This window comes from Terrisporobacter petrolearius (assembly GCF_020748185.1).
Taxonomy (GTDB): Bacteria; Bacillota; Clostridia; order Peptostreptococcales; family Peptostreptococcaceae; genus Terrisporobacter; species Terrisporobacter petrolearius.
In genome coordinates this window covers 57,672-172,468 of record NZ_JAHZMO010000005.1, presented here as the reverse complement: position 1 = coordinate 172,468, position 114,797 = coordinate 57,672, and the positions used below count along the sequence as shown (strand labels likewise).

Genomic DNA, 114,797 nt, shown 5'->3' with positions numbered 1-114,797 from the left:
TGATGATATGTTTGCAAGTATAACAGCTGTTGTACCAATGCAGCTACTTTCATATCATGTAGCCCAAATGAGAGGGTGTGACATAGATAAGCCTAGAAACTTAGCTAAGTCAGTTACAGTTGAATAAAAATAGAGTTTAAAAGAATAAAAGGTATTGTATTGAGATGTTTTTAGCATTAAAATTCAATACCTTTTTTAATTGTAAGGAAACTTTATAGCTTGAGCAACGGGACAAGCCATTGGCGACATAAGCGAAGCGAATTTTTTATGTTTATAAAAGGCTAAAGAATAATTATATAGGTGATAATTATCAGCCAATATTTGGTAATAGTTTAAGTGATATGTACAAACCATTTATTATATTAGTATAATATCATCATAGAAACATTAAATTAAATTGAATAAATTATAACTGAGAAATTCTTCTACCGGGAAAAAGATGATATTAATTAAAATTAGCATATTTGGTAGACTTATCTTAACAAATAATAGATAAGGAGACAAGCGAATGGAAAAATCATGGTTAAGTTTAGAAAATAAAACAGTCCTTGTTACAGGTGGAGCTTCAGGAATTGGGAGAGCCGTTGCACAGGAATTTTTAAATGTAGGGGCAAATGTAGTTGTATGTGATTTAAATCCAAATGAGCCAGAATTTCAAATAGAAGAAAACAGTGGCAAAATGTTATATGCAAATATGAATGTAACAGATAAAGAAAGTATAAGTTCAGCAGTAAAAAAAGCTAAAGAAACTTTTGGAAGCGTAGATGTATTAGTAAATAATGCAGGTATAAATATACCTTCTTTACTAATTGATGATAAAGAAGAAAATAGTAAGTATGAACTAAATGATAATATATATGATAAAGTAATGGACATAAATGTAAAGGGAGTATATTTATGTGCACAAATTGCAGGAAGAGAAATGGTAAAACAGGGACATGGTGTAATAATAAATATGTCTTCTGAATGTGGTCTTGAAGGTTCTGAAGGGCAAGGAATATATGCAGCAAGTAAAAATGCAGTAAATTCATTTACAAGATCTTGGGCAAAAGAGCTTGGTAAAAAAGGAGTAAGAGTTGTAGGGGTGGCACCAGGAATAATGGAAGCTACAGGATTAAGAACTTTAGCATATGAAGAAGCGCTTTCATATACGAGAGGAATAACAGTAGATCAATTAAGAGCTGGTTATACAAAGTCATCGACTACTCCAATAGGAAGAGATGGAAAACTAAGTGAAGTAGCAAATACAGTATGCTTCTTAGCATCTGAAAGAGCTGGGTATATTCATGGGGTTACTGTAAATGTAGCTGGTGGAAAGACTAGAGGATAATCATAATATAAATCTGCAATAGGGAGGGCTATTGATGAATATTATAAATGAAGAAAATCGCTTATGTAAAATATTGAGAATTATAGAACAAAGTAATTTAACGTCTTCACAATCTATTGCAGATAAATTAGGTGTTAGCACAAAAACTGTAAAAAATGAGATAAAAGAATTAAATAGATTGCTAAAAGGGTATGCGGTGATTGATATTAAACAAGGTAAATATGTGCTATATATCATTGATCAACAAAACTTCGATGTGGTAAGGCAAAGCTTAGGTATACAAGATGACTTTTTTAATTCACAACAAAATAGAATGTCATATATTTTGTATAAGCTAATGAATAGTAATGTACCTTACTTAACAGATGATTTAGCTGAAGAAATGAATATAGGAAAAACTACTTTTATAGGTGATCTAAAAAAATTAAGGAATAATATACAAAAGCATAATTTAAAAATCGTTGGAAAAACAAATACAGGATTATTTCTTGAAGGAAATGAAGTAGATGTTAGAATGTGTTTATTACAAGATATGTATGGTTCAATTTACAAAGAATTCAAAATTGATGAAGATATAATTGAATCAATATCTAAAACTTGTAGAGAAAATGCTTTAGGAAGTGGAGATATAGAAAACTTTATAAAATTCTTTACAGTTATGATAGATAGATTGCTAAATGATTATACAATTAAATATTTAGATGATAAGTATATAGAATTAGAATCTACCAAAACATTTGAATTTGTAGACAAGCTTTTAGATGAGGTGGAAAAAATTATACCTGTAAAAGTTCCTTTAAATGAAAGAATATTTATGGTCTTACCTATAATTAGTATGAGAACTCCAATAAACTCTCAGGGAATAAAAGAAATTGAAGTGTCAGATGAGACAATTGATTTAGTTCAGGAAATAATAACCTTAATAAAAAGCCAGATGAATATAACCATTATGCCAGGTGATTTCTTTGATGAATTTGTATATCATATGTTTTTTATGATAAATAGAGTGAAATTTGGTATAGAAATTAAAAATCCTATTTTGGAAGATATTAAAGAAAAATATTCAGTGGCATTTAAAATGGCAGAATTATCTAAATGTATAGTTGAAGATAAATTAGGTAAAAAAGTATCTAAAGATGAAGTAGGATATATGGCTATGTATTTCGGAGTTTTTATATCAGAGAATTCATATAAAAATAAAATCTATAGAGTTGCTATTATATGTGGTAGTGGGGTATTAACTGCAAGAATTATATCAAGTCAGTTAAAGAAAATTTTATCTCCAGAATCAGAAATAGATATGTATTCTAGTACAGAAGTTAATGATGAGTTATTAAATAAATATGACTTAATATGTTCCACATATAAATTAACTTGTGATATAAATACACCAATAATATATATGAAAGAGATATTTGATGAACATCAATTTAGAAAGCAAATAGAACAAGTTAAATATACTCAAAAACTGGAGGTTCCTTTATTACAAGGAATAGATTCCATACTTTTAAATTTATTAGATGAAGAAAAGTTTTTCGTGTTAGATAATAATTTAAGCTACAAAGAAAATATAAACTTAATGGTTGATGCACTTGGAAATAATGGGTATGTGGATGATGGATTTAAAGAAAGACTTGAAAAGAGAGAAGACAATTCTACTATGGTTTTTGATAAACATATTGCTATACCACATGTTGTAAATTATGAAAGTGATAATATTGTTTTAGCTCTTGGAGTATTTGATGATAATTTAATTATTGATAAAGATAGAAATGTAAAATTAGTATTTCTACTTGGTATCCCAGAAGAGCTTGGTGAGAATGAAATGCTACTAATTAAAATTTATAACGAAATCATTTCCATTGCTAAAGATGAAAATAAAATAAAAGAAATATCTAGGTTAAAAAAATATAAAGATTTAGTTCTTTATAAGATAAAAGAAGAGAGTACTTTTTAAAGGATGAGGTGAAAAATATGATATTTTGGGCAGTAATTATAAGTTTAGGTGCAGCATATGCAGTGCAATTTTTATTAACTATGATGCAAATGAAAAATTTCAATCTAAACTTTAGAGATTTAAGACGAATGGGTCGAGTTGCCATAGGGAAGAAAAAAGGTGGATTTGTAGCAGGGTCAATAGCAATGTTTGCAATAGACGATAAAGGAATTATCTTAAAGGGAATGTGTTTATCTGGCGTTACAGTACTTGCTAGATTTAAGGAATTTAGTGATTTAAATGGAATTGATATTGCTACTATAACAAAAGACCATGTTAAATCTTATTCTAAACAAGTTCAAAAATCAATATTAGATGCCTCTTCAAACTATATCACTATAACAAGTGGTGGTAGTATAGAAGATCCTAAAAGTCCTTTTGAAAAGGTTGCAGGATCAATACAAAAAGTAGCAACTCAAAAATAAATTAATGGAGGTTTGAATAATCATGGATGTAATTATAAAATTCGCAGAAGGTTTTATGGGGCTATTTGCTTTAGGAGCAGAAACTTTTACAAGTTGGGTAACAGGAATAGTACCTCAAGTATTATTATTATTAATAGCAATGAACACTATAATAAGATTAATAGGAGAGGAAAAAATAAATAAATTTGCTAAGTTTTCCGCAAAAAATCCTATACTTCGTTATATGGTAGTTCCTTTCTTAGGTGCATTTATGTTAGGTAATCCAATGGCTCTATCTCTAGGTAGATTTATGCCAGAAAGATATAAGCCAAGTTACTATGCATCTGCAAGTTATTTCTGTCATACAAGTAGTGGTGTTTTCCCACATATAAATCCAGGTGAAGTATTTATATTTTTAGGAATAGCAAATGGAATATCAACATTAGGACTAAGCACAATGCCATTAGCAGTAAGATACTTATTAGTAGGTTTAGTATGTAACTTTATGAGTGGTTGGGCAACTGACTTAACAACTAAAATGGTTATGAAACAACAAGGTATTGAATTAAGTAAAGAAGTTAAGGCTGTAGCAGCTTAGGACTAAATCTAAGGGAGGATATAAATATGTCAAAATTCGGAACAATTGAGATAAAAAAAGGTAATGGAGGATTTGGTGGTCCTTTAACAGTAACACCAACAGAAGAAAAAAATAAACTTTTATATATAACAGGTGGTGGAGCTAAACCAGATATAGTAGATAAAATAGTAGAACTTACTGGTTGTGAAGCGGTAAACGGTTTCAAAACATCTGTACCTGAAGAGCAAATATTCTTAGCAATAATAGATTGCGGTGGAACACTTAGATGTGGTATATATCCACAAAAAAGAATACCAACTATAAATGTAATGCCAGTTGGGAAAAGTGGTCCTCTAGCTAAGTATATAACTGAAGATATATATGTATCTGCAGTTGGACTTGATCAAATAAGGTCAGCACAGGGAGCTGTAAATAAACAAACAACTTCTGACGAAGATCAAAAATCAAAAGAAACAGAACAAAAAAGAGAATTCAAATATAGTGCAGATAAAAAAATAACTCAAACTACTGAAAAAGATGGAAGTACTAGCTTATTGACTAAAATAGGTATGGGAGCTGGAAAAGTAGTAAACACTTTCTATCAATCAGCTCGTGATGCTGTGCAAACTGTAATAAACACAATATTACCATTTATGGCATTTGTTGCATTATTAATAGGTATAATTCAAGGTTCTGGTGTAGGTGATGTATTCGCAAAAGTAATGACACCTTTAGCAGGAACAGGAATAGGTCTTGTATTAATAGGATTTATATGTTCATTACCATTTTTATCACCACTTCTTGGACCAGGAGCAGTTATAGCTCAAGTTATAGGTACATTAATAGGTGTGGAAATTGGAAAAGGAAATATAGCACCAAGTTTAGCTTTACCAGCATTATTTGCAATAAATACTCAAGGTGCATGCGACTTTATACCAGTAGGACTTGGACTTGCAGAAGCAGACCCAGAAACAGTTGAAGTTGGTGTTCCAGCTGTATTATATTCAAGATTTTTAACTGGTGTGCCAAGAGTATTAATAGCTTGGGCAGCTAGTATAGGACTATATGCGTAATATAAAATAAAAATATAGATTAAAATATATGTAAACTTTACGTAAACTTAAGGAGATTTGAAATGTCAATAATATACAAAAATAAGATAAAAAATATAGGTTCAGAAGTATCAGCTTTTGAAGGGGAGCCAATGTTTATATTATTTGGGGACAATGCTCCAGATACATTAAAAGATTTCTGCTATACAGTAGATATACAACCAGTAAGCGAAACTATAGAGGTTGGTAATATAGTTGAAATCGATGAAAAAGAATATAAAATAACTGCAATTGGAAATATTGCAGAGAAAAACTTAGTAAGCTTAGGTCATGTTACTATAGTATTTGATGGGTCAACAGAAGCTTCTTTACCAGGAAGTATATATGTTGAAAGTTTAGATGTACCAAAACTATCAATTGGTAGTGAAATATTAATAAAAAAATAATTAATACTTTATATTGAAAAAAATCAGTTGCTTCTGTATAGAGGTAACTGATTTTTTCTAATAATATATACAAAATTTAGGAGGTAATTATGGAGTTAATATTAGATACAGCAAATTTAAATGATATAAAAGATTTATGCACTCATTTATGTATAGATGGAGTGACTACTAATCCAAGTATAGTTTCAAAAGAAGGAAAAGACTTTGAAATACTAATAAAAGAGATTGATGAAATTATAGGTCAAGATACGCCAATACATGCGCAAGTAGTAAGTACAAAATTTGAAGAGATGATAGAAGAGGCTTTGTTTATAAGTGGTCTAAGAAAGAATATGTATGTAAAAATACCAGTAACAAAAGATGGACTAAAAGCTATAAAAGAACTTAAAAAACAAGGAATAAAGATAACCGCAACAGCAATATCTACTGCTCATCAAGGTTTTTTAGCTGCAAAAGCTGGCGCTGATTATGTTGCACCTTATGTTAATAGACTAGACAATATTAGTGCAGATGGAGTATCGGTAGTAAGCGATTTAGTTAGTATATTAGATGCTTATAATATGAAAACAAAGGTACTTGCTGCTAGTTTTAAAAACTGTCAACAAGTTTTAGAATTAATGAAATCAGGAGTCCATAGTGTTACTGTGCCAGCAGATATATGCAGTGCAATGATGAACCATCCTTTAACTAATTGGAGTGTAGATAAATTTACTGAAGATTGGTATGGTGCTTTTGGAGAAGATACAACAACAAAGAAAAAATAATAAATAGGAGGAAAGACGATGTATTATGACTATCATATGCACTCAAGTTTTTCTGAAGATAGTAAAACACCCATGGATGATATGATAAAAAAATCTATAGAATTAGGGTTAAAAGAGATATGTTTTACTGAGCATATAGACTACAGTGTAATAATAGATGATGAAGAGAGAGATATTAGTGTAAACTATAAAGACTATTTTTCTAAACTGAATTATTATAATGAACTTTACAAAAATGATATCACTATAAAAAGAGGAATAGAAATTGGACTGCAAGACCATGTACTAGATAGATGTTTAGAAGATGTTATTAATAACGACTTTGATTTTGTCATAGCATCAATTCACACAATTGATAAGTATGAGCTGATAGGAAAAAAATTCTATCAAGATAAAACTCAATTAGAAGCCTATAGACAGTATTATGAAACTTTATATAATATGATGAAAAAATTCAAAAATTATTCTGTACTTGGCCATGTTGACATTGTTAAAAGATATGGTGATTTAAACAATATAATAGATGATAAGATATTTGGTGATGAAATTGATGAAATATTAAAAATGGTAATTTATGAAGGCAGGGGAATAGAGATTAATACATCTTGTTTTAGATACAAATTACCAGACTTAACTCCTTCATCATATATATTAAAAAGGTATAGAGACCTTGGAGGAGAAATTATTACTACAGGTTCAGATTCTCATAATCCAGCTCAAGTAGCTCATGAATTTAAAAGAATTTATGAAAATTTAAAAGATATGGGATATAAATATGTTTGTACTTTTGACAAAATGAAGCCTAACTTTATAAGTTTATAGACAACAAGAAGGTGGTATCTTTTTTGATACCACCTTCTTGCTAATACATTTGTTTGAAACCTTCCCCAAGTGCTTCGTGAACATCTGTAATAACTACAAATGCATTAGGGTCAACACTTTTCACTATTCTTCTAAGGGTAGATACCTCTCTTTTACCTACAACAACAAGCAAAGCATCTTTTTCTTCTTTTGTATAACCGCCTTTTGCACTTAAAATAGTAACTCCTCTATTCATTTTTTCTAATATAGCATTAGATATTTCATCTGGTGAATTTGATATAATAGTAAAGGATTTGGCACTATAAAAACCTTGTACAACCATGTCACTTACTACAACAGCAATGTATAATCCTAGTGCAGAATATAAGCCAATCTCTATTTTACCTGTAGCGAATATTGATGACATAACTACTATAAAATCTGCTACTCCCATTAACTTGGGAACACTAATAGATGGAAGCCATCTGTTCAATATTAGACCAATCAAATCTGTACCACCTGTTGTTCCATTGATATTAAATATTACACCAAGCCCTAATCCTAAAATTACTCCACCAGTAAGAGTTGATAATAAGACGTCGTTGGTAATTTGAAAATTCGCAAAATTTTCGAATAAATTTAACGATAAAGTAAAAAAAACTATTCCTAATAACGTTTTCAAACATTCTCTCTTTGTTAAAACTTTGTATGCTAAGATAAATAATGGCACATTAAAAATTAAGTTCACAAACCATAAGGGGATATTAAATAAATAATTGATTATTACTGCCAATCCTGTTAATCCTCCAGGAGCAATTGAATGAGGATCAAAGAATAATACAAAAGACAATGCCATCAAAAGACATCCCACAATAAGAAGGAATGTTTCATACAAAAACTCTTTAAAACTAATTTTTTCTTCTCTCATAATAAACCTCCATATTAATATAATCTATTCTAATATTTCATCGGTTATAAGTAACATTCTAATCTTTATTTTAAGGAAAAACAACAGTTTGAAGCATAATTAAAATTTTAATAATTTCTACTTTATTAATATAACAAATTAGAATGTATGTATATCTAAATAGTGTATTTTTAAATATTTAAATCCATTGGGCAAAACTTAAAATAGGTAGAAAATACCAGTAGTATAAAAATTTTTTTATAATGAAAATAATATTGTTCTCAATTACAATATAATTACAAACATATAAAGGGGTGTCATAAAATGAGTTTTTTTAGTGGGGAATTAAGAACTTTTGATTTATGCAAAATGAATGAGGAAGTATGTAAAAAAGCTACTGTGAAAACATGTTATAAGGGTATAAGCACATGTTTAAAGGAAGATGAAAAAAGCAAGCAAATTGAAGAATTATTAAAGTATAAAGGGCAGATTTACTATTTCTTTGGTAGACGAAATGAACAGTATTTATCATGTATAAATGGTGAAAACTACCTTATTAATGATGAGCCAAAAGAGAATTCACAAGGTATTTATATGTCAGATGCATACATCAATGCTTATGAAGATATAAATTTAGGATTTTTAATTTCATGTAATGGTGAAAATATAGAAATACATCCGGCTATAGAAGGGGAATCTATAGAATGTCGTAGATGCGAAATTGTAGATGATTGTGGGGATTTGAATAAAGAAATGAAAGCTTTTATAAGTAAATACATATTATAAAAACAGAGGAATATGGGTTTTGCCATATTCCTTTATTTTATGGAAAGATAAATAAAGCTATGGGCATAATATATATAAAGTAACTTTATTTAATGATAATCATATATAGATAGGTAAAGTATAATTTTTCAAGAAGGGATGCTAAATTTATGGATATATATAATAATTATAATAAATATAGAGATTTATTTATTGGAGTAGATAACCCAGTTCAATTGGCTGATGGAAATATGGCTATGCCCATAGGATTTGATAATGGTGCAACTACACCATCATTAAAATCATCATATAAAGAACTATGTAAAGGATTAATAACATATGGCGCAGTAGCTAGGGGAACTGGGCAGAAAAGTGAAATAACTACTCAAAAGTATGAGGATGCAAGACAAATTATATTAGATTTTTTTAATGTAGGTAGTGATTCAAAATACACGGCGGTTTTTGGAAAAACTACAACTGAGTGTATGAATTTACTTGCAAATGTGTTAATAAAGAGTAAAGATGATAAAATAATTACTACAAGAATGGAACATCATGCAAATGATTTACCATGGAGATATAGTGCTACAGTAGAATATATTGATGTTGATAAAATGGGTAGAATAAGTCTAGATGACATAGAATATCAGTTAAAAAGAAATAATGGCAGAATTAAATATGTAACTGTAACAGGTGCATCAAATGTAACTGGATATATAAATCCTATACATGAAATAGCAAAGATATGTCATAAATATAATGCTAAAATAATAGTAGATGGTGCTCAATTAGTTGCTCATAAAGAAGTAAATATGAAGGGGCAAAAGCCAGGAGAAGAAATAGACTTTTTAGTTTTTTCTAGTCATAAAACATATTCACCTTATGGAACAGGTGTAATAGTTGGGCTTAAAGAAGATTTATCTAATATAACTCCATTTTTAAAGGGAGGAGCATGTGTAAAGGCTGTTACAGATTACGAGGTTATATGGGATGAACCACCAGCTTTACATGAAGCAGGTAGTCCTAACTCATTGGGAGCTATGGCCACAGGTAGAGCATTACAAGAATTAAAGCAAATTGGGTTTGATAACATATATGAACATGAAATGATGTTAAAAAAATTTATAATTTCAGAAATGAAAAAAATAGATAGAGTTATATTATATGGAGATAATGAAAATATAGATGATCGATTAGGTATTATTGTATTTAATATAGATGGTGAAAATTATAAGACAATAGGCAAAAGATATGCAGATGAAATGGCAATTGCTTTAAGAACTGGAAAGTTTTGTGCTCACCCATATGTTAATAGATTAATGGGAGTTAAAGATGAAATTGCATGTGATAATGCTTATAACAATAAACCTACAAATGGAATGTTAAGAGCTAGCTTAGGTCTTTATAATACTGAGGAAGAAGCAAGGGCATTTATAGCATACACTAAATATTTAGTATCAACTTTATAATTGTTTAGTTTTTAAAAGGATAAGTATTTAAAATACTTATCCTTTTTTTATTTGTATATAGTTATTAAAGAAAATAAAATTTTTATGAAAAATAGTTGCAATCACAACTAAATATGTTATACTAGTATAGTTGCATACACAACTAAATGAAGAAAGGGGAGAGGTATATGAAAAAAAATAATTGTGACAATATTGGAAAATATATTTCTCAAATATATAGAAAAGGCCGTATTTTTATAAGCAAAGGCCTTGAGGAACATAATATAGGTCAAGGTCAGTTCATGTACTTATTAGAACTTTATATGGAAGATGGTAGAAATCAAGAGGAATTAGCTGAAGTCCTTAAAATAGATAAAGGAACTACAGCAAGAGCTATAAAAAAGTTAGAGGAAAATGGATTTGTAAGAAGACAAAAAGATGAAAATGACAAAAGATCTAATAGGGTTTATTTGACTGAAGAAGGAAAAGGAGTAAAGAATGATATATTCTTTATTTTGAATCAATGGGATGAAAAAATGAGCGAGCAATTAAATAAAGAAGAAAGAGAATTAATGATAAAACTACTTAAAAGAGTTTGCTCTAATATAAATATATAGGAGGAAAATACATGAATAAAAATCAGGTAGAATTAGGAACACAATCAGTTGGAAAATTATTATTAAAATATTCTGTACCAGCTATAATAGGAATGATGGTAAATGCATTTTATAATGTGGTGGATAGAATATTTATAGGAAATATACCTGAAGTAGGCTCAATGGCTATAGCTGGACTTGGTGTTACAATGCCTATACTCACAATAGCACTAGCATTTGGGATGCTTGTTGGTATAGGTTCGGCAACAAATGTTTCTATAAAATTAGGACAAGGCAAAAAAGAAGAAGCACAAAATATAATAGGTACAGGTATGTTATTATCAGTAGTATTAGGTGTTACACTTACTGTATTAGGACTTATATTTTCAAAACAGATACTAATATTATTTGGTGCTAGTGAGGCAACTTTATATTACGCAAAATCATATACAGATATAATTATTGTAGGAACAACATTCTCTATAATGGCCATGTTCTTTAACAATGTTATTAGAGGAGATGGAAAGCCTATATTATCAGCAATTATAATGACAGTTGGATGCGTTGCAAATATAGTATTAGATGCATTATTTATTTTTAAATTTAATATGGGAATCAAAGGTGCAGCAACTGCAACAATAATATCACAAGCTATAACAGCTATGTGGGGACTTTCATATTATTTAAGAAAAAAATCTAATTTAGAATTTAAGTTATCAACTGTTAGATTAAATAAAAATGCAGCAAAATCTATTTTAGCAATAGGTGTATCTCCATTTGCAATTCAGCTTGCAGCAAGTTTGGTTCAAGTTATAAGTAACCAAAGTCTAAAAATTTATGGTGGAGATTTAGCAATAGGTGCTATGGCTACGATAAGTTCAATTTCAATGATATTTTTAATGCCTTCATTTGGAATAAGTCAAGGTATGCAACCAATAGTTGGATTTAACTATGGTGCTAAAAAATTTGACAGAGCAAAAAAAGCATTACAAATATGTTTAATAGCATCTACATGTATATTTGTTATAGGTGCAATGATAATAAATATAGCACCAGAGTTTTTAGTAGGAATGTTTAATAGTGATCCAGAGCTTATGGGTATAACAATAAATGGACTTAAAAAATACACAATGACGCTACCAATACTAAGTGTGGGAATTATAGGTACAAACTACATTCAATCAATTGGTAAGGCAAAAATGTCAATACTACTTAGCTTACTAAGACAATGTATATTCTTAATACCTTTAATAATTGTATTACCAAAGTTCTTAGGATTAGATGGCATCTGGTTCTCACAACCAGTAGCTGATATTATTGCTATAGTTATAATAGCATCAGTATTAGTTAAGGAAGTAAAAAGTTACACTAAAGTAAATAAAGAAAAAGCAGTAGCTTAAATATAAAAGTCGGCATTAATTAGTAATGCTGACTTTTTTGTTTTGAATAATATTAATTAGACAATTATAATAATAAGAGATGTATGAAATTAAGGAGATAAAAATGAATAATAATTTTGAAAATTTTAATATAGATAAAAAGATAATAAAGTCATTAAATAACTTAAATTATAAAAAACCTTCAAAAGTTCAAATTGAAGTTATTCCTAGTTTATTGGAAAAAACAGATGTAATAGTAAAATCTAAAACAGGAAGCGGAAAAACAGCATCTTTTGCCATACCAATGGTAGAAAAAATTGATATATATAATAACAAAGTACAAGGATTAATAGTAGCTCCAACGAGAGAGTTAGCATTACAAATTAAAGAGGAAATACAAAATATAGGAAGAATGAAAAAAGTTAGATGTAGTGCAATATTTGGAAAGCAACCACTAAGGGAGCAAGTAACAGAGTTAAAGCAAAGGGTTCATATAGTAGTCGCTACACCTGGAAGAATAATTGATCATATTGGTAGAGGAACTATTGATTTAAGTAATATAAAATATTTTGTAATCGATGAAGCTGATAAAATGTTACATAAAAGCTTTGTTGACGATATGGAATTTATACTGAGTAAATTACCTAAAAGATCATGTAAGGGTATGTTTTCAGCAACTATAGATGACAATATAAATTTAATTTGTAATAAATATATGGAAAATCCACTTATGATAGATATTAAAGATGATGAAAAAATAAAAAAACAAATTAGTGAATATTTTATTAAAAGGGAAGAAAATGATAAGTATGAATTGTTAAAAAGAATTATTTATAAGGAATGTCCAAAATCTTTAATCATTTTTGCAAATACAAGAAATAAAGTAGATGAAATTTACAAAAATATGAAAAAAGACAAGTTCTCTGTTGGAGTAATACATGGTGATATGTCTCAGGATAAAAGATTATTTATCATCAAAGATTTTAAAAATAATAAATTTAATATATTAGTAAGTAGTGATATTACAGCTAGGGGTATTCATATTGAAGATATTTCTCTGGTAATAAATTATGATGTTCCAGGGGACAAAGAAAACTATGTTCATAGGATAGGAAGAACAGGAAGGGTAGATAAATGGGGAAAAGCTATTACAATAGTTTCACCTAGAGAGGAAAAATATCTTCAGGAAATAGAAGAATATACGCAAGATAAAATACAAGAAATAGAAAGTATTGATGACAACGAAGTGAATATGGGCAAAATTAAATTTACTAAACAACAAAATAGTTTATTAAACAATAAAAGAAATAAAAAAGAAGAAGTTAAAAATTTAAATGAGGAAATAACTAAAGTTTACTTGAATGTTGGAAAGAAGAAAAAAATAAGAGTTATAGATATAGTTGGAGCATTTAGTAATATTGAAGGAATAAATAATGAGGATATTGGTGTAATTGAAGTAAAAGATACATGCTCTTATGTAGACATTTTAAACTATAAAGGGAAATCATTTTTAAAAAATTATAAGGAAATTATGATTAAGAAAAAGCAGGTAAAGGTTAAGAGAGATAATTCATAGGATTAACTAGGCTAATTATTTTTTAAAATTAAGAAGAATTTATTAAAAGAGGCATATTTATATAAAACTTATTGACTTGAACCTTACGTATACCAATACAATTTATGTAAAATAAGTAGTAAGGAGTGAATAATATGCAAATAAATCAAGTTGTTCAAGTTGTTGATTTGACAAAGCGTGCAATTAAATATTACGAGGAGCAAGGACTTTTATCAGTAAGTAAAGATAAAAATGGATATAGAAACTATACTGAAGAAGATATAAAAATTTTAAAAGAAATTTCTGTTTATAGAAAGTTGGGGATTAGCATAAAGGACATTAAGATTCTACTTGAAAGTAAGGATAAGCAATTCTTAGAAAATATATATAAAGAGAAAATAAGCAAGCTTGAAGATTATAAGAAGGAAGCCGAATCTTTAAAAAAATTTATTGATAACAATGACGTGGAAGAAATATACGAAAACTTAGATTATGAAACTTTAGGAAAAGCAATACAAGATATGATTCCAGGATTCTATGGATATTATTTTATGAATCATTTTATGCCTTATTTACAAATAAAAGTTGAAACAAAAGAGCAAAAGGATGCATATAAGAGAATAATTGAATTTTGGGATAATGCAGAAATTAAAATACCTTTATTGATAAAAATTAACAGTTTTATTATGTATAAATTATTAGCTAAACAGGATATGAGAAAAATGGTAGAACAGATGGATGCTAAGACTAAAGAATATACAAATATAAATGTTGAAGGATATGAAAAGTTAAAAGAACAGACTGCAAAAGGTGTTAAAATAAAAAATAGTTTCTTTTTTAAATATCATCCTGCATTTATTTCACAGAGAAAGTTTATGCAGCGTTTACAAGATAGTGGTTATAACGATATATTTATTCCTAATATGATTTTATTATCACCTAAGTATAAAGAATATCATGAAGCTTTAACAAAAATTAATAAACGTATTTGCAATGATCTGGGATTGCATTACGATTCAAAATACAATTTAATTATGAAATGATAAAAATAGGAGTAGCTTTACTCCTATTTTTTAGGTACAAATTTTTAATAAAATAAAAAACATAAAATATATTGTAACAAAATGTGATTTATAGTCACTAATAATATGAAAGGAGGATTTATGTTAATTATTAGAAATATATATGAAGAATATAAACATGATGTTTTTATATATCTTGTAAATTTAACAAATGATGCCTCTCTTTCTGAAGATTTAGTGTCAGAAACTTTCTTAAGTGCAATTAAGTCAATACATAGATTTAAAGGAGAATCCAGTATTAAAACATGGCTTTTTTCCATAGCTAGAAACAAATGGTACGAATATCTTAGGAAAAAAAAATCTACGATTTCTCTAGATGATTTGGCTTATAAGTATATTGTAAGTGAATGTAACTTAGAAGAAGAAGCTATACATAAAGATATTTCAAAGAAAATATTATATTTACTTGATAAGGAACAAAAAAGAACGAAAGATATTGTACTTATGAGAGTAGAGGGATATTCTTATTTAGAAATATCACAAAAACATGAAATATCAGAAAGTTCAGCAAGAGTTATTGATTATCGTGCTAAAAAGAAGATAAAAGATATATTAATAAAGGAGGGAACTGTTCATGAATAAAATATCCTGTGATATTTGTGGAGATTTAGTACCGCTTGTAAAAGATGGTATTGCAAGTGAAGATAGTTGTAATGCTGTTATAAAACATACTAATGAGTGTGAAGCATGTAATTTGTTATTTAATGAGTTTGAAGAAATAAATAAAATAAATAAAGAAAATATTAAAATGAATGATAAAAAAATTATTTCAAAAATAAAAAATCAGCTTGTAATCGGAGCTATGGTAATGATTATATTAGGATCATTTATAGGCGTAGGAATTTCTGAAAGTGAATGGATGTTTTATAACATAATTATTATGCCCATTGTTGGTGGATTGGGATATTATGCTTTTAATAAAAAATCATATATGGTTCCTATAGGAATATTTATGCTTACGTATATATGGAATTTGATAAAATATATTATTGAAGGTGTGATCACGGTAGAAGATATGAGTTCAATAATAGTAGTACCAGCCACATGGGCAGTCATATACACTGGTCTTTGTGCTCTAGGTGTTTTAATTGGATTTTTACTTTATATTGCATTTAAAAAGGAGAATAAGTAGTATGAAAAAATTGGTGAAAATTTTGGCTGGAATAACGGCATTTGTTTTAATTGGAGGAATACTTTGGTTTGCCAATAGTCTTTTGGGAAATCCTATTTCTAAGGCACTGGCAAATAATACAGCAAAAAAATATGTGGCTGAAAACTATTCTGATATGAAATTAGACATATCAGAAGTATCTTATAGTTTTAAAGATGGAGGATATTATGCAGATATAAAATCGCCTACAAGTAAAGATACATATTTCACTATAAGTATTTCACCTTTAGGTAAAATAGGATATGACTCTTATGAAGATAACGTAGCAAAAAAAATTAATACGTATAGAAGATTGGATGAATCTTATAGTGCTAAAATTAAAGATGTTTTTGAAAATAAAGATTTTACATATAAAAGTGATATTGCTTTTGGAGAACTAAAAGAAATGCCCTCAGAGTATTTAGATAGGGAATATACTGATTTTGGACCTTCATATGGGGTGGATTTAAGTGAATTAGAACTTGATAAAAATTACGATATAAATGAAATAGGCAAAAAATCTGGTCATATTGTTTTTTATGCACAAGACAAAGAAATAAGTATAAAAAGAGCCTGCGAAATTTTACTTGATCTAAAAAGAATTTTAGATGATAGGAATGTATCATTCTATGCAATTGATTTTACTCTTGAAAAAGATCATAAACAGGATGAAAATGTAAATCCTAATGAGGAGTCTATTAATATACAAGAATTTTTATATAGTGATATTTATGAAAAAGGATTGGAAAAACGTATAAAAGATGCTTCTGATAAGTTACAAAAACATTATAAACAACAAGATAAAATAAAGCAGCAATAGGTGGAAGAGATTGAAGTACAGGAGGAATAAATTGAAAGAAGGGTATAAGGTAGGAATCATTTCAGACACTCATGGATTATTACGAGAAGAAGTAATCAATTATTTGAAAAAGTGTGACTATATAGTACATGGTGGAGATATTAACTCAAAGGATGTTTTAAAGGAATTGCAAAACATAGCACCTGTATATGTGGTGAGAGGTAATAATGATAAAGGTGAGTGGGCAGAAGAACTTCCAAAAGAATTATATTTTAATATAGGAAATATTAAATTTTATATGGTTCATAATAAAAAAGATATTTTGTCAAATTTGAAGTCTGTTCATGTAATTATTTTTGGACATTCTCATAAATATTTCTGCGAAAAAATAGAAGATATACTTTGGTTAAATCCAGGTAGTTGTGGTAAAAGACGATTTAATTTGCATATAAACTTTATAATTATGACTATTGAAAATGATAGTTACAATATAGAGAAAATTGATATTATATTTAACTAGTATAACGCTCTGATTTATAAAAATCAGAGTGTTTTTTAATGAATAAATTACAAATACTAATAAATTAATACAAAAATATTAATAAAATTACAAAATAGGTATTGAAAATCATTATCAATTGTTGTATGATATAAATATCAAAATGATAATAAATATCATATGAATATGAAACTTAATTTCAAAAACAAGTACAGCAGGAGATAAAAATGAAAAAAAGATATTTAATCATAATGTTAATTGGGTTATCTTTAGTTTCTATATTTTTAGGAGCTAAAAATATAAATATAATGAATGTTTTAAGTGGAAATCAAGATGCCATACATCTCATGGTGGTAAGTAGGCTTCCAAGATTAATAAGTATATTAATGGCAGGAAGTGCTATGAGTATATGTGGGTTAATAATGCAACAAATAAGTCAAAATAAATTTGTTTCTCCAACAACAGGAGCCACAATAGATTCAGCTCAGCTGGGAATAGTTACAGCGATGGTTCTTATACCAGGAGTAACAATAATGCAAAAAGCTATGATATCTTTTATATTTGCTTTGGCTGGAACATTAATGTTTATGACATTTTTAAGAAATTTAAAAGTTAAAAATGTAATATTTGTACCACTAGTTGGTATAATGTTTGGAAATATAATAGGATCTATAACAACCTACATAGGATATGAATTTGAGATAATGCAAAATGTTGGCTCTTGGATGCAAGGTAGCTTCTCCATGATTTTAAAGGGAAATTATGAATTGTTATACTTAGCTATACCACTTATGATAGTAGCGTTTTTATTTGCTCATAAATTTACAGTGGCAGGTATGGGAGAAGACTTTGCAACAAACTTAGGTCTTGATTATAAAAAAATAGTTAATCTTGGTCTTGTAATAGTTTCAATAGTTACAGTATGTGTAGTAATAACAGCAGGAGAAATTCCTTATATAGGATTAATTGTTCCCAATATAGTTTCTTTGTATAAAGGTGATAATGTTCATGAAAATATATGGGATACAGCCTTATTTGGAGCCATATTTGTTTTAGTTTGTGATATAGCAGCTAGAGCAATAATTTATCCATATGAACTTTCTGTTGGACTTACAGTTGGAGTTATAGGAAGTGGAATATTCCTTTATTTAATATTAAGGAGGAAGTCATATGCAAGTTAATGTACAAAATAAAAGCTATGCAAATAAAAAAATAAAAAATAAAAAGCAAAATTTAAATATACCTATAGCTATTTTATCTTTATTAATTTTAATTTCTTGTGCATTATTCTTAACTCTAGAAATTAATTCGGGAAGTATGGAATATGCTTTATCAAAAAGAATACCAAAATTAATAGCAATAGTAGTTACAGGTGGATGTATTGGCTTTTCTACAATAATATTTCAGACTATAACAGATAATAGAATACTAACACCTAGTGTAATGGGTATAGATTCATTATATGTAGCAATACAAACAGTAATAATATTTGTTTTTGGATCAAGTAGTGTATTTTCATCAAATCGAAAACTAAACTTCTTAATATGTGTAGTATTTATGGTTTTGGGTTCTATGGCTTTATACAAAATGGTATTTAAAAGAGAAAATTCTAATATAATGTTTGTACTATTAGTAGGAATGATTTGTGGAACATTCTTTAAAAGTTTGTCATCATTTATGCAAATGGTAATAGATCCAAATGAATATTTAGTACTTCAGTCAAAATTATTTGCAAGTTTTAACAATGTAAATGTGGACATATTACTTTTATCTATAATAGTAATACTTTTAATAATTCCCTTTGTAGTTGATGATATTAAGTACTTTGATGTAATGAGTTTAGGAAAAGATCAAGCCATAAATTTAGGTGTAGACTATGATAAGATAATGAGGAAATCATTAATAATTATATCAGTATTAATAGCAGTATCAACATCTTTAGTAGGACCAGTAACATTTTTGGGATTATTAGTAGCAAATGTTACTCGTGAAATGATGAAAACATACAAACATAGTTATTTAATAATTGTATCAGTACTTGTTAGTATATTTGCTTTAGTATTTGGTCAATTGATGATAGAAAGAGTATTACATTTAACTACACCAGTTAGTGTAATAATAGATATGATAGGTGGAATCTACTTTATGTATCTACTTTATAAGGAGAGCAGAATATGATTGAAGTAAGAAATTTAAGTAAACAGTATAATGATAAAAATGTGGTACATGATGTATCTCTTAAAATAGAAAAAGGAAAGATAACTTCATTTATAGGTCCTAATGGAGCTGGTAAAAGTACTGCTCTTTCTATGATAACAAGACTTATGAAAAGAGATAGTGGACAAATTTTTATAGAAGGAAAAGAACTTGAAAGTTGGGATAAAAAAGAATTGTCTCAAAAGATAGCCATATTAAAACAATCCAATAATATTAATATTAGACTTACAATAAAGGAGTTAGTAAGCTTTGGAAGATTTCCCTATTGTGATGGAAAACTAAGAAAAGAAGATATGAAATATGTTGAAGAAGCTATAGACTATATGAGGCTTACTGATATGCAAGACAAATATCTAGATGAATTAAGTGGTGGTCAAAAGCAAAGAGCTTATATAGCAATGGTTATAGCCCAAGGAACAGAGTATATTTTTCTTGATGAGCCACTTAACAATTTAGACATGAACAACTCTGTTCAAATGATGAAGGTTCTTAGAAAACTTTGTGATGATTTAGGTAAAACAATAATACTTGTTATGCATGATATAAACTTTACATCTTGTTACTCAGACTATATTATCTGCTTAAAAAATGGAGTTATGGCTAAAGAAGGAACTGTAGAAGAAATAATTAACAAAGAGACTTTAGAGAGCATTTATGAAATGGATTTTAAAGTTGAAGAAATAGATGGAAATAAAATAAGTATCTATTTTTAATAAGGTTTAAAATATACTGGCTGAAATGCCAGTAAAAAAATATAAAATAAATGATAATGATTATCTATATAAAAAAGGAGAGATGACAAAATGAACAAAAAAATAGCACTAATAATTAGTATAGTACTAATAGCAATAATAGGTATATTCTCAATAGGAATGAAAAAACAAAAAGATACTGACTCAAATAGCAAAGCAACAACTAAAATATCAGTGACAGATGCTAATGGTGAAAAAGTTGAATTAAGTAAAAATCCGAAAAGAGTAGTAGTATTTGATTATGGAGTGGCAGATATATTAAAAAATTTAGATGTTGAGATAGTTGGACTACCTAAGAGTGGAACTTTGCCAGAAATATTATCAGTTTATGCAGATGATAAATACGCAAATGTTGGTGCTTTAAAAGAGCCTGACTTTGAAGCAGTAGAAGCATTAAATCCAGACTTAATAATAATAGGAGGAAGACAGGCAGAGCAAATAGATTCATTTAAAGAAATAGCGCCAACAGTATACTTAGAAGTAGATGGTCAAAACTATATGGATTCATTTTCAGCTGTTGCAACAGATATAGGAAATCTATTTGATAAACAAGATGAAGTAAAAAAAGCATTAAATGAAATAGAAAAGAAAGTATCTGATTTAAAGAAAGAAGTAAGTGAAAAAGGAGTATCAGCTTCAGTAGTTATGGCAAATGAAGGTGGAGTAAGTTTATTCTCACAAGCTTCAAGATATGGAATAATATATAGTGACTTAGGATTTAAACAACTAGATAAAAATATAGAAGAATCTACTCATGGACAACAAATAACATTTGAATATTTCTTAGAAAATAATTCAGACTATGTGTTTGTTGTAGATAGGGGAGCAGTAACAGGTAAAGGTGAAAGTGCGAAAACTTTATTTGATAATGAAATAATGAACAAAACAGATGTTGCTAAAAATGATAAGATAGTATACTTAGATTCTGCAGTATGGTATACAATGACTGGTGGTATCGAATCAACAAACATCATGATAGATGAAATAGCAAAGGCAATAAAATAATACACTTATCTGATTAAAAATTAAGATTATAATGCAAATAAACTTTAAAGACTATGAAAATTACCTAAATTTCATAGTCTTTTTTACATTTAAGGAAATTATAGTTAAGTTTACGCTGTTGATAAACTCTGGAATCAAGTTATATCAAGTCATTTAGGAAATGTAAAAAATGTATTTTTGAGCAACGGAGTTGCCTAAAGCGATAGCGAAGGCATCTCGTTGGCGACATGAGCGAAGCGAATTTTTTACTTATAAATACTAAAAAATTTAAGTGATTTAGTTTTTATGATATATTATTTAATAATGAGTATATTTATATAAAGAGATAGATGGGAATGGAAAATAGACACTTGGGAGATAGGCGGTCATTCACTTGGTGGGGTGATAGTATCAAAGTATGGAAGTACTCATGATAAAATTAAATAATAAAATTTGAACCTTATTATAGAAAAAAAGAGGGTATCTTGGTACAATTCTAAAACATCTATAATAAGGATTTTTTTGTCTTGAAAAATATTACTTAAAAAAAGGCAAAATAATAAGATGATATATTCTAAATATAAAGCGAGGTGTATATTATGGAAAACATATTAAGATATTACTTAATGCCCCATCCACCATTGATAATCCCATCTGTAGGTAAGGGGCAAGAAAGAGAAATACAAAACACTATTGATGCTTGTAATCAAGTAGGAGAAGAAATAAGTAAATTAGAGCCAGAAACTGTGGTAATTATAACTCCTCATGGAACTATGTTTTCAGATGCTCTTGCAATTTCCAATGAAGAACACATAAAGGGAGATTTTAGTCAATTTAGAGAATTTGACACTTACATAGAAGGAAGAATTGACAAAGAATTTAATGAAGTGCTTATCGATACTTGCAATAGACAAAACATATCGGTAGCAGGGATAGATTCAAATATTTTAAAAAAATTCAATAGAAAATATGAACTAGATCATGGAGCCATGATACCTATGTATTTTATAAATAAGTATTATAAAAAATACAAAATAGTTCATGTTACATATGCAGCCCTTAGCCATATTGAGTTGTATAAGTTTGGTATGGCAATAAGAGAAAGTGCTAAGAATTTAAATAAAAAGATTGTGTTAATTGCAAGTGGAGATTTGTCTCATAGATTAAGTGAAGATGGGCCTTATGAGTATTCTTCAGAAGGTTCAAAATTTGATGAATTATTGTTAGATAACTTACAAAAAGGTGATGTGTTAAGCATATTTAATATGGATAAATATATGGTAGAATGTGCAGAAGAATGTGGGCTAAAATCTGTATTTATAATGCTTGGAGCTATGGAAGGAGAAAAAGTTAGAGGTAAATTATTATCTTACGAAGGACCCTTTGGAGTAGGATATGGAGTAATGGCTTTTCATAATGAGTTAAACAACCATAGTAATTTTGAACAATTAATTAATATGAAAAAAGAGCTTTATAGTAAAAAATTATCCAACAGTAACTTATATGTAAAAATAGCTAGGGAAAGTTTAAATCATTATTATACTTATGGTCATTTTATAGCAAAACCAAGTGAATTACCAAAAGAACTTAGCAAAGAAAAGGGTGGAGTATTTGTATCTTTAAAAAAATTTGGAAATTTAAGAGGTTGTATTGGAACTCTTTTGCCAACAACAGATTCCATAGCGGAAGAAATAATAAAAAATTCAGTGGAAGCTGCCGTTCATGATCCAAGATTTCCAAGTGTTACAGAAAATGAGTTATTAGATATAGATATATCAGTAGATGTACTTAGTAGACCTCATAAATCTACAAAAGAAGAATTAGACCCTAAAAAATATGGAGTTATAGTTATTCAAGGTCATAAAAAAGGATTATTGCTTCCTGACTTAGAGGGAGTAGACACTGTAGATTATCAACTTCAAATAGCTTGTGAAAAAGCTGGAATAAATCCAAAAGAAGAATATGAAATAGAAAGGTTTCAGGTAACAAGATACAAAGAAGGTGAATAGATGGAAGAAAAGCTAAGATTTTACAAATAGGAAGACAGTTGTATAGAATGCTATCTTTGCCCTCATAGTTGCTTTTTAAGTGAAGTAAAATACGGAGTATGCAAAATTAGAATTGTAAAAAACAATATACCTATTGTCCAAACTATGGATATTTACACAACAAATTCTCATGTAAAAGGTGATAAGTGCCCTAATTGTAAGGAATATATAAACATAGTATTTTAAAACAAGGTCCTCTTTTTAAGTAATTAGGAAATAAAAAAGAGGGCTTTTTTAGTGCAGAAATAGTAAAGATTTTTGTATGAGAATAAAACTTCCTAAGTAGAAGTATTTGATTATAACTTAAAATATAATATAATGAAGAAGAATATAGTTACAATAAATTAAAAATGTTATATAAATTGAGGAGATGAGGATGAAAGTTACAATTAAAGATGTAGCCAAAGAAGCTAATGTTGCTGTTTCTACAGTATCTAGAGTACTTTCAGATAGTAGCAAAATTAGTAAAAAGACAAAAACAAAGGTTTGGGACGCAGTAAAAAAACTAAACTATGTTCCAAATGAAATGGCAAGAGGTCTGGCAAACAAAAGAACGAAGATATTAGCAGTAATTATACCACAATGGATTTGTGATTCCTTTTACCATCCTTTCTTTCTTCAAGTTTTTAGAGGTATAAGCAATTGTGCAAAAGATAGAGATTATTTTATTATGTATGCTTTTAAAGAAGATGATGATACCTGGATTAATAGGTTCATACAAAGTAACTTTGTTGAAGGAATTTTATTATTTCATGAGGAAGAAGATAAAGTTACTACTGAGTTTTTAAAGGATACAGAGTTTCCTTTTGTTTCAGTAAGTATAAATCAAGATTTAGAAAATGCACTGTTCTTTGAAGATGAGGATGAGAAGTCCATACATGAGGCAAATGGAAAATATTTAGGCCAATATGTAGCTAAAATAATGATGGATAAATTGGAAAGTAAAGATCCAGGTGAAAAATACTATATAATAAACACAAAGTTAATTGAAAAAGAATCTTTAGTAGATAAAATGAAAAGTAAGGTTTTATATAATAGAAATATTTAAAGTTAAATCAATCAATAAATATAGCAAATAGGAGGGGTATATATGAAGAAATATTCGTTAGGAATTGATATAGGAGGAACTACAGTAAAACTTGGTTTATTTAATATTGAAGGTGAATTATTGCATAAGTGGGAAATTGAAACTAGAAAGATAGATAATGGAAAATATATTTTATCTGATATTACAGAGTCTATAAATAGCTTATTAGAAGAAAGAAATATATCTAAAGATGAATTATTAGGAGCAGGAGTTGGAGTGCCAGGACCTGTGAAAGATGATAGAACTATATTGGGAAGTGTAAATTTAGGATGGCAAGTATTTAACGTGTCAATAACTTTAGAAGAATTATTGAGAATTCCTATAAAAGTGGCAAATGATGCAAATATTGCTGCACTAGGTGAAATGTATAAGGGTGGAGGAAAAGGATACAAAAATATGATAATGGTTACTTTAGGAACTGGAGTAGGTGGAGGAGTTATTATAAATAATAATGTAATAGCTGGATACACTGGTTCTGGTGGCGAGATTGGTCATATGAATGTTAATCCTCATGAAAAAATAAGTTGCAATTGTGGTAGAAAAGGTTGTTTAGAACAATATGCTTCAGCAACTGGAATAGCAAGATTAGGAAGAGAAATTTTAGAAAAAGAAAGTTGTGAATCTAAATTAAGAAATATTGAAAATATTACAGCTAAAGATGTATTTGATTTTGCCAAAGAAAATGATGAATTGTCTGTTAGAGTTGTAGAGAAGTTTAGCTCTATATTAGGTCGCGCTTTATCAAATATATCTTGTATTTGTAACCCAGAGGTTTTTGTTATAGGTGGTGGAGTTTCAAAAGCGGGAGATATGTTATTGGAGAATATAAAAAAACATTACTCACAAAATGCTTTCCATGCAACTGCCGATACAGAGTTTAAATTAGCAACATTAGGAAATGATGCAGGTATATTTGGAGGAGCAAAATTAGCAAGTGAAATTTAGTTAGGATACTAAAAATATTAATGTAATGAAAGTTGTGAAATAAGGAAATACTATATTTGAAGCTTAGTTTAATGACTTAACCACATATTAAAAAGGAATATCACGGATAAGGTTTTACTTGTACTGTGATATTCCTTTTTTATTGTTATAAAAAATTAGAAAACTTATTGAAAATTATAGAAAATATTTATATAATATAAGTAATATAAAAATAATTTATAAAACAAGTGTAAAAAATTTTTATATCCTATTTTTCTAATAAACAAATATGTTATTAAAAATACATATTATAAAGGTTGATTACTGCGGGAGAGACTTATTAAATTAAGAGCCGAAGGAATAATTTAGTGCTAAGCGAGTGCTTAAGATGATCTCAGGCAAAAGGACCGTAGCAGGACTTAACTCTGGAAAGCAAATAATACAACAGGATAAAGCATATTGCACCGAAGGGGCAACTCTTTTAGAGGAAACTCTCAGGTTAAATACAGAGCAGAAAGCTATCTTACTTTCTGCTTTTTTTGTTGCAAAATTTTGATATTTTAACACATCTGTCCCATGTCGCATATAAATTATTTCAAAAGATTTAAATAAAAAAGATTTATAAGTCTTAAATGGACTTTTAAATAATCATGTTAAACCTAGTTAGAAATTAAAATATTTGGAGGTGATTATTTTGAAATTAGAATTAGGATATGTAAAGGTAAATGACATATGCTTTTCAGATGTTTCAAAAGTAGAAAATGGTGTTATCTATGTTAATAAGCAAGAATTAATAGACTTATTAATGGAAGATGAAAATATTAAATCTGTTGAATTAGAGATTGCTAGACCGGGAGATAGTACACGTATAATGCCAGTTAAAGATGTAATAGAACCAAGGGTAAAGGTTGAAGGACTAGGAGGAATATTCCCAGGTATGATTAGTAAAGTTACTACTGTAGGTAGCGGAAAAACTAATGTACTTAAAGGTTCAGCGGTAGTTACAACAGGTAAGATAGTTGGATTTCAAGAGGGTATTATTGATATGAGCGGCGAAGGTGCAAAATATACTCCATTTTCTAAGCTTTGTAACTTAGTAGTAGTTTGTGAGCCAATTGATGGATTAAAACAACATAACCATGAAGCAGCTTTAAGATTTGCAGGATATAAAGCAGCTATATACTTAGGAGAATTAGCTAAAGATATAACTCCAGATGAAGTAGAAGTTTATGAAACAGATTCAATAATTGAAGGATACAAAAAATACCCAGAACTACCAAGAGTAGCTTATGTGTATATGCTTCAAACGCAAGGTTTATTACATGACACTTATGTATATGGTGTAGATGCTAAGAAAACAATATCTACTTTGATTTATCCAACAGAAGTAATGGACGGAGCGATAGTAAGTGGTAACTGTGTTTCTGCATGTGACAAAAACACAACTTATCATCACGTAAACAACCCAGTTATTCATGATTTATTTGAAAAACATGGTAAAGAGTTAAACTTTGTTGGTGTAATAGTAACAAACGAGAATGTTTATCTTGCTGACAAAGAAAGATCTTCTAACTGGAGTGCTAAATTAGCAGAGTTCTTAGGAGTTGATGGTGTAATAATCAACGAAGAAGGATTTGGGAATCCAGACACTGACTTAATAATGAACTGTGAAAAGATAGAAGAAAAAGGAATAAAAACAGTAATAATAACAGACGAATATGCAGGTAGGGATGGAAAATCTCAATCATTAGCTGATGCTGATCCTTTAGCAAATGCAGTTGTAACAGGAGGAAATGCAAACGAATTAATTACACTTTCTCCAATGGATAAAGTAATAGGATATCCAGAGGTTGCAGATGTTATAGCTGGTGGATTTGACGGAAGTTTAAAACCAGACGGTTCAATAGTTGCAGAACTTCAAGTTATTACAGGATCTACAAATGAAATAGGTTTCAATAAATTAAGTGCAAGATAGGTAGAATGGGGGTTTGAAGATGATAAAAGTTGTTCAATATATAAATCAATTTTTCGCACAAATAGGTGGGGAAGAAATGGCTCATGTTAAACCTGAAGTGAGAGATGGTATAGTAGGGCCAGGTGCTGCTTTTAATGCAGCATTTAAAGGAGAGGCTGAAATAGTAGCTACAGTAATATGTGGAGACTCTTATTTTAATGAAAATTTAGAAGAAGCTAAAAAAGTAGTTTTGGATATGGTTAAGGAGTATAATCCAGATGTATTTATAGCAGGACCAGCTTTTAACGCAGGTAGATATGGTGTTGCTTGTGGAACAATAGCTACTGCAGTTAAAGAAGAATTAGGAATACCTTCATTAACTGGTATGTATGTAGAAAACCCAGGAGCAGATATGTTCAAAGACAAAGTTTACATGGTACCAACAAAAAACTCTGCAGTAGGTATGAGAGATGCTGTTAAAGTTATGGCACCTCTCGCTCTTAAACTGGCAAAGAGAGAAGGAATAGGTGCATCTATTGAAGATGGATATATGCCAAATGGTATAAGAAAAAATTTCTTTGACAAAGAAAGAGGATCTAAGAGAGCAGTAAATATGCTTATCAAAAAATTAAAAGATGAAAAATTTACAACTGAGTATCCAATGCCTGATTTTGATAGAGTAGCTCCAAATGTAGCAATTAAGGACTTATCTAAAGCTAAGATAGCTCTTGTTACTTCTGGAGGTATAGTTCCAAAAGGAAATCCAGATCATATAGAATCTTCAAGTGCATCAAAATATGGTAAATACGATTTAGAAGGATTTAAAATATTAAGTAGCGCAGATCATCAGACCGCTCATGGTGGATATGACCCAGTTTATGCCAACGATGATCCAAATAGAGTATTACCTGTGGATGTGATGAGAGAGTTTGTTGAGAAAGGTGTAATAGGAGAACTTCATAGATATTATTATGCAACAGTAGGAAATGGAACTTCAGTGGCTAATGCAAAAGGATTTGCGGCAAAATATGCAGAGGAATTGAAGTGTGATGGCGTTGACGCTGTAATTCTAACTAGTACGTGAGGCACTTGTACTCGTTGCGGAGCAACGATGGTAAAAGAAATAGAAAGAGCTGGAATACCAGTAGTACACATGTGTACAGTAGTACCTATTTCTTTAACAGTTGGAGCTAATAGAATAGTACCAACTATAGCAATACCTCATCCTCTTGGAAATCCAGCACTACCATTGGAAGAAGAAAAGAAAATAAGAAGAAATCTTATAACAAAAGCTTTTAAAGCATTACAAACTGAAATAGAAGATCAAACTGTATTCGAATAAAACTTAAATCATGTTTACATTGGGCAATATCTTAACTACTTGCCATGCTCAATGTAAACATATAAAAATAAAATTTAGATCAGGAGTCCAGTTAGGACTTCAAGTATATCATGCTTGTGAACCGGAAATAAAAAAAGAATTTGAACTAAATGTATATGATGATCAAATAGGGATGATGGAAATGGTACTTGATGTGGACGATATAGTTAATGAAATGACTACTATAAGAGAGCAATTTTGTAAGTACTAAAAGTTGAAAATAAAAGGTTATAAATAGTCATTCTTAACATATAAATTAATAAATATGAAAAAAAATAAATATATTGAAAAATATAAAAAAACTTGTTGCTTATTATAGAGATAATTAATTATAATCTAATTAAAATAGAAAAAAGTTATAAATAAATAGAAACTTTAAATGAATGAATAATAAGACCATTATTATATTGCACAATAATTAGAATAATACAATTATTATATTAAGGATGACTATTACGGGAGAGACTTGTAAAAAAGCGCCGAAGGAATAAGCCAACATTAAGCGGATGTTGGTGATGATCTCAGGCAAAAGGACCGTAGTACGACTTAACTCTGGAAAGCAAGACATCATTAAGTTTAATCTATAAATATATGCACCGAAGGGGCAACTCTATGCAATCTATGCAAATAGAGGAAAACTCTCAGGTTAAATACAGAGCAGAAAGCTAGGGGCTTTCTGCTATTTTATTGCAAAAAAATAGAACTGTTCTGGGGGGTATAAAATGATAATAACTAACAATAATAAAGTATATGAAAAATACAAAAGTGATTATAAGGTTTATTATAAGGAATGTTCTTTTAAAGAAATCTTACTTTATGTAAGAGATAGAATTCATGAAGGACATATACTGTTAACTCACCCTCTGTCTAGTAGCATAAAACCAAATGAAACTCCATATAAATCAGTCCTAATATCTGATTATAAAGAATCCCTAGATTATAAATCTTTGACAATTATTGAAAATGCAATTTTAACATATGACAAATTTAAAAAAGATAAAGATTACACTGTTGAATTAACCAATAGAATAGTAGATGATTTTAAAATTGTAGATTTATCAATAATTGAAAACGCCCTCAAGTAAATAGAGCATATTTAGCATAATTTGTCATTCCATAGAAATAGTAATATGTTTTAATAGCACTTATTTTGTGCTTTTAAATAAATACCTAGTTCAAGTAAATAAAATTTTTGTAAGTCAAATAAAATTTTTGGAGGTGATTTTTTTGAAATTAGAATTAGGATATGTAAAAATTAAAGACATATGTTTTTCTGATGTTTCAAAAGTGGAAGATGGAGTAATTTATGTTAATAAGCAAGAGTTAATTGACTTATTAATGGAAGATGAGAATATCAAATCAGTAGATTTAGAAATAGCAAAACCAGGGGATAGTATTCGTATTATGCCAGTTAAAGACGTTATAGAGCCAAGAGTTAAAGTTGAAGGGCCAGGAGGAATATTCCCTGGCATGATGAATAAGGTAACAACAGTGGGCTCGGGAAAAACTAATGTACTTAAAGGTTCTGCTGTAGTAACAACAGGGAAAATAGTAGGTTTCCAAGAAGGAATAATAGATATGAGTGGAGAAGGGGCTAAATACACACCTTTCTCAGGGTTAAATAACTTAGTAGTAGTTTGTGAACCAGTAGATGGTTTAAAGCAACATAATCACGAAGAAGCTGTAAGATATGCTGGATATAAGGCAGCTATATACTTAGGAGAGTTAGCTAAAGACATAACTCCAGATGAAGTAGGAGTTTATGAAACAGATTCAATAATTGAAGGATACAAAAAATACCCAGAACTGCCAAGAGTAGCTTATGTGTATATGCTTCAAACTCAAGGATTATTACATGACACTTATGTTTATGGAGTAGATGCTAAGAAAACTATATCTACTTTAATAAATCCAACTGAAATAATGGATGGAGCAGTAGTAAGTGGTAACTGTGTTTCTGCATGTGATAAAAACACAACTTATCATCACTTAAATAACCCAGTTATACATGATTTATTTGAAAAGCATGGTAAAGAATTAAACTTTGTAGGGGTGATCCTTACTAATGAAAACGTTTATCTTGCTGACAAAGAGAGATCTTCTAACTGGAGTGCCAAACTAGCAGAATTCTTAGGAGTTGATGGTGTAGTTATAACTCAAGAAGGATTTGGTAACCCAGATACAGACTTAATAATGAACTGTAAGAAGATAGAAGAAAAAGGAATAAAAACAGTTATAGTTACAGATGAGTATGCTGGTAGAGATGGAAAATCTCAATCATTAGCAGATGCGGATCCTTTAGCAAATGCAGTTGTAACAGGAGGTAATGCAAATGAAGTTGTTACTCTTCCTCCAATGGATAAAGTAATAGGATATCCAGAAGTTGCAGATGTTATAGCTGGTGGGTTTGATGGAAGTTTACAACCAGATGGATCAATAGTTGCAGAGCTTCAAGTAATAACTGGAGCTACTAATGAACTTGGATTTAATAAATTAAGTGCAAGATAGTGAGAGGGGGTTTGAAGATGATAAAAGTCGTTCAATATATAAATCAATTTTTCGCACAAATAGGTGGAGAAGAAATGGCTCATGTTAAGCCTGAAGTAAGAGAAGGTATAGTAGGGCCAGGTGTTGCTTTCAACGCAGCATTTAAAGGAGAAGCTGAAATAGTAGCTACTGTAATATGTGGTGACTCTTATTTCAATGAAAACTTAGAAGAAGCTAAAAAAGTAGTTTTAGAAATGGTTAAAAAATATAACCCAGATATATTTATAGCTGGACCAGCATTTAATGCAGGTAGATACGGTGTTGCTTGTGGTACTATAGCTACAGCTGTACAAGATGAGTTAGGGATACCATCTTTAACAGGTATGTATATAGAAAATCCAGGTGCTGATATGTTCAAACAAAAAGTTTATATGGTACCAACTAGGAACTCTGCAGTAGGTATGAGAGACGCGGTTAAAGTTATGGCACCTCTTGCACTTAAATTAGGCAAAAAGGAACCTATAGGAGCATCAAAAGAAGAAGGATATATGCCAAATGGTGTAAGAAAGAACTTCTTTGATAGTGACAGAGGATCTAAGAGAGCTGTAGATATGCTAATTAAAAAGTTAAAAGGAAAAGAGTTTACTACTGAATACCCAATGCCTAATTTCGATAGAGTAGAGCCGAACAAGGCTATTGTTGATTTAAGTAGTGCTAAAATAGCTTTAGTTACTTCTGGAGGTATAGTTCCAAAAGGAAATCCAGATCATATAGAATCTTCAAGTGCTTCTAAATATGGCAAATACGATATAGGTTCATTCAAACATTTAAGTAGTGTTGATCATGAAACTGCTCATGGTGGATATGACCCAGTTTATGCAAATGAAGAGCCAGACAGAGTTTTACCAGTAGATGTTCTTAGAGAATTTGAAGAACAAGGTGTAATAGGAAGTTTACATCAGTACTTCTATACAACTGTTGGTAACGGGACTGCAGTTGCAAATGCTAAGAAGTATGCTGGTGAAATAGCTAAAGAATTAGTTGCAGATGGTGTAAATGCTGTAATCTTAACTTCTACGTGAGGTACTTGTACTCGTTGCGGTGCAACGATGGTAAAAGAAATAGAAAGAGCTGGAATACCAGTAGTACACATGTGTACAGTAGTTCCTATTTCTTTAACAGTTGGAGCTAACAGAATAGTGCCAACTATAGCTATACCTCATCCTCTTGGAAATCCAGCATTATCATTAGATGAAGAAAAGAAAATAAGAAAAGAGTTAGTTACAAAAGCATTAAAAGCTTTACAAACTGAAGTTGAAGACCAAACTGTATTTGAATAAAAACTCGATTTGCTTGAGCGACGTGTAGGTGAAACACTTCATGTGGGCAACAAGATGATGACTTTACCACTTTAAGCTACTGCGTGGGCGCTATGAAATTTTAGGCAACCTTGTTGCTCAAATTCAAGATTTTAGAATCTAAAAATTTTATAATATGGGATGGGGATATAATGAATAAAATATATGATGTTATTGTCATAGGAGGAGGTCCAGCAGGACTTTCAGCTGCATTATATGCAGGAAGAGCAAGACTTAGTACTTTAGTATTAGAAAAGAAAAAAGAAGGTGGTCAAATAGCATTAACATCTGAGGTAGAAAACTATCCAGGATGTTTAGAAGGCGAATCAGGACCATCGTTAATTGAAAGAATGTATAAACAAGTATTACACTTTGGCGCTGAATTTGCTATTGATAGTATAGAATCAGTTAATTTAGAAGGTTCAGTAAAAGAACTAAAAGGTAAAAAAGACACTTATCAAGCTAAAACTGTAATAATAGCTACAGGTGCATCATCAAGACCAATAGGTTGTGCAAATGAAAAAGAATATATAGGAAAAGGTGTATCATATTGTGCTACATGTGATGGATCCTTCTTTGAAGATTTTGATATATATGTAGTTGGTGGTGGAGACACAGCAGTTGAAGAAGCAATGTTTTTAACTAAGTTTGGAAGAAGTGTAACAATAATACACAGAAGAGATGAACTTAGAGCGGCTAAATATATACAAGATAAAGCATTTAAAAATCCTAAGATGAAGTTTATGTGGGATACAGTAGTTAAAGAGGTATCAGGAGATGGAATATTAAGTACTATGGTTGTTGAAAATGTGAAAACAGGTGAATTAACAACTATAGAAGCTGACGAAGAAGATATGACATTTGGACTATTCGGATTCGTTGGTTATGTTCCAAAAACAGATATGTTTAAAGATATGTTAACTATGGAAAAAGGTTATATAGTAACTGATGAAAATATGAAAACGAATATAGACGGAGTATTTGCTGTAGGAGATGTTAGAGTTAAGTCTCTAAGACAAGTGGTAACTGCGGCAGCAGACGGTGCTATAGCAGCTGTTCAAGCTGAAAAATATATAGAAAATTTGTGCTAATTGAGGTAAGGAGCTGTCTTTAAGACACATGTGGGCGAATTATTTTGCTTCGCTACAGACAACCACCTTGATTAAATAAAAAGGAGGTAAAAAAATGTTAGTAGTAGATAAAAATACTTTTAAAACAGAGGTCCTTGAAAATGAAGGATATGTATTAGTAGATTTCTTTGGCGATGGATGTGAACCATGTGCAGCTTTAATGCCTACAGTTGAGGCTTTAAGTGAAAAATATGGAGAACAATTAAAGTTCACTAAATTAAATACAACTAAAGCAAGAAGACTTGCTATAAGTGAGAAAATATTAGGTTTACCAGTTATTGCCATATATAAAGATGGAGCTAAAGTTGAAGAAGTTGTTAAAGAAGATGCAACTGAGGAAAACATCGAAGCAATGATTAAAAAATATCTATAAAATTGGCTATGCTCATAGATCCAACGATTTCTCTTTGAGCCACGTGTGGGCGTTATGAAATTTCAGATAACGACCTTGCTTAGGATATTTATAAAAAATTAGTTTATAAGGATGATGGATGTGTGACGGTAAATTAGTTATATGTCTGTTGTTAAAATAAAAAAATAAGGACAGGAGGTATTTCTAATGAGTATATTAGAAAATAAGAAAGTCATCATAATAGGTGACAGAGATGGTATTCCTGGTCCAGCAATAGAAGAATGTGTTAAGACAGCTGGTGGAGAGGTTGTTTTCTCTTCAACTGAATGCTTTGTCTGAACTGCTGCTGGAGCAATGGACCTAGAAAACCAAAAAAGAGTAAAAGAATTTGCTGAAGAATTTGGTTGTGAAAATGTTGTTGTTATGTTAGGTGCTGCAGAAGGTGAAGCTGCAGGACTTGCTGCAGAAACTGTAACTGCAGGAGACCCAACATATGCAGGTCCATTGACAGGAGTCCAGTTAGGACTTCAAGTATACCATGCTTGTGAGCCACAAGTAAAAGAAGAATTTGATGCTAGTGTTTATGATGAGCAAATAGGTATGATGGAAATGGTATTAGATGTTGATGATATAGTAGGTGAAATGTCATCTATAAGAGAACAATTCTGTAAATATTAAGAAAATCTACAAAGATTAAAATAATTTAGCTAATCGATAAAGAGTATTTGAACTTTTATCGATTAGCTAATTTCAAAATAGGGGGAACAATATGAATAGTGTATTAAAAGCAGCAGGATACATACTTGCTCATACTCCTGATATGGTAATTCATAACGGGACTACTCAAACTACTGAGAGAGTAGTTAATCCAGATTCTGAGTATTTAAAAGTATTAAAAGATCATTTAAGAACTTATGATGAAGTGGTAAAATACCCACCAAATCAAGCCTATATAGGAAATATAACTCCAGATGAATTATCAAAATATGCAATGCCTTGGCATGATAAAGAAGCTCCAAACGCAAGTAAATATGGTAAGTTTGGAGAAATAATGCCACAAGAAGAATTTATAGGATTAATGCAAATATGTGATGTATTTGATTTAGTTAAATTAGAAAAAAACTTTGCATCTTTAAGTAAAAATTTATTAATCGAGAATAAACTAATTTCATCTGATTTAGTTGGACAAATTAAAGAAGGTGAAGAATTAAATACTATAATGAAATTTATAGAAGAAGAGCATGCGGAGCCTTTATATAATAATGGAGAAGTAGTAGGTTGTGTAAAAAATGCTCATGATGTAGATACTAACTTATCTGCGCATGTTCTGTTTGAAAACTTAGTATCAAAAGCTTCTTGTGCTTTCTCTATAATTAATATGCTTGATAAAAATAATATAAATAAAGATGACATAGATTATGTTATAGATTGTTGTGAAGAAGCATGTGGTGATATGAATCAAAGAGGTGGAGGAAACTTTGCCAAAGCTGCTGCTGAAATAGCAGGACTTAATAATGCTACAGGATCAGACGTTAGAGGATTCTGTGCAGGACCTGCTCATGCTATGGTTCATGCTGCGGCTCTTGTAAAAAGTGGTACATTCAAAAACGTAATAGTTTGTGCTGGTGGTTCTACTGCAAAACTTGGTATGAACGGAAAGGACCATGTTAAAAAAGGTATGCCAATACTTGAAGATATGGTTGCTGGATTTGCAGTATTAGTAAGTGAAAACGACGGCGAAAGCCCAGAAATAAGAAATGATATTGTGGGACGTCACACTGTTGGAACTGGTTCTTCTCCTCAAGCAGTAATTAGCTCTTTAGTTAGTGAGCCACTTGAAAAAGCTGGATTAAAAATAACTGACATACAAAAATATTCTGCAGAAATGCAAAACCCAGATATAACTAAGCCAGCAGGAGCTGGAGACGTACCTAACGCTAACTACAAAATGATAGGTGCCCTAGCTGTTAAGATGGGTAACTTAGATAGAAAAGAATTACCTTCATTTATAGAAAAACATGGTATGGTAGGTTGGGCTCCAACTCAAGGACATATACCATCAGGAGTACCTTATCTAGGATTTGCTAGAGAAGATATAATGGCAGGTAGTGTTAAAAATGCCATGATAGTTGGTAAAGGAAGTTTATTCCTTGGAAGAATGACAAATTTATTTGATGGTATTTCATTTGTAATAGAAGAAAATCAATCTAAGAAATTCCAAGGCTTAGAACAAGATGAAGAAGTAGATGTAAAAATACCTAAAATAGCGATAACTACTATAGGAAGTGAACATGGTGAAAAAAATGTTATAGAAGGGGCTTTAAAAGCTATTAAATCAAACATTTCTGTTACTACTATAGGTAGTGAGTCTGCAGAAGGATTAAAGCATGTTAAAACTGATTGTGAAAAAGAAGCACATGAATTAATGGAAAATCTTTTAGATAGTAAAAAAGTTGACGGTGCAGTAACTATGCACTATCCATTCCCAATAGGTGTATCTACTGTAGGTAGAGTAATAACTCCTGAAAAAGGAAGAGAAATGTTTATAGCAACTACTACAGGAACTTCTTCTGCTGATAGAGTAGAAGGAATGGTTAAAAATGCTATCTACGGAATAATAACTGCTAAAGCTTGTGGAATAAAAAATCCAACAGTTGGAATAGCTAATGTAGATGGTGCTAGACAAGTGGAAATAGCACTTAAAACATTAAAAGGAAAAGGTTATGATATAAACTTTGCACAGTCTGACAGGGCAGACGGTGGAATTGTTATGAGAGGTAACGATTTAATGACAGCATCTGCTGATGTAATGGTTACTGATTCATTAACTGGAAACTTATTAATAAAAATGTTCTCTGCTTATAATTCAGGTGGAAAATATGAATCTGTAGGTTATGGATATGGGCCAGGAATAGGCAAAGATTTCAATAAATTAATAATGATCATATCAAGAGCATCAGGAGCACCAGTTATAGAAGGTGCAATCAAGTTTGCAGCTGAACTTGTAAGTAATGATGTTCACAACATATCAAAAGAGGAATTTGCAAAGGTTGAAAAAGTTGGATTTAGTGAAGTTTTACAAGGATTAAAAAAATCTAAACCTCAAGTATCTGAAGTAACTGAAGAAAAGGTAGAAGCGCCTGAAAAAGAAGTTGTAACAGAGCAAATATCTGGAGTAGATGTAATGGATTTAGAAGATGCAGTGAAAGTTTTATGGAAAAATAAGATCTATGCTGAAAGTGGAATGGGTTGTACTGGACCGATAGTACTTGTTAGCCCTGCTAATGTAGATAAATCTAGGGCGTTACTAATAGAAGCAAAATTTATAAGTGAATAATATTTATGAAAAAGTTGTATCTTAGTAGATGTGAATCTGCTAAGATACAACTTTTCTTATATAAAAATATAAAAATAACAAAACACAAATATAAAATTTTTATACTTGTATATAAGTTTTTGTTTTAAAAAATATTTAAAAATATAAACTAATGTGATAAAATAACAATGTTGTATACAAAGTACAAATTAAAATTATAATCAACAAAAGAATAGGAGAAAAAAATGAACCAAGAAACATTAGACTTATTAGCTCATAAAGCTGAAGTTAAAGTTGAAACACTTAATGATAGCAAGATAAAATATATAGTTTCATCTATTTTTGCAGGTATGTTCATAGGTTTAGGATGCATACTAATATTCACTATAGGTGGAATGTTCCATGCATCAAATTTTTCAGGGACTAATTTATTAGTGGGAATATCTTTCTCATTTGCTTTAAGTATGGTAATACTATTAGGATATGAGTTATTTACAAGTAATACAATGGTTATGGTTGTGGGATCTTTAGCAAAAGCAGTTAGTGTAAAAGATACTTGTAGAATATTATTATATAGTTATGGTGGGAATTTATTAGGAGCAATTTTAGTATCAGGTTTATTTATTGGAACTGGTATGGGAAGCACAGGATCAACTATAGAGTACTTTGCTTATGCAGCTGCTCATAAAATAGAGACAGGATCAGTTCAGTTGATATTCCAAGGAATACTATGTAATATTTTAGTTTGTGCATCTGTTTTAGGTGCATACAAAACTAAGGATGAAGCAGGTAGAATATTAGTCGTATTTCTTTGTCTATTTGCATTTGTTACAAGCGGATTCCAGCATTGCATTGCAAATATGACAACATTAATAACTTGTCTTTTATCACCATTACCTAATACAGTAACAATAGGTGCAGCAGCATATCACATATTATTTGTTACAATTGGTAATATAATAGGTGGAGGATTATTCTTAGGAGCAGGAACTTACTTATTATCTAAGGAAAAAACTAAAAAGAATAAAGAAGAACTAAGCAAAGCTTGTTAATTGATATAAAACCTTTCTTGAAGATGGTCAAGAAGGTTTTTTTTTTTAGAATTTTATGTATTATATATCTTAAGATGAAATATAAAATTCAACTTTTTAATAAATTTATAGCTATGCTTTTAATGTTTTGATTACACAAATTGTATAGATAACATAGTGTTTTAGGTTAAATAAATTCTTTATAAATAAATATTCTAAATTAAATGAATAATACATATATATAAGAAAATAAAAAATGAAAAGGAGGGAATGTTAGTTATGTTAAACGCTATAAGGGTAGTTTGGGCAGTATTAATGACATTTTATTACTATGTGTTTATTAAAGATTACAAGCAAGTTAAGTTATCGGGTGAACTAGATGATGTTAGCGTAGGAAAAGTAAGCGTTGTGGGATTTATCACTAATTTCTTTGATACTTTAGGTATAGGCTCCTTTGCACCTACAGTAGCATTTAATAAGTTCTTGAAAATGGGCGTGAGAGACAAGGATTTACCTGGACTATTAAATGTTGGGGATACTTTACCAGTTATGTGCGAAGCGGTGATATTTACTACAGTTATAGATGTTGAACCTATAACATTAGTAACAATGTTAGTAGCATCAGCAGTAGGTTCTTGGCTAGGTGCTGGTATAATATCTAAATTGGATGAAATTAAAATTCAAAAGATTATGGGAATTGCTTTATTAGTAACAGGCGTTTTAATGACTTTAGGTGCATTAAACTTAATGCCTGGTGGTGGAGAGGCTATAGGTCTTACGGGAATAAAATTAGGTATAGGGATTGTAGGTAACTTTATACTTGGAGCATTAATGACGGCAGGTATAGGACTTTATGCACCATGCATGGCTTTAGTTTATTTTTTAGGAATGTCGCCAGCAGTTGCTTTTCCAATAATGATGGGATCATGTGCTACATTAATGCCAGTATGTTCAGTTAAATTTATTAAAGAAGGAGCGTATCCTCGAAAAGCTGCATTATTACTTGGATTATTTGGAGCAATAGGAGTATTTATAGCTGCATATATAGTTAAATCATTGCCACTTAATATACTAAGATGGTTAGTAATTGCAGTTATATTATATACTTCTATATCTATGCTGATTTCATCATATAAGAAAAAAGACTCTGAAAATAAAAGCAGTACTGAAAACAATGAAAATGATAAATAAAAAAATAACGATTGTATATAAAAAAATAATAAAAAGATGCAAAATGCATATAAAAATTAATAAATAAATACAAAACGAGATAAAATTAATATTAAATATATACCATACTTCCTACGTATGGTATATATTTTTTGTAATAAAAAAGCATTATAGAAAAATGTGAAAATTTTGTTGAATAGTTGAGATTAATTAACTATAATGAAAATAGGTAAATAGATGAGTTGTAAAAAATGGTCGATTAATGACTGAAAATTTACATTTTTTACGGTGATGGTATTCGCGCTATATATACATTTTATTGTCAATTTATTAACGTTAAGAAGTAAATGTAGATGCTGAAACCGTTTTTTTATCTATTTATCATAGATTAATTCAATAAATATATTATAAATATTTATTTTAATAATGATTTTAGGGGGACAGGCAAATGAAATTTTCAAGAAGCATTCAAGCAATTGACTCTCATACTATGGGAGAACCAACAAGAATAGTTACAGGAGGAATTCCTAATATAAAAGGTAATACTATGGCTGAGAAAAAAGAGTATTTAGAAAAAAATCTTGACCACTTAAGAACAGCTATAATGTTAGAACCAAGAGGACATAATGACATGTTCGGTTCAATAATAACTCAACCTTGTGATCCAACTGCTGATTTTGGTATCATATTCATGGATGGTGGAGGATACCTAAACATGTGTGGACATGGTTCAATAGGAGCTATAACTGCTGCTATAGAAACAGGAATGGTAGATATGGTAGAGCCAGTTACTCATGTTAGAATGGAAGCTCCAGCAGGAATGATAGAAGCAGAAGCTAAAATAGTAGATGGAAAAGTTAGAGAAGTATCTTTCGTAAATGTTCCAGCTTTCTTATACAAAAAAGACTGTGAAATAGAAATGGCTCCATATGGAAAAATAAAATTTGATATATCATTTGGAGGAAGTTTCTTTGCAATAGTTCATGCAAAACAATTTGGTGTTAAAGTTGAGGCTAAAAATACTCAATTATTAAATAACATAGGTATGGAAATGATGGAAATAGTTAACAGAGAAATATCAGTACAACATCCAACTCTAGATCACATAAAAACAGTTGATTTAGTTGAAATATACGATGATCCTACTCATCCAGAAGCAACTTACAAAAACGTTGTTATATTTGGACAAGGTCAAGTAGATAGATCTCCATGTGGAACAGGTACAAGTGCTAAACTTGCTACTTTATATGCTAAAGGGGAAATAAAAGAAGGAGAAAACTTTGTATACGAAAGTATATTAGGAACTCTTTTCAAAGGTAAGATAGTAGGTCTTGAAAAAGTTGGTGAATTTGATGCAGTAAGACCTGAAATAACTGCAGCAGCTTATATAACAGGATTCAATCATTTTGTTATAGATGATGAAGATCCAGTTAAGTATGGTTTTATATTAAAATAGCATCTAATTCAATAGCTTAATTAAGATTTCAACTATAAATATAATAATACAAAATGAAATAGGGGGAATCATATTATGGTTAATATTGTAAGAGTAATTTGGGCCATTATAATGTCTGTATATGGATACTTCTTCATAAAAGATTACAGACAAGTATCTGCAGCAGGTGAATTGGATGATGTAAGTGTAGGAAAAGCAGGTTTTGTAGGTTTTGCTACAAACTTCTTTGATACATTAGGGATAGGATCATTTGCACCAACAGTTGCATTGAACAAATTTATGAAAATGGGAGTTAGAGATAAAGAACTTCCAGGACTATTAAATGTTGCTGATACTCTTCCAGTTATGTGTGAAGCAGTAATATTCACTACAGTTATAGAAGTGGATCCAGTAACACTAATATCTATGCTTGCAGCAGCAGCTTTAGGTTCATATCTTGGAGCTGGTGTAATAGCTAAAATGGATGAAGTAAAAATCCAAAAAGTTATGGGTCTTGCACTATTAATAACTGCTGTATTAATGTTATTAAAACAACTTGGATTAATGCCAGGTGGTGGAGATGCAATAGGACTTACTGGAGTTAAGTTGGTTATAGCTGTAGTAGGTAACTTTATACTTGGAGCATTAATGTCTGCTGGTATAGGATTATATGCACCATGTATGGCATTAGTTTATTTCTTAGGAATGAACCCACAAGTTTCTTTCCCAATAATGATGGGATCTTGTGCAACATTAATGCCAGTTGGATCAGTTAAATTCATAAAAGAAGGAGCTTATCCAAGAAAAGCAGCTTTAGTAATTGCTTTATCTGGAACAGTAGGTGTATATATAGCTGCAAAGTTTGTTAGTAATTTACCAATGGATGTGTTAACTTGGTTAGTTATAGCTGTTATATTCTATACTTCAGCATCTATGTTGATAGCTGCTAATAAAGCTAGTAAAAAAATAGAAGCATAATTAAAATTAAGTGATTGCAATGTATTTTAATAAAAATATACCACGATTTATCGTGGTATATTTTTTATGTACAAAAAAAATTACTAATATAAACTTTGTTAAATAAAGTGATATCAATGTATACAAAGTTATGCAAAAAAATTTTATGCTCAAAAATAAATTTATGTAAATATTAATAAATTAATTGAATAACTTTTAACAAATTACTATAATAATAAAAAAGGTAAAAGTTTGACAGTTTGAAAAGTACTGTTGAACTGTATTTTGCACTAAAAATAAAAGATAAATTTTAGGGGGAATTAACCAATGTTATTAGCATTAAGAGGAATTCTATTATCTTTAATGGGTGTTTATTATTACACGTTCTTTAAGGATTTTAGACAAGTAAAGGAAGCAGGAGAATTAGATAGTCCTTCTGGGGTGAGAGTTGGAGCCCTAGGCTTGGTAGCTAACTTCTTTGATACGTTAGGAATCGGCTCATTTGCACTTATAGTAGCCGCAAACAAATTTTTTAAAATTGGCATAAAAGATAAAGAACTTCCAGGATTCTTAAATGTTGGATGTTGCTTACCAGTTATGTGTGAAGCGTTTATATTTACTACAGTTATTGAAGTAGATCCTGTAACATTATTCTCTATGCTAATAGCTGCAGCTGTAGGTTCTTATATTGGAGCAGGAATAATAGCTAAGATGGATGAAGCAAAAATACAATTAGTAATGGGACTAGCTCTTTTAGCTACATCAGTATTAATGTTTTGTAGTAAAATGGGATACATGCCAGGAGGTGGAGATGCAATAGGGCTTTCTGGAGCAAAACTTGTTATAGGTTTTGTAGGTAATGCAGTTCTTGGAGCATTAATGACAGCTGGTGTTGGGTTATTTGCACCATGTATGGCATTAACTTATTTCCTAGGATTATCACCACAAGTTACATTCCCAATAATGATGGGATCTTGTGCGATGTTACAACCAGTATCTTCTGTTAAGTTTATAAAAGAAGGAGTTTATCCAAGAAAAGCTTCATTAATAGTAGGCTTATGTGGAGTGGTTGGTGTATTTATAGCAGCATTTATCGTTAAGTCATTACCAATAGAAACTTTAAAATGGGTTGTAATGGCAGTTCTTGTTTACACTGGAGCTAGTATGATATCTGGTGCAATGAAAAACCTAAAAAAAGAATCTGAAGTAGTTACAGAATAATTTATAAGTAAATTTATTATTTAATATACTAAGAGGTTGAATCAATGATTCAACCTCATTTTAATTTGAGTAAGATAGTTGTATAAAGTGAATTATTTATTAAGCTATATTATCGCTTTGAATGGTATATAAACTATAGAAATATCCTTTTTGATTTAATAGATCATAGAAACTACCCATTTCAATGATTTTTCCATTTTTCATCACAATAATTTCGTCATAATTAATTAAAATACTTTTGATTAACTTATGAGTTACTGTTATTAAAGTTAAATCATTTAGGTCTAAAAGGGATTTCTCCAAGTTATAAGCTGTTTCATTATCAAGGGCAGAAGTAGATTCATCTAAAATTAGTATTTGTGTATTATTTATTAAAGCTCTTGCAATAGCAATTCTTTGCTTTTCACCACCTGATAATTTATTTCCATTTTCACCAACTAAAGAATTAATTCCTTTAGGTAATCTATTAATCAATTTACTTAATCCAGATCTTTCACATGAACTTAAAATTTCATCATCACTATGATTAGAATAAAGTCTTATGTTTTCTTTTATGCTATCATCAAACATAAATACATTTTGTTGAATCATAGAAATATTTTTATATAAGTCAGAGCTATAAATATTTTTTAAATCATTATGGTCAATAATTATTTTTCCTTCATAATCACTATAATATCTCATTAGAAGCTTTATCAAAGTACTTTTACCAGATCCACTTTCACCAACAATAGCATACTTTTTATTCTTATTTATTTTTAAATTAATATCATCTAAGGCTTTTCTTTCTTCGCTATAAGAAAAGTTAAGGTTTTTAATTTCTATAGAATTTGTAAAATTATCTAACTTGGTATTTTCAAAACTATCTTTAGTATCTTCTAAAATATTTTCTATTTTATTAGCGATAAGGGATACAGACCTAATTTGATTTATTAATGATATACTCAATTTTACAGGACCAACAATATGAGTGCTTAGTTGAATGATTATTATAGCAGTACCAACAGTTATACTTTTTTTGTACATAAGATATCCACCAAGAAGAAGAACTCCTAGATAAATAGTAACGCTAAATGACAAAGAAAACCCTCTTATTATTGCCTCTAAAACAGAGTAATTTTTCTTAGAAGTTTCCACGTTATTTGATGCAGTATTAAAAATCTCGTTAATTTTATTACTTATATTAAACCCTTTAATTACTTCAAATCCAGAAAATAAATCTTTTGTAACTGAAGTGACCTGCTCTAAATTTTCAGAGTACTCATTTTTTTGAAGAACTAATTTTTTTGATAAAGCATTGGGGATAATAAACCCTAAAATTCCAAAAATAGAAATAAAAATTACTATACTTGGACTAATTGAAAATAATACAACTAATGAAATTGTAAAGGATATAATACATGATATAACTTGGAAAAGATTATTAAAAAAGCTATCTTCTATGATTTTTATATCATTATATAAAATAGAAATATATTTTCCGCTGTTATCTAAAGAAAAGTCTTTTATATCCTTATTTATTACTTTAGAAAAAATGTCTGTTCTAAGATAATTTACAGTATTTTTAATATAGGAAGACATAACAAGACCATCTATATATTCTGTTACAAACATAATTATTATTAAAGATATACTAGTTACAGTAATAGTTGAAAACTTACTACTGTCACCACTTGCAAATATATCTACTATAAACCCCATTAGAAAATCAAAGCAAATACTTGATAGAGCAACTAAAGAGATGGTTATTATTCTACATAAAAATTGATATTTATACTTTAATGTATATTGCCATAAAGTTTTCATAATGCCTCCTTAAAATTTTAATATGATAAATTTTAATACGTTAAGATTTATTATACATGTATTTTGTTGAATTAAGTAATAAAGATTTATTGAAGTGTTTAAATATATTAACTATAATGGATTTAGATATTTAAATTTACAAACAATAGATTTGTAATAATTATTGTAAATATTGAAAAGGGGATAAAAAGTATGAACTTAAATAATAGATTAGATATAATTCAATCACAAAAGCTTGTTATGACAACTCAATTAAAACAATCCCTAGATATTTTAAACATGAGCAATTTAGAGTTAGAGGATGAAATAAAAAGAGAATCAGAAGAAAATCCAGTCTTAGAAATAGAAAATAAGGAAGATATAGATTGGGAGGAATTTGCTAAAAATATTGATAATAAAAGTTACAATATAAAAAATTATGATTTAGATAATGATTTTACCTTAGAAAACTTGGCAAGATATGAAAGTAATCTATATGATTATGTTAAAGAACAGTTATCGCTTTTAAAATTAAGTAACAAAGAAAAAGAAGTTTGTGAGTACATTGTTGATTGCTTAGATAATGATGGATATTTGGGAACTGATGAAAAATTCATACTTGATGAATTAAATATAGATAACAATTATTTTGAGGAGTGTTTAAAAAATATTCAGCAATTAGAACCTAGTGGAATAGGGTCTAGGAGTCTTAGTGAATGCTTGCTAATTCAAATGAAGAACAAAAACATAAACGATGATATTTTAAAATCTATTATAACTGAAGATTTAAATTTAATAGGACAAAATAAAATAAAATTTATTAGCAAAAAGTATGATATAAGCATTGAAGAGTGTGTAGAATATATTGAACAAATTAAAGAATTCGACCCTAAACCAGGAAGATTATGTAGCAATGAAAAAACAGTTTATATTCAACCAGATGTTACTGTAAGAAAAATTGATGGAGAATTTATTGTTTATATGAATGATAATGATAATTTTCACTTATGCATAAATAATTATTATAAAAGCGTACTAACTAGCTCTTCATCTGATGAAAATGCTAAAGAGTTTATAAAAAATAAACTTAATCATGCTCTTAATCTTTTGAAAAACATAGAAACAAGAAAAAGTACCATATTAAAAATAGCAGAAGTAATAGTAAGAGAACAAAAAGAGTTTTTTAATAAGGGAGCTAAATATATTAAACCAATGAGATTGAAAGATATAGCCTTAGATCTTGGATATCATGAGTCTACTATTAGTAGAGGTATTAATAGTAAATATATGTTAACACCCTTTGGCTTATTTGAATTTAAATACTTTTTTAGTACAGCAATCCAAAGCGATGAAGAAGAAGGAACATCAAGTACTAAAATTAAAAATATGATAAAAGAGTTTATAAATAAAGAAGATAAACTAAAGCCTTTAAGTGATGACAAAATATGCAAATTATTAAAAGATAAAGGAATAACAGTGGCCAGAAGAACAGTAGCAAAATATAGAGAAGAAATGAATATATTATCTTCTTCTAAAAGAAAACGATTTGTTAAATAGGCAAATAGGAGGAAATATATGAAGGAATTAATGGATTTATTTATTGCATTTGCAAGAGTTGGTGTATTGACATTTGGAGGTGGATATGCAATGCTTCCAATTTTACAAAGAGAAATTGTAGAAAAAAATGATTGGGCAACTGATGAAGAACTTATGGATTACTATGCAATAGGACAATGTACTCCAGGTGTAATAGCTGTAAATACAGCCACATTTATAGGACAGAAAAATAAAGGCATAGTAGGAGGCGTTGTTGCAACACTAGGTGTTGTAATGCCATCTCTTGTTATAATAACGGCAATTGCAGCCTTTATAAGTAATTTTTCTGACCTAGCAATAGTAAAAAATGCATTTGCAGGAGTCAGAGTATGTGTTTGCGTGCTTATATTTAATGCTGTAGTTAAACTATGGAAAAGCTCAGTAGTTGACAAGGCTACTCTTATTATTTTTGTTGGTGTATTTTTAGGTTCTGTATTTACAGACTTATCACCAATATTATTTGTGGTTATTACTGCTATAGCTGGTATAATAGTAAAAAATATGGAGGTGAAACATTAATGATTTATCTTCAATTATTTTTTGAGTTTTTTAAGACGGGGTTATTTGCAGTAGGAGGTGGAATGGCAACACTTCCTTTTCTTTATGATATGGCAGACAAAACAGGATGGTTCACATCAGGTCAACTTGCAGATATGATAGCAGTTTCAGAATCAACACCAGGGCCAATAGGTGTAAATATGGCTACATATGTAGGATATACAACAGCAGGAATAGGAGGAGGGATAATAGCAACTTTAGGACTTGTAATACCATCCATCATAATTATCATAATAATATCTTATTTTTTAAAATCTTTTAGAGAAAATAAATATATAGATGCAGCATTTTATGGTCTTCGTCCAGCATCTACAGGACTTATTGCAGCTGCAGGTATGACTGTAGTTACGATAACGTTACTTCAAATGGATTTATTTAAAAGTAGTGGGAAAATATTAGATTTATTCAACTGGAAATCTTTGATACTAGCAATAATAATTTATTTGTTATCAAATAATATAAAACAAACTAAAAAACTTCATCCAGTATTCTTTATAGCGGGATCTGCTATAGTAGGAATAATATTTGGATTTGCAGGTGTATAAAAGTAGCATGAGGAGCAATAAAAATTATTGCTCCTCATACTACTTTAAAGATTAAAAATAATTTTAATATTTAAAGAATGGGTATAATATTTTTAAGCATAAGTCAATGAGTAAATAGGAGAATAAAATGAAATATAATAATATGATAAAAGCTAAGTTTATAGAAAGACCTAACAGATTTGTAGCTTATTGCGATATAAATGGGGAAGTTGAAAAAATTCATGTGAAAAATACAGGTAAATGTAAAGAGCTATTAGTACCTGGATATGAAGTATATTTAGAAAAAAGTAATAATCCTGCTAGAGCAACAAAATATTCTCTGATAGCAGTTAAAAAAGGTGATAGACTAATTAATATGGACTCTCAAGTAACTAATAAAATGGTTTATGAAGCTCTAGAAGGTAAATCATTAATATTGCCAGGATTCGATGAAGAAATAACTTTAATAAAACCAGAAAAAACATACGGTAATTCTAGATTTGATGTTTATGTAGAAGGAAATACTAAAAAAGCATTTATAGAAGTTAAGGGATGCACGCTAGAAATAGATGGTGTAGTAAAATTTCCAGATGCAAAGACAGAAAGAGGAGTCAAACACGTTAAAGAGTTAATAAAAGCTAAGGAGGAAGGTTATTTAGCCTACATAATTCTTGTTATTCAAATGGAGGATGTACTTTATTTCACTCCCAATGTAGATATGCACAAAGAATTTGGGGATGCGCTGAAAGAAGCAGATGAAAAAGGAGTTAAAGTTCTAGCTTACGATTCAAAAGTAGAAATTGATAATATAACACTTAATAACCCTGTAAAAGTAATTTTATAAAAAGAAGGTAAAGCTACTAAAATACGTGAAAATTACAACAATATAATTGATAAATTTACTAAATGAAGTTAAGATACTATTGTAAAGCAAAATATTTTGAAAATAATTGAAAAATACTGACAAAATATTGTATAAATCTATAAGTATTTGAAATTTTAATGGTATAATATAAAAAAGTAAGATTATTAGGTGAAAGGATGTAGAATAATGACTAAAGAATTATCTATGCAAGAACTGCTAGACCAACAAGAACAACTACTTAGTTCAATAAAAGTTGGAGAAACTATAGCAGGAACTATAACTAAAATAAATAATGATGAAGTAACTGTAGGACTTAATATAGGTTTTGACGGAGTAATCCCAGTAAGTGAATTAAACTTACAAAAAAATCAAGAAATATCTGATGTATATAAAGTTGGAGATGAAATATCTGCTATTATAACTAAAGTATCAGAAAAAGACTGCACATTAAAACTATCTAAATTAAGATTAGATATGGTAGCTGATAAAAAAGAATTGGAAAATGCACATGCGGAACATAAAATATTAACTACAAATGTAGTGAAAACTATACAAAGAGGGGTATTTGCTGCATACAAATCAGTTGAAATATTCATACCAATATCTCAATTAAATACTAAGTTTGTAAGTGATACAAAAGAATATAAAGATGCTAATTTAGAAGTTTATATAATAGAATTCAACGAAAAAGCTAATAAAATAGTAGGTTCACATAGAGAAGTATTACAAGAACGTTTAGATCAAGAAAGAAAAGTTAGAAAAGAAAGAATTCAAGCTGAAAGAGAAGAACAAAGACAAAAAGCGAGAGAAGAAAGAGCTGCAGAAAAAGCTAGAGTTAAAGCAGAGAAAGATGCTTTAGTTGATTCTTTAGAAGTTGGACAAAAAAGACACGGGAAAGTAACTAATATAGTAAGTTACGGAGCTTTCATCGATTTAGGTGGAGTTGAAGGTTTAGCTCATATAAACAACTTATCTTGGAAGAGAGTAGAATCTGTAGAAGACGTGCTACAAGTTGGACAAGAAGTTGATGTTTATATATTAGATGCAAACAAAGAAACAGGAAGAATTGGCTTAGCATTAAAAGACATAAACAATGATCCATGGGATTTAATAGCTAAAGAAGTAAATGTTGACGATATAATAACTGGAAAAGTTGTTAGAATAATAGACAGAGGTGCTTTTGTTGAAATAAAAGAAGGCGTAGAAGCATACTTGCCAATATCTCACTTAAAAGAAGAAAGAGTTGCAAATGTAAGTAGTGTTGTAAATCCTGGAGATGAAGTAACAGTTAGAGTATTAACTTTCGATCCATCTCACAAGAGAATGTCTGTATCTATAAAAGACGTTAATAAAGAGCCAGAAGAAGATTACAGTGAATTCTTAAACAAAGAAGAAGGCTTAGGATCAACTATAGGTGATTTATTAAAAGGAAAGCTAGATAATCAATAATAATAATAAACACACTTAAGCCATATTGCAAAAGCTATATGGCTTTTAACATATGATAAATTTTGCAATGAAGGAGAAGACGGAAATGAAGGGTATAATTGATTTACACACTCATGCTATATCTAGTGGGCATGCATATAGCACAGTGAAAGAAAACATAGAATATGCCAAAATAAACGGTTTAAAATACTATGGTTTATCTGATCATGGCATAAATATGCCAGGTGGGCCTCATCTATTTTACTTTCAAAATTTAAAAGTATTACCGAGAGAAATAGACGGTGTTAGAATTCTTAAAGGAATGGAAGCTAACGTTATAGATTATGATGGAAAAATTGATGTTGAAATTGATAAGTATATAAAAGGTTTAGACTATATAATAGCAAGCCTTCACACAGTATGTTTGGAGCCTGGAACAAAAGAAGAAAATACTAGAGCAACATTAAATGCTATGGACCATGAGTTAGTAAAGATTATAGGTCATCCAGATGATGGAAGATATTTATTAGATTATGAAGCTATTGTTAAAAAAGCAAAGGAAAAGAATATATTATTAGAGGTAAATAATTCATCACTAAATTCAGAGTCATTTAGACCAAATGCTCGTGAAAATTATATAGAGCTACTTAATTTATGTAAAGAACATCAGGTAAAGATTATTTTAGGAAGCGATGCTCATATTTGCTATCAAGTTGGTATTTTTGATAATGCAGAAAAGTTACTTGATGAGGTTGATTTTCCAAAAGAATTAGTTATCAATTATCATGAAGATGAGATATTAAAATTTTTTAAATTATAAAATTAAAATATAAATTTTAACTAAAGCCATACTATGAATTAGCATGGCTTTTATTTTGCAATTTTAATTTTTACTTTCTACTATAAATCCTGTATTAATTTTAGGAGCAAATCCTCCACGGAGATGTTTTTTATTTTTAAGTATAAACTTAATAAAGAAGAACATTCCTACAACAAATAATACTGAGCCAAATAATAAAGAAACCATGGCATCTGTATTAGTTAATGGAGTAGTATTAGTGGCTGAATGAATATTTAGTTGAGGTAAAAATGCAACTAAATTATTAAAAAAATGAACAGTCATTGGAATTAGTATATTTTTATATTTTATGTATAAAATACAACAAGCAATCCCGAAAACAAAAGCACCAATTACAGCTAATTCAATATGTAAAAGTCCAAATACCAAAGAAGAGATAGCCATTCCTATGTAAATATTAAACTTTCTGCTAATTCTTTTAAAAATAATAGCTCTAAAAAATAATTCTTCCATAATAGGAGCACCAACAACAGTAATTAGCATGGATATAGATAAACCAGTATAAGTAGAAACTTCTGATACAGATGACTCAGACAGAAGTTCATTTAACATATTTGGAAAAGTAAAATAAACGATGCCAATTGATAATAAACTAATACCCATAGAAAGACATAGTTGAGTAGCAATAACGCTACCTAGTTCTCTTATATTTACTTTTTTAAAATAATCTTTAATCATTAATTGTAACTTATTTTTATTAACTCTAAATTTGTACAAAAGTACAAGTATAAATAAACTTGTAGATATTAAAGATAATAAATTATCATTGTCTATTAAATTAATATCATTAGTAAAGTAAATAATAAAAGCTCCTAAAATTACAATGATCATAGTGAGAACATACCAAAATAGGGCTGGTATAATCTTAACTTCGTTAAATTCTTTTGTAAAATCTAACATATTGTTCCTCCTAATATTTATATAATAATAATTCACAATAAATTCATACTAACACTATATAATTATTTATTATAAAAAATGTGAAAAATACACAAAATCAATATAAACATAAAAATATAGTATCAGAAACATTGACAAAATACCTTATTAATTTTACTATCTTATATAAGTCATTTTATAGCTTTATAACATTATATTTAATGTTTAAGACATATATGATGGGTATATATAGTAATAAATACAGAATAATTATCTAGGAGATATCTTATGAAAGAGAAAAAACCTCAAAAAAAATCATGGTTATATTATTATGGGATAATACTTCTTTTACTCGTAGCACTTAATTCTTTTATATTTCCATCGCTATATAATATGAGCGGGCAAGTGAAAGAAGTAGACTACGGAACATTCCTTACAATGGTGGATGAAGGAAAAGTAAACCAAGTAGATATCGAAGGTTCAAAACAAATAACTTTCAAAACAAAAGCAGATAAAGATAAAGTTTATATAACTGGGCAAGTAAATGACTCTGATTTAGTTGAACGTTTATATAAAGCAGATGTTAAATTTGGTAAAAGCATACCAAAAGAAGACTCACCAATTGTAGAGTTTATTCTTTATTGGGTGTTACCAACAATTTTAATGATTGCTTTATTAAACTTTATGATGAGAAAAATGACAGGTAGAATGGGTGGAAAAGGCGGTCCTATGCAGTTTGGTAAGAGTAATGCCAAAATATATGTAGAAGCACAAACTGGTAAAACTTTTGCAGATGTGGCAGGGCAAGATGAAGCAAAAGAGTCATTAACTGAAATAGTTGACTTCCTACACAATCCTAAAAAGTACGAAAAAATAGGTGCATCTATGCCAAAAGGAGCCTTACTTGTTGGACCTCCAGGTACAGGTAAAACTTTACTTGCTAAGGCAGTTGCAGGGGAAGCAAAAGTACCATTCTTCTCAATCTCAGGATCTGAGTTTGTGGAAATGTTTGTTGGTATGGGCGCTGCAAAAGTTAGAGATTTATTTAAGCAAGCTCAAGAAAAAGCTCCATGTATCGTATTTATAGACGAAATCGATACTATAGGTAAAAAACGTGATGGTGGCGGAATGGGTGGTAATGACGAGAGAGAGCAAACTCTTAACCAATTACTTACTGAAATGGATGGATTTGATGGCAAAAAAGGTGTTGTAATACTTGCAGCAACTAATAGACCAGAATCTCTTGACAAAGCCCTACTTAGACCAGGTCGTTTTGACAGAAGAGTACCAGTAGAACTTCCAGATTTAAAAGGTCGTGAAGACATACTAAAAGTTCATGCAAAAAATGTTAAAATGGATGAAGATGTTGACTTTAATGGAATAGCAAGAGCAACTGCTGGAGCTAGTGGTGCAGAACTTGCAAATATAGTTAATGAAGCAGCACTTAGAGCTGTTAGACTTGGAAGACACAAAGCAACTCAAGCAGATTTAGAAGAATCAGTAGAAGTAATAATAGCAGGATACCAAAGAAAAGCAGCTGTAATCTCTCCAAGAGAAAAGAAAATAGTAGCTTATCATGAAATAGGTCATGCATTAGTTGCAGCTAAACAAACAGAATCTGCACCAGTGCACAAGATTACGATTATACCTCGTACATCTGGGGCTCTAGGATACACTATGCAGGTTGAAGAAGGCGAAAGAGTACTTATGTCTAAGGAAGAAGCTTTCAACAAAATAGCGACCTTTACAGGCGGTCGTGCTGCAGAAGAAATAATATTTAATTCTTTCACAACAGGTGCGTCTAATGATATAGAACAAGCCACAAGAATAGCAAGAGCTATGGTCACTCGTTACGGTATGAGTGAAGAGTTTGATATGATGGCTCTTGAAACAATAAACAATCAATATTTAGGTGGAGATGCATCTCTTATGTGTTCACCAGAAGCATCTGCTAAGATTGATAAAGAAGTATTAAGTATAATAAAATCAGCTCATGATAAAGCTAGAAAAATATTAGAAGAAAATATTGATAAACTACATGAGCTATCAGACTTCTTATTAGAAAAAGAAACTATAACAGGTGAAGAGTTTATGGAGATCTTAAACGGAAAATCTGTGGCAGAAGTAAAGGAAGAACATGATGCTAAAGAAGCAGCTAAAAAAGAAGTAGAAAGAGTTGAGCTTGAAGCAATTAAAGAGCAGGAAAAAAGAGCACAAGAACAACAAAAACGTATTGAAAAAGAAATTGAAAGGGTAGATGGAAATACTGAAGTAGATGATTCTAATTCTACTGAGGATGAAGAAAAGTAAATTTAATATTAGTAAGTATTTTTAGCACCAATTTAAAAGTTGGTGCTTTTTTATGTGCAAATACTTTTGATAAAAAGGGGGGAACAAAAATGTTACTACCTTTAGTTTTATACAGTATTACAATATGTATCAAGTTATAAAAACTCATTACGTAATCGCATATATACACATGGCGTATTTATTTATCGGTATAGAATATAGAAGCCGATTAAAATACTTTACCTAAAAAGTTGTTATGAGTGTTATTTAAGTATTTATATAAAAACAGATAAAGTTATACAAAATATGGTTATTTTTCTTAGATAGAGGTACAATCTATTTATAGGAAACAATACGTAATTAAAATTGAAATATATAAATAATAAGTATAATATATATTTTTTGGAGGACATAAGAATGAATAAACTAAAAGATTTAAAATTAAAAAATCAACTTATAATATCTACATATATAATGATTTTTCTCTTATTTATACTAAAACCAACACTAATACCAAATTTATTTAGTAAACTAACAATAGCATTTAAGCCATTTATAATAGGTGGAGTAATTGCTTTTTTAATAAATTTACCAATGAAACTTATTGAAGATAAAATTGTTAAGCCTTTATGCAAAAATAATAGAAAGTTATCAAAGTTTTCAAGAGCTATATCTCTAGTATCTACACTTGTAATAGTAGTGGTTTTAATGTGGGTATTTATTAGTTACATAGTACCTCATTTAGCTGATAGTTTAAGAGTTTTGACTAATGGCATACCTAGTTATATAAGTAGTTTACAAAGTGAAATAATGAGTAGAGTAAATGATTTAGAAATGTTAAAAAATACATCTTTTGATATACAATCTATGATACAAAAATTCTTAACTTTTGTTCAGAATTTTATTAATATGTTTATTTCTAATATTTTTAATTTCACTATAGGAATAACAAATTTCTTTATGAATTTATTTTTGGGAATAATAATATCCATATACATATTGATTAGTAAAGAAAAGTTAATTTTACAATTTAAAAAGCTTATATATGCATTTTTAAATGAAAAAAAATGTGAAAGAATAATGTACATATTAAAGTTAACAAATAATAAATTTTCTAAATTTATATTAGGTCAATCAATGGATGGATTAATACTAGGAACAGCATTTTTCATAGTGTTTTCCTTAGTTAAAATACCTTTTGCCCTATTAATAAGCATAATGATACCTATTTTAAATTTCATTCCTATATTTGGGACTTATGTAGGTATTGCTATATCTGCATTTATAATTTTAATGGTAAAACCAACATCAGTTTTATTGTTTTTAGTTTTAGTATTTACAATTCAACAATTAGATGGAAAATTTGTTTATCCTTTTGTAGTCGGAAATTCTTTAGGTCTTTCTCCTTTATGGATATTGTTAGCTATTGTTGTAGGTGGAAACTTATTTGGTGTAGTGGGTATGATACTTGGAATGCCTCTTACTAGCGTAGTTTATGAGTTATCATCAAAGGCAATAAATGAAAGAATTAGGAAGAAAAATATTCTATTTAATAAGATTGAATAAAAAAAAAATTATGTACAAAATGATTTTTTTTATTGACAAATATTATCAAAATGCATAGTATAAATATTAATTAAAATAATCATAAAATTAAAAAAAGAAAATATAATAATTTATAATGTTATTTTTGAAAATATGGTTATAATAATAATTAATTTATTTTAATAATTAAGAAAGGAGGCAAAATTATGAGTAAAAAGCTATTCATACCAGGACCAATAGATGTAAATGAAGATGTTTTAGCACAAATGGCAAACCAAGTTATAAGCCATAGAGGAAGTGAAGCATCAGCGTTACAAGAGGCTATAACACAAAATATTCAAGATTTATTCTATACAAAAAATAATATATTATTATCAACATCCTCCGGCAGCGGCCTAATGGAAGGCTCCATTCGCTCCTGTACATTAAAGAGAGCAGCAGTACTATCCTGTGGTTCATTTGGTGACAGATGGTATAAAGTGGGCGTATTAAATGGTGTTCCAGCGGATTTATTTAAAGTCGAATTAGGAAAAGCTATTGAGCCAGAAATGGTTGATAAGGTATTATCTACGAATAAATATGACACGGTCATGGTAACTCATAATGAGACCTCAAGTGGAATTGCTAATCCAATCAAAGAAATTGGAGAGGTAGTTAAAAAATACGATGATATTGTTTATTGTGTAGATGCTGTTAGTTCAGCAGGTGGTATGAAAATTGAAGTAGATGAATCTAACATAGATATTTGTTTAACTTCAGTTCAAAAAGCTTTGGGCTTGCCACCAGGAATGTCTCTTTGCACCTTCTCAGAAAAGGCAAAGAAGAGAGCAGAAAAAGTACCTAATCGGGGTTATTATTTTGATTTACTCGCCATCTATGAGTACATCCAAAATAAAAATTATCAATACCCTTCAACACCTTCCCTTTCACATATGTTCGCTTTAAATTTCCAACTGAAAAAAATCTTAAATGAAGGCCTAGATAATAGATTTAAACGTCATGAAGATATGGCAAATCTAGTTAGAGACTGGGCTCAGGAACACTTCCAAATTTTTACCGATGTAAATTATTTGTCTAATACCCTTACCGTTATCAAGAATACACAAGGAATCAGTGTATCAAATCTCAATAAAAAATTACAGGAAAGAGGCTTTTTAATAGCCAATGGATATGGAGACCTTAAGGAGAAAACATTTAGAATTTCTCACATGGGCGATTATACAGTAAAAGATGTAAATGAATTATTAACTAATATTAATGAAATTTTAGGATTTTAATATTAGAAAATTTAATTTGTGTTATTTGTTGTACAAAGTTATAATTTAAGAATTTTAGTTTGAATATTAAGAAAGTTCTTGATATTTATATGAGATAAAAATTACAAGGGTAAAATACTGGAGGTAAACACTATGTGTAAGATATTAGTAACAGATGGAATGAGCAGAAATGCTGTTAATAACTTGAGAAAGTTTAATGTAGATGTTGAACATAAATTTTACGATGGGATGGAACTTGGGGAAAAATTAAAAGATAAAGATATACTAGTTATTCGTTCAAAAAATGTAATAACAAAAGAAATTATAGATAAAGCATGTGAAGGAAACACTTTAAAATTAATAATTAGAAGTGGTGTTGGACTTGATAATATAGATGTTGAATATGCAAATAAAAAGGGTATCAAAGTTTTCAATACTCCTAATGCTAGCACAAGATCTGTTGCAGAGCTTACAATAGGTCAAATAATAACTTTATCAAGATTTATAAATATTTCAAATATAACTATGAGAGATGGCCAATGGAACAAGACAAAATATGTTGGTACAGAGATATTTGGAAAAACCCTTGGGATTATAGGTCTTGGGAGAATAGGAAAAACTGTTGCTAAAATGGCTTATGATTTAGGGATGAATATAATTTATTACGATATACTTGGAGAGATGAAATCTTGTAAAGATTATACTTTCTGCAATTTTGAAGAAGTATTAAAAAATGCAGACTTTTTAACTATTCATATTCCTTTGGAAATAAACCAGGGATATTTAATAAGTACAAAAGAGTTCAATATGATGAAAGACAGGGTTTACTTTATAAATCATGCTAGAGGTGGACTAGTTTGTGAAAATGCTTTAATTGAAGCATTAGACAATGGAAAAGTTGAAGCTGCGGCTTTAGATGTTTATGAAAAAGAGCCAAAGGTTAACTTAGAATTAGTTAATCATCCAATGGTTTCTCCAACGCCACACCTTGGAGCTTCAACAGTAGAAGCGCAAGAAAGAATAGGCAAGGAAATAGTAAAAATAATATATAACTTTTTAGTAGAAGAAGAAATAATTGATGATATGAAAATAGCACTTTAAGAATAAATATAAATTAACAAATAAAATTTAGCAAAGTGAATTTTGAGCAACGGAAATATCTGAAGTAATTCGGCCACACCGTGGCTCAAGCCAAGCTAATTTGGGGGAGGAATAAAAATGGCAAATATAAAACCTTTTAAAGCAGTAAGACCTGCAAATGAATATGTAAATATGGTGGCAGAACTACCTTATGACGTGATGAATAGAGAAGAAGCAAAGAAAAGAGCAAAGGATAATAAGTATTCTTATTTACACATAGATAGAGCAGAAATAGACTTAGATGATAACGTAAATGAGAACGATGAACAAGTATATATAAAAGCTAAAGAAAATTTAGATGCTTTTATGAAAAAAAATGTATTTGTAAGAGATAATCAAGAAGCAATTTACATTTATAGAGAGATAGTAAATAATAGAGCACAAACGGGTATAGTGGCTTGTGTGTCAATTGATGACAATATAAATGGAATAGTAAAGAAGCATGAATATACCAAGCCAGATAAAGAATTAGATAGAACTAATCATATAAAATATTGTAATGCAAATACAGGAACTGTACTTTTAACTTATAAAAACCAAGAAGAAATAGAAAAAATAATAGATTATTATGTTTATTTTATGACACCAATATATGACTTTAAAACAGATGATGAAGTTATTCATACTATCTGGAAAGTAGAAAAAGAAAGAGATATCAATGACCTAGTAAATGAATTTGCTAAGGTAGAAAATCTTTATATAGCTGATGGTCATCATAGATGTGCAGCAGCAGAAAATATAGCTTTGGAAGAAAGAAGAAAAAATCCAAATTATACAGGAGAAGAAGAATTTAATTATTATACAGCAATGATAGCTCCACACACTGATTTAAAAGTAATGGATTATAATAGGGTAATAAAGGATTTAAATGGTTTTACTGAAGATGAATTCTTAAATAAAATAAAAGAAAAATTTATTGTTAAAAAAGCTCAAAAAAACTATAAGCCAACATGTAAAGGACAAGTTGGAATGTATTTAAATAATAAATGGTATGAAATAGAATTTGGTAAAGAATATCTACAAGACAGAGATGTAGTTAAAACCTTAGATATTTTTATTTTACAAAATCAGATATTAGATGAAATTTTAGGCATTAAAAATCCTAGAACTGATGAAAGAATAGATTTTATAGGTGGAATAAGAGGGCCAAAAGAGATAGAAAGAAGAGTAGATGAGGATATGAAAGTTGGATTTCTAATGTATCCAACTAATATAGAAGAATTAATTTCAGTGGCAGATGAGAATAAAATTATGCCAGCTAAATCTACTTGGTTTGAACCAAAGGTGAGATGCGGTCTTTTCTTACATGAATTAAACTAATATGAAATTTAATAAAATATATAAAAAACCAGATGCTTATGGATATGCATCTGGTTTTTTATATGTTTTATTTTATTAGTTTTTATTTATGTAAAAGTTTACAATTTGGATTAGTAATAAATAGTTGAATAGAGTAAAAAATCAATAAAATAGATATGAAAAATATAGAAGAACATCAAAAGAACACCTGGATCAAACGTTGAAAAATAAATGCTTTCACCATGTTTTGTATATTTGTGACTGTTGAATTTTATTGAATATAAAAAAATAAGAATATATAATGATTATTGAATTGGACAGATAATACATTTCCAAAATAAAACGGAGGAGCATAGTATATGAAATTATTAGAAATAGCAAATGCTGGCACATTAGAATCAAGTGATATACAAGTTATAATAGAACCAAATGAAAATAACGGCATAGTGATAGAACTTGAAAGTGTAGTTAAAAATCAATTTGGTGATCAAATAATAGATGTAATGATGAAAACGTTACAAGAATTAGATGTAAAAGATGCAAAAATATTTGCAAATGATAAGGGTGCAATAGATGCAGTAATTAAAAGTAGAGTTCAAACTGCAGTATATCGTTCTGCAAAATGTAATGATTACAAATGGATGTAGGGGGAAAGAAAATGAAACTAAGACGTTCGATGTTATTTGTGCCTGGTAATAATCCTGGTGTAATAAGAGATGTTCACATATATAAACCAGACTCAGTTATGTTTGACTTAGAGGATGCTATAGCAATAACTGAAAAAGATTCTGCAAGATTTTTATTACATAACATGTTAAAAAATTTCGGAAGTTATTATAAAGAGTTAGGAATAGAAACTGTAGTTCGTATAAACGGACTTGCAACAGAGTTTTGGCAACAAGATTTAGAAGCTGTAGTAAGTGCAGGGGTTGAGGTTATAAGAATACCTATGACAGAATCTGTAGAAGATGTTATGGCTATAGATGCAAAAATAGAAAAAATAGAAAAAGAATGCGGCATGGAAGTTGGTAGCACTAAAATAATGGTTGCTATAGAAACAGCTTTAGGTGTTATGAATTGTTTCAGTATAGCTAAATCACCTACTAAGAGATTAATAGGTATGGCCCTAAGTGGAGAAGATTTTGTAACTAGTATGAAAACTACAAGAACTCCTGAAGGAGATGAATTATATGTTGCTAGAGGAATGATAGCTATGGCAGGTAGAGCTTGTGGCCTTGAAGTACTAGATACAGTTTATGCTGATGTAAACAACGATGAAGGATTCCTAAAAGAAGCTAACTTAATAAAAAGAATGGGATTCGGTGGGAAATCGCTTATACATCCAAGACAAGTTGAGCTTATACACCAGGTATTTACTCCAAGTGAAAAAGAAATAGCAAAAGCTAAAAAAATCGTGGATGCAACTGCTGAAGCTTTAAAACAAAATTTAGGTGTATTCACTGTAGATGGAAAAATGGTGGACAAACCAATAATAGAAAGAGCTCAAAGAGTATTACAGTTAGCTGAGGCTGCTGGTGTTATAGTTGGAGGTGAAAATTAATATGCAAACTAAAAGAGTAAGTAATGAAATGTTAAAAAACATAAAAGGCTACCAAGATAGAGAAGCTTACGTTGCTCCATACGCTTCATTAACTGGAGATAATAAAGTGAATTCTGATAGTTCTAATATAAAAGAACAAGTAAGAAGAGATAAATTAGTTTCATCTTTAAGAGAAGCTATAGAAAAATGTGAAATAAAAGACGGAATGACAATATCTTTCCACCACCACTTTAGAGCTGGGGACAAACTTTTAATGCAAGTTGTTGATATATTAGCTGAAAAAGGGATAAAAAACCTAAGAATAGCAGCGTCATCACTAACAAGTGCTCATAATGGTTTAGTTGCTCATATAGAAAATGGTGTAGTAAACAGAATAGAAACATCAGGACTTAGAGGTAAATTAGCTCAAGCTGTTTCTGAAGGAATACTTGAATACCCAGCTGTTATACGTTCTCACGGAGGTAGAGCAAGAGCAATATCTTCAGGAGATGTAAAAATAGACGTAGCATTTTTAGCTGCATCATCAGCCGACTGTATGGGAAATGCAAATGGCGTAAAGGGAAAATCCATATGTGGATCTATGGGATACGCTAAAGTTGACGCTGATTATGCTAAAAAAGTTGTAGTTGTAACTGATACATTAGTTCCATATCCAAACTTTCCACAAAGCATACCTCAAACACAAGTTGACTATGTTTGTGTAGTTGACGAAGTAGGTGATTCTTCAGGAATAATGTCTGGGGCTACTAGATTCACAAACAATCCAAAAGAGTTGTTAATGGCTAAAAGAGTAGTTGAAGTTATGAAAGCATCCGGGTTATTTGTAGATGGATTCTCAATGCAAACTGGTTCTGGTGGAGCGTCTCTAGCAGTTACAAGATTTGTTAAAGAAGAAATATTAAAAAGAGATATAAAATTAAATTATGCCCTTGGTGGAATAACTGCACCAATGGTTGATCTATTAGAATCAGGATTAGTTGACCAATTATTCGATACACAAAGTTTTGATTTAACTGCAGCTGAATCTTGTGGTAGAAATGAAAAACACGTTGAAGTAAGTGCAGATTTTTATGCTTCAATAGGAAATAAAAGTTCAGCAGTTAATAAATTAGACTTCGTTATATTATCAGCTTTAGAAATAGATACAGATTTCAACGTTAACGTTATATCTGGCTCTGATGGTGTGATAAGAGCAGCATCTGGCGGACATAGTGATACAGCTGCAATGGCTAAAATGTCTATAATTACTGCACCACTTACAAGAGGAAGATTATCTACAATAATAGATAAAGTAACTACTGTTGTAACTCCAGGAAGCACAGTTGATGTAGTTGTTACTGATTATGGAGTAATAGTAAATCCGACTAGAACAGACTTAATAGAAAAATTCTCTAAAGCTAAAATCCAAATGTTAACAATGGAAGAAGCAAGAGCTATGGCTACAAGACTTCTTGGCACTCCAAAAGAAATAGAGTTTACTGACGAAGTAGTAGCAGTAGTTGAATATAGAGATGGAAGTATTATAGATACGATAAGAAAAGTTAAATAGTAAAATTAAATAGTTAGTGATTTCCTAAAAATATATTAATTGAATAAAATGATTAAGTTATTAATGCATAATTTAATAACTTAATCATTTATCAATATTCCTTAGTACCTGAAAAGTTGAGAAAAGGATTTTTGAACTTTGCTTGTTAGCTGAAATATTAGCTTTATAGAAATATTATAATAATCATATTAGAAAGATTGGAGAAATGCAAAAATGGCAACAATATCTGCAACTCAAAAAAGAGTTAATAAAGAAACGATGAAAATATTCGGTATGGCATGGTATGTATTTGCTGCAGTAGCAGGAATTGCATTAGTAGCTATGTTTGGTGGATACTTACCGAATAATACAGTAGGAGCATTTGCTATACTTTATACTTTAGGTATAATTTTAGGATGGATAGGTGATAGAATACCTATATGGAATACTTATATAGGTGGAGGATCTATACTTGCATTCTTAGGGTCTGCATATTTAGTTTATAAAGGTATAATACCTGAAGCTACAATAGAAACTGTAAAAATATTTATGGATACAACAGATTTCTTAGATTTATTTATAGCAGTACTTATAACTGGTTCTATATTATCAGTTAACAGAAAGTTATTATTAAAAGCTTTTGCAGGATATTTACCAGCAATATTAGCAGGTATATTAGGAGCGATTATTTTAGGAGTAGCTGGTGGTATGTTAGTAGGAGTTTCTCCAACTGATGTAGCAACAAAATATGTATTACCTATAATGGGTGGAGGTACTGGTGCAGGTGCTATACCAATGGCAGATATATATGCTAAAGCAACTGGAAATGATCCAGCACCATGGTTATCATTTGGATTATCTATATTAACAATAGCTAACATAATAGCTATTATATCAGCTGGTGTATTAAATAAAATTGGAGAATTAAAATTTGGGAAAGCATTAAGTGGTAATGGTGAGTTAATAAGAAATGCTGAAGATTTATCTAAATTAGAAGATAAAGAAGAAGTAAAAGTGACTCAAAGAGATATAGCTTGTGGTTTAATATTAGCTTGTGCATTTTATGTTGCAGGAAATATACTATCTAAAGTTGTAGTTATACCTCCATTTGAAGTGTTTGGTTCAGTTGTAAAACTAGATATACATAGATTTGCATGGATGGTTCTATTAGTTGCAGCAGCTAATGTCGCAGGTGTAATACCAGCTGAATTAAGAATAGGTGCTAATAAATTACAAGGATACTTCTCTAAGCAATTTTTACTAGTTATAATGTGTGGTGTTGGTATAGCTTTAACTGACTTAGGTGAGTTGATAGCTGCATTCACTTTAGGAAACGTATTAATAGCAGCTTTCATAGTTTTAGGAGCTATAATAGGATCTGGATTAGTTGGATGGTTAGTTGGATTCTATCCAATAGAAACTGCTATAACTGCAGGGCTTTGTATGGCAAACAGAGGTGGTTCAGGAGATTTAGCAGTTCTAGGAGCAGCTAAAAGAATGGAACTTATATCATTTGCACAAATATCTTCTCGTTTAGGTGGAGGATTAATGTTGATAATAGCATCTATAGTATTTGGTATATTCTGTTAGTGATCTCGGGGATTAGTTAAAAATAATATACTAAAAAGCTATCAATAAGAAAAAGGTATTGTGATTTGCAATACCTTTTTCGCTTAATTTATGAATATAGAGGTGCACCATGAGTAATAAAACTAAAAATAAAAAGAAAAAAAATAATAATGAATTATTGAAAGAAATAAGAGAAGAAGGAATGTTTAAAGAAGCTAGAGAGTTTACAAATAAAAAGAAAAAATATGTGGCAGCTAGCGATAAAGACCAAATAATGATGTATGTACTTTTATTAGTTGCATTATTAGCATTTGTAGTAATAAATAGAATATTTGGTGTATAGCAAGTAAGGGCGGTGTAGAACGTGTATTATAATGTAGAAAGTATAAATTTAAAATCAAATTATGAAACTAAGGAAGTAAAAAAATTTTTAGAAAAATTTAGTTTGAAGTATGAAGATGTTGATTACACTGTAGTAATAAGAGAAAATAATGATATTATAGCAACATGTTCTAAAAAAGAAAATATATTAAAATGTTTTGCTATAAATGAAAATTATCAGGGGCTAGGATTATCTAATAACTTAATATCGAAAGTAACAGAACAATTATTTTTAGAAGGCAAATATCATAGTTTTATATTCACAAAGCCTGAAAATCAATTTTTATTTGAAGGTTTGGGATATAAAAATATATTTACTACAGATAAGGTAAGTTTATTAGAAAGTGGAAATAAAAATATAAATTCATATTTAGATAAATTAAAAAATGATTATAAAATAGATGATAATAAAGAATACGCAGCTTTAGTGATGAATTGTAATCCGTTTACATTAGGTCATAGATATATAGTAGAAATAGCAGCAAAAGAAAATGAAAATGTAATAATATTTGTAGTGGAAGAAGATAAATCAGCATTTACCTTTGAAACAAGATTTAAACTTATTAAAGAAGGAACCAAAGATTTAAAAAATGTAACTGTAATACCAGCAGGAGAGTATGTAATATCATCAGCAACTTTTCCTAATTATTTCTTAAAGAAAAATGATGATGAATTAAAAGAATATACAAAGTTAGATTGTAATATTTTTGGAAAATATTTTGCAAAAATATTTAATATTAAAAGAAGATATGTGGGTACTGAGCCTCATTGTAAAGTAACAAATACTTATAATATAAGTATGCAGGAAATATTGCCTAAATACAATGTTGAAGTTAAACTTATAAATAGAAAAGAATTACAAAATGATGCTATAAGTGCATCTAAAGTTAGAAAATTATTAAAGGAAGGTCATATAGAAAAAGTAAAAAATTTACTACCTAGAGCAAGTTTTGACTTTCTACTTAGCAAGGAAGGTGAATTGGTAATAAATCGACTATAATAATAGCTTATATTTTTACCGAGGATAATATGAAATTAATAACAGAATTTTTATATGATAGAGACAAAAGAGTTTCTTATCAAGAACAATTATTAAAAGAAAATGAAGATAAAACACTAGTTACAATTAGAATAAACTACCCTGGAATAGAAAAATCAAACTATATAACTGATGACATTGTTAATACTGTTTATAATGATATACAAACATATTATGGGAAATATATAGTTTTTAAACATAAATACAAAAATAAAGAGGGTATAATAGCTCATTTATTATTTGACTTAGATTTTGTAAATGTTAAGAAAATAATGATAACTATGGAAGAAGAACACGTATTAGGAAGATGTTTAGATATAGATGTATACATTATGAAAAATAAAAAAGTAGTAGGCATATCTAGATCTGATTTATTAAAAAGACCAAGAAAGTGCTTTATATGTGATTTAGATGCAAAAATTTGCTCTAGGGCACAAACTCATAACATGGAAGAAATAAAAACTTACTTTGAAGAAGTATATAAAGAATATAAAGAAATAGAAAAAAAAACAGAAAATTTATCTTATGATGTATCTCAAATAGGGCTTAAAGCAATGATAAGCGAAGTATCCACTTTTCCTTCGTTTGGTTTAGTATCTCCTGTTAGCTGTGGAGCTCACAAGGATATGGATTACTATACTTTTTTAGACAGCGCTCTAGCTATAACACCTTATTTAAAAGAAATGTTTAAGATTGGATATACCTATCATAATCCTGAATATATATTTAATGCTATTAGAAACACTGGAAAAACATGCGAAGAAAAAATGTTTGAAGCAACAAATAATATTAATACTCATAAGGGTATGATATTTCTTATGGGAATTACAATAGCAGCTATAGGTAAGGTTATGTATGAAGATAGGGGCTTTAATGAGATACAATCTATAATAAAAAATATGGTCAAATGCATATTAGATGATTTCAAAAATTTAGATAAAAAAGAATTTTTAACTCATGGAGAAAAACTTTATTTACAATATGGATTTACAGGAATAAGAGGACAAGTTAAAGATGGTCTTTCTGTATTATTTAACAATATAATAGATAAATATAGTTATAGCCAGTTAAAAGAAAATGATATGTATAATCAAATATTAATAGAACTTATGTCAAAAGTAGAAGATAGTACTATAGTATATAGACATGATATAAACACTCTAAGAAAGGTACAATCAGATGCTAAAGAACTATTAGATTTGGGAGGAGTACTTACTGACGTTGGTAAAAAAAGATGTTTAGAATTAGAAAAACTTTATATAGAAGAAAACATAAGTCCTGGAGGTTGTGCCGATTTACTTGCTATAAGTATATTGCTACTTAATGTGAAAAAATTAATGTTTTAATTTGTAAATTAAAAAATCCTATTGTAGATGATACAAATATACAATAGGATTTTTTATATCTATATATTAAATTCTTGCAAAACTACATCTAATGAATCGTATAAATGTTTTTTGATTATCATTTCGGATAAGTCTCTATCACGTTCTACTATAGATTTTATAATTTGTCTATGCTCTAGTATTGCCTTTTCTCTTCTAATACTATCTTCTATAGAAATAGTTCTAAATCGATGAAGGTAATTATTTAAATTAGATATCATATTAGGTAATATTTTCATTTTACTTAGCTCATAAAGTTGAGAGTTGAATTCACCAAATAATTCTATAACATTATTTATATCATCTCTTAGGTTAGCCTCGTGTGTTTCATCTAATAATTTTGTAATTCTATCAACATCTGATTGGGTAATATACTTCATGGATTCTGTCGCTACTAATAGTTCTAGAGAACTTCTTATTTTATATATTTCTATAACATCTTCTTTAGTTATTCTGTTAACGACAACGCCTAGTCTAGGAACATATTTTACCAATCCTTCTTTTTCTAATTGTTTAAGAGATTCTCTAACAGGAGTTCTACTTATATTAAGTCTGTCTGAGTATTCTTTTTCTATAAATCGTTCTCCAGCAGGAACTTTATGTTCAATTAATGTTTTTTTTATGCTTTCGTAGACTACATCTTTTATAGGTCTATTTTGTGATAAATCAGTATTGTAGACAAATTCATTCATCCAATTTCTCATAATTTTTTCCTTTCCAATAAATATATTTACATTAATCTAATTGTAGTCAGGCAAACGATTTATAGAGGGATAAACCATTGCTAGCGCATACTAAAAATAGAAATAGTTGTATGAATTACTAGCTAATATCAATACATAAATTTATATTAATTGCATATGATATTTAGCCTTAATACATAAAAAATGATTTAAATTTAACAATATAATACAATAAAAAACAAATTTAGACAAGTGAAAAGAACACTAAAAGAACTTGGTATAAGATAATTTGATATATATAATAAATTATGCATAGGAAATACGGAATAACTGAAATAAGAAGCATTGTACAAAATTATGGAAATGTTATTCTTAGATATATTTATGGGAGGAATACACAATAAGATGAGTAAGTTAAAAATAACTGAAACGGCACTAAGAGATGGGCATCAATCCTTAATGGCTACTAGACTTAGGACAGATGAAATAATACCAATCTTAGAAACTATGGATAAAGTAGGATACTACTCAATGGAAGTTTGGGGAGGTGCTACATTTGACTCATGCATACGTTTTTTAAATGAAGATCCTTGGGAAAGACTTAGACTTATAAGAAAACATGTAAAAAATACAAAATTGCAAATGTTACTTAGAGGTCAAAATTTATTAGGATATAGACATTATGGAGATGACACAGTAGACAGATTTATAGAATTATCTATAAAAAACGGAATAGATATAATAAGAGTTTTCGATGCGCTAAATGATGTTAGAAACCTAGAAGAATCTATGAAAGCTATAAAAAAATACAAAGGACATTGCCAAGTTGCAATATCCTATACAACAAGTCCAGTTCATACAACTGAGTACTATGTAGAACTAGTTAAGATTGTTGAGAGAATGGGTGCGGATTCTATATGTATAAAAGATATGGCAGGAGTTTTAACTCCATATAATGCATATGACTTAGTTAAAAAATTAAAATCAACTACTAAATTACCAATAGAATTACATACTCATTGTACAGGTGGGATAGCAGAAATGACATATATGAAAGCTGTTGAAGCTGGAGTAGATATTATCGACACTGCAATATCACCACTTAGTGGTGGAACAAGTCAGCCACCAACAGAATCTATAGCAGTAAGTTTAGGAGAAATGGATAGAAATCCACAATTAGATATGGATGCTCTTTTAGAAGTAGCTGAATACTTCAAACCAATAAGAGATAAATACATGGAAGAAGGAATATTAAACCCTAAGGTATTATTAACAGATCCCCAAACTTTAAAATATCAAGTTCCAGGAGGAATGTTATCAAATCTATTATCTCAAATGAAGCAACAAGGTGCAGAAAGTAAATACGAAGAAGTATTAAACGAAGTACCAAGAGTTAGAAAAGACTTAGGATATCCTCCTCTAGTTACACCACTTAGTCAAATGGTTGGAACTCAAGCATTATTTAATGTTTTAACTGGACAAAGATATAAAATGGTTCCAAAAGAAATTAAAGACTATGTAAAAGGATTATATGGACAAGCTCCAGCTGAGATAGATGAAGAAATTAAAAAAATAATAATTGGAGATGAAGAAGTAATAACAGTGAGACCAGCAGATTTAATAGGAAGTGAATTTGAGGCAATGAAAAAAGAAATAAAACATTTAGCTCAAAATGATGAAGACGTATTAGCTTACGCGTTATTCCCACAAATTGCTCCAAAATATTTAGAAGTTAAATATAATAAATCTACACCAGTAGTAGAAGAAAAAGAAGAAAAAACAGTAGAAAGTAATATAACACACATAGAAGTAACTATGTAGAGAATAGGTGGTTAATATGCAAACAACATTTATGGAAGCTATCTCTATTACAGTATCAAGTATGGCGATAGTTTTAGCTACTTTGGCTTTAATAGCACTTATATTAAGTTTATTTAAATTTTTATTTAAACCTGAACAACCTAAGGTTAAACCAGTTGTAAATAAAGTGGTAGAAGATAATGACGAAGAAAAAATAGTTGCAGCTTTAGTAACATCTATAATAGCTGCAGAACAAGTTCAACACACTAACTTCCATATTAGAAGTATAAAAAGAGTTAAATAATTTTTATTAAAACAATTAAAATACATAAAATGAAAGGGAGATAAAAATGAATATAAAAACATACAATGTTAAATTAAATGGAAAAGTTTATGAAGTAGAAATAGAAGAAGTAAAAGCAGGGAAAAAGCCAAGCATGTGTGCTGCACCAGCGCAATCGTCTGAACAAGCAGGAGAAGGACATGAAGTAGTGGCACCATTACAAGGAAGTATGTTTAACATATTAGTTAAAGAAGGTCAAACTGTTAAAAAGGGTGATGTATTAGCAGTATTAGAAGCTATGAAAATGGAAAATGAAATAGTATCACCAGTTGATGGTAAAGTATCTGCTATACATGTGGAAAAAGGACAAAACGTAAATCTTGGAGATATAATTTTGCAAGTAGCATAAGTAAAAACAGCTTAAGGAGGTAAATGATATGGGTCAAATGATATTAGACTTCATAATGGAATCGGGATTCGCACAAATGGACATTAAACAAGTAATAGTTATAGCCTTAGCTTGCTTTTTCTTATACTTAGCCATAGCAAAGGGGTATGAACCTTATTTATTAATACCAATAGCAACTGGAATGTTACTTGCAAATATGCCAGGTGTAGATTTAATGAAAGCAGCAACAGACAGTGAAAAAGGTGGATTATTATACTACCTGTATCAGGGTGTAAAACTTGGTATCTACCCACCATTAATATTCTTATGTATAGGTGCCGGTACAGACTTCGGACCAATGATAGCAAACCCTAAAACAATGTTACTTGGTGGAGCAGCACAATTTGGTGTATTTTTTGCATTCTTAGGAGCAATAGCTTTAGGATTTACAGGTCCAGAAGCAGCATCAATTGGTATAATCGGCGGAGCAGATGGACCAACTGCAATACAAACAACAGGTGCTTTAGCGCCACACTTATTAGGAACAATAGCTCTAGCAGCATATTCATATATGGCTTTAGTACCAGTTATCCAACCGCCAATAATAAAAGCTCTTACAACTAAAGAAGAGAGAGCTATAAAAATGGAACAAACGAGACCAGTTTCTCAAAAAGAAAAAATAATATTCCCAATAGTAGTTATGATAGTAGTTATAGGATTACTTCCTACATCTGCATCCCTTGTAGGTATGTTAATGTTTGGAAACTTAATAAAAGAATCAGGGCTTGTTCCTAAATTAGTAGAAACAGCTCAAAGTTCATTAATGTATATAATAACTATATTATTAGGATTAACAGTTGGAGCTACAACTAATGCAGAAACATTATTAAGTACTCAAACTCTTGGAATAATAGCAATGGGACTTGCAGCATTCTCAGTAGGAACTGCTTCAGGTGTCTTAGGTGGAAAACTAATGTGCAAACTAACTGGAGGAAAAGTAAACCCAATGATAGGTGCAGCTGGGGTTTCAGCAGTACCTATGTCATCGAGAGTTGTTCAAAAAGTTGGACAAGAAGAAAATCCTTCAAACTTTTTATTGATGCATGCCATGTCTCCAAATGTTTCAGGAGTCATAGGATCAGCAATAGCAGCGGGTATTTTACTTAAAGTATTTGGTGCATAATTTATAAATAAAAACTTAAATAGGTTCTGATAAAATAGTTATAAAAAATAAATGTATTTCCAAAAGGAAAATTTACGATGATAAATATACACGATAAAACATTATTAAAGGCTTCAAGGTATTTTGAAATAGCATTATCAGTAATTATACTTATACTTGTATTGTTAGGAATGGTAGATTTGATGAGAAGTATATATGAGGCATATATAATAGATTTTAAAACACCAGTTGAATACACTCAATTAAATAGTTTTTTAGCACAAGGATTACTATTAGTAATAGGAGTAGAGCTTGTTGTTATGCTTAGCCTACACATACCAGGTGTATTGATAGAAGTATTATTATGTGCAATAGCTAGAAAGCTTATATTACTTCCAAAAACAGCAGGTATGGCCGACTTATTATTAGGGGTTCTTTCTATAGGATTAATATTTGCTATAAGAAAATACTTATTGGGAGCAGAAGAGAAAGGTTGGAGTTTAAGTAAATTATACAGACTTAATGTATCAGAAAATAAAAAAAGTATTAAAAATAATGTTAAAGATAGAGTTACCATTAATCTAAGTAATAAATAAACAATAAAATATTGACATTATGAATTATAAGATAGCCTTAATAAAATGTAATGAAGTTAGTGCAGAAGTAAGCAATAAAGTAGTTTAAGTTTTAAAATAAATGAACTAGACAGTGAAAATAAAATTGTTATAAAAATAACCTTCTATTTATAATAGAAGGTTATTTTTATATAATTTGTTATTGCAAAGTAATAGAAAACAATATACTATTAAAATACAATGTACTTCATATAATGAGGTAGTACATAAAGGGAGGTGAATAAGTTTGTGAATTTAAATAAAGAATTACTAAAAGGTCATATTGATACTTTGATTTTATCAATACTAAATCATGAAGATTCTTATGGGTATGAAATTGCCAAAATAGTTAAGGATGAGACCACATTTGAACTTAAAGAAAGTACAATGTATGTTTCATTAAAAAGATTAGAATCTAAAGGATTGATAAAGTCTTATTGGGGTGACAATCAAGATTCAGGAGGCAGAAGAAAATACTACAATATAACAAAAGAAGGAAAAGAAGACTTGCATGTAAAGATTGAAGAGTGGAATTTTATACAAGAAGTTATGAATAAATTTTTAAATAAGGGGAAATAAATTATGAAAACTATAGAGGGATATTTGAATAGATTGTATAAAAATGATGATAGTAAAGATGCAAAAGAAATAAAGGAAGAGATAAAAGAGCATTTGATAACTTCTGCTAAAGAGTATATTAATCAAGGGTATTCAGAAAATGAAGCACAAAATAAAGCAATTGAACAATTTGATGGGGGAAACGATGAAGAAGCGTCTGTTGAACTACGCTCAATATATACAAAGAAAATAGATGTAAAAAAGGAAAGAGTAAAGAAATTAGCAAGCTTAAGATTAAAAATACTTAATGCTTTTGGCTGGTTTTTTGGTGCAGCGTGTTTGGTTACTTATAACAGTTTTTATAAAAAGGTGCCTACTTGGTTAATAGTAGTATTAACCATATTAATAAGTGTAGTAATTATTTTGAGTATTATAATTGTCATTTTAAAGAAAACTATAGAAGATTAATTAATAGTTAGGTCTTAGATAAAATTTCATGGGGGGATATATATGAACCAAAAATCGTCATTAAAAGAAAGTATAAATAGTACAGAAGGATTAAATTTAAACAAAAAAGTGAAGTTATTTAAAGATACTAAATGGATTTCATTTGGAACTTATGTAATGACTGTTGAGTGTTATATTACTCATAAAGGTGTGGTAAGTTATGTGCCTATGATAAATATAATAAGTCATGAAGAGACTAGCACAGTTAAAGCATCACATAATGGGGAAAGTTACTACATAGAAAATAAAGAATTATGCAAAAACGTATCTATAGGTGATAAGATAATAGTTACTATTAAATATTCTTATGACAAAGATGATAATCTAATATATACGAATGTTCACCATAGTCATCCTTATCCACTAACTGATATTTAAATAAATAGAAAATTTAACAGATTATGAATATAAACAAACATTTAATTATAAAAATATTGTATAAAAAAGCCTCCTATAAAATAAAAAAGGTTTTGATAGAAGGCTTTTAGAATTTCTATTCTATTAAATCATTTTCATCAGTAGAAGTAGCGCACTCTACTGTTGTAAGCCTTTGATTTCTAAATGGTTCTAAAAAACTTTCTTTATTAAACATAAATAATCCAGCTAAAATAATTATACCACCTAAAACTGTAGCTTTATCAGGAACTTCACCCATCATTACAAACCCTAATATTGTAGTCAAAAATGGCGTAACAAACATATAATTACTTACATAGGTAGTTTTTTCAGCTATAGAAATAGCCTTTGCCCAGGCAATATATGCAAGAGCAGAAGAAAATATTCCAAGAATTAAAACATATATTATATGTTCAATTGGAGCATGTAAAGTGGGACCTACAGATGAAGGTAAGAACACGCATAAAAATAAAGTTCCAATGAAAATACTATAAGTACTAGCTTCTAAAGCTGTATACTTCTTTGTTAATTTCCTTTGAAGCAAATTATAAGTAGCTAGACAAAGTGCAGCTAGCAATAGCCAGAATACACCTTCATTAATAGATAAGGTACCGTTCATTAAAGTTAATACCAAGATTCCTATAAATTCAATTCCTATGGCAAGCCATTGATACATTTTAAGTTTTTCTTTATAAAAGAATGATGCTAAAAATGCTGTAAATACAGGAACCATTGCAATTACAATACTGGCAGTGGCAGAAGTTACAAGTCCTGTACCTTTTGTGAATAGAATTACATAGATAAAAAATCCAATACATCCAGAAAGTAAATAGGTAAGAAAATCTTCTTTCTTAGGCTTATTAATTTTCATAAAATAAATAATTACAACTAAAGTTAATGATGCTGATAAGTATCTTAGAAAACTTAGTGTGTATACATCAAAATATTGAAGGGCAAGCCTAGTAAAAACAAAGGCCATAGCCCAAAATACTATTGTTATAAGTGCATAAAAATGATAGTTTTTCTTCATAATATTTACCCTCCTATAGTTTTATTTTCAATTAAAAAATATATTAATAAGTGAATTATAACAGTTGCAAGTATCTAATAGCAATGTAAAATAAATGATAACTAAGATGAATTGGTATATAATTTAAGTAAGAGATAAAATTTTAAAATAGTAATATATTTAGGGGGATAATATGGTACAAACTATAATAAGAGTGGGAAGTCTTGTATTATTATTTATAATAGTAACTAATATTTGGTCACAAAAAAGAGCAAAAGATGAAGAACAAAATAAAAATAACAAAAAGAAATAGCAATTAGACATTAGAGCATCTTGGAAAAGATGCTTTTTTAGATCTACAGTTAATTGTATTTAATGAGTTTTTATAAGAAAAGGGGGAGTTCTATGAAAGATTTAATTAAGAAATATATAGTAGATTATGTGAGGGAATATGAAAAACAAGATGATATAAGTACAACGTGGAGAGAACCTTTAGTTGGCTTTGCTGATGCTAATCATAAAGATATTTATTGCATAAGAGAGTATACTTTTGAAGAACATTTAATGCCTAGTGATATATTAGAGGATCCAACGATTATTATTGCTTATTTTGTTCCTTTTACTAAAGATATAGCTCAGTCTAATATTGTTGGGAAATTAGCCTCAGAAAAATGGATATTAGCTTATCAAGAAACCAATAATATGTTTATTAAATTGAATGATTATCTTATAAAAAAAATAGAAAAAATGGGATATAATGCAGCAATATGTGAAGTGGCTGGTGATTTTAAAGCGGATATATTAAAAAGTAAATGGTCCCATAGGCATATAGCCAAAATAGCAGGTCTTGGAACTTTTGGAATTAATAATATGTTGATTACGAAAGAAGGATGTTGTGGAAGATATTTTACTATAGTTACAAACTTGCCTGTAAGCCCAGATAAGCCAATAGAAAAAGAAAATTGTTTGTATAAAAGGAACAAAAGTTGTTTGGTATGTGTAAAACGTTGCTTTAGTGGGGCTTTAAATGAAAATAATTATGATAGATTTAAATGTTACGATACTTGTATGAGAAATTTTGACAATTACGAAAATCTATATGGAAATAAAAAAGAGGGAAAAGGTAAACCAAGAGGAGGAAGCCAAGTTTGTGGGAAATGTGTAGTAAATTTGCCGTGTTCATTTAAACAACCTTAAATATAATTTTTTACGCGAAAAAGAGCTAAGCCTCCTTAGCTCTTTTCCTGGTACATTTTTTAGGAATTTTATTTTATTACCAAATTACGGATTGATTACAAATTAAGGTTGAGGAGTATTATCTCCACTTGCAATTCTTTCTTCCCAGAATGTAGCACCTTTTATTCCAAGTGGTTCAGGGTCAAAGGTTATATCATCTCTAGGAATTCCAAGTTTCATTTGTCTTTCATAATCTTTGAAGCATTTAATAACTGTATTAGATAAAAGAACTATAGCAACTAAGTTTAGCCATGCCATAAGTCCTACACCAATATCACCCATTGCCCATGCAAGGCCTGCACTCTTCACACATCCAAATGCAGTCATAGCTAATAATACAAATCTTAATACATTAATTGTAGCTTTACTACCTTGGCCTTTTTTAACTTTTTTAACTAAATAAGTTAAGTTTACCTCTGCTATATAGTAGTAAGCCATCAAAGTAGTAAATGCAAAGAAGAATAATGCTATGGCAACAAAGGCAGAACCAAATCCAGGAATTAAAGTATTTATAGCATTTTGAGTATAAGCTGGGCCTATTTCTGGAACACCTAATTGGGGCATATTTTCAACGATTACTTTTTGACTTCCTTCGTAATAAGTGTTGTAGCAACCAGTCATCATAATCATAAATCCAGTTGCTGAACAAACAAATAATGTATCAACGTGAACAGAAAAAGCTTGAACAAAACCTTGTTTTGCAGGGTGTGATACTTCAGCAGCAGAAGATGCTTGTGGTCCAGTACCTTGACCAGCTTCGTTTGAGTAAACACTGCGTTTTACACCCCAAGCAATAGTAGAACCAATTATACCACCAAAAGTTGCTTCTGCCCCAAAAGCCGACTTGAATATTAATACCAATATTCCAGGTAAATCAGCTATATTAACTGCAATTATTATAAGTGCCATTAAGATATATGCGCCTCCCATAAAAGGAACAATATATTCTGCTGCAGAACCTATTCTTTTTATACCACCAAATATTATAAGAGCAAGAAATACAACTAATATAACAGCTGTAATATTAACATTAAGACCAAAAGCATTATTTACAGATACTGCGATTGAGTTAGCTTGAACGCCAGGAAGTAATATACCTATAGCTATAAGTGTAACTACTGCAAACATTATCCCGTAGATTCTAGAAAATGTAGTACTTCCAAAGCCCTTCTCTATATAGTAAGCAGGACCACCACGATATTCGCCTTCATGTTCTTCTTTGTATAATTGACCTAAAGTTGATTCAGCAAAAGCTGATCCTGCACCAAGAAATGCTGCAAGCCACATCCAAAATAATGCTCCAGGACCACCCCAAGCTATAGCTGTAGCAACACCTGCAATATTACCAGTTCCTATACGACCAGCAAGAGCTGTACAAAATCCTTGGAATGAAGATATACCTTGTTCTGATTTTTTACCTCCAAATAATAAAGCAACCATTTCTTTAATGTTTCTAATCTGCGAAAATCTAGTTCTAATGCTAAAATAAATACCAACGCCAAGACAAGTCCATACAAGTGCGATACTCCAAACAACAGAGTTAATACTATTGACTATGTTTTCCATAAAATTCCCTCCTTATAAAATTTAAGAAAATATATAAAAAGAATAATATATAAATATTTCTTTAGTAAATTATAGTCCTATTTTGGTGCAGATTTATATTAAAAATAAGTTAGATATATTAAAAAAAAAATTAACAAAAACGTGAAAATTTAACATAAATAATTGTAACTAATTATGCTATAAAACCTAATTACTTTAAAAATATTACTTTCTTTGTGATATAATAGTTAATCAGAGTTAATAATTAAAGATAAGTAAATAAAAATCTTGAACAAAGAGAATTTTAAGCAAGGGATATGTATGAAACAAAGTAAAGACATATCGTTGTCGAAATGAATGAAACGAATTTTAAATATAGATTGAGCAGGTGATAAAATGGAAAATAAATTTTTACCAATATGTAAAGAAGATATGATTGAAAGAGGATGGGACGAGTGCGATTTCGTACTTGTTACAGGAGATGCTTATGTTGACCACCACAGTTTTGGGACAGCCATAATATCAAGGGTGCTAGAGCATGCTGGATATAAAGTAGGGATAATTGCTCAACCAAACTGGAAAACAACAGAAGATTTTATGAAGCTTGGAAGACCAAGGCTAGGTTTCCTTGTTAACGGAGGAAACATGGACCCTATGGTAAACCATTATTCTGTTAGCAAAAGGCAAAGGGATAAAGATCTTTATTCACCTGGTGGAGAAATGGGCCATAGACCAGATAGAGCTACAATAGTTTATTGTAATAGAATAAGAGAAGCATACGGAGATATTCCACTAGTAATAGGAGGAATAGAAGCATCCCTAAGAAGATTTGCTCACTATGATTACTGGAGTGATCAAGTAAGAAAATCTATATTAGTAGATAGTGGAGCCGACTTATTAGTATACGGAATGAGTGAAAGACAAATAGTTAAAGTAGCAGATGCTATAAATGATGGATTTGATCCTAAATATATAAGTTTCATAGATGGAACTTGTTATATGGCAGATAGTTTAGATGAAGTATACGTAAATTATGTATTAACACCTTCATTTGAAGAAATAAAAAAAGACAAAGTTAAATTTGCACAGGCTTTCAAAATACAAGAAGCAGAGCAAGATCCATTTAGAGGAAAGGCCATAGTTCAACCTCATGGAAATAAATTTATGGTGCAAAATAAACCGGAGCCACCACTAAATAGAGAAGAACTAGACCAAGTATATGCACTTCCATATACTAAAAATTATCATCCATCATACGAAGCAAAAGGTGGAATACCAGCTTTAAATGAAGTTAAATTTTCAATAGTAAGTTCTAGAGGATGTTTTGGAAGTTGTTCATTCTGTGCCATAACTTTCCACCAAGGTAGAGCTGTACAAAGTAGAAGTCATGAATCTATATTAGACGAAGCTAAGGAAATTACACATTTACCAGACTTCAAAGGATATATACATGACGTAGGTGGACCGACTGCAAACTTTAGACAAGAAGCTTGCAAAAAACAAATATCAGAAGGAAAAGGTGGATGTAAACATAGACAATGTCTAGATCCATCACCATGTAAAAACTTAAACGTAGACCACAGTGACTATATAAGTCTTCTTAGAAAAGTTAGACAAGTGCCAGGTGTTAAAAAAGCATTTGTGCGTTCGGGAATTAGATATGATTATGTAATGGCTGACAAAGATAATACATTTATGAGAGAATTAATAAAACATCATGTAAGTGGACAATTAAAAGTTGCGCCAGAGCACGTTGCAGAAGAAGTACTTTACTACATGCAAAAGCCAGCAGGAGAAACTTACGATAGGTTTAGACAAAAATTCTTTGCAATGAATGAACAAATTGGGTTAAAACAATACTTAATACCATATTTAATGTCTTCACATCCAGGTTCTACATTAAGTAGTGCAATAGAACTAGCCGAATATTTAAGAGATATTAAATATCAACCAGAACAAGTTCAAGATTTCTATCCAACACCAGGAACATTATCAACAACAATGTTTTACACAGGATTAGACCCAAGAACTATGAAAGAAGTTTATGTACCAAAATCTAAAACTGAAAAAGCAATGCAAAGAGCCTTACTTCAATATTCTGCACCTAGAAACTATGAATTAGTTCATAGAGCATTAGTTGAAACAGGTAGAGAAGACTTAATAGGATTTGGACCAAGATGTTTAATTAAACCTAAAGAGGCTAGAGGTGCATTAAATAGACAATTTGATAAAAACAAAAAGAATAAATCTAATGATAAAAATTCTAAAGGTGGAAGAAACAACAATAACACTGATAGAAGAAATAGTAAAAGTAATTCAAGAGATAGTAGAAATAATAACTCAAAAGGTAAAAAGAGAACTAAGAGATAGCAACAATAATTATTTTAGAAGTTATGAGTAAAAGAAAATTAATAAAATAATTTGTAAAAAATGAAAACTTAATAAATAATTTATAAAAACCTTGATATATTCATATAGAAATATATCAAGGTTTAATTTTTAGCATATAAAGTTTATAAATAATGTTATTATGGCTGAATTTACAAAGTCGATAAATAAACAACCGACAATAGGAACTACAAAATATGGTGTATGAACAAATCCATATCGGTTAGTTAGTTCATCCATATTTGCAATAGCATTTGGAGTGGCACCCATTCCAAATCCACAAGTTGCAGATGCAAAGACTACAGCTTCATAGTTTGCCCCCATAATTCTATAAGTAACAAAATAAGCAAAGCATCCTACTAGTATAACTTGAGCAAATAACATAATCATAAGAGGTAAAGCTAAATCAAATAGTTGCCAAAGCTTTAATCCCATTAGGGCCATTGTTAAAAAGAATGATAGACTAAGAGATCCTAAAGTCTCGATTTCTTTTTCTACAATTTCTTTCCCAAGGAAATCGTATAGATTTCTTATTATAGCAGCTGCAAGCATTGCTCCTATATATGATGGAAATGTTAATCCTGAGTTTTGAATTAAATCTGATATTATTGATCCAAGTCCCATAGCAACGAACAAGAAAGATGAACCAGTCATTAATTTTTTTAAACATAAAATATTTTGGTTCTCTTCATTAAAATCGCCAACTTCCTCTGGAGGAATAGTGGAATTTTCATCATGAATTGTTTTTATTTTATGATTGTGTATTAGATTTCTAGCAACTAATCCACCAATAATACTTCCCATTATTAAGCCAAATGTAGCTGAGGCAATAGATACTGTTGTAGCACCAGAAACTCCCATGTTTTCTAGCAAAGGGCCAAATGATCCTGCAGTACCGTGCCCCCCTATCATAGGTATAGATGCTGTACAAAGTCCAAGTAATGGTTGTAAATTAAATAGTGATGCTAATGTTACACCTACTATGTTTTGTAATACAACAAGTAAAATTGCAAGGGCGAGAAAAGTAACAACTTTCATACCGCCTTGTTTTAATATTTTAAAACTAGCAGTAAATCCTATGCTAGTGAAAAATGCTGTCATAAAAATTTCTTGTAAAGATGTATCTAAGTTTACAGTTGCTATGCTCGTAGTTTTTAATATAAGAATAAATATTGAAAATATAAATCCACCTACTACTGATGGAGGGATGCAATATTTTGATAGTATAGAAAATTTATTTCTTAAATATTTACCAATATAAAATACAATGGAAACTAAAGCCATGGTCTCATAAATGTTTAAATTAAATTCCATTTTTGATTAGTCCTTTCTATGTAATGATTTTTAAAAATGTATAATATATATATGATATATTATAAAAATTTTAATGTAAAGATAAATTATAGAATGAATATATCAATAAATTTATTTATACGTCTAAGTGTATAGACAAAGTATTAAAAAAAGTGTATAATAATTGACTATTAACTGTGAAGGTTGAAAGGAGAAAAGTATGTTAAAAAGTATTTATAATCCAATGTCACAAGTTTTTAAATATTTATCAATATCCATAGTATTTATGTTTATAGGATATTTATTTGGACTAATGTTTTTACCAGAGAGTTTTATATATATGGCAAATACTATAATAGCAGTATTAATGGTAGCATTAATACTTATGGCTTTATTCTCTAGAAAAAGTATAATACCAAGAAGATTTTCAATGAATTTTGTTTATTTATTTACATTTATTGATGGAATATTAATGTCACCTATTATAAGTTATTATGTGGGAAGTATAGGAACAGGAATGGTAATAAACGTATTATTATCTACAGCTGTTATATTTGGAGGACTTGCATTTATAGCTAATAGAAGTGAAAGTGGGAAATTTCTTAGATTTGGGCCAACATTATTTATTTCATTAATGGCACTATTAGTAATGTCCATAGTAAATATATTTATTGGTGGTAGTGTATTTAATATAATAATAAGTATACTTGGAATTATAATTTTTTCTGGGTATATATTATATGACGTAAGTTTATTAAAATCAGAAATAGAATATGGAGCAATTAATGATAGAAATGACTTATCAATACATGTTTTAAACCTATATCTTGATTTTGTTAACATATTCCTAGACTTACTTAGACTTGTTAGTGAATTAAGTGATTAATAAATTAAAAAATCCTATGATGCAAATTTTGTATTATAGGATTTTTATTATATAATAAATTGTAGATTTTATAGTTTTCAAAAAAGCTAGTATAATATAGGTAATAAACAATTAAAAGAAACAAATTTTAAACAAATTATAGAGATCTATAGCAATATTATTTAAGCAATTCTATCTAGAATTACTGAAGATCTTTTTTCTTTTTTAATAATATTTTTTGAACAAAGTTTATCTACAACCCCTAAAAAATGCCTATAATCTGATCCAAGAAGTTCTGCTAATTGAGTAAAGCTATCTGTAACAATTTTATCTTCAGGTTTTAAATCATTTGGATAAAGTGCAAGTAAATAACTGGCTAGTCGATTTTCCAATGGATAAAGAATATTTAATGAAGTAGACGCTGATGTAGATGTTAATTTATGGCTTAGATGCTTGCAAACAAAACTTAAAAATAGGATTGTAAGTTGATATTTCATGATCTTGCACCATCAACAGATAAAAACGTGCCAAAAGATGTAATAGACTATGTTAATAGTAAGATAGAAAAAATAATAAGTGGAGAAATAATAGTTCCAAACAAATAATAAAAAAGTGGCTAAAGAAGCCACTTTTTTATTATTAAGGATATAAATATATATTAGTATTATATTAATAAAAATATGTAGTAATAGCATAATTAATATTAAATTTTATCAAAAATAGTCGGATTATATAATTATTAGCACTTTTAAACTAATGTACTAATTTATAAAAACATGATTTAGTATTTATATGAAATTGAATAATTATAAATAGTATAAAAATTAATGAAACTTTTTATACTATTTATACGTCTAATATATAAGAGATACTATTTTTATATGACGAATTTGTAAGTTGAAATATGAAAGTTTTAGTGTGATAATAAAATAAGGAAGTTGTGTATTTAACTGGTTTAAACCTGAAGGGAGTTAATAACAATCAAAAAATTTTTAAAGAAAATTTTAATATTTATATTAGTTGTGTTTGTAGGAATCTGGGGGTATAGTTTTTTAAAAGAAAAGTATACACAGGAAATAAATAAAAAATATGAACAAGAAACTAAAGATATGAGTAAAAATGATTTGAAAATAATAAATAAAGTTATTTCTTTAGCCAAAGGAAGAGAAGGACAGGAATACACTTGGGGCGGTAAGGGAGAAATAATAACAAAAGAAAGATTGGAAGAGCTTATAGGTTATTATGGCGAAAGTTATTACCCTTTAGAAAATAAAGATTATATAGGAAAACAAGGATTTGATTGTTCGGGGCTTACTTATTGGGCCTATAAAATTGTAACTAATATAAATATTGGTTATTCTACAACGGAGCAAAAATATGTATTGAAAGATTATAAAGTTCAAATGGAAAATATTCAACCAGGGGATTTGATTTTTACACCGGGCCATGTGGTTATGTATATTGGAAGAGGAAAAATAATTAATTCAGCAAATAGAAACCCTTATCCAATAGGGGGAATAAAGATAGAGTCTATTTTACGTTATAATAATGGATATGTATATCGTCCTATAGATTATATTAATTCGTATTTAAAATAATTAAACTAAGAAGTTAGATTTTATTTAGGGAAAGTATTTTTAGGGGGAGTTTTATAAATGATAGATATTATAAACTTAAGCAAAAAATTTGGAAAAGTACATGCATTGGATGATGTATCCTTTCAAATAAAGGAAGGAAAAGTAATAGGTATATTTGGAATTAATGGAGTTGGAAAATCAACCATATTAAAATCTATAGCTGGTGTAATTAGGCCAGACAAAGGTAAAATTCTTATAGATGGTGAAGAAATGAATCCTAAGTTATATAATAAAATTGCATTTGTACCGGATATGGATACCTATTTTCCCCACCTTACAATAAAAGATACTTTTGCATTTATGGAAGAGTTCTATGAAAATTGGGATAAAGAAAAGGCAACAAAACTGTTGAAAATGTTTAATCTTACTGACGATAAAATGATAAGTACTTTATCCAAAGGAAATAGAGCTAGAATAAAAATTATTCTTGGATTTGCGCAAAATGCCAAATATATTTTGTTAGACGAACCTTTCTCTGGTATAGATATTTTTAAAAGAGAAGAATTCATTAAGGTAATGATAGAATACATCTCTCCAGAGCAAAGTATCATAATAACAACTCATGAAATTGCTGAAATTGATGAAATAGTTGAAGAAGTAGTAATACTTCATGAAGGGAAATTGGCGTTTAATTTTAATGTGGAGGAAGTTAGACAAAATGAAAACAAGTCTATTATAGATAAGATGAGGGAGGTATATAGGGGTGAGTAAGATTTTAACACTATATGATATAGAGTTTAAAAGAATTAAAAAGATTTATTTCACTATTTTAGGGTTGCTTACAATAAGTAATCTTATCTGGTTTGTTTATAACTTACATTCAGTAGCCAAGCAAGTTCAAGAAATTTTGAATATAAGAAGTGGAATAGGTTTACTCAAATCGGAAGAGGCATATATGATTATAAAAAATGGTAGTTTAATATACTCATTATATATTTTATCTTTATTTTTTATGGTATTAGCACTTATATGGTGTTTATATTACACATTACTAATATGGTACAAAGACTTTTCAAATAAAACGAAGGTAGTCTATACTTTGTTTACACTACCTTATAATAAATTTAATATATTTATATCAAAATTAATAACAGTAGTGTCATTTATATACGGTGTATTAGTAACACAGCATATATTGTGGGTATTAGAGGTATTAGTAATTAAGAGCTTTACAGGTATTGATATTAGTGAAATTATTCATATTATAAATTATAACAACTCAATGAGCTTTTTGTTTATGGGATTGCCTATATATCCATTAGAATTATTTATGTACTATGTTATAGGACCTATTTTAGCAGTTATAGTTTTGTTTACAGGAGTATTAATTCATAAATCTTTTGATAAATTAGGTGGATTTTTAGGTTTATCTTATATTGTAATTGCAGGATTTATATATATGTATATTTCAACTACTTCTATAATATTTACAGATGAATTGTTAAAAAATCATATTTTATACTACGTAATTATGGGGGTATTATCCCTTATTATTTCTTATAGATTATTGAATAAAAGAATACATGTTTAGGGGGATATTATGGATAAAAGAATTTCAAAGGTATTTTTAATTATTGTATCATTAACCATGATATTAATTATTTTCTCCTTAAGTTTTATTACAAAAGATAAGGTAGATATAGAAGATGTATACGGAGATAGAAGTGCTCTTGGTGATATGAATATCGTTTATCAGAAGAGAAAAGGTTTGTATGAAACAGATAATATTATAATATCCAAAGATAAAGAAAAAATTGAAAAGAATGTAAAGCAAGGTATTGCAAGTTTCGCCATATCAAAGAAAAATATAGATGATAGAGAATTATTCAAAATATCCAATGATAAAAGTAATATTTGCGAGACAGATGATGAAATTACCAATGTGTCTCTTTTAAATACTTATTCACCTTACAGTGGTGATGAAATGACAGTATATATTGATATAAAAAATAAAAAAAGTTCAAAGATTAAAAATTATGAAATAAAAATAGATGATACTATTAATGTGAATGGAAATAGTATTTATAAAGCTTTACCAATGAGAGATAATGATAATATTTATTTGGCGATTATTTCGTCAGTTTATGATGATAGTGAGCAATATAATAACAAACCCCAAGATAGTGAACAAGATATGTATAAACAAACTTACTTGAGTTTATTCAAATTAAATCTATCTTCACAGCAATCTAAGTGTATTATAACTAAATCATATGATCCAAATGAAATGTATACAAATAGTGACGTGGGATTTGTAAAAGATAATGTGGCATATTTTGTTACTCATATAAAAGATGAAACCAGCAAAGAGATAAATACATGTTTATTTGCATTTAATATTATTACTAAAGAAATAAATATTATTAATTTAGGAGTTGAAAATCAAAATATAACTAATTATTCTATTGAAGGAAATGAAGTGTTGCTTTCTTGCGATGTAGATCCAATAAGCAAAAAAGCAAAGACCTTAGTAGTAGATTTAGTGAATAAAAAAACAAAAAACACAAATGAAATATATGCAAAGTCTAAAAATGATTACAATAAATATATTTTGGAAATGAGACGTAATAATGATAAAACATACCTTATAATGTGTGATTATAAAGAAGACGACTATGTAGATCGTGGAAATGGATCTCCGGACATAGATTATTATATTTATGTTATAAATGAGAAAAACAATGAAGTGTTATACAATGGTAAAATAAAAGAAAAAATTATGTATAATATAGCTTTTGGAATTGTAAAAAATGAAGAATTATAACAAAAAAATCCCTTAGAATAACCTAAGGGATTTTTCTTAATATGGACAAATAAAAATTATTTTACATATTATTGAAATTAAGTAACATTTCTGTAATTATCTATGTTACTATTTTGTAATTCAAAGTAACAAGTATGTAACTGTAATTATTCAAGGGGTAATGGTATTATAATAGTATAAATAAAAGAAAAAAGACGAAATCTTAAAGATTATAAAATAAATTAGAAGGAAGTGTTGAAAAATGAAAAAAGGAATTATAGCAGTAACTTTATTATTAAGCGGAGCATTATTAATAACTCCAATCGCAAATGCAATATCACAAAATAATGAACAAGTAAGTGTAAAACCAGTAAAAGTTGAACAAACTACAAACACTGAAAAAGTAGAAGTTACAAAAGATAATGAATATAAAACTGAACAAAAAGAAGAAACTAAAAAACCAGCAAAAGTTGAAACTACAGCTGTAAAAAATAAAAAACCAGTAAAAGAAGAAATAAAGGTAAACAATAAAAAAGAAGAAACTACTAAGCCAGCTGATAATACAGTAGTAAAAGATGATAAAGATAAAGAAGAAGTTAAAACAGGAATGACAAAATCACAAGCTGAAGCGATTTTAAATAAATACATAAAAGATGTAGAAAAAGCTGACTTTACATATACATACCAAGGTGACGAAAATACTTTTGAAGCAATGCAAGAAAAAGGAATAAGGGGATATGTATTTTTACCAAATATAGAAACTGATTTAGCTTACTTAGTAGATAAAGATAGTGGATCAATATATTTCTTCCATCCATCAGGATATTTTGAATTATTACAATAAAAGATATTAATACAACTAAGAACTTAGTACTAAATAAAGTACTAAGTTCTTTTTTTATTAAATATGTAAAAAATTGTATTTATGTTTGTTATAATTTTAGTATGATTTCAGGCTAATATTAATCGAGGGGGAAAACTTATGTGGTTTGATAAATTTAGTAAGAAAAATTGTAAAAATTGCTATGCTTGTGTAAGAGTATGCCCAGTTAATGCTATAGAAATAAAAAATGAACAAGCGAGAATTAGAGAAGAAAGATGTATAGTTTGTGATGCCTGTTATTTGGCGTGTCCACAAAAAAATAGATTAAGCACATCAGAGGTACCAATTGTAAAACATTATATAAAAAATAAAGAAACGGTAGTAGCTTCTATTGCACCAAGTTTTGCTGCTGTTTTTGGAAACGATAGTCATAAAATACCTGGAGTATTGAAATATCTGGGATTTTCTTATGTAGAAGAAACATTGGTAGCAGCTCAACCTATAATAGATGAATACTTTAAATATATTAATAAAAATGATGATAAAAATTATATAACAACTCTTTGTCCATCCATAATTAACTTAGTAGAAAAACATTACCCTGACTTAATTGAAAATCTAATACCTGTTATATCAGCTTTTGCTTGTCATGGAAGAATCATAAAGAGAAAATACGGAGAAAATGCAAAAGTTGTTTTTATAGGACCTTGTCTTGGAAAGAAGGATGAATCAAGATTCGAAAATAGTGTAGATGCTGTTATTACGCTAGAGGAGTTAAGAACATGGATAAAACAAGAAAATATTTATTTTGAAGATTTTAAAGAAAGTTCATTTGATGCTATTAGCCATTATAACAGGGTTTTCCCATTTGTATCTGAAAATACAGATTACTTTTTTGATTCTAGTAAAAATAAAGAAGTGATATCTGTGGATGGTCCAAATGATTGTAAGAAAACTATAGAGGCAATTTTAAATAAAAGAGTAAGCAATGTAATATTTGATATGAATTTCTGTGAAAGTGGTTGCCTTAGAGGGTCTGGAATTGAAGATGATGGGGCCAGTTCTTATGAAAGAAGAAAAAATATAGAGACTTATAGTAAAGAGTGCGAAAAGTCATATAAGGATAAAATAGATAATTCTTATGATGAAATACTATGGAAAATAGATTTACATAGAAATTTTCAGTCTAAATATACTCCTTTAAAAGAGCCTAGTGAAACAGAGCTTAGAGAAATTTTAAAGTCTATGGGTAAATTCGCAAGAATGGATGAGATAAATTGTAAGGCATGTGGTTATAAAACATGTAGAGATAAAGCCAAAGCAGTGTTTAATGGTTATGCTGATACTAGTATGTGTGTTCCGTATATGAGGCAAAAAGCGGAAAATAAGGCTAATGTAATTATATCAGCTACACCTAATTTAATTGGTATAGTAGATAAGAACTTATGTGTAGAAGAGTTTAATCCAGCAGCACAAAATTTCTTTCAAGTTAGTAATGACGAAGCCCGAGGAGTACCTGTGATTATGTATCTGGATGAAGATAAATTTCAGCAAGTAAGGGACACAAGGAAAAATATTATTGGTGATAAGATAGAACTTCCAGACTATAATGGCGTGTTAGACCAGAATATTATATGGCTAGAGGAAAATCAAATTTATATATGGATAGCAAACAATATTACAAAAGAAGAGAACAAGGAAAAAGAATTACAGACTATGAAAATAAACTCCATAAACATGGCTCAAGATGTTATAAATAAACAAATGATGGTGGCACAAGAGATAGCAAGTCTTCTTGGAGAAACAACAGCAGAAACCAAAGTTACCTTAACTAAGTTGAAAAAACTTATTGAGGAAGAGGGTCATAGATAATGAAATACTACATAGATTTTGCTTATGGAAGTTTATTAAAATATGGAGAAGAGTTATGTGGAGATAAAGTGGAATTTTATGCTGATGATGAGCAATTCATTGCAGTTCTTTCTGATGGAATGGGAAGTGGTGTAAAGGCTAATATTTTAGCTACTCTTACATCAAAAATAGCTCTTACCATGCTAAAGGAAGGAATGAGAACAGAAGATGTAGTGGATACTGTTAGCCAGACGCTGCCTATTTGCTCACAAAATAAAATAGCTTATTCTACCTTTACTATAGTAAAAGTGGCCAAAGATGGTATAGCTTATATTGTTGAGTTTGATAACCCTACATTGTTTTTTATGAGAGGAAAAGACATACTTTCATTAGATTGGAATGAGATAGTAATTCATGATAAAAAAATAAGAGAATGTAAAATACAACTTACAGAAAGAGATCGAATAGTATTGATTAGTGATGGTGTAGAATTTGCAGGAGGAAGGAAAACTTTAAATTATTCTTGGCAATGGAAAGATATTTCAAAGCATTTACTGAAATTTACTAATGAAAATATGAACGCAAAAACTATTACAAACAATCTGTTAGGAGTTTGTAATCAATTATATTACTTTGAACCAGGAGATGATACTACTGTTGCAACTATAAAGGTTAGTCATGATAGTAATGCAGTTTTATTTTCTGGACCACCTATTAATAAAAGTAAGGATAAAGAAGTTGTATATGAAATGATGGGAAGTGCAGGGAAAAAAATAGTTTGTGGTGGAACTACGGCAAATATCGTTGCAAGAGAGCTAAATGTAAAATATAGATCTAGTACAGATATTATAGATGAAGGTGTGCCACCAATAGGATATATAGAGGGAATAGATTTGGTAACAGAGGGAGTATTAACACTAAGAAGATCATGTGAAATATTAAGACGATTATTAACTACTAATGATGATAGTTTTTTACATAAAAAAAAGGATGGGGCCACATTGTTGTCTAAAATGTTGTATGAAGATTGTATTCATATAAAAATGATAATAGGAAGATGTATAAATCCTGAGAATATGATGTCAGATATATCAGATGATTTAAGTGCTAGACTTTATGTTTTAAATGAAATGAAGAATATTTTAGTTAAACTTGGTAAGATTGTTGAAGTTGAATACTATTAGAATAATATAAAGAGTGCTATCTTTAATGATTTAATGTCATTAAAGATAGCACTCTTTTAAATATGATAATGAATATTTTAATTTTAAAAAATAAATATTTTAAAAATAAAAATGAATTTTTAAAAATTAAAAATAATGAGTAATAATAATCAAGTTTTTTTAATATAAATTAATATGTGTGTGGTGCTAGCTCAAAAAGTGTCAAGACCTCTAGGAAAATATTTGCACCATGCACGCCAATAATTGAGGAGGTGATAATAATAAGAAAATTACTAAAGATAAGTATAGTAGTCCTGTGTTTGTTAATGATTAACTTAGTTTACATTAAAAAAATTCATGCTCTTCCTCCGGGGGTGGATAGAGTTAAAATTGGTAATTGGACTAAGACGAGAGAAGTTAATGAAATAAAGGAGGATGAAAAGAAACTTAACAGTGAGGATTTTAACAATATCAAAAATATTAACTTTGATTATACTATAAATCCATTAGAGATATTTACTAATCTTTATACTTCAGGGGACAAATCAATGAGAACCGTAAATACTGTAAATTCGTTTAAGCCTGAAGATGAAAGTAGAATTAAAGGAAACAAAGTTCTTAGAACGAGGTTAAGGACTTTTGAACCTATTTACTCATTTAATTATAATACAATACAAACCTGGCTTGAAAGTGGTATAAGTCCAACTTGGAAAGATGGATATTTAGGAAGTAAAATTATAACGTGGCCATGTTATGTTGAAGTTTTAAAATATGAACATACTGGAGAGACACCTGTAGAGTGGAGAATGATAGAGGGAGAATTAAAATTAAATAAGGAACAGTTGGAATTAATAAAATCAAAAAAAGTACAACCTGTTATAGGTATTGAAAGTAAAGAAAATTGTCACCTAATATTACCATTTTCTGATTTATTAAATGTTTTTATTAATGGTGAAATAACAGATATTAATTACAGGGCATCATCAGAATCTTATAAATATAAAATAGATAAAACTATTGGCAATTATAACCTTACAAATACTGTAGAACATAATAAGTATTGCAATAAAGAAGAAGATAATCTTTTGTCTGAACACACACGTAATAGACATATTGATTGTAACATTTTAAAATCAACTACTAGTGAAAATTATTACAAAATGGTTGGAGATATATCTCAGTATATAAAATCAGGAGTTAGTGACTATAAAATATCTTTATTAATAGGACAACTTGGTAGAATGGGAGAAGATGTTTTTAATTATAATGGTGGGACAAGTAAAATATCATTATTTCTTATTGAAAATCCTCAATTCAAAGTTGAAATTAAGCCATATTTATTAGATGAACATAATGAAAAAGAATATATAGATTCAAATTATAAATTTTCATACAGGGAGAAAGTATTATTTGATGTAGAAATTATAAATGAAAGTAGTTCTTATAATTATAGTAATTTAGATTTTCGTATGGACCTAATAAAAGAGATAAAAGAAGGAGGAACAAAGGTTAGTGATGTATTGCAAATAAATAAAGATGATGCAAAATATAAAGGGATTAGCATAAAAAATAGTGTAAGTTTATATTTGAATGATGAAAAAACACCTTGCTCAATTAATAAATTATCAAATATAAATAAAGGGGACAAGCTAACTATAAGTAGTGATAAGTTTGATTATACTGTGACAGAGTACAATGCATTAAAAGAAAAAATTGATTATGATTACATTTTTCAGTTAAATTACTTGAATAATCATACATTTTACAAATATACAAATACAAGTAGATTACAAGTAAAGCCTTTAGAAGGAAGGTTGACTGTAAAAGTAAACGGAAGTAAGGATGATTATTTCTATTTAAAATTAAATGGAGAAACAAACTCATCAAATATAAAAGTTAAAAGCAATAAATCATATACTATTTGTAATTTGGATTATGATAAGACATATAAATTGTCATTGATTAATTCATCTTCATATAAACCAATTAGTAATCAAAATTTTGTATTAAAAAATGCACCAGGATATAATACAAAATCCATAATAATAAATACAAATATAAAATCTAATAATTATTTTACACAAAGGAAGATTGATGAAATTATTATAAACAGGTGATAAATATGAGTAGAAGTAAGAAAAGAAAAAATAAGAGAAGACGCAAAATAAAGAAATCGATATTTTTATTAATTGTTATTATTGGGGTGTTTTTTTGCTCTCTTATTGTTTATGGAGAAGATGCTTTTTATACTATGAAAACTTTTCTTTATGAAGATAAAGCCTTAGAGATAAAAATGAAAATTGAAAATAAGAATGATTTAGAGGATATAGATTTAAACTTTATAAATGAAGGTAGTTGTGACGTTTATCTGAGAGGCTTTGTTTTTGTTTATCCAAAAATTGAAGAAGATAATTGGACAATTTTAAGTAACTCATCTGTGAAAATTAATTATGGTAATGAGGATAGCTGGTTTATTAGTGAAGATAATTATATTTATTATACTAAACCATTAAAAGTAGGAAATAAAACTCAAAATCCTATGGTTGAAAGTATAGATATTAATTTAAGTGAAGAGGATAAAAAAATGCTAGGAAGTGGAGAGTTAGGGATAGATATTGTTATGGAGGTTGTTCAAGTGAATAATTTTGCATATAAGTATGAGTGGAATATAGAAGAAGATGATTTAGAAAGCTATTTTAATAATAAAGTAAACGGAACCTATGAAGAAAATAAAAGGATAAAAATATTTATAAAATAAAGGGGGAGGTTAAAATGGAAAATAGAAATAAAAGTAAAACGAGGAAAATTGCTATAGCATTAGCATGTATATTAATACCGCTTGGAGCACTTGGGTTTGGTTACTTTATTGGAGGAGATAAGGCGGTTGACAAAGAAGTAGGGAATACTTTAACTGTAGATGGTAAAATAGAGGGAACAGTAGTTAATACACAAGATACAAACATAGATGGAATTGTACCTGGTGATACAATTTCTAAAACCATTAATATTAAACCCAATGCAACTGCACCAAGTTTACTTAGAGTTAAAATAGAACCAAGCTGGTATAATGGAGATAGTAAAACTACTCTTCCAGTATCAAATATTAAATTTATCTATACTAATGATATAGTAAAGAATGATTTTACTACTAGTGGAAAAGATTATTGGTATAAATGTAATGATGGTTATTTATATTATATGGATTCTGTAACAACAAGAGAAAAAGCAATGGAACTAGTTGAAGGAATTAAATTTTTAGGTGGAAGTGATGATACAAATGCAAAAGAGTATCAAGGTAAAAACCTAAAAATAACAATCACTATGGATATGATTCAATGTAAATATGCTCCATACAAGACGAAATGGGGAATAGAAAAAAGTAGTGTTCTTTATAGTAAGCTAGAAGCTTTATGTCCCAAATCAGATGAATCTGTAAAAGAATAAATAATTAAATATAATGACTAAAACAAGCCTTATTGAATAATACTACCAATTGTAGTACTATGAAAATAAGGTTTTAAACCTTTTTGAAGGGTTATACTTTTACCATAAATATGTAGGGGGAGCAGTTCTAGATGAGTCAGTTTACCACAAATAATAAAATAAAATCATTTAAAGATAAAGATAAAATACAGGTAGTTCTTTCTTGTGTTATCTTGTTATTTTTATGGCAGATAATAGCTCTTAAAATAAATAATGATATATACTTACCTACATTGGGGCAAGTTTTTACAAGTATAAAAGAGATTGTATTAGAAGATAGATTTATTTTAGATGTATTTTCAACTATAACAAGGTGCATATTAAGTTTTGTCATGGCATTAGTTGTAGCATTTGTCTTAGGAATAATTTCTTATAGCTTAAATATATTTAAAAATTTTTTAACACCAATAACATCTCTAGCCAGCTCTATACCTAACATGGTTTTAATAGTTTTAACATTAATCTGGTTTAATAAAGAAAGTGCTCCATATATTGTTGTATTCATTATGGTATTTCCAGTTTTATACGATGCAGTTTTAGGAGCTATGAAAAATATAGACAAGGGAATTTTAGAAATGTCTGACTTATATAAAATTAGTAGAAAAGATAAAATACTAAAAATATACTTGCCAGCAATAAAGTTTTCCCTAATATCAATTTTATCATCGACTATTTCTCTTGGATTTAAAATTGTAATAGCAGGAGAAGTTTATGGACAACCTTTATATGGGATAGGAGCAATGATTCAAAGTGAAAAAGTAAACTTTAATACCACTGCTATTTTTGCTTGGATAATAATCATTGTAATAATCTCATCCTTATTAAACCTTATTGAAAATTTATTTCTAAGGAGAGCTTTTGCATGGAGACGATAAATAAAGAAGAAATGATATCCGTTAAAAATATAAATAAAAAATTTAATGAGAAACTTGTATTTAAAGATTTTAGTATAGATTTTTATAAAAATAAAGTCAATTGTATTATTGGAAAATCAGGATGTGGAAAAAGTACATTATTAAATATAATTAGTGGAATAATTCCTAATGATAAAGAGGGTTTTGAAACAATAGAAAAGTATGGAGTAAGTTATATATTTCAAGATGACAGGTTAATTGACTGGTTAACAGTAAGTGAGAATATTGTTCTTGTAGTAAAAAAACTTTATAATAAAAAAACATCTGAAGAACTATGTGATAAATATTTGGATTTAGTAGGAATAAAAGAATATAAAAATTACTATCCTCAAATGTTAAGTGGAGGGCTTAGACAAAGGGTGAATATTGCAAGAGCTTTTATTTACCCATCCAAAATCATTATAATGGATGAGCCATTTAAATCTATTGATGTTATTAATAAAGAAATAATAATGAATAATTTTAAACAAATATTAGAAAGAGAAGAAAGAACAGTATTATTTGTAACTCATGATATAGAAGAAGCAATTTTATTGTCAGATAAAATCTATGTACTTGGAAATTCACCAATTGAGATTAAAAATGTATTTACAAGTAAGGAAATTACAAAGGAAGAAATATATAATGCCATTTAGAAAAATATATAAAGAAAAGCGTCTACAGAATAATTAGTGTAGACGCTTTTAATATTAAATAAATTAATTAGTAAATAAGGTTAGCATATAAAACAGGATAATAAGTTTTAATTGTAGTAAAAGCTACAGAATATCTTAATAAAAAGTTAAAATAACAAGGTTAAAATAAAAATATTATTTTAATATAATTACACTGTTGATTATTAATAAATAATATTATAGAATTTGAAAGAGGATCATTATTAATGGGGAGGTAAACATGGATTTAATAAGAAAAATAGAAAATTATCTACCATTCAACTGTGCAGAAGAAAAAGACAAGGAAATAATGATAAAATACATTAACACTTTTGATGATGTGCTTACTAGAAATAATGAGATAGGTCATTTTACTTCATCTTGTTGGATAGTAAATAAAGATAAAACAAAAGTACTGATGATTTATCATAACATTTATGACTCATGGTCATGGACTGGTGGACATGCTGATGGTGATAGTGACTTACTTTATGTTTCGTTGAAGGAAGCAAAAGAGGAAACTGGGCTAAAAAATGTAACACCTTTATCTGAGGAAATTTTTTCTTTAGAAGTTCTTGGAGTAGATGGTCATATGAAAAAAGGTAAATATGTGGCATCTCACATGCATCTAAATGTTACTTATTTACTTTGTGCTGATGAAAATGAAATGACACACATTAAAGCCGATGAAAATAGTGGAGTCAAATGGTTTGACTTAGATGAAGCAGTTGAAGCTAGTAATGAGCCTTATATGAAAAAAATCTATGGCAAACTTAATAAGAAGCTAAATGATTTAAAATAATAAAGGTGGTTTAATATGATTAATGACAGAATTTCAAAATTAAGAAGTGTTATGAAAGAAAAAGGCATATTTGCTTACATAATTCCATCAGCAGATTATCATCAAAGTGAGTATGTTGGGGAATTCTTCAAAGGAAGACAATTTATATCAGGATTTACTGGTTCAGCTGGTACTGTAGTAATAACTCCAGAGAAGGCTATACTTTGGACAGACGGGAGATATTTCTTACAAGCTGAAAAGGAATTATCAACTTCTTGTGCTGAACTTTATAAAATGGGAGAAGAAAACGTTCCTACAACTTTTGAATACATAGAAAATGAAGTTCCAGAAGGTTCTAAAATAGGATTTGACGGAAGAGCTATAAGTGCAGCTATGGGAGCTGGATTAGAAGCTAGTTTAACTAAAAAAAATATAACTATATCTTATGAAGGTGACTTATTAGATGAAGTATGGGAAGATAGACCAGCTTTATCTGATGCAAAAGCATTTTTATTAGATGTTAAATACAGTGGTGAAGACTTTACAAGTAAAGTAGCTAGAGTTAGAAAAGCTATGCAAGATGCAGGAGCAACAACTCACATATTAACAAGCTTAGATGACATAGCTTGGTTATTCAATATAAGAGGTGGAGATGTTAAATACAATCCAGTTGTACTTTCTTATGCAGTAGTTACTTTAGACAAAGCTGTATTATTTGTTGATGAAAATAAATTAAATCAAGAAATAAAAGCAAGTTTTGGTGAAGAAGTAGTTGAAATAAAAGGATACTTTGAAATAGATGAGTTTGTTAAAACTATAGAAAAAGAAGATGTAGTTTTAGTTGATTGCAACAAAATAAATTACACAATATTAAAAAATATACCTGAAGGTGTAAAAGTAGTTAATGCTATGAATCCTTCAACTATATTTAAAGCACAAAAAAATCCTGTAGAAATAGAAAACACTAAAAAAGCTCATATAAGAGATGGTGTTGCTGTAACTAAGTTTATGTACTGGTTAAAAAATAACATAGGAAAAATAGAAATAACTGAAATAAGTGCAGCAGATAAATTGACTGAACTTAGAAAAGAACAAGGACAGTTTATAGAACCAAGTTTCGCTTCTATAGCTGGGTACGGTGCTAATGGGGCAATAGTTCACTACAGTGCTACTGAGGAAAGTAATACTACTTTAGAGCCAAAAGGATTATTCTTATTAGATTCAGGTGGACAATACTTCGATGGTACAACTGATATAACTAGAACTTTTGCTTTAGGAGAACTTACAGAAGAAGAAAAATCTAACTTTACATCAGTTGCTAGAGCAATGATAAGATTATCTGGAGCTAAATTCTTATATGGTGCAAATGGATACTATTTAGATATATTAGCTAGAGGAATCATGTGGGAACAAAATCTTAACTACAACCACGGAACGGGACATGGTATAGGTCATGTACTAAATGTTCATGAAGCTCCAAATGGTTTCAGATGGGACAACAGAAACTTAGCTACATTAGAAGAAGGCATGATAACTACTAATGAGCCTGGATTCTACAAAGCTGGTTCTCATGGAATAAGATTAGAAAATGAAATGCTTTGTAAAAAAGGTATTAAAAACGAATATGGTCAATTTATGGAATTTGAACCAATAACAATAGCGCCAATAGATTTAGATGCTATAGATGCTGATCTTATGAAAGAAGATGACAAAGCATACTTAAATGAATATCACAAAATGGTATTTGATACAGTTAGCCCATTCTTAACTACTGAAGAAGCTGAATGGTTAAAAGGGTACACTAGAGCTATATAGTATTTTATACGTGAATTAAATTTGAATTTTAGGAATAAGCCTCTTTAATTAGAGGCTTATTTTTTAATATATAGAATTTATAATTTAGTTAATTCATGAAAAATATAATTAAAATTAAAATTAAGGAATATATTTTTCTACAAAATCATTTATTGTAAGCCAATAAAGGTAAGGTGAAATTAAATCTGAATTTGAATGTTCAGCACCTTCAACAGTTAATTTTTCCTTTGGAGATTTAGTGGCATTATATAACTTGTCCATCATAGAATAAGGAACGAACTTATCACTATCACCATGAATATAAAGAATAGGTACGGTAGATTTTTTTACTGCATTTATTGCAGAAGCTTCTTTAAAAGAGTATCCAGCTTTTAACTTAGTAACAATATTAGTAACATTTAGGACATAAGAAGCTGGTACCTTTAAATAAGTTTCTAATTGATAACTAAATTCATCCCAAGCGGATGTATAAGCACAATCAGCTACAATAGCTTTCACATTAGAAGGTAAATCTTCTCCTGAAGCCATTAAGACCGTGGCAGCACCCATGGAAGTACCGTGAAGAACTATTTTAGAAGTTGAATTATTTTTAACTATAAAGTTAATCCAACTTATTATATCTAGTCTATCTTTCCATCCCATACCAATATATTCACCTTCACTTTTTCCATGACCTCTTAAATCTGGAATTAATACATTATATCCCATTTCATAAAAATATTTTGCTTTAGAACTCATTAACTTACCACTGCCACCGTAACCATGAACAACAATTGCCCATTTATTGGTATTATTATTTTGATTTATCACATAAGAATGCAAATTTAAATTATCATTAGATTCAATATAACTTTCAGTATAATTTGATTCTTTTTCAAGCCATTTTTCATCATCTCGCAATTTGTCACCATTATGATCTGCATATACTATTTCTTTTGAATAATTTGCATTTACTGCTAAATTATAAAAGAATATTCCTACCAAAGAACTAACCCCTATGCCTCCAATCGAGAAGATAAGCAAAAGGGCTATTATTATTTTTTTATCCTTTTCATACATAATACCCCCATAAAGATTTAAGAAATATATTATCATATGTTGCTTATATTTTGACGTAGTATCATTTGGTATAAGTGATAAATAATGTAATATGCCAAATGATACAGGTATTAATACTGACTTTGTAAATTATAAAAATCAATTTCTACTCTATTAATTACATGTATAAAAGTAGTAAAATTATAAAGGACATTATTTTGCCAAGTGAGACGACAAATGTCCTTTTATAAGAGAAATATAAAGACTATTTAAAAAAAATACTTATTGATACTATATAAATATGAGGGAGATAAAAATGATAAAAGCAACAAGTAGACAAAGAGGGATAATAAATGCAATTATAAGTACTGATGGTTATATAAGTGGAAATGATTTGGCAAAAATAAATCAAATATCTGTAAAAACAGTACAAAGGGACATAAAGGATATAAATGAGTTTTTGAAATCATATAACTGTGAAATAATTTCTAAGAGAAGTCATGGATATAAAATAAAATATGACAATTATGATGACTATAAAATGTTAAAAAGTATAGTTGGAGAAATCGATTGCAACTGTGTATATACTTTAGAAGAAAACAGAGTAGAGTGGCTAATTAGAAAACTAGCATTTCTATATGTGGATAGTGAGACAGAATCCATTAAACAAGATGAGTTATGTGATGAGTTATTTATAAGTTTATCTACATTAAAAAATGATCTGAAGGTAGTAAAAAGTATATTACATAATTATGACTTAAAATTATCTCGCAAAGGAAACTCAGGTGTTTATATTAGTGGTGATGAAGCTAAGTTTAGATATTTTTTATCTGATTATATTGTGCATAAAATAGGCCAAGAAAAATCAGAAACTATTTTAGAAATGATAGACACAAAGTCTTCAGAGAGTATTAAATCTATAATAATTGATGTAATAAATAAATACGACTTAAATATTACTGATTTAGGGTTTGATAATTTATTCAATCACATAGTGATTACTATTACAAGAATAAAAAATGACAAGATTATCAATGAAGAAAAAGTAAAGCATATACCATCAGATGAGATTGAATATGAAGCATCATTAAATCTTTGTAGACAAATATGTAAGCTTACGAAAATTGAATTTCCAACAGCAGAGGTTGTGTATATATACCAGCATTTAAAATCTCAAAACAGATTGTTTAAAGATGATAACTATTTTATAGATGAAGAAGATAGTGACAATCTGAAAACTATAAGAAAGTCTTTAAAAGAGATTTATTTGCAAATAGGTATAGATTTTACTCATGATGAAATTCTAGAAAATGGTCTTCTTGTTCATTTAAAAAGTGTTCTTCACAGAATACAATATAAAATGAAAATAAGAAATAATTTGCTGGATCAAATAAAGAAAAACTATGTATTAGCTTACGAGTTATCAAACTTCTTGGCTAGAGCCATAGAAGAAGATATGAATGTGGAAGTAGATGAGAATGAAGTTGGATTTTTGGCACTACATTTTGGTGGAGCCCTAGAAAGGATGAACATAAAAGGAAGAAAAGATAGACTTCGAGTGATTGTTATATGTGCATCTGGTATGGGAACATCCATACTTCTAAGAAGTAAATTATCAAATAGATTTGGATCTAAAATTCAGATTTGTGGAGTATATCCATCTTATAAATTGGAGGAGTTAGATTTTAAAGATATTGACTTAATAATTTCAACTATTAACCTACAGTACAAAAACTTACCTATTATAAATGTATCACCTATTTTAAGTGATACAGATATGAATAAAATAAATCATTTTATAAGTAAAGGAAATGAAAATTACAAGCTAGATATAAAATCATACTTTAAAGATGAAATATTCTTACCAAACTTAAAGAAGGATAATTATTTAGAGGTGGTAGAATACATGTCAAATAAAATGTATGAATTAGGATATATAGACGAAGTAATGAAAAATTCCTTTATGGAAAGAGAACAACTTTCATCAACAGAAATAGGAAACATGGTTGCCATTCCTCATGCATTAGTTGGAGAAGTAAAAAAACCTGGAATTTATGTGGCGATTTTGGAAGAACCAATAAAATGGGTGTACTCAGAAGTTCAACTAGTAATGATGATAGCCATAAATAAAGAGGTATTTTTAGAACATGAAAACTTATTTTTGGACATATATAACCAAGTTGATGAAATGTATAAAGTAGAAAAAATAATTAATAAAAAAGATTTAAATTATATTAAGAAATTATATTAATAAAGGGAGAAAAGGATTATGAAAAAAATAGTAGTAGCATGTGGAGCAGGGATAGCAACATCAACAGTAGCAATACAAAAACTAAAAGCTGGATTTAAAAAAAGAGGCTTAGAAGGACAAGTTTCATTTACTCAATGTACAGTAGCAGAATTACCAGGAAAAGTGTCAGGACATGATATGATTGTTACTACAGCTCAATTTAACCAAAGTGTAGATATACCAGTTGTATCAGGATTAGCTTTTATAACAGGATTGGGAGTAGATAAATTAATGGATGATATAGTTGCAAAACTAGGAATGTAGGTGGAATAAATGTTAAGTAATGACCTAGTATTTTTAGATGTAGAATATAAAACTAGTGATGAATTTTTAAAGTCTATAGCAGACAAACTATTTGAAAAAGGATATGTGAAAGAGTCTTTTAAGGATGCAATTATAAAAAGAGAAGAACAATATCCAACGGCTATAGGAACTGAAAAGTATAACTTAGCTATACCTCATACAGATTCAGAACATGTAAATAAGCCAGGAGTAGCATTTGTAAGATTAAAAGATGAATGTGAATTTAAAGAAATGTGTACTAATAATGATATTAATGTAAATATGGCATTTGTATTATTAGTTACTCAAAAAGAAGAGCAAGTAAGCCTTTTATCAAAATTAATGGAGTTATTTGGAGAAACTGAATTTTTAGAGGGTTTATATAAGGAGCAAGACCCATCAGTAATAGTAGACGTTTTAAATAATAAAATATTATAAATCACAATAAATAGGGGGAAGAGTAATAATGGATATATTACAAAAGTTAGTTGACTTAGGTCCTTCAGTAATGATGCCAATAATATTTGCAGTATTTGCAGTATGTTTAGGCGTAAAATTAGCAAATGCTATAAAATCAGGACTTTTAATAGGAATAGGATTTATAGGATTAAACGCAATAATAACAATACTTACAGAAAATTTAGGACCAGCAGCAGAGGCAATGGTTAAAAACTTTGGATTAAACCTAAATGTACTTGATGTTGGTTGGCCAGCAGCTTCAGCAATAGCATTTGGTTCAACAGTTGGTGTTTTGATAATACCTTTAGGAATAATAATAAATGTTGTAATGTTACTTACAAGAACGACTAGAACAGTAAATATAGATATATGGAATTTCTGGCATTTTGCTTTTACAGGTTCTTTAGTTTATATGCTAACAGGAAGCTTACCAATAGCTTTAGTAATGTCAGCAGTAAATATGATAGTCACAATGGTTCTTGCAGATAGAACTGCTCCATTGGTAGAAAAGGAATTAGGACTTCCTGGAATATCAATTCCTCATGGATTCTCAGCATCTTATGTACCAATAGCATGGATAGCAAATAAAATATTAGATTTTATACCAGGAATAAATAAAATAAAGTTGGATGCAAATGATATACAAAAGAAATTTGGTGTATTTGGAGATCCAGCAATATTAGGTACATCCATAGGTGTAATTCTTGGATTACTTGCAAAATATGATGTAAAAGGTACTTTAAATTTAGCAGTAGTAATGGGTGCTGTACTTGTACTTACTCCAAAAATGGCAGCAGTACTAATGGAAGGTTTAATGCCGGTATCTGAAGCAGTACAATCTTTAATACAACGTAAATTTGAAGGAAAAGCTAAGCTTTACATAGGATTAGATTCAGCTGTAAGTGTTGGTCATCCAGTTACACTAGCAGTTTCACTAGTTTTAGTACCAGTAACATTAATATTAGCATTAATAATACCAGGAAATCAATTCTTACCATTTGCATCATTAGCTGGATTACCTTTTATGTTTGTCTTAATTACTCCACTTGTAAGAGGCGATTTCTTCAGAGCATTTATAGTAGGAATTATAGTTATAGGAGCAGGGCTACTAATAGGAACAAGTATGTCTCCGTTATTTACAGAAGCAGCATTAGCAGCTAAGTTTGCTATACCAAATGGAGCTACAATGATATCAAGTATTGACTACGGTTCAAGTCCGCTACCATGGTTAATAGTTAAGTTAACTGAGTATAAGACAATAGGAATAGGAGCATTAATAGCTTCAACAGTTGGAATCATGTTATGGAATAGAAAATTAATATTAAAAGAAGATCAATCAACAGAAGAAGTAAACAATTTAGATCAAGCAAATTAATTTTCTGATTTTGATAAAATATAAAAAGTAAGTCTCTTTAATAAGAGACTTACTTTTTTAATGCTTTATAAACTTCATACTCAAGTGAGGCGTTACATTTTCCACAAGCAGTTCCAGCTTTTGTAGTTTTTCTAATATCATTTATTCCACGGCAGCCATTATTTATAGCATCCGTAATGTCATGATTAGAAATATTATAACAGGAACAAATCTTTTTAGGTTTCTTATAATTTATTATTTTAAATTTCTTATATTTGCTTATTAATTTAGTGAACACAAAATTACCCTCCTAAAGTTTATATAATAGATATAAAATTTTATACCCAATTATGGTTTTAAACATTAAATTAAATAAAATATGAATGCATATAATATATATTTCTGCTACATTTATAAATATATTCTATATAAAATTTTATTAAATGGGAGGGATAATATGAAAAATAGAAATATGATGATTAATACTTTATATTTTCTTATAGGAGTACTAATAGTATTATCTATGGGTGAGTTAAGTGAAATTTGTATTGATTTAAAACAAACTTCTTATGATTCTATATATGACTATTTAATAATGTTAGTAGAATTTAGTGGATATATGATTTTAGGTTTTTGGATAGGGTTTAAAGATATTTATGATGAATTTAAGAAAGATGGAAAATGGAAGTTACTGAATTATAGATTTATTATAATATTCATTTTTGCTATGATATCAATTTCTTCTTATTTTATATACTTAAAATTCACCATATTAAATAGTTTAACTTTAGTACTTTTTGCTCTTTCAGGGTATATTTTATCTCAATCATTAAAAAAAGTTGAGAAATAGTAAAAATATTTTTATTTTCACTTATTATTACTTTTTTAGAAAAAACTGATAAAAATTCCTAAATTATTTCAAATAACTTAATACCAATGGTATAATAATATTGGTATTACTTACTAAATGAAAGGGGTAGAGATTATGGGAATAACATTAGCGAAAGGCCAAAAAGTTAGCTTAACAAAAGGAAATCCAGGACTAAAAAATATTATGGTAGGTTTGGGATGGGATACTAATAAATATGATGGTGGATTTGACTTTGATTTAGATGCATCAGCATTTCTATTAGGAAGTAATGACAAAGTAACACAAGATACTGATTTTATATTTTATAATAATCCAAAGCATTCTTTAGGAGCAGTGGAGTATGTAGGAGATAACAGAACTGGTGAAGGCGATGGAGATGATGAAGAAATATTATTAAACTTATCATTAGTTCCAGAAAATATAAATAAAATTGCTTTTACTGTAACAATTCATGAGGCAATGGAAAGAAGACAAAACTTTGGTCAAGTAAGTAACTCATATATTAGAGTTATCAATAAAGATAATAATGAAGAATTATTAAAATTTGACCTTGGAGAAGATTTTAGTATAGAAACAGCAGTAGTTGTAGCTGAAATATATAGACATAATGGAGAATGGAAGTTTAATGCACTAGGATCAGGATTTGAAGGTGGCTTAGAAGCTTTATGCAAAAACTTTGGTATTAATTTATAGAAAGATATTTATTAGACATATAAAATGTATTAGTTAATATGGAGGTTATATAATGGGAATAACTTTAAAAAAGGGAGAAAAAATTAATCTTACAAAAGGAAATCCAGGATTAAAAAATATTAAATTAGGATTAGGATGGGATATTAATAGTTTTGATAGTGGTTACGACTATGATTTAGATGTAAGCATATTCATGGTAGGAGAATCAGGTAGAGTAGAAAGAGATGAAGATTTTGTATTCTATAATAATTTAAAACATATATCTGGAGCAGTAGAGCATTTAGGTGACAACAGAACTGGAGAAGGCGATGGCGATGATGAAGAAATATTAGTTGATTTAAAATTAATGCCTAATCATATACAAAAAATAGCTGTTGCCGTAACAATTTATGAAGCTAAAGAAAGAAGACAAAATTTTGGGCAAGTAAGTAATTCATACATAAGAGTTTTGAACTCTGAAAATGAAGAAGAAATACTAAGATATGATCTTGGAGAAGAGTTTAGTATAGAAACTGCCATAGTAGCATGTGAATTATACAAATACAATGGAGAATGGAAATTTAGCGCAGTAGGATCAGGATTTGAAGGTGGCCTAGAGGCTCTATGTAAAAATTATGGATTAAATGTATAAAATAGGGGGAAATGCTTATGTCAATTAGTTTGAAAAAGGGAGAAAAAATAGATTTAAAGAAATCTAATCCAGGGCTTAGTTCTTTGTTAGTTGGGCTTGGATGGGACCCAGTTGCTCAAAAAGGAGGAGGGTTCTTAAGTAGCTTATTTGGCGCAGGAGCAGCAGATGTAGATTGTGATGCATCAGTGTTTATGCTAAATGAAAAAGGACAAATGAATAGCAGTAAAGACTTAATTTATTTTGGAAATTTAAAAAGTGCTTGTAAATCTGTTGTTCATACAGGTGATAACTTAACTGGAGATGGGGATGGTGACGATGAACAAATTTTAGTGAACTTAAATAAAATACCATCTAACGTTGATAAACTTTTATTTGTAGTTAATATTTATGATTGCGTAAGTAGAAGACAACATTTTGGTATGATAAAAAATGCCTTTATCAGAGTTGTAGATAGAGAGACAAATAAAGAAATAGCAAAATATAATTTAACAGATGACTATAGTGATAAGACTGCTCTTATAGTAGGAACAATATATAGATATAAAGATACTTGGAAATTCTCTGCAATAGGAGAAGGAACTAGAGATACATCTTTAAGAGATATAAGAGAGAATTTAGCCAGAGTAGAATGTGCATATGGGGTATAAAAAATGAAATTTTTTAATGAAAAACAAGACAAAGTACTAAAAGAACTAGCGGTTACCGTAGAAACGGGAATAGAGTCAAAAGAGATTGATTCTAGGAGAAATACATATGGTTTCAACGAATTTACACCAAAAGAAGAAGGTAGTTTTTTTGATGACTTAAAGGAAGCTTTAAGTGAACCAATGATAGTAATATTAATTGCAGCAGCAATAATAAGTGCAGTTGTTGGTGAAACGCATGATGCTATAGGTATAATATGTGCCATAGCTATAGGTGTAGGAATAGGAATGGTTACAGAAGGTAAATCTAAAAAAGCAGCAGAGGCACTTTCGAAGCTAACAGAAAATATAGAAGTTAAAGTACTTAGAGACGGAAAAGTACAACAAATTTCTAAAAATGAATTACTTCCTGGAGATATAGTTTATATTGAAACAGGAGACATGGTTCCAGCAGATGGAAGACTGGTTGAATCCGTAAACTTAAAAGTTAGAGAAGATATGTTAACTGGAGAGTCTGATGACGTATCTAAAAATGCAGATATTACAATACCAATGGAAAAAATAGAGTCAAAAGGTCAAACAATAGAGCAAGAGCCTATACCTGCGAAACAAATAAATATGGTATTTGGTGGTACACTAGTTGCCTATGGTAGAGGAACTATGGTAGTTACGTCTATTGGTGATAATAGTGAAATGGGTAGAATTGCTCAAAACCTAAGTGATGAAGATGAAGAAACACCACTGCAATTAAAGCTTGGAAATCTTGGTGCCATGATTGCCAAAGTTTCTAGTGGAATAGCAGGTTTATTATTTATATTTATGATTTTCAAAATGGTTATGAATAATACATTAAATCTTGATATGTCAGGATTTATGCCATTCTTAGAATCAATAGGACCAGGTAAAACTGCATTTACAGTATGTGTGGCCTTGATAGTTGCAGCAGTACCGGAAGGTTTGCCAACTATGATAAATATGACATTAGCAATAACTATGCAAAAAATGGCTAAAATAAATGCTTTAGTTACTAAAAAAGAAGCTTGTGAGACTATAGGTTCTGTTTCAGTAATATGTTCAGATAAAACAGGAACATTAACTCAAAATAGAATGACTGTAGAAGTAGCATATGTAGATGGAAGATATATAGAGGGAAATGATAGAAATACAAATAGTTTCTTTGAAGAAAACTGTTTAATAAACTCTACAGCTGATATTGAGCATAGTGATGGAGAAGTAAAATATTTAGGTAGTGCAACAGAATGTGCTCTGCTTTTATATAACAAAGACAAAGATTATAGAAAAATAAGAAGTAATGCAGATGTTACATCTCAAAAACCATTTACTTCAGATACAAAAAGAATGAGCTCATTAGTTGCAAATGGAAATTCTTATCTATTGTTAACTAAAGGGGCACCAGAAGTATTATTAGATTTATGTACTTTTGTTCAAAAAGGTGAAAACATAATACCTATAACTGAAGAAATAAAAACAGATATATTAAAAGAAATAGAAAAACTACAAGTTAAATCAATGAGAACTTTAGGATTTGCTTATAAGCAAATTTCATCAGGTGCTGAAGAGGCTGAAGTAGCTTTAACACTTGAAAATGAAACAATAGATATATCTTTAGAAGAAAACAACCTAGTATTTAGTGGATTTGTAGGTATAAGAGACCCACTTAGACCAGATGTTGTTGAATCAGTAAAAGTAGCTAATCATGCTGGTGTTGCTGTAAAAATGCTTACAGGTGACAACATAATCACAGCAAAAGCAATTGGTGAAGAATTAGGATTATTAAAAAATAATATGAGAGCTGTTGAAGCTTCTTATATTGACACATTAAGTGATGAAGAATTAAGAGAAGAAATAAAAACAATATCTATAGTTGCTAGAAGTAAACCAGACAGCAAAATGAGAATAGTATCAGCGCTACAATATAATAACGAAGTAGTTGCAGTTACAGGAGATGGAATAAATGATGCTCCAGCTTTATCTAAAGCAGATGTTGGTATAGCAATGGGTATATCTGGAACAGAAGTTTCTAAAAGTGCTGCAGATATTATATTAACTGATGATAGTTTCTCAACAATTGTTAAAGGTATAAAATGGGGTAGAGGAATATACGATAACTTCCAAAGATTCGTTCAATTCCAATTAACAGTAAACGTGGTTGCGTTCTTAATAGCAATAATATCTCAAGTGTTAGGTCAAGAAATGCCATTTACAACTATACAATTATTGTGGGTAAACATAATAATGGATGGACCTCCAGCATTAGCTCTTGGATTAGAGCCAGTAAGAGATTTTGTTTTAAATAGAAAACCAGTAAATAGAAATGCTAATATAATATCTAAATCAATGATAAGAGCAATAATTTTAAATGCATTATTTATAACAGGTTTATTACTTGCACAATCTACATTTAATATATTAAATGTGACACCAGAAGAAAATGAAACAGTAATGTTCTCATTATTTGCATTCTTGGCTTTATTTAATGCATTTAACTGTAGGGAGTTTGGAAGTGATAGTATAATACCAAACTTCACAAAGAATAAGCTTGCACTGCAAATAATATCTGTAACAGGAATAGCACAAATTTTCTTTGTACAAATATTCCAAGATTTCTTTAACTCTGTATCATTAAGTTTTGGAATATGGATAAAAATAATACTAGTTGCTGTGTCAATAGTAGTAGTTAATGAAATAGTGAAATTTGTAATAAGATTGTTTAACCCAAAAACAGAGAAAAGTGAAGAACTAGCAACTGAAAATGCTTAAAAATAATAATATCCCCATTCTTTTTTAGGATGGGGATAATTAAAAATAATAATTAAATTTGAGGAGGATAAAATGGGTGATTCTAAAGTCTTTGAAAAAATATTCTCCAGCCAAATAGATAGGGAAAATTATACAATTACGAGTGGATATACGAATTATTTTATTTCATATATAGGATTAGAAGATGAAGATTTGTATAATTTAGAAATCTTCAAAACAAAATATAATATTGATAATAGGAAAGATATAGCCTTGTTTAGTAGTAGTTTGTCAAATCCTAGTGATTTTGATATGATAAATTATTTCAAAAACAAATTAAGTAACTATAGAAATAGTTTAGAACATATGGACATTAGAATAATTTCAAATGAAAAAATAAACAACAATATAAAAAGATCATTTGATATGGTTTTAAAAGAAGAAGAAAAGCAATTTAATAATGAGAGAGTTAAGGAAAATTTTATTATTAAGGTTATGTCATGGATAAAAACTTATGTAGAACCCTTAACTATAAATAAAGATGATGCACCAAAAATTATTTTTTATGGAGAAATAAAAAAACATGAAGCATACTTCTTAGCAATATTATATTTAGCTGGCTTCGATGTATTATATCTAAATCCTAATTCATCAAGTAACATAGTAGTTTTAAACAAAAACCTATATAAAATAGAGGAAATTATAAAAGAAAATGTGGAAGATATGCTTGCTTTTGAAGAGAGAGTTGCTCTTGGAGAAAAGGTGAATAAAGGATCTATAAAAAAAGCAATGACTATAGGTGCGCAGGCATCACAAAGAATAAGTAATGAGTTATTAAATGAATCTGGCTTTATTAAGCCGTGGCAGCTACAAGATAGAAAGATAAAAAACGTTTTATTAACTTCAACTATGGAGGAAATATCTATTTATTGGAACCAACCTTTAAAGCTAAGACCTAGTTTTAATTTTGATAATAATTACATAGAGGTATCTGTATTCTTTTCTAAAATAAATGGAGTATACAATGATAGACATGAATATCGAAACTTTGTAAAAATATTAAAAGGGCCAAGAGAATATGTCAATTTCATTGATTTAAAAGATGGATTTGAACAACTGGCTAAACCGTTTACAAATGATGCTTTTAGCTTATCTTTTATACTTGATTCAAAAGGAATAATCGATAAAAAATCTGTTTTACAAGAAAAAAGTTATTCAATATCAACATTAAGCAAACCTCAGCAAACTATGATTTTAGAAAAAGTAGAAGAAATTATAGCAAGTAATGTATTTATTGATGAATTAAATCGAGAAGATAGGATAAAAGGTTTATTTACAGTCTTAAATATGGATAAAAAACTTGTACATATGATAAATAATTTTGATTATGCTTTAATTAATCCAAAGTTAGTTATTTATATGAAAGAAGCCGTAGTATTTCATAAGGAAACTGGATTTTTATTACTTTTACTATCAAAAATAGGATTTGATATTATTATGTTATCGCCAGGGGGAGATAACTGCATCGAAAATGTAATATCTTCTAAAGTAATAGATATTCACAGGCTGGATAAAATGATTTATCAATTTGATTTAGATGAAAAAGAAGAAGAGGAAAAAAGTATATTTAAAAAATTATTTAGCAAAAGGGGATTATTTTAATGGGAATAAATCTTAATAATTTATCTAGGGATAATAAAAACACACCACAGGTTATCAATAATACAGAAGTAAATAGTACAGAGGAAAACTTTGATATAGTAGAATTTACAAAGAAGAAAAAACAAGAACTTAGACAATCTAGAGAAGTGGAAGCTTTAACTTCTCTTATAGAAGTAGAAAATCCAAATACAATTCTTGAGTTTGGGCGTCCAGCAGCAGAAGGAATCGCTAGAATATCAAATAGTTTACTAAACACTATTAAAATGAATAAGAACGAAGAAAATTCAAAAATGATAGAACAGTTAGCTAAAATAATGGATAGATTTGATTTAGATGATTTCCAAGAAACTAAAGAACCATCATTTCTACAAAAAATATTTAAAAAAGCTAGTAATGCCATAGAGCTTATGTTCCAAAAGTATGAGACTTTAGGTGGAGAAGTTGAAAAAATTCAAATAGAATTAGAAAAATATGAAAGAGAAATACAAACATCTAACAAGCAATTGGGAGCTATGTTAAACGAAAACTTTAATTTCTACGAAGAACTTCAAAAGTACATAGTTGCTGGTGAAATGGCAATAGAAGAAATGGATAATGAAATTCTACCTCATTTTAAAAACTTGGCAGAAACTAGTGGAAATCAAATGGATGTGGTTAACTTCCAAGAACTTACTAAAGTATACGACATGTTAAATCAAAGAATTTATGATTTAAGAATAGCTGAAAATATAGCTATACAAACTATACCAATGCTTAGAGGAATGCAACATAATAACTACGGTTTAATAAGAAAAATAAATAGCGCATTTGTCGTTACTTTACCAGTATTTAAACAATGTTTATCTCAAGCAATTTTGTTAAAGAAGCAAGAATTACAAACAAAATCTTTACAAGCTCTTGATGATAAAACAAATGAATTACTTATAAGAAATGCTCAAAACGTAACATCACAAAGTATACAAATAGCTAAAATGGCAAATTCAAGTTCTATACAAATAGAAACTTTAGAAAAAATGCATACTACAATTAAAAGTGGTATAGAAGAAACTTTAAGAATAGAAGCTATGAACAGAGAATCAATAAAAGATAATACTAAGAGATTAGAAGAACTTAACACATCTATAATTTACAATAAATAAATTGACATAAATACAAAGGACCTTAGTTCTTTGTATTTATCTTTTTGGGGGAGTGAAAATTGAGATACTTTGATTTTATAGATAAAAAAGATATAAATAGACTATTTTTTAAAGAACCAGAAGAATTTAATAAAAATACAGATATAAGTATATTGAAGTATGCTCTAGGAGCTTTTTTATATATACCAGCCACTCAGTATAATATGATGTATAAAAATATTATGGGCAATGTAAAATGTTCTAGACCCTTGGCTATATGTTTAGAAGACGCAATAGGCACAAATGGAGAGGAAGAAGCAATTCAAAATTTATCCTTAGTACTAAACAATATAAAAAAAGAAATAAAAAATAGTGAAAGGCCACTTATTTTTATTAGAATAAAAAATCATTCACAACTAGAAAAAATAAAAAACATTATTTATGAAAACAAAGAGATGTTAACAGGGATTCTTGTTCCAAAAGCAAATAGTATTATTATCGAAAAATGTATTGGAGTATTAGATACTATAAACCTAGATAAAATTTACTTGCTACCTATAATTGAAAGTAAAGAATTTATATACAAAGAAAGTAAAGAAGAATCATTTTTAGATTTATATAATACTTTGGTTAAACATAAATCAAGAATACTTAATATTAGAATGGGTATAACAGATATTCTTGGTATTTTTGGAATAAGAAGAAGCAAAAATTTTTCCATATATGAAAATATTATTTGTACTAACTTTATCAATGATATTATTACATACTTATCTAGGGAAGAACTAGATATACCTATTAGTGGTGGTGTGTCAGAATTTTATGATATAGGTAATGAAAAAATTAAAGAAGAATATGTTAAAGAAATATTGTTAGATAAATTCCATGGATTAGTTGGAAAAACAGTAATACATCCAAATCAAGTAGCAATAGTACAAGCGCTTTGTGCAGTAAGTTATGAGGATTATATGGATGCAAAGATGATTTTAGAAAGTACAGAGAGTAAATTCGGTGTTAGTAGAAGTATATCTGGTCAGCGTATGAATGAAATTAATCCTCATTTATTATGGGCTAAAAAAATCATCATGTTATCTAGAATATATGGAGTATTAAATGAGGGGATAGACTATAATGACTTACTTAAATTTTAACTGTAATATAGAAATTAAAGAAAATGTGTTAGGCTTAAATCTAGAAGAATTTCTAGAAATAGCAGTAAGAAATAATGAAAAAAGAAGATTTTTATTTGTGTCTAAAGTGCTCGGTAAGCATATTGCTTGCAGAGCAAAAGATATGGATAACTTAGGAAAATTAATAGTAAAGGCTTATAATAAAAAAAGAAATCCGTCTAGCGGAGTTGTAATTTCTTTTGCAGAGACAGGAACTGCCATAGGGCATAGTGTATTTAATTATATGGAAAATGACTATGAATTTTTACATACAACTAGGGAAAATGTGACAGACTTTGAAAGCTTAGATTTTTTAGAGGAACATTCTCATGCTACTAATCATAATCTTTATTTTAATAAAATGAAAAACTTTGAATTTGGAGAAGAAATTGTACTTGTAGATGATGAAGTAACTACGGCAAATACTTGTATAAATCTTATTAAAAAAATACATAAATTATATCCAAAGAAAAGATATACAATATGTTCTATATTAAACTGGGTGGAAGGTGAAAACTTAAAAAGAATAGAACAATTGGAGAAAGATCTAAACTGCTCTATAGAATTTGTATATTTATTTAAAGGTGAATTTGAATTTAAATTAAATGATTTAAATATAAATGATGATAAAATTAAAAATGATAAATTTATTGAAGATAAAGATAAAAATCTTCAAATAAATTATATAAAACTAGATATGGATGATTATATCGGAGAACAAAGGTATGTGAAATATACGGGCAGATTTGGGATTAATAAAATAGAACAAAAAAAGTTAAAGGACATAGTAAAAAAAGAGTCTAAGAAGCTTAGCATAGAAGATAAAAATGTAGAGGTACTATTTTTAGGAACGGAAGAATTTATGTATATACCTATGTTATTTGCAAAATACTGCCAGGGAAATATATATTATTATTCAACAACAAGAAGCCCAATAATTAATATTGATAAAAATGACTACCCAATCAAATCTAAATTTGAGTTAAATAGTCTTTATAATAAAAAGGTGAAAAACTACTTATATAATATAGATAAAAAAGATTATAAGGAATGTTTTTTATTTGTAGAGTTTAACGAAGATAAAAAAGTTTTTGAAGAAATAATTAATATATTTAAACAAACTTCAATAGAAAAATTAAATATAGTTTGCTGTTAAAAGGAGAGACCTATGGGGGAATTTGGCACATATTCAAAAGATGATGTGATTTTTTTATTAAAAGATATTTCTAATTTAATAAAAGAAGAAGGTAATAAAGAAAGAGAAATGAAAATTCAAAGAGGGACTCATTACTCAGAAATGATACCTATTGAATATAATGTAAGTGAAAAATATTTGAATTTATATTATGAAAAACTAAAAGGTACAAAGGATAAATTAGCTTTTGCAGTAGGAGTAATGAGTGAAAAAATAGTGAAGAAAAATGGATCTGATCTAGTTTTAGTATCTTTAGCAAGGGCTGGAATTCCCATAGGAATTTTAGCTAAAAGATACATAAAAGAAAAATATAATAGGAACCTTCCTCATTATTCTATATCAATAATAAGAGATAAAGGAATTGATATGAATGCAATTGACCATATATTAAAAGTGCATCCTAACTCAAAGATTCAATTTATAGATGGATGGACAGGAAAAGGCACTATTTGCAAGGAATTAGACAAAGCTTGTGAAGATTTAAGATTAAAATATAATGTGGAGTTTGATTCTACTTTAGCAGTACTAGCGGACCCTGCTGGGTATTCTGGATTATATGGTGTTAGGGAAGATTTCCTAATTCCAAGTGCATGTTTAAATTCAACTGTTTCAGGTCTTATAAGCAGAACTGTCCTTAGAAAAGATATAATAGGTGAAAATGATTTTCATGGAGCTAAGTACTACAAAGAATTAAAAAAACATGATGAATCTATAAAATATCTTGATACAATCTGTGATTGCTTTAAAAACCAATATGAAAATATAGAAAATCAAATAAAATATTGGAAAGAAGATATAATAACAAAACTTGCTGATGAAGATGTTAAAATAATAAAAGAAAGATATAACATAAAGGATATAAATTTTATAAAACCAGGAGTAGGTGAAACTACTAGAGTTTTACTTAGAAGAATCCCATACAAAATACTAGTAAAAGATATAAATGATAAAAACTTAGATCATATATTTGTTCTTGCAAAAGAAAAAGATGTTCCAATAGAAGAAGTTCCTTTAAAAGGATATAGTTGTTGTGGAATAATAAAAAACATGAAGGATGTATAAAATGGTTATTTTTTCGGATTTAGATAGAAGCATAATTTATTCAAATAAGTTTTTAAAAGACATAAGTGAAAGCTCTTATGAATGTATAGAAGAAAAAGATAATAAAGAGATATCTTACGTGTCTTTAAAAACAATGGAA

General features: G+C 28.9%; 108 protein-coding genes, 1 pseudogene and 2 riboswitches (1 of these 111 only partly in view). Of the genes and pseudogenes, 99 read left to right on the top strand and 10 right to left on the bottom strand.

Annotated features, from left to right (window positions below; genetic code table 11):
- The first annotated feature begins 508 nt into the window (after positions 1-508).
- The 8 genes from K0040_RS05250 (at position 509) to K0040_RS05215 (ending at position 7,391) form a co-directional block, all read left to right on the top strand.
- Complete coding sequence (locus K0040_RS05250; protein ID WP_228107891.1) at positions 509-1,330, top strand: SDR family oxidoreductase; 822 nt, start codon at positions 509-511, stop codon at positions 1,328-1,330.
- Between the two features lie 34 nt (positions 1,331-1,364).
- On the top strand, positions 1,365-3,287 hold the full coding sequence (locus tag K0040_RS05245; protein WP_228107890.1) for a BglG family transcription antiterminator: 1,923 nt from the start codon (positions 1,365-1,367) through the stop codon (positions 3,285-3,287).
- A gap of 17 nt (positions 3,288-3,304) precedes the next feature.
- Positions 3,305-3,751: a transcriptional regulator GutM gene (locus tag K0040_RS05240; protein ID WP_228107889.1), complete on the top strand. Its 447-nt coding sequence runs from the start codon at positions 3,305-3,307 to the stop codon at positions 3,749-3,751.
- A gap of 22 nt (positions 3,752-3,773) precedes the next feature.
- Positions 3,774-4,328 carry a PTS glucitol/sorbitol transporter subunit IIC gene (srlA, locus tag K0040_RS05235; protein ID WP_228107888.1) on the top strand — a complete coding sequence of 185 codons (555 nt, stop codon included), beginning with the start codon at positions 3,774-3,776 and terminating at the stop codon, positions 4,326-4,328.
- A gap of 26 nt (positions 4,329-4,354) precedes the next feature.
- Complete coding sequence (gene srlE / locus K0040_RS05230) at positions 4,355-5,380, top strand: PTS glucitol/sorbitol transporter subunit IIB (protein ID WP_228107887.1); 1,026 nt, start codon at positions 4,355-4,357, stop codon at positions 5,378-5,380.
- A gap of 62 nt (positions 5,381-5,442) precedes the next feature.
- Positions 5,443-5,805 carry a PTS glucitol/sorbitol transporter subunit IIA gene (locus tag K0040_RS05225; RefSeq protein WP_228107886.1) on the top strand — a complete coding sequence of 121 codons (363 nt, stop codon included), beginning with the start codon at positions 5,443-5,445 and terminating at the stop codon, positions 5,803-5,805.
- Positions 5,806-5,894: 89 nt separating this feature from the next.
- Positions 5,895-6,569 carry a fructose-6-phosphate aldolase gene (fsa, locus tag K0040_RS05220; RefSeq protein ID WP_228107885.1) on the top strand — a complete coding sequence of 225 codons (675 nt, stop codon included), beginning with the start codon at positions 5,895-5,897 and terminating at the stop codon, positions 6,567-6,569.
- A gap of 18 nt (positions 6,570-6,587) precedes the next feature.
- The gene (locus K0040_RS05215; protein ID WP_228107884.1) at positions 6,588-7,391 is read left to right on the top strand and encodes a histidinol-phosphatase HisJ family protein; all 804 of its coding nucleotides are present in this window, start codon (positions 6,588-6,590) and stop codon (positions 7,389-7,391) included.
- A gap of 40 nt (positions 7,392-7,431) precedes the next feature.
- Here K0040_RS05215 and K0040_RS05210 read toward each other — a convergent pair whose 3' ends face one another.
- A complete protein-coding gene (locus K0040_RS05210; RefSeq protein WP_228107883.1) occupies positions 7,432-8,298 on the bottom strand; it encodes a YitT family protein in 867 nt (288 codons plus the stop codon).
- A 303-nt stretch (positions 8,299-8,601) separates the two neighbouring features.
- Between K0040_RS05210 and K0040_RS05205 the strand changes: the two genes are divergently transcribed.
- The 33 genes and pseudogenes from K0040_RS05205 (at position 8,602) to K0040_RS05050 (ending at position 43,354) form a co-directional block, all read left to right on the top strand.
- Complete coding sequence (locus tag K0040_RS05205) at positions 8,602-9,063, top strand: hypothetical protein (RefSeq protein WP_228107882.1); 462 nt, start codon at positions 8,602-8,604, stop codon at positions 9,061-9,063.
- 149 nt (positions 9,064-9,212) lie between these two features.
- A complete protein-coding gene (locus K0040_RS05200; protein ID WP_228107881.1) occupies positions 9,213-10,511 on the top strand; it encodes an aminotransferase class V-fold PLP-dependent enzyme in 1,299 nt (432 codons plus the stop codon).
- A 167-nt stretch (positions 10,512-10,678) separates the two neighbouring features.
- Positions 10,679-11,107: a MarR family winged helix-turn-helix transcriptional regulator gene (locus K0040_RS05195; protein WP_228107880.1), complete on the top strand. Its 429-nt coding sequence runs from the start codon at positions 10,679-10,681 to the stop codon at positions 11,105-11,107.
- Between the two features lie 11 nt (positions 11,108-11,118).
- On the top strand, positions 11,119-12,486 hold the full coding sequence (locus K0040_RS05190) for an MATE family efflux transporter (protein ID WP_228107879.1): 1,368 nt from the start codon (positions 11,119-11,121) through the stop codon (positions 12,484-12,486).
- A gap of 103 nt (positions 12,487-12,589) precedes the next feature.
- The gene (locus K0040_RS05185; protein ID WP_228107878.1) at positions 12,590-14,041 is read left to right on the top strand and encodes a DEAD/DEAH box helicase; all 1,452 of its coding nucleotides are present in this window, start codon (positions 12,590-12,592) and stop codon (positions 14,039-14,041) included.
- Positions 14,042-14,175: 134 nt separating this feature from the next.
- Entirely contained in the window at positions 14,176-15,063 is an 888-nt protein-coding gene (locus tag K0040_RS05180) for a MerR family transcriptional regulator (RefSeq protein WP_228107877.1), read from the top strand.
- A 120-nt stretch (positions 15,064-15,183) separates the two neighbouring features.
- Positions 15,184-15,684 (top strand): RNA polymerase sigma factor, encoded by a 501-nt coding sequence (locus K0040_RS05175; protein WP_228107876.1) that lies wholly within the window; start codon positions 15,184-15,186, stop codon positions 15,682-15,684.
- Positions 15,677-16,234 carry a zf-HC2 domain-containing protein gene (locus K0040_RS05170; protein WP_228107875.1) on the top strand — a complete coding sequence of 186 codons (558 nt, stop codon included), beginning with the start codon at positions 15,677-15,679 and terminating at the stop codon, positions 16,232-16,234. Before K0040_RS05175 ends, K0040_RS05170 begins: the two co-directional genes overlap by 8 nt.
- 1 nt (position 16,235) lies before the next feature.
- On the top strand, positions 16,236-17,072 hold the full coding sequence (locus tag K0040_RS05165) for a YfjL-like protein (RefSeq protein ID WP_228107874.1): 837 nt from the start codon (positions 16,236-16,238) through the stop codon (positions 17,070-17,072).
- Between the two features lie 31 nt (positions 17,073-17,103).
- The gene (locus K0040_RS05160; RefSeq protein WP_228107873.1) at positions 17,104-17,571 is read left to right on the top strand and encodes a metallophosphoesterase family protein; all 468 of its coding nucleotides are present in this window, start codon (positions 17,104-17,106) and stop codon (positions 17,569-17,571) included.
- A gap of 206 nt (positions 17,572-17,777) precedes the next feature.
- The gene (locus K0040_RS05155) at positions 17,778-18,731 is read left to right on the top strand and encodes an ABC transporter permease (protein WP_228107872.1); all 954 of its coding nucleotides are present in this window, start codon (positions 17,778-17,780) and stop codon (positions 18,729-18,731) included.
- Positions 18,721-19,728, top strand: a complete 1,008-nt coding sequence (locus tag K0040_RS05150) for an iron chelate uptake ABC transporter family permease subunit (protein ID WP_228107871.1) — start codon at positions 18,721-18,723, stop codon at positions 19,726-19,728. The genes K0040_RS05155 and K0040_RS05150 overlap by 11 nt, the downstream gene beginning before the upstream one ends.
- The gene (locus K0040_RS05145; protein WP_228107870.1) at positions 19,725-20,480 is read left to right on the top strand and encodes an iron ABC transporter ATP-binding protein; all 756 of its coding nucleotides are present in this window, start codon (positions 19,725-19,727) and stop codon (positions 20,478-20,480) included. The genes K0040_RS05150 and K0040_RS05145 overlap by 4 nt, the downstream gene beginning before the upstream one ends.
- 90 nt (positions 20,481-20,570) lie before the next feature.
- Positions 20,571-21,524: a siderophore ABC transporter substrate-binding protein gene (locus tag K0040_RS05140; RefSeq protein WP_228107869.1), complete on the top strand. Its 954-nt coding sequence runs from the start codon at positions 20,571-20,573 to the stop codon at positions 21,522-21,524.
- A gap of 342 nt (positions 21,525-21,866) precedes the next feature.
- Entirely contained in the window at positions 21,867-21,950 is an 84-nt protein-coding gene (locus tag K0040_RS21450) for a hypothetical protein (protein ID WP_369123725.1), read from the top strand.
- Between the two features lie 152 nt (positions 21,951-22,102).
- Entirely contained in the window at positions 22,103-23,512 is a 1,410-nt protein-coding gene (gene amrA / locus K0040_RS05135) for an AmmeMemoRadiSam system protein A (RefSeq protein WP_228107868.1), read from the top strand.
- A 415-nt stretch (positions 23,513-23,927) separates the two neighbouring features.
- The gene (locus tag K0040_RS05130; protein WP_228107867.1) at positions 23,928-24,599 is read left to right on the top strand and encodes a LacI family DNA-binding transcriptional regulator; all 672 of its coding nucleotides are present in this window, start codon (positions 23,928-23,930) and stop codon (positions 24,597-24,599) included.
- Between the two features lie 42 nt (positions 24,600-24,641).
- Positions 24,642-25,583, top strand: a complete 942-nt coding sequence (locus K0040_RS05125; protein ID WP_228107866.1) for an ROK family glucokinase — start codon at positions 24,642-24,644, stop codon at positions 25,581-25,583.
- A 296-nt stretch (positions 25,584-25,879) separates the two neighbouring features.
- A riboswitch (glycine riboswitch) is annotated at positions 25,880-25,982 on the top strand.
- Positions 25,983-26,256: 274 nt separating this feature from the next.
- On the top strand, positions 26,257-27,537 hold the full coding sequence (locus K0040_RS05120) for a glycine/sarcosine/betaine reductase component B subunit (RefSeq protein ID WP_228107865.1): 1,281 nt from the start codon (positions 26,257-26,259) through the stop codon (positions 27,535-27,537).
- A gap of 13 nt (positions 27,538-27,550) precedes the next feature.
- Complete coding sequence (gene grdB / locus K0040_RS05115; protein ID WP_228107864.1) at positions 27,551-28,858, top strand: glycine reductase complex selenoprotein B; 1,308 nt, start codon at positions 27,551-27,553, stop codon at positions 28,856-28,858.
- A 79-nt stretch (positions 28,859-28,937) separates the two neighbouring features.
- Positions 28,938-29,108 (top strand): annotated as a pseudogene (locus K0040_RS05110) (glycine/sarcosine/betaine reductase complex selenoprotein A); the annotation flags it as partial.
- Positions 29,109-29,343: 235 nt separating this feature from the next.
- Positions 29,344-29,444, top strand: a riboswitch (glycine riboswitch).
- Between the two features lie 175 nt (positions 29,445-29,619).
- The gene (locus tag K0040_RS05105; protein ID WP_074920049.1) at positions 29,620-29,982 is read left to right on the top strand and encodes a GrdX family protein; all 363 of its coding nucleotides are present in this window, start codon (positions 29,620-29,622) and stop codon (positions 29,980-29,982) included.
- Between the two features lie 142 nt (positions 29,983-30,124).
- Positions 30,125-31,405: a glycine/sarcosine/betaine reductase component B subunit gene (locus tag K0040_RS05100; RefSeq protein ID WP_228107863.1), complete on the top strand. Its 1,281-nt coding sequence runs from the start codon at positions 30,125-30,127 to the stop codon at positions 31,403-31,405.
- Between the two features lie 17 nt (positions 31,406-31,422).
- A complete protein-coding gene (grdB, locus tag K0040_RS05095; RefSeq protein WP_465244996.1) occupies positions 31,423-32,724 on the top strand; it encodes a glycine reductase complex selenoprotein B in 1,302 nt (433 codons plus the stop codon).
- A gap of 170 nt (positions 32,725-32,894) precedes the next feature.
- The gene (trxB, locus tag K0040_RS05090) at positions 32,895-33,833 is read left to right on the top strand and encodes a thioredoxin-disulfide reductase (protein WP_228107861.1); all 939 of its coding nucleotides are present in this window, start codon (positions 32,895-32,897) and stop codon (positions 33,831-33,833) included.
- Positions 33,834-33,927: 94 nt separating this feature from the next.
- The gene (trxA, locus tag K0040_RS05085) at positions 33,928-34,245 is read left to right on the top strand and encodes a thioredoxin TrxA (RefSeq protein ID WP_228107860.1); all 318 of its coding nucleotides are present in this window, start codon (positions 33,928-33,930) and stop codon (positions 34,243-34,245) included.
- Positions 34,246-34,431: 186 nt separating this feature from the next.
- Positions 34,432-34,902 (top strand): glycine/sarcosine/betaine reductase complex selenoprotein A, encoded by a 471-nt coding sequence (grdA, locus tag K0040_RS05080; RefSeq protein WP_083399446.1) that lies wholly within the window; start codon positions 34,432-34,434, stop codon positions 34,900-34,902.
- A 91-nt stretch (positions 34,903-34,993) separates the two neighbouring features.
- Complete coding sequence (gene grdC / locus K0040_RS05075) at positions 34,994-37,561, top strand: glycine/sarcosine/betaine reductase complex component C subunit beta (RefSeq protein WP_228107859.1); 2,568 nt, start codon at positions 34,994-34,996, stop codon at positions 37,559-37,561.
- A 224-nt stretch (positions 37,562-37,785) separates the two neighbouring features.
- The gene (locus K0040_RS05070; protein WP_228107858.1) at positions 37,786-38,592 is read left to right on the top strand and encodes a formate/nitrite transporter family protein; all 807 of its coding nucleotides are present in this window, start codon (positions 37,786-37,788) and stop codon (positions 38,590-38,592) included.
- A gap of 258 nt (positions 38,593-38,850) precedes the next feature.
- A complete protein-coding gene (locus K0040_RS05065) occupies positions 38,851-39,762 on the top strand; it encodes a sulfite exporter TauE/SafE family protein (protein WP_228107857.1) in 912 nt (303 codons plus the stop codon).
- 427 nt (positions 39,763-40,189) lie between these two features.
- Positions 40,190-41,197 carry a proline racemase gene (locus tag K0040_RS05060; RefSeq protein ID WP_228107856.1) on the top strand — a complete coding sequence of 336 codons (1,008 nt, stop codon included), beginning with the start codon at positions 40,190-40,192 and terminating at the stop codon, positions 41,195-41,197.
- A gap of 75 nt (positions 41,198-41,272) precedes the next feature.
- Positions 41,273-42,154: a sulfite exporter TauE/SafE family protein gene (locus tag K0040_RS05055; protein WP_228107855.1), complete on the top strand. Its 882-nt coding sequence runs from the start codon at positions 41,273-41,275 to the stop codon at positions 42,152-42,154.
- 306 nt (positions 42,155-42,460) lie between these two features.
- The gene (locus K0040_RS05050) at positions 42,461-43,354 is read left to right on the top strand and encodes a sulfite exporter TauE/SafE family protein (protein ID WP_228107854.1); all 894 of its coding nucleotides are present in this window, start codon (positions 42,461-42,463) and stop codon (positions 43,352-43,354) included.
- Between the two features lie 99 nt (positions 43,355-43,453).
- Here the strand turns inward: K0040_RS05050 and K0040_RS05045 are convergent, their stop codons facing one another.
- Positions 43,454-45,160 (bottom strand): ABC transporter ATP-binding protein, encoded by a 1,707-nt coding sequence (locus K0040_RS05045; protein ID WP_228107853.1) that lies wholly within the window; start codon positions 45,158-45,160, stop codon positions 43,454-43,456.
- Positions 45,161-45,352: 192 nt separating this feature from the next.
- Between K0040_RS05045 and rpoN the strand changes: the two genes are divergently transcribed.
- The 6 genes from rpoN (at position 45,353) to K0040_RS05015 (ending at position 50,930) form a co-directional block, all read left to right on the top strand.
- Positions 45,353-46,696, top strand: coding sequence for an RNA polymerase factor sigma-54 (gene rpoN, locus K0040_RS05040; protein WP_228107852.1), 1,344 nt, complete (start codon positions 45,353-45,355; stop codon positions 46,694-46,696).
- Positions 46,697-46,714: 18 nt separating this feature from the next.
- Positions 46,715-47,254 (top strand): chromate transporter, encoded by a 540-nt coding sequence (locus tag K0040_RS05035; RefSeq protein ID WP_228107851.1) that lies wholly within the window; start codon positions 46,715-46,717, stop codon positions 47,252-47,254.
- Positions 47,254-47,838 (top strand): chromate transporter, encoded by a 585-nt coding sequence (locus K0040_RS05030; protein ID WP_228107850.1) that lies wholly within the window; start codon positions 47,254-47,256, stop codon positions 47,836-47,838. Before K0040_RS05035 ends, K0040_RS05030 begins: the two co-directional genes overlap by 1 nt.
- A gap of 127 nt (positions 47,839-47,965) precedes the next feature.
- On the top strand, positions 47,966-48,661 hold the full coding sequence (sfsA, locus tag K0040_RS05025) for a DNA/RNA nuclease SfsA (protein WP_228107849.1): 696 nt from the start codon (positions 47,966-47,968) through the stop codon (positions 48,659-48,661).
- A gap of 207 nt (positions 48,662-48,868) precedes the next feature.
- A complete protein-coding gene (locus K0040_RS05020) occupies positions 48,869-50,131 on the top strand; it encodes a 30S ribosomal protein S1 (RefSeq protein ID WP_228107848.1) in 1,263 nt (420 codons plus the stop codon).
- Between the two features lie 85 nt (positions 50,132-50,216).
- On the top strand, positions 50,217-50,930 hold the full coding sequence (locus K0040_RS05015; RefSeq protein WP_228107847.1) for a phosphatase: 714 nt from the start codon (positions 50,217-50,219) through the stop codon (positions 50,928-50,930).
- Positions 50,931-50,993: 63 nt separating this feature from the next.
- On the opposite strand, the gene K0040_RS05010 is transcribed toward K0040_RS05015, so the two are convergent.
- Positions 50,994-51,869, bottom strand: coding sequence for a CPBP family intramembrane glutamic endopeptidase (locus tag K0040_RS05010; protein WP_228107846.1), 876 nt, complete (start codon positions 51,867-51,869; stop codon positions 50,994-50,996).
- 267 nt (positions 51,870-52,136) lie between these two features.
- Between K0040_RS05010 and ftsH the strand changes: the two genes are divergently transcribed.
- The 12 genes from ftsH (at position 52,137) to citG (ending at position 66,801) form a co-directional block, all read left to right on the top strand.
- Positions 52,137-54,158 (top strand): ATP-dependent zinc metalloprotease FtsH, encoded by a 2,022-nt coding sequence (ftsH, locus tag K0040_RS05005; RefSeq protein WP_228107845.1) that lies wholly within the window; start codon positions 52,137-52,139, stop codon positions 54,156-54,158.
- 396 nt (positions 54,159-54,554) lie between these two features.
- On the top strand, positions 54,555-55,703 hold the full coding sequence (locus tag K0040_RS05000) for an AI-2E family transporter (protein ID WP_228107844.1): 1,149 nt from the start codon (positions 54,555-54,557) through the stop codon (positions 55,701-55,703).
- A gap of 185 nt (positions 55,704-55,888) precedes the next feature.
- A complete protein-coding gene (locus K0040_RS04995; RefSeq protein ID WP_228107843.1) occupies positions 55,889-56,959 on the top strand; it encodes a pyridoxal-phosphate-dependent aminotransferase family protein in 1,071 nt (356 codons plus the stop codon).
- Positions 56,960-57,091: 132 nt separating this feature from the next.
- The gene (locus K0040_RS04990) at positions 57,092-58,039 is read left to right on the top strand and encodes a D-2-hydroxyacid dehydrogenase (protein ID WP_228107842.1); all 948 of its coding nucleotides are present in this window, start codon (positions 57,092-57,094) and stop codon (positions 58,037-58,039) included.
- 117 nt (positions 58,040-58,156) lie between these two features.
- Positions 58,157-59,398, top strand: coding sequence for a DUF1015 domain-containing protein (locus K0040_RS04985; protein ID WP_228107841.1), 1,242 nt, complete (start codon positions 58,157-58,159; stop codon positions 59,396-59,398).
- Between the two features lie 338 nt (positions 59,399-59,736).
- Positions 59,737-60,024, top strand: a complete 288-nt coding sequence (gene citD / locus K0040_RS04980; RefSeq protein ID WP_074920075.1) for a citrate lyase acyl carrier protein — start codon at positions 59,737-59,739, stop codon at positions 60,022-60,024.
- 11 nt (positions 60,025-60,035) lie between these two features.
- Positions 60,036-60,938, top strand: coding sequence for an aldolase/citrate lyase family protein (locus tag K0040_RS04975; protein WP_228107840.1), 903 nt, complete (start codon positions 60,036-60,038; stop codon positions 60,936-60,938).
- Between the two features lies 1 nt (position 60,939).
- Positions 60,940-62,487 (top strand): citrate lyase subunit alpha, encoded by a 1,548-nt coding sequence (citF, locus tag K0040_RS04970; protein WP_228107839.1) that lies wholly within the window; start codon positions 60,940-60,942, stop codon positions 62,485-62,487.
- A gap of 213 nt (positions 62,488-62,700) precedes the next feature.
- A complete protein-coding gene (gene citS, locus K0040_RS04965) occupies positions 62,701-64,056 on the top strand; it encodes a citrate/sodium symporter CitS (RefSeq protein WP_228107838.1) in 1,356 nt (451 codons plus the stop codon).
- A 109-nt stretch (positions 64,057-64,165) separates the two neighbouring features.
- Positions 64,166-64,378: a hypothetical protein gene (locus K0040_RS04960; protein WP_228107837.1), complete on the top strand. Its 213-nt coding sequence runs from the start codon at positions 64,166-64,168 to the stop codon at positions 64,376-64,378.
- Between the two features lie 21 nt (positions 64,379-64,399).
- On the top strand, positions 64,400-65,416 hold the full coding sequence (gene citC, locus K0040_RS04955; RefSeq protein ID WP_228107836.1) for a [citrate (pro-3S)-lyase] ligase: 1,017 nt from the start codon (positions 64,400-64,402) through the stop codon (positions 65,414-65,416).
- Between the two features lie 29 nt (positions 65,417-65,445).
- Positions 65,446-66,801 (top strand): triphosphoribosyl-dephospho-CoA synthase CitG, encoded by a 1,356-nt coding sequence (citG, locus tag K0040_RS04950; protein WP_228107835.1) that lies wholly within the window; start codon positions 65,446-65,448, stop codon positions 66,799-66,801.
- Between the two features lie 59 nt (positions 66,802-66,860).
- On the opposite strand, the gene K0040_RS04945 is transcribed toward citG, so the two are convergent.
- Positions 66,861-67,544, bottom strand: a complete 684-nt coding sequence (locus K0040_RS04945; protein WP_228107834.1) for a GntR family transcriptional regulator — start codon at positions 67,542-67,544, stop codon at positions 66,861-66,863.
- Between the two features lie 384 nt (positions 67,545-67,928).
- On the opposite strand from K0040_RS04945, the gene K0040_RS04940 reads away from it, so the two are divergent.
- The 8 genes from K0040_RS04940 to K0040_RS04905 all read left to right on the top strand — a co-directional run bounded on the left by K0040_RS04940 (position 67,929) and on the right by K0040_RS04905 (position 73,213).
- The gene (locus tag K0040_RS04940; protein WP_228107833.1) at positions 67,929-69,344 is read left to right on the top strand and encodes an oxaloacetate decarboxylase subunit alpha; all 1,416 of its coding nucleotides are present in this window, start codon (positions 67,929-67,931) and stop codon (positions 69,342-69,344) included.
- Positions 69,345-69,360: 16 nt separating this feature from the next.
- Positions 69,361-69,627 carry an OadG family transporter subunit gene (locus tag K0040_RS04935; RefSeq protein ID WP_228107832.1) on the top strand — a complete coding sequence of 89 codons (267 nt, stop codon included), beginning with the start codon at positions 69,361-69,363 and terminating at the stop codon, positions 69,625-69,627.
- A 46-nt stretch (positions 69,628-69,673) separates the two neighbouring features.
- The gene (locus K0040_RS04930; protein WP_228107831.1) at positions 69,674-70,015 is read left to right on the top strand and encodes a biotin/lipoyl-containing protein; all 342 of its coding nucleotides are present in this window, start codon (positions 69,674-69,676) and stop codon (positions 70,013-70,015) included.
- A 28-nt stretch (positions 70,016-70,043) separates the two neighbouring features.
- Positions 70,044-71,177: a sodium ion-translocating decarboxylase subunit beta gene (locus tag K0040_RS04925; RefSeq protein WP_228107830.1), complete on the top strand. Its 1,134-nt coding sequence runs from the start codon at positions 70,044-70,046 to the stop codon at positions 71,175-71,177.
- A 77-nt stretch (positions 71,178-71,254) separates the two neighbouring features.
- Positions 71,255-71,752 carry a phosphate-starvation-inducible PsiE family protein gene (locus K0040_RS04920; protein ID WP_228107829.1) on the top strand — a complete coding sequence of 166 codons (498 nt, stop codon included), beginning with the start codon at positions 71,255-71,257 and terminating at the stop codon, positions 71,750-71,752.
- 267 nt (positions 71,753-72,019) lie between these two features.
- Positions 72,020-72,349, top strand: a complete 330-nt coding sequence (locus tag K0040_RS04915; protein ID WP_228107828.1) for a PadR family transcriptional regulator — start codon at positions 72,020-72,022, stop codon at positions 72,347-72,349.
- Between the two features lie 3 nt (positions 72,350-72,352).
- On the top strand, positions 72,353-72,796 hold the full coding sequence (locus K0040_RS04910; protein WP_228107827.1) for a permease prefix domain 1-containing protein: 444 nt from the start codon (positions 72,353-72,355) through the stop codon (positions 72,794-72,796).
- 42 nt (positions 72,797-72,838) lie between these two features.
- Entirely contained in the window at positions 72,839-73,213 is a 375-nt protein-coding gene (locus K0040_RS04905) for a DNA polymerase III subunit delta (protein ID WP_228107826.1), read from the top strand.
- A gap of 115 nt (positions 73,214-73,328) precedes the next feature.
- On the opposite strand, the gene K0040_RS04900 is transcribed toward K0040_RS04905, so the two are convergent.
- Positions 73,329-74,261: a DMT family transporter gene (locus K0040_RS04900; RefSeq protein ID WP_228107825.1), complete on the bottom strand. Its 933-nt coding sequence runs from the start codon at positions 74,259-74,261 to the stop codon at positions 73,329-73,331.
- 384 nt (positions 74,262-74,645) lie between these two features.
- On the opposite strand from K0040_RS04900, the gene K0040_RS04895 reads away from it, so the two are divergent.
- Complete coding sequence (locus K0040_RS04895; RefSeq protein ID WP_228107824.1) at positions 74,646-75,437, top strand: epoxyqueuosine reductase; 792 nt, start codon at positions 74,646-74,648, stop codon at positions 75,435-75,437.
- 102 nt (positions 75,438-75,539) lie between these two features.
- On the opposite strand, the gene K0040_RS04890 is transcribed toward K0040_RS04895, so the two are convergent.
- Entirely contained in the window at positions 75,540-77,042 is a 1,503-nt protein-coding gene (locus K0040_RS04890) for an alanine/glycine:cation symporter family protein (protein ID WP_228107823.1), read from the bottom strand.
- Between the two features lie 375 nt (positions 77,043-77,417).
- On the opposite strand from K0040_RS04890, the gene K0040_RS04885 reads away from it, so the two are divergent.
- Positions 77,418-79,391: a YgiQ family radical SAM protein gene (locus K0040_RS04885; protein WP_228107822.1), complete on the top strand. Its 1,974-nt coding sequence runs from the start codon at positions 77,418-77,420 to the stop codon at positions 79,389-79,391.
- 129 nt (positions 79,392-79,520) lie between these two features.
- Here the strand turns inward: K0040_RS04885 and gltS are convergent, their stop codons facing one another.
- Positions 79,521-80,723, bottom strand: a complete 1,203-nt coding sequence (gltS, locus tag K0040_RS04880; protein ID WP_228107821.1) for a sodium/glutamate symporter — start codon at positions 80,721-80,723, stop codon at positions 79,521-79,523.
- Between the two features lie 199 nt (positions 80,724-80,922).
- Between gltS and K0040_RS04875 the strand changes: the two genes are divergently transcribed.
- Positions 80,923-81,588: a Bax inhibitor-1/YccA family protein gene (locus K0040_RS04875; RefSeq protein WP_228107820.1), complete on the top strand. Its 666-nt coding sequence runs from the start codon at positions 80,923-80,925 to the stop codon at positions 81,586-81,588.
- A gap of 161 nt (positions 81,589-81,749) precedes the next feature.
- On the opposite strand, the gene K0040_RS04870 is transcribed toward K0040_RS04875, so the two are convergent.
- Entirely contained in the window at positions 81,750-82,064 is a 315-nt protein-coding gene (locus K0040_RS04870) for a hypothetical protein (protein WP_228107819.1), read from the bottom strand.
- A gap of 525 nt (positions 82,065-82,589) precedes the next feature.
- Between K0040_RS04870 and K0040_RS04865 the strand changes: the two genes are divergently transcribed.
- The 14 genes from K0040_RS04865 to K0040_RS04800 all read left to right on the top strand — a co-directional run bounded on the left by K0040_RS04865 (position 82,590) and on the right by K0040_RS04800 (position 97,430).
- Positions 82,590-83,165 carry a C40 family peptidase gene (locus K0040_RS04865; protein WP_228107818.1) on the top strand — a complete coding sequence of 192 codons (576 nt, stop codon included), beginning with the start codon at positions 82,590-82,592 and terminating at the stop codon, positions 83,163-83,165.
- Positions 83,166-83,222: 57 nt separating this feature from the next.
- Complete coding sequence (locus K0040_RS04860; RefSeq protein WP_228107817.1) at positions 83,223-83,915, top strand: ABC transporter ATP-binding protein; 693 nt, start codon at positions 83,223-83,225, stop codon at positions 83,913-83,915.
- The gene (locus K0040_RS04855) at positions 83,908-84,735 is read left to right on the top strand and encodes a hypothetical protein (RefSeq protein ID WP_228107816.1); all 828 of its coding nucleotides are present in this window, start codon (positions 83,908-83,910) and stop codon (positions 84,733-84,735) included. The genes K0040_RS04860 and K0040_RS04855 overlap by 8 nt, the downstream gene beginning before the upstream one ends.
- Positions 84,736-84,744: 9 nt before the next feature.
- Positions 84,745-85,968: a hypothetical protein gene (locus K0040_RS04850; protein WP_228107815.1), complete on the top strand. Its 1,224-nt coding sequence runs from the start codon at positions 84,745-84,747 to the stop codon at positions 85,966-85,968.
- Positions 85,969-86,209: 241 nt separating this feature from the next.
- Positions 86,210-86,791 (top strand): hypothetical protein, encoded by a 582-nt coding sequence (locus tag K0040_RS04845; protein WP_228107814.1) that lies wholly within the window; start codon positions 86,210-86,212, stop codon positions 86,789-86,791.
- 138 nt (positions 86,792-86,929) lie between these two features.
- A complete protein-coding gene (locus K0040_RS04840) occupies positions 86,930-88,642 on the top strand; it encodes a [Fe-Fe] hydrogenase large subunit C-terminal domain-containing protein (protein WP_228107813.1) in 1,713 nt (570 codons plus the stop codon).
- Positions 88,642-89,805: a SpoIIE family protein phosphatase gene (locus tag K0040_RS04835; protein WP_228107812.1), complete on the top strand. Its 1,164-nt coding sequence runs from the start codon at positions 88,642-88,644 to the stop codon at positions 89,803-89,805. The genes K0040_RS04840 and K0040_RS04835 overlap by 1 nt, the downstream gene beginning before the upstream one ends.
- A 305-nt stretch (positions 89,806-90,110) precedes the next feature.
- Positions 90,111-91,901, top strand: coding sequence for a hypothetical protein (locus tag K0040_RS04830; RefSeq protein WP_228107811.1), 1,791 nt, complete (start codon positions 90,111-90,113; stop codon positions 91,899-91,901).
- Positions 91,902-92,035: 134 nt separating this feature from the next.
- Positions 92,036-92,542 (top strand): hypothetical protein, encoded by a 507-nt coding sequence (locus tag K0040_RS04825; protein ID WP_228107810.1) that lies wholly within the window; start codon positions 92,036-92,038, stop codon positions 92,540-92,542.
- A gap of 14 nt (positions 92,543-92,556) precedes the next feature.
- A complete protein-coding gene (locus K0040_RS04820) occupies positions 92,557-93,228 on the top strand; it encodes a hypothetical protein (protein WP_228107809.1) in 672 nt (223 codons plus the stop codon).
- A gap of 131 nt (positions 93,229-93,359) precedes the next feature.
- Positions 93,360-94,142, top strand: coding sequence for an ABC transporter permease (locus K0040_RS04815; protein ID WP_228107808.1), 783 nt, complete (start codon positions 93,360-93,362; stop codon positions 94,140-94,142).
- A complete protein-coding gene (locus tag K0040_RS04810; RefSeq protein WP_228107807.1) occupies positions 94,130-94,816 on the top strand; it encodes an ABC transporter ATP-binding protein in 687 nt (228 codons plus the stop codon). The genes K0040_RS04815 and K0040_RS04810 overlap by 13 nt, the downstream gene beginning before the upstream one ends.
- 259 nt (positions 94,817-95,075) lie before the next feature.
- The gene (locus tag K0040_RS04805; RefSeq protein WP_228107806.1) at positions 95,076-95,636 is read left to right on the top strand and encodes an NUDIX hydrolase; all 561 of its coding nucleotides are present in this window, start codon (positions 95,076-95,078) and stop codon (positions 95,634-95,636) included.
- Between the two features lie 15 nt (positions 95,637-95,651).
- A complete protein-coding gene (locus K0040_RS04800) occupies positions 95,652-97,430 on the top strand; it encodes an aminopeptidase P family protein (RefSeq protein WP_228107805.1) in 1,779 nt (592 codons plus the stop codon).
- A 120-nt stretch (positions 97,431-97,550) separates the two neighbouring features.
- On the opposite strand, the gene K0040_RS04795 is transcribed toward K0040_RS04800, so the two are convergent.
- Positions 97,551-98,489 carry an alpha/beta hydrolase gene (locus tag K0040_RS04795; RefSeq protein WP_228107804.1) on the bottom strand — a complete coding sequence of 313 codons (939 nt, stop codon included), beginning with the start codon at positions 98,487-98,489 and terminating at the stop codon, positions 97,551-97,553.
- 295 nt (positions 98,490-98,784) lie between these two features.
- On the opposite strand from K0040_RS04795, the gene K0040_RS04790 reads away from it, so the two are divergent.
- From K0040_RS04790 to K0040_RS04775, 4 genes are read left to right on the top strand one after another with little or no spacing between them, the layout of a single operon-like run.
- Positions 98,785-100,719, top strand: a complete 1,935-nt coding sequence (locus K0040_RS04790; protein WP_228107803.1) for a BglG family transcription antiterminator — start codon at positions 98,785-98,787, stop codon at positions 100,717-100,719.
- 18 nt (positions 100,720-100,737) lie between these two features.
- On the top strand, positions 100,738-101,022 hold the full coding sequence (locus tag K0040_RS04785) for a PTS sugar transporter subunit IIB (protein ID WP_228107802.1): 285 nt from the start codon (positions 100,738-100,740) through the stop codon (positions 101,020-101,022).
- 9 nt (positions 101,023-101,031) lie between these two features.
- On the top strand, positions 101,032-101,478 hold the full coding sequence (locus K0040_RS04780; protein ID WP_228107801.1) for a PTS sugar transporter subunit IIA: 447 nt from the start codon (positions 101,032-101,034) through the stop codon (positions 101,476-101,478).
- A gap of 28 nt (positions 101,479-101,506) precedes the next feature.
- A complete protein-coding gene (locus K0040_RS04775; RefSeq protein WP_228107800.1) occupies positions 101,507-102,874 on the top strand; it encodes a PTS galactitol transporter subunit IIC in 1,368 nt (455 codons plus the stop codon).
- A 49-nt stretch (positions 102,875-102,923) separates the two neighbouring features.
- Here K0040_RS04775 and K0040_RS04770 read toward each other — a convergent pair whose 3' ends face one another.
- Positions 102,924-103,151, bottom strand: coding sequence for a (2Fe-2S)-binding protein (locus K0040_RS04770; protein WP_228107799.1), 228 nt, complete (start codon positions 103,149-103,151; stop codon positions 102,924-102,926).
- Positions 103,152-103,310: 159 nt separating this feature from the next.
- Here K0040_RS04770 and K0040_RS04765 point away from each other — a divergent pair, with 159 nt between their 5' ends.
- The 11 genes from K0040_RS04765 to K0040_RS04715 form a co-directional block, all read left to right on the top strand.
- Positions 103,311-103,703, top strand: coding sequence for a hypothetical protein (locus K0040_RS04765; protein ID WP_228107798.1), 393 nt, complete (start codon positions 103,311-103,313; stop codon positions 103,701-103,703).
- 135 nt (positions 103,704-103,838) lie between these two features.
- Positions 103,839-104,417 carry a TerD family protein gene (locus tag K0040_RS04760; RefSeq protein ID WP_074920112.1) on the top strand — a complete coding sequence of 193 codons (579 nt, stop codon included), beginning with the start codon at positions 103,839-103,841 and terminating at the stop codon, positions 104,415-104,417.
- A gap of 52 nt (positions 104,418-104,469) precedes the next feature.
- A complete protein-coding gene (locus K0040_RS04755) occupies positions 104,470-105,048 on the top strand; it encodes a TerD family protein (RefSeq protein WP_074920113.1) in 579 nt (192 codons plus the stop codon).
- 17 nt (positions 105,049-105,065) lie between these two features.
- Entirely contained in the window at positions 105,066-105,695 is a 630-nt protein-coding gene (locus K0040_RS04750) for a TerD family protein (RefSeq protein WP_228107797.1), read from the top strand.
- Between the two features lie 3 nt (positions 105,696-105,698).
- Complete coding sequence (locus K0040_RS04745; protein ID WP_228107796.1) at positions 105,699-108,473, top strand: calcium-translocating P-type ATPase, PMCA-type; 2,775 nt, start codon at positions 105,699-105,701, stop codon at positions 108,471-108,473.
- Between the two features lie 72 nt (positions 108,474-108,545).
- Positions 108,546-110,114, top strand: coding sequence for a YceG family protein (locus tag K0040_RS04740; protein ID WP_228107795.1), 1,569 nt, complete (start codon positions 108,546-108,548; stop codon positions 110,112-110,114).
- Positions 110,114-111,253, top strand: coding sequence for a toxic anion resistance protein (locus tag K0040_RS04735; protein ID WP_228107794.1), 1,140 nt, complete (start codon positions 110,114-110,116; stop codon positions 111,251-111,253). Before K0040_RS04740 ends, K0040_RS04735 begins: the two co-directional genes overlap by 1 nt.
- 59 nt (positions 111,254-111,312) lie before the next feature.
- Positions 111,313-112,383: an HpcH/HpaI aldolase/citrate lyase family protein gene (locus tag K0040_RS04730; RefSeq protein WP_228107793.1), complete on the top strand. Its 1,071-nt coding sequence runs from the start codon at positions 111,313-111,315 to the stop codon at positions 112,381-112,383.
- Positions 112,364-113,557 (top strand): phosphoribosyltransferase family protein, encoded by a 1,194-nt coding sequence (locus tag K0040_RS04725; RefSeq protein ID WP_228107792.1) that lies wholly within the window; start codon positions 112,364-112,366, stop codon positions 113,555-113,557. Before K0040_RS04730 ends, K0040_RS04725 begins: the two co-directional genes overlap by 20 nt.
- A gap of 12 nt (positions 113,558-113,569) precedes the next feature.
- Positions 113,570-114,658: a cysteine protease StiP family protein gene (locus tag K0040_RS04720; protein ID WP_228107791.1), complete on the top strand. Its 1,089-nt coding sequence runs from the start codon at positions 113,570-113,572 to the stop codon at positions 114,656-114,658.
- Position 114,659: 1 nt separating this feature from the next.
- Positions 114,660-114,797, top strand: partial view of an HAD hydrolase family protein gene (locus K0040_RS04715; protein WP_228107790.1) — the 5' end (the start) only. 651 nt of this gene lie beyond the right edge of the window; 138 of the gene's 789 nt are visible here — the first part of the coding sequence; it begins with the start codon at positions 114,660-114,662; its stop codon lies off the right edge, out of view.

Excerpts from the sequence above, each read along its gene's own strand:
- K0040_RS05250 (WP_228107891.1), top strand. The coding sequence starts at position 509 with ATGGAAAAATCATGGTTAAGTTTAGAAAATAAAACAGTCCTTGTTACA.
- K0040_RS05245 (WP_228107890.1), top strand. The coding sequence starts at position 1,365 with ATGAATATTATAAATGAAGAAAATCGCTTATGTAAAATATTGAGAATT.
- K0040_RS05240 (WP_228107889.1), top strand. The coding sequence starts at position 3,305 with ATGATATTTTGGGCAGTAATTATAAGTTTAGGTGCAGCATATGCAGTG.
- srlA (WP_228107888.1), top strand. The coding sequence starts at position 3,774 with ATGGATGTAATTATAAAATTCGCAGAAGGTTTTATGGGGCTATTTGCT.
- srlE (WP_228107887.1), top strand. The coding sequence starts at position 4,355 with ATGTCAAAATTCGGAACAATTGAGATAAAAAAAGGTAATGGAGGATTT.
- K0040_RS05225 (WP_228107886.1), top strand. The coding sequence starts at position 5,443 with ATGTCAATAATATACAAAAATAAGATAAAAAATATAGGTTCAGAAGTA.
- fsa (WP_228107885.1), top strand. The coding sequence starts at position 5,895 with ATGGAGTTAATATTAGATACAGCAAATTTAAATGATATAAAAGATTTA.
- K0040_RS05215 (WP_228107884.1), top strand. The coding sequence starts at position 6,588 with ATGTATTATGACTATCATATGCACTCAAGTTTTTCTGAAGATAGTAAA.
- K0040_RS05210 (WP_228107883.1), bottom strand. The coding sequence starts at position 8,298 with ATGAGAGAAGAAAAAATTAGTTTTAAAGAGTTTTTGTATGAAACATTC.
- K0040_RS05205 (WP_228107882.1), top strand. The coding sequence starts at position 8,602 with ATGAGTTTTTTTAGTGGGGAATTAAGAACTTTTGATTTATGCAAAATG.
- K0040_RS05200 (WP_228107881.1), top strand. The coding sequence starts at position 9,213 with ATGGATATATATAATAATTATAATAAATATAGAGATTTATTTATTGGA.
- K0040_RS05195 (WP_228107880.1), top strand. The coding sequence starts at position 10,679 with ATGAAAAAAAATAATTGTGACAATATTGGAAAATATATTTCTCAAATA.
- K0040_RS05190 (WP_228107879.1), top strand. The coding sequence starts at position 11,119 with ATGAATAAAAATCAGGTAGAATTAGGAACACAATCAGTTGGAAAATTA.
- K0040_RS05185 (WP_228107878.1), top strand. The coding sequence starts at position 12,590 with ATGAATAATAATTTTGAAAATTTTAATATAGATAAAAAGATAATAAAG.
- K0040_RS05180 (WP_228107877.1), top strand. The coding sequence starts at position 14,176 with ATGCAAATAAATCAAGTTGTTCAAGTTGTTGATTTGACAAAGCGTGCA.
- K0040_RS05175 (WP_228107876.1), top strand. The coding sequence starts at position 15,184 with ATGTTAATTATTAGAAATATATATGAAGAATATAAACATGATGTTTTT.
- K0040_RS05170 (WP_228107875.1), top strand. The coding sequence starts at position 15,677 with ATGAATAAAATATCCTGTGATATTTGTGGAGATTTAGTACCGCTTGTA.
- K0040_RS05165 (WP_228107874.1), top strand. The coding sequence starts at position 16,236 with ATGAAAAAATTGGTGAAAATTTTGGCTGGAATAACGGCATTTGTTTTA.
- K0040_RS05155 (WP_228107872.1), top strand. The coding sequence starts at position 17,778 with ATGAAAAAAAGATATTTAATCATAATGTTAATTGGGTTATCTTTAGTT.
- K0040_RS05150 (WP_228107871.1), top strand. The coding sequence starts at position 18,721 with ATGCAAGTTAATGTACAAAATAAAAGCTATGCAAATAAAAAAATAAAA.
- K0040_RS05145 (WP_228107870.1), top strand. The coding sequence starts at position 19,725 with ATGATTGAAGTAAGAAATTTAAGTAAACAGTATAATGATAAAAATGTG.
- K0040_RS05140 (WP_228107869.1), top strand. The coding sequence starts at position 20,571 with ATGAACAAAAAAATAGCACTAATAATTAGTATAGTACTAATAGCAATA.
- amrA (WP_228107868.1), top strand. The coding sequence starts at position 22,103 with ATGGAAAACATATTAAGATATTACTTAATGCCCCATCCACCATTGATA.
- K0040_RS05130 (WP_228107867.1), top strand. The coding sequence starts at position 23,928 with ATGAAAGTTACAATTAAAGATGTAGCCAAAGAAGCTAATGTTGCTGTT.
- K0040_RS05125 (WP_228107866.1), top strand. The coding sequence starts at position 24,642 with ATGAAGAAATATTCGTTAGGAATTGATATAGGAGGAACTACAGTAAAA.
- K0040_RS05105 (WP_074920049.1), top strand. The coding sequence starts at position 29,620 with ATGATAATAACTAACAATAATAAAGTATATGAAAAATACAAAAGTGAT.
- trxB (WP_228107861.1), top strand. The coding sequence starts at position 32,895 with ATGAATAAAATATATGATGTTATTGTCATAGGAGGAGGTCCAGCAGGA.
- trxA (WP_228107860.1), top strand. The coding sequence starts at position 33,928 with ATGTTAGTAGTAGATAAAAATACTTTTAAAACAGAGGTCCTTGAAAAT.
- grdC (WP_228107859.1), top strand. The coding sequence starts at position 34,994 with ATGAATAGTGTATTAAAAGCAGCAGGATACATACTTGCTCATACTCCT.
- K0040_RS05070 (WP_228107858.1), top strand. The coding sequence starts at position 37,786 with ATGAACCAAGAAACATTAGACTTATTAGCTCATAAAGCTGAAGTTAAA.
- K0040_RS05065 (WP_228107857.1), top strand. The coding sequence starts at position 38,851 with ATGTTAAACGCTATAAGGGTAGTTTGGGCAGTATTAATGACATTTTAT.
- K0040_RS05060 (WP_228107856.1), top strand. The coding sequence starts at position 40,190 with ATGAAATTTTCAAGAAGCATTCAAGCAATTGACTCTCATACTATGGGA.
- K0040_RS05055 (WP_228107855.1), top strand. The coding sequence starts at position 41,273 with ATGGTTAATATTGTAAGAGTAATTTGGGCCATTATAATGTCTGTATAT.
- K0040_RS05050 (WP_228107854.1), top strand. The coding sequence starts at position 42,461 with ATGTTATTAGCATTAAGAGGAATTCTATTATCTTTAATGGGTGTTTAT.
- K0040_RS05045 (WP_228107853.1), bottom strand. The coding sequence starts at position 45,160 with ATGAAAACTTTATGGCAATATACATTAAAGTATAAATATCAATTTTTA.
- rpoN (WP_228107852.1), top strand. The coding sequence starts at position 45,353 with ATGAACTTAAATAATAGATTAGATATAATTCAATCACAAAAGCTTGTT.
- K0040_RS05035 (WP_228107851.1), top strand. The coding sequence starts at position 46,715 with ATGAAGGAATTAATGGATTTATTTATTGCATTTGCAAGAGTTGGTGTA.
- K0040_RS05030 (WP_228107850.1), top strand. The coding sequence starts at position 47,254 with ATGATTTATCTTCAATTATTTTTTGAGTTTTTTAAGACGGGGTTATTT.
- sfsA (WP_228107849.1), top strand. The coding sequence starts at position 47,966 with ATGAAATATAATAATATGATAAAAGCTAAGTTTATAGAAAGACCTAAC.
- K0040_RS05020 (WP_228107848.1), top strand. The coding sequence starts at position 48,869 with ATGACTAAAGAATTATCTATGCAAGAACTGCTAGACCAACAAGAACAA.
- K0040_RS05015 (WP_228107847.1), top strand. The coding sequence starts at position 50,217 with ATGAAGGGTATAATTGATTTACACACTCATGCTATATCTAGTGGGCAT.
- K0040_RS05010 (WP_228107846.1), bottom strand. The coding sequence starts at position 51,869 with ATGTTAGATTTTACAAAAGAATTTAACGAAGTTAAGATTATACCAGCC.
- ftsH (WP_228107845.1), top strand. The coding sequence starts at position 52,137 with ATGAAAGAGAAAAAACCTCAAAAAAAATCATGGTTATATTATTATGGG.
- K0040_RS05000 (WP_228107844.1), top strand. The coding sequence starts at position 54,555 with ATGAATAAACTAAAAGATTTAAAATTAAAAAATCAACTTATAATATCT.
- K0040_RS04995 (WP_228107843.1), top strand. The coding sequence starts at position 55,889 with ATGAGTAAAAAGCTATTCATACCAGGACCAATAGATGTAAATGAAGAT.
- K0040_RS04990 (WP_228107842.1), top strand. The coding sequence starts at position 57,092 with ATGTGTAAGATATTAGTAACAGATGGAATGAGCAGAAATGCTGTTAAT.
- K0040_RS04985 (WP_228107841.1), top strand. The coding sequence starts at position 58,157 with ATGGCAAATATAAAACCTTTTAAAGCAGTAAGACCTGCAAATGAATAT.
- citD (WP_074920075.1), top strand. The coding sequence starts at position 59,737 with ATGAAATTATTAGAAATAGCAAATGCTGGCACATTAGAATCAAGTGAT.
- K0040_RS04975 (WP_228107840.1), top strand. The coding sequence starts at position 60,036 with ATGAAACTAAGACGTTCGATGTTATTTGTGCCTGGTAATAATCCTGGT.
- citF (WP_228107839.1), top strand. The coding sequence starts at position 60,940 with ATGCAAACTAAAAGAGTAAGTAATGAAATGTTAAAAAACATAAAAGGC.
- citS (WP_228107838.1), top strand. The coding sequence starts at position 62,701 with ATGGCAACAATATCTGCAACTCAAAAAAGAGTTAATAAAGAAACGATG.
- K0040_RS04960 (WP_228107837.1), top strand. The coding sequence starts at position 64,166 with ATGAGTAATAAAACTAAAAATAAAAAGAAAAAAAATAATAATGAATTA.
- citG (WP_228107835.1), top strand. The coding sequence starts at position 65,446 with ATGAAATTAATAACAGAATTTTTATATGATAGAGACAAAAGAGTTTCT.
- K0040_RS04945 (WP_228107834.1), bottom strand. The coding sequence starts at position 67,544 with ATGAGAAATTGGATGAATGAATTTGTCTACAATACTGATTTATCACAA.
- K0040_RS04940 (WP_228107833.1), top strand. The coding sequence starts at position 67,929 with ATGAGTAAGTTAAAAATAACTGAAACGGCACTAAGAGATGGGCATCAA.
- K0040_RS04935 (WP_228107832.1), top strand. The coding sequence starts at position 69,361 with ATGCAAACAACATTTATGGAAGCTATCTCTATTACAGTATCAAGTATG.
- K0040_RS04930 (WP_228107831.1), top strand. The coding sequence starts at position 69,674 with ATGAATATAAAAACATACAATGTTAAATTAAATGGAAAAGTTTATGAA.
- K0040_RS04925 (WP_228107830.1), top strand. The coding sequence starts at position 70,044 with ATGGGTCAAATGATATTAGACTTCATAATGGAATCGGGATTCGCACAA.
- K0040_RS04920 (WP_228107829.1), top strand. The coding sequence starts at position 71,255 with ATGATAAATATACACGATAAAACATTATTAAAGGCTTCAAGGTATTTT.
- K0040_RS04910 (WP_228107827.1), top strand. The coding sequence starts at position 72,353 with ATGAAAACTATAGAGGGATATTTGAATAGATTGTATAAAAATGATGAT.
- K0040_RS04905 (WP_228107826.1), top strand. The coding sequence starts at position 72,839 with ATGAACCAAAAATCGTCATTAAAAGAAAGTATAAATAGTACAGAAGGA.
- K0040_RS04900 (WP_228107825.1), bottom strand. The coding sequence starts at position 74,261 with ATGAAGAAAAACTATCATTTTTATGCACTTATAACAATAGTATTTTGG.
- K0040_RS04895 (WP_228107824.1), top strand. The coding sequence starts at position 74,646 with ATGAAAGATTTAATTAAGAAATATATAGTAGATTATGTGAGGGAATAT.
- K0040_RS04890 (WP_228107823.1), bottom strand. The coding sequence starts at position 77,042 with ATGGAAAACATAGTCAATAGTATTAACTCTGTTGTTTGGAGTATCGCA.
- K0040_RS04885 (WP_228107822.1), top strand. The coding sequence starts at position 77,418 with ATGGAAAATAAATTTTTACCAATATGTAAAGAAGATATGATTGAAAGA.
- gltS (WP_228107821.1), bottom strand. The coding sequence starts at position 80,723 with ATGGAATTTAATTTAAACATTTATGAGACCATGGCTTTAGTTTCCATT.
- K0040_RS04875 (WP_228107820.1), top strand. The coding sequence starts at position 80,923 with ATGTTAAAAAGTATTTATAATCCAATGTCACAAGTTTTTAAATATTTA.
- K0040_RS04870 (WP_228107819.1), bottom strand. The coding sequence starts at position 82,064 with ATGAAATATCAACTTACAATCCTATTTTTAAGTTTTGTTTGCAAGCAT.
- K0040_RS04860 (WP_228107817.1), top strand. The coding sequence starts at position 83,223 with ATGATAGATATTATAAACTTAAGCAAAAAATTTGGAAAAGTACATGCA.
- K0040_RS04850 (WP_228107815.1), top strand. The coding sequence starts at position 84,745 with ATGGATAAAAGAATTTCAAAGGTATTTTTAATTATTGTATCATTAACC.
- K0040_RS04845 (WP_228107814.1), top strand. The coding sequence starts at position 86,210 with ATGAAAAAAGGAATTATAGCAGTAACTTTATTATTAAGCGGAGCATTA.
- K0040_RS04840 (WP_228107813.1), top strand. The coding sequence starts at position 86,930 with ATGTGGTTTGATAAATTTAGTAAGAAAAATTGTAAAAATTGCTATGCT.
- K0040_RS04835 (WP_228107812.1), top strand. The coding sequence starts at position 88,642 with ATGAAATACTACATAGATTTTGCTTATGGAAGTTTATTAAAATATGGA.
- K0040_RS04830 (WP_228107811.1), top strand. The coding sequence starts at position 90,111 with ATGATTAACTTAGTTTACATTAAAAAAATTCATGCTCTTCCTCCGGGG.
- K0040_RS04825 (WP_228107810.1), top strand. The coding sequence starts at position 92,036 with ATGAAAACTTTTCTTTATGAAGATAAAGCCTTAGAGATAAAAATGAAA.
- K0040_RS04820 (WP_228107809.1), top strand. The coding sequence starts at position 92,557 with ATGGAAAATAGAAATAAAAGTAAAACGAGGAAAATTGCTATAGCATTA.
- K0040_RS04815 (WP_228107808.1), top strand. The coding sequence starts at position 93,360 with ATGAGTCAGTTTACCACAAATAATAAAATAAAATCATTTAAAGATAAA.
- K0040_RS04810 (WP_228107807.1), top strand. The coding sequence starts at position 94,130 with ATGGAGACGATAAATAAAGAAGAAATGATATCCGTTAAAAATATAAAT.
- K0040_RS04805 (WP_228107806.1), top strand. The coding sequence starts at position 95,076 with ATGGATTTAATAAGAAAAATAGAAAATTATCTACCATTCAACTGTGCA.
- K0040_RS04800 (WP_228107805.1), top strand. The coding sequence starts at position 95,652 with ATGATTAATGACAGAATTTCAAAATTAAGAAGTGTTATGAAAGAAAAA.
- K0040_RS04795 (WP_228107804.1), bottom strand. The coding sequence starts at position 98,489 with ATGTATGAAAAGGATAAAAAAATAATAATAGCCCTTTTGCTTATCTTC.
- K0040_RS04790 (WP_228107803.1), top strand. The coding sequence starts at position 98,785 with ATGATAAAAGCAACAAGTAGACAAAGAGGGATAATAAATGCAATTATA.
- K0040_RS04785 (WP_228107802.1), top strand. The coding sequence starts at position 100,738 with ATGAAAAAAATAGTAGTAGCATGTGGAGCAGGGATAGCAACATCAACA.
- K0040_RS04780 (WP_228107801.1), top strand. The coding sequence starts at position 101,032 with ATGTTAAGTAATGACCTAGTATTTTTAGATGTAGAATATAAAACTAGT.
- K0040_RS04775 (WP_228107800.1), top strand. The coding sequence starts at position 101,507 with ATGGATATATTACAAAAGTTAGTTGACTTAGGTCCTTCAGTAATGATG.
- K0040_RS04765 (WP_228107798.1), top strand. The coding sequence starts at position 103,311 with ATGAAAAATAGAAATATGATGATTAATACTTTATATTTTCTTATAGGA.
- K0040_RS04760 (WP_074920112.1), top strand. The coding sequence starts at position 103,839 with ATGGGAATAACATTAGCGAAAGGCCAAAAAGTTAGCTTAACAAAAGGA.
- K0040_RS04755 (WP_074920113.1), top strand. The coding sequence starts at position 104,470 with ATGGGAATAACTTTAAAAAAGGGAGAAAAAATTAATCTTACAAAAGGA.
- K0040_RS04750 (WP_228107797.1), top strand. The coding sequence starts at position 105,066 with ATGTCAATTAGTTTGAAAAAGGGAGAAAAAATAGATTTAAAGAAATCT.
- K0040_RS04745 (WP_228107796.1), top strand. The coding sequence starts at position 105,699 with ATGAAATTTTTTAATGAAAAACAAGACAAAGTACTAAAAGAACTAGCG.
- K0040_RS04740 (WP_228107795.1), top strand. The coding sequence starts at position 108,546 with ATGGGTGATTCTAAAGTCTTTGAAAAAATATTCTCCAGCCAAATAGAT.
- K0040_RS04735 (WP_228107794.1), top strand. The coding sequence starts at position 110,114 with ATGGGAATAAATCTTAATAATTTATCTAGGGATAATAAAAACACACCA.
- K0040_RS04725 (WP_228107792.1), top strand. The coding sequence starts at position 112,364 with ATGACTTACTTAAATTTTAACTGTAATATAGAAATTAAAGAAAATGTG.
- K0040_RS04720 (WP_228107791.1), top strand. The coding sequence starts at position 113,570 with ATGGGGGAATTTGGCACATATTCAAAAGATGATGTGATTTTTTTATTA.